Origin of the sequence: Endozoicomonas sp. G2_2 (assembly GCF_017744135.1) — a bacterium.
Taxonomy (GTDB): domain Bacteria; phylum Pseudomonadota; class Gammaproteobacteria; order Nevskiales; family Salinisphaeraceae; genus Salinisphaera.
Window position 1 is genome coordinate 226,024 of sequence record NZ_JAGHQU010000003.1, and the last position, 114,705, is coordinate 340,728.

General features: G+C 65.0%; 99 protein-coding genes, 2 tRNA genes and 1 pseudogene (2 of these 102 cut by a window edge). 47 read left to right on the plus strand and 55 right to left on the minus strand.

Features of this window, described 5'->3' with window-relative positions; translation table 11 throughout:
• The 5 genes from mutM to J7355_RS05200 all read right to left on the minus strand — a co-directional run.
• Positions 1–532 carry the 5' portion of a bifunctional DNA-formamidopyrimidine glycosylase/DNA-(apurinic or apyrimidinic site) lyase gene (mutM, locus tag J7355_RS05180; RefSeq protein WP_209060556.1) on the minus strand. 284 nt of this gene lie to the left of the window's left edge, so 532 of the gene's 816 nt are visible here — the first part of the coding sequence; its start codon is at positions 530–532; the stop codon falls past the left edge of the window.
• A 923-nt stretch (positions 533–1,455) separates the two neighbouring features.
• On the minus strand, positions 1,456–2,403 hold the full coding sequence (locus J7355_RS05185) for a DUF4340 domain-containing protein (protein WP_209060557.1): 948 nt from the start codon (positions 2,401–2,403) through the stop codon (positions 1,456–1,458).
• The gene (locus tag J7355_RS05190; protein ID WP_209060558.1) at positions 2,400–3,734 is read right to left on the minus strand and encodes a DUF4350 domain-containing protein; all 1,335 of its coding nucleotides are present in this window, start codon (positions 3,732–3,734) and stop codon (positions 2,400–2,402) included. Before J7355_RS05190 ends, J7355_RS05185 begins: the two co-directional genes overlap by 4 nt.
• Complete coding sequence (locus J7355_RS05195) at positions 3,734–4,504, minus strand: ABC transporter permease subunit (protein WP_209060559.1); 771 nt, start codon at positions 4,502–4,504, stop codon at positions 3,734–3,736. Before J7355_RS05195 ends, J7355_RS05190 begins: the two co-directional genes overlap by 1 nt.
• Positions 4,501–5,448 carry an ATP-binding cassette domain-containing protein gene (locus J7355_RS05200; RefSeq protein ID WP_209060560.1) on the minus strand — a complete coding sequence of 316 codons (948 nt, stop codon included), beginning with the start codon at positions 5,446–5,448 and terminating at the stop codon, positions 4,501–4,503. Before J7355_RS05200 ends, J7355_RS05195 begins: the two co-directional genes overlap by 4 nt.
• 72 nt (positions 5,449–5,520) lie before the next feature.
• Between J7355_RS05200 and J7355_RS05205 the strand changes: the two genes are divergently transcribed.
• Entirely contained in the window at positions 5,521–7,542 is a 2,022-nt protein-coding gene (locus tag J7355_RS05205) for a hydantoinase/oxoprolinase family protein (protein WP_209060563.1), read from the plus strand.
• Positions 7,543–8,516: 974 nt separating this feature from the next.
• Here the strand turns inward: J7355_RS05205 and rpmG are convergent.
• The 4 genes from rpmG to radC all read right to left on the minus strand — a co-directional run bounded on the left by rpmG (position 8,517) and on the right by radC (position 10,507).
• Positions 8,517–8,672, minus strand: coding sequence for a 50S ribosomal protein L33 (gene rpmG / locus J7355_RS05210; RefSeq protein ID WP_209060564.1), 156 nt, complete (start codon positions 8,670–8,672; stop codon positions 8,517–8,519).
• Positions 8,672–8,905 (minus strand): 50S ribosomal protein L28, encoded by a 234-nt coding sequence (gene rpmB / locus J7355_RS05215; protein WP_209060565.1) that lies wholly within the window; start codon positions 8,903–8,905, stop codon positions 8,672–8,674. Before rpmB ends, rpmG begins: the two co-directional genes overlap by 1 nt.
• A gap of 136 nt (positions 8,906–9,041) precedes the next feature.
• Complete coding sequence (locus J7355_RS05220) at positions 9,042–9,701, minus strand: hypothetical protein (RefSeq protein WP_209060567.1); 660 nt, start codon at positions 9,699–9,701, stop codon at positions 9,042–9,044.
• A 131-nt stretch (positions 9,702–9,832) separates the two neighbouring features.
• Positions 9,833–10,507: a DNA repair protein RadC gene (radC, locus tag J7355_RS05225; protein ID WP_209060568.1), complete on the minus strand. Its 675-nt coding sequence runs from the start codon at positions 10,505–10,507 to the stop codon at positions 9,833–9,835.
• A gap of 95 nt (positions 10,508–10,602) precedes the next feature.
• On the opposite strand from radC, the gene coaBC reads away from it, so the two are divergent.
• The 3 genes from coaBC to argB are packed head-to-tail and all read left to right on the plus strand — an operon-like array spanning position 10,603 to position 13,243.
• Complete coding sequence (coaBC, locus tag J7355_RS05230) at positions 10,603–11,829, plus strand: bifunctional phosphopantothenoylcysteine decarboxylase/phosphopantothenate--cysteine ligase CoaBC (protein ID WP_209060569.1); 1,227 nt, start codon at positions 10,603–10,605, stop codon at positions 11,827–11,829.
• 20 nt (positions 11,830–11,849) lie between these two features.
• Complete coding sequence (gene dut / locus J7355_RS05235; RefSeq protein ID WP_209060570.1) at positions 11,850–12,305, plus strand: dUTP diphosphatase; 456 nt, start codon at positions 11,850–11,852, stop codon at positions 12,303–12,305.
• Complete coding sequence (gene argB, locus J7355_RS05240) at positions 12,305–13,243, plus strand: acetylglutamate kinase (RefSeq protein ID WP_247739780.1); 939 nt, start codon at positions 12,305–12,307, stop codon at positions 13,241–13,243. The genes dut and argB overlap by 1 nt, the downstream gene beginning before the upstream one ends.
• Positions 13,244–13,252: 9 nt before the next feature.
• Here argB and pyrE read toward each other — a convergent pair whose 3' ends face one another.
• Complete coding sequence (pyrE, locus tag J7355_RS05245) at positions 13,253–13,891, minus strand: orotate phosphoribosyltransferase (protein WP_209060572.1); 639 nt, start codon at positions 13,889–13,891, stop codon at positions 13,253–13,255.
• 91 nt (positions 13,892–13,982) lie between these two features.
• On the opposite strand from pyrE, the gene J7355_RS05250 reads away from it, so the two are divergent.
• The 3 genes from J7355_RS05250 to J7355_RS05260 are packed head-to-tail and all read left to right on the plus strand — an operon-like array spanning position 13,983 to position 17,510.
• A complete protein-coding gene (locus tag J7355_RS05250) occupies positions 13,983–14,774 on the plus strand; it encodes an exodeoxyribonuclease III (protein WP_209060579.1) in 792 nt (263 codons plus the stop codon).
• The gene (locus J7355_RS05255; RefSeq protein WP_209060581.1) at positions 14,758–16,155 is read left to right on the plus strand and encodes an AmpG family muropeptide MFS transporter; all 1,398 of its coding nucleotides are present in this window, start codon (positions 14,758–14,760) and stop codon (positions 16,153–16,155) included. The genes J7355_RS05250 and J7355_RS05255 overlap by 17 nt, the downstream gene beginning before the upstream one ends.
• Positions 16,152–17,510, plus strand: a complete 1,359-nt coding sequence (locus J7355_RS05260; protein ID WP_209060583.1) for a DUF4139 domain-containing protein — start codon at positions 16,152–16,154, stop codon at positions 17,508–17,510. Before J7355_RS05255 ends, J7355_RS05260 begins: the two co-directional genes overlap by 4 nt.
• Here J7355_RS05260 and J7355_RS05265 read toward each other — a convergent pair.
• Positions 17,507–18,394, minus strand: coding sequence for a farnesyl diphosphate synthase (locus J7355_RS05265; protein ID WP_209060585.1), 888 nt, complete (start codon positions 18,392–18,394; stop codon positions 17,507–17,509). The genes J7355_RS05260 and J7355_RS05265 overlap by 4 nt on opposite strands.
• 204 nt (positions 18,395–18,598) lie before the next feature.
• Between J7355_RS05265 and J7355_RS05270 the strand changes: the two genes are divergently transcribed.
• The gene (locus J7355_RS05270) at positions 18,599–19,336 is read left to right on the plus strand and encodes a hypothetical protein (protein ID WP_209060587.1); all 738 of its coding nucleotides are present in this window, start codon (positions 18,599–18,601) and stop codon (positions 19,334–19,336) included.
• 100 nt (positions 19,337–19,436) lie between these two features.
• Positions 19,437–19,997, plus strand: coding sequence for an ABC transporter substrate-binding protein (locus J7355_RS05275; RefSeq protein ID WP_209060596.1), 561 nt, complete (start codon positions 19,437–19,439; stop codon positions 19,995–19,997).
• A gap of 43 nt (positions 19,998–20,040) precedes the next feature.
• Here J7355_RS05275 and idi read toward each other — a convergent pair whose 3' ends face one another.
• The 4 genes from idi to mvaD form a co-directional block, all read right to left on the minus strand.
• Positions 20,041–20,622 (minus strand): isopentenyl-diphosphate Delta-isomerase, encoded by a 582-nt coding sequence (gene idi, locus J7355_RS05280; protein WP_209060598.1) that lies wholly within the window; start codon positions 20,620–20,622, stop codon positions 20,041–20,043.
• A gap of 11 nt (positions 20,623–20,633) precedes the next feature.
• On the minus strand, positions 20,634–22,910 hold the full coding sequence (locus J7355_RS05285; RefSeq protein WP_209060600.1) for a hydroxymethylglutaryl-CoA reductase, degradative: 2,277 nt from the start codon (positions 22,908–22,910) through the stop codon (positions 20,634–20,636).
• 69 nt (positions 22,911–22,979) lie between these two features.
• Positions 22,980–24,026: a hypothetical protein gene (locus tag J7355_RS05290; RefSeq protein ID WP_209060602.1), complete on the minus strand. Its 1,047-nt coding sequence runs from the start codon at positions 24,024–24,026 to the stop codon at positions 22,980–22,982.
• Positions 24,027–24,030: 4 nt separating this feature from the next.
• A complete protein-coding gene (gene mvaD / locus J7355_RS05295; protein WP_209060604.1) occupies positions 24,031–25,017 on the minus strand; it encodes a diphosphomevalonate decarboxylase in 987 nt (328 codons plus the stop codon).
• Between the two features lie 163 nt (positions 25,018–25,180).
• Between mvaD and J7355_RS05300 the strand changes: the two genes are divergently transcribed.
• Positions 25,181–26,650, plus strand: a complete 1,470-nt coding sequence (locus tag J7355_RS05300) for a hydroxymethylglutaryl-CoA synthase (protein ID WP_209060605.1) — start codon at positions 25,181–25,183, stop codon at positions 26,648–26,650.
• 61 nt (positions 26,651–26,711) lie between these two features.
• On the opposite strand, the gene J7355_RS05305 is transcribed toward J7355_RS05300, so the two are convergent.
• Both J7355_RS05305 and J7355_RS05310 read right to left on the minus strand, forming a co-directional pair.
• A complete protein-coding gene (locus J7355_RS05305) occupies positions 26,712–27,752 on the minus strand; it encodes an NADP(H)-dependent aldo-keto reductase (RefSeq protein ID WP_209060611.1) in 1,041 nt (346 codons plus the stop codon).
• A gap of 43 nt (positions 27,753–27,795) precedes the next feature.
• Positions 27,796–28,680: a phosphoribulokinase gene (locus J7355_RS05310; protein WP_209060612.1), complete on the minus strand. Its 885-nt coding sequence runs from the start codon at positions 28,678–28,680 to the stop codon at positions 27,796–27,798.
• Positions 28,681–28,910: 230 nt separating this feature from the next.
• On the opposite strand from J7355_RS05310, the gene dctP reads away from it, so the two are divergent.
• Complete coding sequence (gene dctP, locus J7355_RS05315; RefSeq protein WP_247739781.1) at positions 28,911–30,119, plus strand: TRAP transporter substrate-binding protein DctP; 1,209 nt, start codon at positions 28,911–28,913, stop codon at positions 30,117–30,119.
• A gap of 604 nt (positions 30,120–30,723) precedes the next feature.
• On the opposite strand, the gene J7355_RS05320 is transcribed toward dctP, so the two are convergent.
• From J7355_RS05320 to thiS, 5 genes and pseudogenes are all read right to left on the minus strand, one after another.
• Positions 30,724–32,007, minus strand: a complete 1,284-nt coding sequence (locus J7355_RS05320) for a TRAP transporter large permease (protein ID WP_209060613.1) — start codon at positions 32,005–32,007, stop codon at positions 30,724–30,726.
• 45 nt (positions 32,008–32,052) lie between these two features.
• Positions 32,053–32,751, minus strand: coding sequence for a TRAP transporter small permease (locus tag J7355_RS05325; protein WP_209060614.1), 699 nt, complete (start codon positions 32,749–32,751; stop codon positions 32,053–32,055).
• A 347-nt stretch (positions 32,752–33,098) separates the two neighbouring features.
• Positions 33,099–33,779 (minus strand): tRNA (guanosine(46)-N7)-methyltransferase TrmB, encoded by a 681-nt coding sequence (gene trmB, locus J7355_RS05330; protein WP_348523000.1) that lies wholly within the window; start codon positions 33,777–33,779, stop codon positions 33,099–33,101.
• Between the two features lie 66 nt (positions 33,780–33,845).
• Positions 33,846–34,640, minus strand: a complete 795-nt coding sequence (locus J7355_RS05335; protein ID WP_209060785.1) for a thiazole synthase — start codon at positions 34,638–34,640, stop codon at positions 33,846–33,848.
• An 18-nt stretch (positions 34,641–34,658) separates the two neighbouring features.
• Positions 34,659–34,844, minus strand: a pseudogene (gene thiS, locus J7355_RS17995) (sulfur carrier protein ThiS); the annotation flags it as partial.
• Between the two features lie 213 nt (positions 34,845–35,057).
• On the opposite strand from thiS, the gene J7355_RS05345 reads away from it, so the two are divergent.
• From J7355_RS05345 to J7355_RS05390, 10 genes are all read left to right on the plus strand, one after another.
• Positions 35,058–37,289 carry an AsmA family protein gene (locus J7355_RS05345; RefSeq protein ID WP_209060618.1) on the plus strand — a complete coding sequence of 744 codons (2,232 nt, stop codon included), beginning with the start codon at positions 35,058–35,060 and terminating at the stop codon, positions 37,287–37,289.
• Positions 37,290–37,341: 52 nt separating this feature from the next.
• Positions 37,342–37,866 carry an SRPBCC family protein gene (locus J7355_RS05350; RefSeq protein ID WP_209060620.1) on the plus strand — a complete coding sequence of 175 codons (525 nt, stop codon included), beginning with the start codon at positions 37,342–37,344 and terminating at the stop codon, positions 37,864–37,866.
• Complete coding sequence (gene mutY / locus J7355_RS05355; RefSeq protein WP_209060621.1) at positions 37,838–38,917, plus strand: A/G-specific adenine glycosylase; 1,080 nt, start codon at positions 37,838–37,840, stop codon at positions 38,915–38,917. Before J7355_RS05350 ends, mutY begins: the two co-directional genes overlap by 29 nt.
• The gene (locus J7355_RS05360) at positions 38,914–39,186 is read left to right on the plus strand and encodes an oxidative damage protection protein (RefSeq protein ID WP_209060623.1); all 273 of its coding nucleotides are present in this window, start codon (positions 38,914–38,916) and stop codon (positions 39,184–39,186) included. Before mutY ends, J7355_RS05360 begins: the two co-directional genes overlap by 4 nt.
• Positions 39,187–39,266: 80 nt before the next feature.
• Positions 39,267–39,342, plus strand: a tRNA-Phe gene (locus J7355_RS05365).
• 148 nt (positions 39,343–39,490) lie between these two features.
• The gene (locus J7355_RS05370; protein ID WP_209060625.1) at positions 39,491–40,087 is read left to right on the plus strand and encodes a GNAT family N-acetyltransferase; all 597 of its coding nucleotides are present in this window, start codon (positions 39,491–39,493) and stop codon (positions 40,085–40,087) included.
• A gap of 106 nt (positions 40,088–40,193) precedes the next feature.
• Positions 40,194–41,408: a glycine betaine/L-proline ABC transporter ATP-binding protein ProV gene (proV, locus tag J7355_RS05375; protein WP_209060627.1), complete on the plus strand. Its 1,215-nt coding sequence runs from the start codon at positions 40,194–40,196 to the stop codon at positions 41,406–41,408.
• Complete coding sequence (locus J7355_RS05380) at positions 41,408–42,352, plus strand: proline/glycine betaine ABC transporter permease (protein WP_247739782.1); 945 nt, start codon at positions 41,408–41,410, stop codon at positions 42,350–42,352. The genes proV and J7355_RS05380 overlap by 1 nt, the downstream gene beginning before the upstream one ends.
• 64 nt (positions 42,353–42,416) lie before the next feature.
• Positions 42,417–43,298: a glycine betaine ABC transporter substrate-binding protein gene (locus tag J7355_RS05385; RefSeq protein ID WP_209060629.1), complete on the plus strand. Its 882-nt coding sequence runs from the start codon at positions 42,417–42,419 to the stop codon at positions 43,296–43,298.
• A gap of 166 nt (positions 43,299–43,464) precedes the next feature.
• On the plus strand, positions 43,465–44,649 hold the full coding sequence (locus tag J7355_RS05390; RefSeq protein ID WP_209060630.1) for an MFS transporter: 1,185 nt from the start codon (positions 43,465–43,467) through the stop codon (positions 44,647–44,649).
• Positions 44,650–44,654: 5 nt separating this feature from the next.
• Here J7355_RS05390 and J7355_RS05395 read toward each other — a convergent pair whose 3' ends face one another.
• The 3 genes from J7355_RS05395 to J7355_RS05405 all read right to left on the minus strand — a co-directional run bounded on the left by J7355_RS05395 (position 44,655) and on the right by J7355_RS05405 (position 49,593).
• The gene (locus J7355_RS05395) at positions 44,655–46,394 is read right to left on the minus strand and encodes an ABC transporter ATP-binding protein/permease (protein WP_247739783.1); all 1,740 of its coding nucleotides are present in this window, start codon (positions 46,392–46,394) and stop codon (positions 44,655–44,657) included.
• Between the two features lie 118 nt (positions 46,395–46,512).
• The gene (locus J7355_RS05400; RefSeq protein WP_209060632.1) at positions 46,513–47,064 is read right to left on the minus strand and encodes a lipocalin family protein; all 552 of its coding nucleotides are present in this window, start codon (positions 47,062–47,064) and stop codon (positions 46,513–46,515) included.
• A gap of 90 nt (positions 47,065–47,154) precedes the next feature.
• Positions 47,155–49,593: an EAL domain-containing protein gene (locus tag J7355_RS05405; protein WP_209060633.1), complete on the minus strand. Its 2,439-nt coding sequence runs from the start codon at positions 49,591–49,593 to the stop codon at positions 47,155–47,157.
• 287 nt (positions 49,594–49,880) lie between these two features.
• Between J7355_RS05405 and J7355_RS05410 the strand changes: the two genes are divergently transcribed.
• The 4 genes from J7355_RS05410 to J7355_RS05425 all read left to right on the plus strand — a co-directional run bounded on the left by J7355_RS05410 (position 49,881) and on the right by J7355_RS05425 (position 54,199).
• Positions 49,881–51,233, plus strand: coding sequence for a HAMP domain-containing sensor histidine kinase (locus J7355_RS05410; RefSeq protein WP_209060634.1), 1,353 nt, complete (start codon positions 49,881–49,883; stop codon positions 51,231–51,233).
• Entirely contained in the window at positions 51,226–52,272 is a 1,047-nt protein-coding gene (locus J7355_RS05415; RefSeq protein ID WP_209060636.1) for a response regulator, read from the plus strand. The genes J7355_RS05410 and J7355_RS05415 overlap by 8 nt, the downstream gene beginning before the upstream one ends.
• Before the next feature lie 333 nt (positions 52,273–52,605).
• Entirely contained in the window at positions 52,606–53,874 is a 1,269-nt protein-coding gene (gene cqsA / locus J7355_RS05420) for an alpha-hydroxyketone-type quorum-sensing autoinducer synthase (protein ID WP_247739784.1), read from the plus strand.
• A 118-nt stretch (positions 53,875–53,992) separates the two neighbouring features.
• Positions 53,993–54,199 (plus strand): hypothetical protein, encoded by a 207-nt coding sequence (locus J7355_RS05425; RefSeq protein WP_209060637.1) that lies wholly within the window; start codon positions 53,993–53,995, stop codon positions 54,197–54,199.
• 124 nt (positions 54,200–54,323) lie between these two features.
• Here the strand turns inward: J7355_RS05425 and J7355_RS05430 are convergent, their stop codons facing one another.
• The 5 genes from J7355_RS05430 to J7355_RS05450 all read right to left on the minus strand — a co-directional run bounded on the left by J7355_RS05430 (position 54,324) and on the right by J7355_RS05450 (position 61,477).
• On the minus strand, positions 54,324–55,781 hold the full coding sequence (locus J7355_RS05430) for a sodium:alanine symporter family protein (protein WP_209060639.1): 1,458 nt from the start codon (positions 55,779–55,781) through the stop codon (positions 54,324–54,326).
• 289 nt (positions 55,782–56,070) lie between these two features.
• Positions 56,071–57,114 (minus strand): putative solute-binding protein, encoded by a 1,044-nt coding sequence (locus J7355_RS05435; protein WP_209060641.1) that lies wholly within the window; start codon positions 57,112–57,114, stop codon positions 56,071–56,073.
• An 83-nt stretch (positions 57,115–57,197) separates the two neighbouring features.
• Positions 57,198–58,244, minus strand: a complete 1,047-nt coding sequence (locus tag J7355_RS05440) for a putative solute-binding protein (protein WP_209060643.1) — start codon at positions 58,242–58,244, stop codon at positions 57,198–57,200.
• Between the two features lie 84 nt (positions 58,245–58,328).
• Positions 58,329–60,458: a TRAP transporter large permease subunit gene (locus J7355_RS05445; RefSeq protein WP_209060645.1), complete on the minus strand. Its 2,130-nt coding sequence runs from the start codon at positions 60,456–60,458 to the stop codon at positions 58,329–58,331.
• On the minus strand, positions 60,458–61,477 hold the full coding sequence (locus J7355_RS05450) for a hypothetical protein (protein WP_209060647.1): 1,020 nt from the start codon (positions 61,475–61,477) through the stop codon (positions 60,458–60,460). The genes J7355_RS05445 and J7355_RS05450 overlap by 1 nt, the downstream gene beginning before the upstream one ends.
• A 362-nt stretch (positions 61,478–61,839) precedes the next feature.
• Between J7355_RS05450 and J7355_RS05455 the strand changes: the two genes are divergently transcribed.
• On the plus strand, positions 61,840–63,039 hold the full coding sequence (locus tag J7355_RS05455) for an NAD(P)/FAD-dependent oxidoreductase (protein WP_209060649.1): 1,200 nt from the start codon (positions 61,840–61,842) through the stop codon (positions 63,037–63,039).
• A 129-nt stretch (positions 63,040–63,168) separates the two neighbouring features.
• Here the strand turns inward: J7355_RS05455 and J7355_RS17660 are convergent, their stop codons facing one another.
• Positions 63,169–63,306, minus strand: coding sequence for a hypothetical protein (locus tag J7355_RS17660; RefSeq protein ID WP_247739785.1), 138 nt, complete (start codon positions 63,304–63,306; stop codon positions 63,169–63,171).
• Here J7355_RS17660 and J7355_RS05460 point away from each other — a divergent pair.
• Entirely contained in the window at positions 63,305–64,471 is a 1,167-nt protein-coding gene (locus J7355_RS05460; RefSeq protein WP_247739786.1) for a lytic murein transglycosylase, read from the plus strand. The two genes, J7355_RS17660 and J7355_RS05460, sit on opposite strands and share 2 nt — an antisense overlap.
• Before the next feature lie 55 nt (positions 64,472–64,526).
• Here the strand turns inward: J7355_RS05460 and J7355_RS05465 are convergent, their stop codons facing one another.
• The gene (locus J7355_RS05465; RefSeq protein ID WP_209060653.1) at positions 64,527–65,510 is read right to left on the minus strand and encodes an aldo/keto reductase; all 984 of its coding nucleotides are present in this window, start codon (positions 65,508–65,510) and stop codon (positions 64,527–64,529) included.
• Between the two features lie 139 nt (positions 65,511–65,649).
• Here J7355_RS05465 and J7355_RS05470 point away from each other — a divergent pair, with 139 nt between their 5' ends.
• Positions 65,650–66,240, plus strand: a complete 591-nt coding sequence (locus J7355_RS05470; RefSeq protein WP_209060654.1) for an exopolysaccharide biosynthesis protein — start codon at positions 65,650–65,652, stop codon at positions 66,238–66,240.
• Here the strand turns inward: J7355_RS05470 and nei are convergent.
• On the minus strand, positions 66,233–67,075 hold the full coding sequence (gene nei / locus J7355_RS05475) for an endonuclease VIII (RefSeq protein WP_209060655.1): 843 nt from the start codon (positions 67,073–67,075) through the stop codon (positions 66,233–66,235). The two genes, J7355_RS05470 and nei, sit on opposite strands and share 8 nt — an antisense overlap.
• 169 nt (positions 67,076–67,244) lie before the next feature.
• Between nei and J7355_RS05480 the strand changes: the two genes are divergently transcribed.
• Entirely contained in the window at positions 67,245–67,829 is a 585-nt protein-coding gene (locus tag J7355_RS05480; protein ID WP_209060656.1) for a YceI family protein, read from the plus strand.
• Between the two features lie 869 nt (positions 67,830–68,698).
• On the opposite strand, the gene J7355_RS05485 is transcribed toward J7355_RS05480, so the two are convergent.
• Positions 68,699–70,612 carry an ATP-binding cassette domain-containing protein gene (locus tag J7355_RS05485; protein WP_209060660.1) on the minus strand — a complete coding sequence of 638 codons (1,914 nt, stop codon included), beginning with the start codon at positions 70,610–70,612 and terminating at the stop codon, positions 68,699–68,701.
• A 191-nt stretch (positions 70,613–70,803) separates the two neighbouring features.
• Here J7355_RS05485 and rmuC point away from each other — a divergent pair, with 191 nt between their 5' ends.
• The 7 genes from rmuC to J7355_RS05520 all read left to right on the plus strand — a co-directional run bounded on the left by rmuC (position 70,804) and on the right by J7355_RS05520 (position 78,366).
• A complete protein-coding gene (rmuC, locus tag J7355_RS05490) occupies positions 70,804–72,186 on the plus strand; it encodes a DNA recombination protein RmuC (RefSeq protein WP_209060662.1) in 1,383 nt (460 codons plus the stop codon).
• Positions 72,183–73,301, plus strand: a complete 1,119-nt coding sequence (gene moeB / locus J7355_RS05495) for a molybdopterin-synthase adenylyltransferase MoeB (protein WP_209060664.1) — start codon at positions 72,183–72,185, stop codon at positions 73,299–73,301. The genes rmuC and moeB overlap by 4 nt, the downstream gene beginning before the upstream one ends.
• 111 nt (positions 73,302–73,412) lie before the next feature.
• On the plus strand, positions 73,413–75,119 hold the full coding sequence (locus J7355_RS05500; RefSeq protein ID WP_209060665.1) for a carbon starvation protein A: 1,707 nt from the start codon (positions 73,413–73,415) through the stop codon (positions 75,117–75,119).
• The gene (locus J7355_RS05505; RefSeq protein ID WP_209060667.1) at positions 75,116–75,583 is read left to right on the plus strand and encodes a hypothetical protein; all 468 of its coding nucleotides are present in this window, start codon (positions 75,116–75,118) and stop codon (positions 75,581–75,583) included. The genes J7355_RS05500 and J7355_RS05505 overlap by 4 nt, the downstream gene beginning before the upstream one ends.
• 50 nt (positions 75,584–75,633) lie before the next feature.
• A complete protein-coding gene (locus J7355_RS05510; RefSeq protein WP_209060669.1) occupies positions 75,634–75,897 on the plus strand; it encodes a cory-CC-star protein in 264 nt (87 codons plus the stop codon).
• Positions 75,897–76,865, plus strand: a complete 969-nt coding sequence (locus J7355_RS05515) for a TRC40/GET3/ArsA family transport-energizing ATPase (RefSeq protein WP_209060670.1) — start codon at positions 75,897–75,899, stop codon at positions 76,863–76,865. The genes J7355_RS05510 and J7355_RS05515 overlap by 1 nt, the downstream gene beginning before the upstream one ends.
• A 334-nt stretch (positions 76,866–77,199) precedes the next feature.
• Positions 77,200–78,366 (plus strand): GGDEF domain-containing protein, encoded by a 1,167-nt coding sequence (locus J7355_RS05520; protein WP_209060672.1) that lies wholly within the window; start codon positions 77,200–77,202, stop codon positions 78,364–78,366.
• A 36-nt stretch (positions 78,367–78,402) separates the two neighbouring features.
• Here the strand turns inward: J7355_RS05520 and J7355_RS05525 are convergent, their stop codons facing one another.
• The 5 genes from J7355_RS05525 to J7355_RS05545 form a co-directional block, all read right to left on the minus strand.
• Positions 78,403–79,428 (minus strand): hypothetical protein, encoded by a 1,026-nt coding sequence (locus J7355_RS05525; RefSeq protein ID WP_209060679.1) that lies wholly within the window; start codon positions 79,426–79,428, stop codon positions 78,403–78,405.
• 115 nt (positions 79,429–79,543) lie between these two features.
• On the minus strand, positions 79,544–80,737 hold the full coding sequence (locus J7355_RS05530) for an NAD-dependent epimerase/dehydratase family protein (protein WP_209060681.1): 1,194 nt from the start codon (positions 80,735–80,737) through the stop codon (positions 79,544–79,546).
• A 2-nt stretch (positions 80,738–80,739) separates the two neighbouring features.
• Positions 80,740–81,780 carry a glycosyltransferase family 1 protein gene (locus tag J7355_RS05535; protein WP_209060683.1) on the minus strand — a complete coding sequence of 347 codons (1,041 nt, stop codon included), beginning with the start codon at positions 81,778–81,780 and terminating at the stop codon, positions 80,740–80,742.
• 846 nt (positions 81,781–82,626) lie between these two features.
• Positions 82,627–83,607 carry an NADPH:quinone oxidoreductase family protein gene (locus J7355_RS05540; RefSeq protein ID WP_209060684.1) on the minus strand — a complete coding sequence of 327 codons (981 nt, stop codon included), beginning with the start codon at positions 83,605–83,607 and terminating at the stop codon, positions 82,627–82,629.
• Between the two features lie 185 nt (positions 83,608–83,792).
• Complete coding sequence (locus J7355_RS05545; RefSeq protein ID WP_209060685.1) at positions 83,793–84,425, minus strand: TetR/AcrR family transcriptional regulator; 633 nt, start codon at positions 84,423–84,425, stop codon at positions 83,793–83,795.
• A gap of 183 nt (positions 84,426–84,608) precedes the next feature.
• Here J7355_RS05545 and J7355_RS05550 point away from each other — a divergent pair, with 183 nt between their 5' ends.
• The 6 genes from J7355_RS05550 to J7355_RS05575 all read left to right on the plus strand — a co-directional run bounded on the left by J7355_RS05550 (position 84,609) and on the right by J7355_RS05575 (position 92,764).
• Entirely contained in the window at positions 84,609–86,405 is a 1,797-nt protein-coding gene (locus J7355_RS05550; protein ID WP_348523001.1) for an acyclic terpene utilization AtuA family protein, read from the plus strand.
• A 2-nt stretch (positions 86,406–86,407) separates the two neighbouring features.
• Positions 86,408–87,574, plus strand: a complete 1,167-nt coding sequence (locus tag J7355_RS05555; RefSeq protein ID WP_209060691.1) for an acyl-CoA dehydrogenase family protein — start codon at positions 86,408–86,410, stop codon at positions 87,572–87,574.
• 5 nt (positions 87,575–87,579) lie between these two features.
• Complete coding sequence (locus tag J7355_RS05560; protein WP_209060692.1) at positions 87,580–89,196, plus strand: carboxyl transferase domain-containing protein; 1,617 nt, start codon at positions 87,580–87,582, stop codon at positions 89,194–89,196.
• A gap of 115 nt (positions 89,197–89,311) precedes the next feature.
• Complete coding sequence (locus J7355_RS05565) at positions 89,312–90,115, plus strand: enoyl-CoA hydratase-related protein (RefSeq protein WP_209060694.1); 804 nt, start codon at positions 89,312–89,314, stop codon at positions 90,113–90,115.
• A gap of 55 nt (positions 90,116–90,170) precedes the next feature.
• Positions 90,171–92,177 carry an acetyl-CoA carboxylase biotin carboxylase subunit gene (locus J7355_RS05570; RefSeq protein ID WP_209060696.1) on the plus strand — a complete coding sequence of 669 codons (2,007 nt, stop codon included), beginning with the start codon at positions 90,171–90,173 and terminating at the stop codon, positions 92,175–92,177.
• Positions 92,178–92,218: 41 nt separating this feature from the next.
• Positions 92,219–92,764 (plus strand): hypothetical protein, encoded by a 546-nt coding sequence (locus J7355_RS05575; protein WP_209060698.1) that lies wholly within the window; start codon positions 92,219–92,221, stop codon positions 92,762–92,764.
• Between the two features lie 21 nt (positions 92,765–92,785).
• Here J7355_RS05575 and J7355_RS05580 read toward each other — a convergent pair.
• Positions 92,786–92,861, minus strand: a tRNA-Gly gene (locus J7355_RS05580).
• Positions 92,862–93,057: 196 nt separating this feature from the next.
• Here J7355_RS05580 and J7355_RS05585 point away from each other — a divergent pair.
• Both J7355_RS05585 and J7355_RS05590 read left to right on the plus strand, forming a co-directional pair.
• Positions 93,058–93,951 carry a TIGR01777 family oxidoreductase gene (locus J7355_RS05585; protein WP_209060700.1) on the plus strand — a complete coding sequence of 298 codons (894 nt, stop codon included), beginning with the start codon at positions 93,058–93,060 and terminating at the stop codon, positions 93,949–93,951.
• A 3-nt stretch (positions 93,952–93,954) separates the two neighbouring features.
• Positions 93,955–95,373, plus strand: coding sequence for an FAD-binding oxidoreductase (locus J7355_RS05590; protein ID WP_209060702.1), 1,419 nt, complete (start codon positions 93,955–93,957; stop codon positions 95,371–95,373).
• 94 nt (positions 95,374–95,467) lie between these two features.
• Here J7355_RS05590 and J7355_RS05595 read toward each other — a convergent pair whose 3' ends face one another.
• Genes J7355_RS05595 through ndhC form a run of 14 tightly spaced genes read right to left on the minus strand, consistent with a single transcriptional unit; the run spans position 95,468 to position 110,561 of the window.
• Positions 95,468–95,905: a DUF4019 domain-containing protein gene (locus tag J7355_RS05595; RefSeq protein WP_209060704.1), complete on the minus strand. Its 438-nt coding sequence runs from the start codon at positions 95,903–95,905 to the stop codon at positions 95,468–95,470.
• Positions 95,906–95,907: 2 nt separating this feature from the next.
• Entirely contained in the window at positions 95,908–97,362 is a 1,455-nt protein-coding gene (gene nuoN / locus J7355_RS05600) for an NADH-quinone oxidoreductase subunit NuoN (RefSeq protein ID WP_209060705.1), read from the minus strand.
• Positions 97,363–97,374: 12 nt separating this feature from the next.
• Entirely contained in the window at positions 97,375–98,904 is a 1,530-nt protein-coding gene (gene nuoM, locus J7355_RS05605) for an NADH-quinone oxidoreductase subunit M (protein WP_209060707.1), read from the minus strand.
• A 12-nt stretch (positions 98,905–98,916) separates the two neighbouring features.
• Positions 98,917–100,764, minus strand: a complete 1,848-nt coding sequence (gene nuoL / locus J7355_RS05610) for an NADH-quinone oxidoreductase subunit L (RefSeq protein ID WP_209060709.1) — start codon at positions 100,762–100,764, stop codon at positions 98,917–98,919.
• On the minus strand, positions 100,761–101,069 hold the full coding sequence (gene nuoK / locus J7355_RS05615) for an NADH-quinone oxidoreductase subunit NuoK (RefSeq protein ID WP_209060711.1): 309 nt from the start codon (positions 101,067–101,069) through the stop codon (positions 100,761–100,763). Before nuoK ends, nuoL begins: the two co-directional genes overlap by 4 nt.
• Positions 101,066–101,623, minus strand: a complete 558-nt coding sequence (gene nuoJ / locus J7355_RS05620) for an NADH-quinone oxidoreductase subunit J (RefSeq protein ID WP_209060713.1) — start codon at positions 101,621–101,623, stop codon at positions 101,066–101,068. The genes nuoK and nuoJ overlap by 4 nt, the downstream gene beginning before the upstream one ends.
• A 12-nt stretch (positions 101,624–101,635) precedes the next feature.
• A complete protein-coding gene (gene nuoI, locus J7355_RS05625; protein WP_209060715.1) occupies positions 101,636–102,151 on the minus strand; it encodes an NADH-quinone oxidoreductase subunit NuoI in 516 nt (171 codons plus the stop codon).
• 49 nt (positions 102,152–102,200) lie between these two features.
• Positions 102,201–103,178, minus strand: coding sequence for an NADH-quinone oxidoreductase subunit NuoH (gene nuoH / locus J7355_RS05630; RefSeq protein ID WP_209060716.1), 978 nt, complete (start codon positions 103,176–103,178; stop codon positions 102,201–102,203).
• Positions 103,178–105,862 (minus strand): NADH-quinone oxidoreductase subunit NuoG, encoded by a 2,685-nt coding sequence (gene nuoG / locus J7355_RS05635; protein WP_209060718.1) that lies wholly within the window; start codon positions 105,860–105,862, stop codon positions 103,178–103,180. Before nuoG ends, nuoH begins: the two co-directional genes overlap by 1 nt.
• A gap of 14 nt (positions 105,863–105,876) precedes the next feature.
• A complete protein-coding gene (gene nuoF / locus J7355_RS05640) occupies positions 105,877–107,193 on the minus strand; it encodes an NADH-quinone oxidoreductase subunit NuoF (protein ID WP_209060720.1) in 1,317 nt (438 codons plus the stop codon).
• 9 nt (positions 107,194–107,202) lie between these two features.
• Complete coding sequence (nuoE, locus tag J7355_RS05645) at positions 107,203–107,670, minus strand: NADH-quinone oxidoreductase subunit NuoE (RefSeq protein ID WP_209060721.1); 468 nt, start codon at positions 107,668–107,670, stop codon at positions 107,203–107,205.
• Entirely contained in the window at positions 107,667–109,415 is a 1,749-nt protein-coding gene (gene nuoC, locus J7355_RS05650; RefSeq protein WP_209060724.1) for an NADH-quinone oxidoreductase subunit C/D, read from the minus strand. The genes nuoE and nuoC overlap by 4 nt, the downstream gene beginning before the upstream one ends.
• Positions 109,415–110,056, minus strand: a complete 642-nt coding sequence (locus tag J7355_RS05655) for an NADH-quinone oxidoreductase subunit B (RefSeq protein ID WP_209060726.1) — start codon at positions 110,054–110,056, stop codon at positions 109,415–109,417. The genes nuoC and J7355_RS05655 overlap by 1 nt, the downstream gene beginning before the upstream one ends.
• 58 nt (positions 110,057–110,114) lie before the next feature.
• Complete coding sequence (gene ndhC / locus J7355_RS05660; RefSeq protein WP_209060728.1) at positions 110,115–110,561, minus strand: NADH-quinone oxidoreductase subunit A; 447 nt, start codon at positions 110,559–110,561, stop codon at positions 110,115–110,117.
• A 303-nt stretch (positions 110,562–110,864) separates the two neighbouring features.
• On the opposite strand from ndhC, the gene J7355_RS05665 reads away from it, so the two are divergent.
• The 3 genes from J7355_RS05665 to J7355_RS05675 all read left to right on the plus strand — a co-directional run bounded on the left by J7355_RS05665 (position 110,865) and on the right by J7355_RS05675 (position 114,272).
• On the plus strand, positions 110,865–112,796 hold the full coding sequence (locus tag J7355_RS05665) for an aconitate hydratase (RefSeq protein WP_209060730.1): 1,932 nt from the start codon (positions 110,865–110,867) through the stop codon (positions 112,794–112,796).
• Between the two features lie 184 nt (positions 112,797–112,980).
• Positions 112,981–113,520 carry a hypothetical protein gene (locus J7355_RS05670; protein WP_209060732.1) on the plus strand — a complete coding sequence of 180 codons (540 nt, stop codon included), beginning with the start codon at positions 112,981–112,983 and terminating at the stop codon, positions 113,518–113,520.
• Between the two features lie 137 nt (positions 113,521–113,657).
• The gene (locus J7355_RS05675) at positions 113,658–114,272 is read left to right on the plus strand and encodes a methyltransferase domain-containing protein (RefSeq protein WP_209060733.1); all 615 of its coding nucleotides are present in this window, start codon (positions 113,658–113,660) and stop codon (positions 114,270–114,272) included.
• 48 nt (positions 114,273–114,320) lie between these two features.
• On the opposite strand, the gene J7355_RS05680 is transcribed toward J7355_RS05675, so the two are convergent.
• Positions 114,321–114,705, minus strand: the 3' portion of a protein-coding gene (locus J7355_RS05680; protein WP_209060734.1) for an alpha-L-glutamate ligase-like protein. It continues 614 nt past the right edge of the window; only the last 385 of its 999 coding nucleotides appear in the window; the start codon falls outside the window, past its right edge; its stop codon occupies positions 114,321–114,323.

Below are 114,705 nucleotides of genomic sequence, written 5' to 3' on the forward strand. Positions count from 1 at the left end.
GTGCTTCGCAGGCGTAGATGTTGCCCACGCCGACCACCGTGGCGCTGTCCATGATGAATGTCTTCACCGATGCGCGTTTGCCGCGCGAGCGTGCGTAGAGCCAGTCGCCATCGAATGCGTCGCCCAGCGGTTCCGGGCCCAGATGCGCGAGCAGGGAAAACGTTTCCGGCGCGCCGTCCAGCCAGAACACTGAACCGAAGCGCCGCGCATCGTTGAAACGAATCACCCAGTCGTTCTCCAGCACGATATCGAGATGGTCGTGGGTAGCGACCGGCGTGTCCGCGGGCACGATACGCAGCCGACCCGACATGCCCAGATGCAGGCAGACATGGCCGGTATCGGTTTCGAAGAGCAGGTATTTCGCCCGCCGGTGCACGGTACGGATCGCCTGGCCGGGCAGCACGGCGGCCAGTTCCGGCGAAACCGGCCAGCGCAGCTGTGGCTGGCGCACGACGACCGTACGCACGGTCTGGCCGCGCACGTGCGGTTCGATCCCCGCGCGCGTGGTCTCGACTTCGGGCAATTCGGGCATCGCGCTATTTTGCCATGGGATGTGGTAGAGGCTGATCGGCGTTGCGGTTTGCAGGGGTTGGTGCTCTGGCAACTGCGGGTGAGCGCCGAGCGGGGGGTTGGGTGATTGTTCGTGTCTGGTTGATTCGGGCTTCAAGTTGTTTTGTGTTGCTCACGAGTTTGTCGGACCTTTGGTTTCGCGCTGCTGCGCGACTCACTTTCTTTTGCTTGTCCAAAAGAAAGTAAGCAAAGAAAAAGACACCCGGACACAGCGCCGGCGCTTCGCGCCGGTTCACTCCGACACGCAGCGTCGACGGGATGCGTACAGAACTCGGATCGCTTTGGCGATCCTCAGACATGCTGTACGCACCGGCGCAGTGCGCCGGACACCCGTCGCCACTCCGTGTCTCCGTCGCCGTGCAACGGGCCCGAATACAAACGCCAGGCCCACAGCAAGAGTCAGCTGATTCGGTAATTTGATTTTCCCGTTGGGACTTCGTTCTTGTCGGATTAGGCGAACGCCTGATCCGACATAAGAAGCGCGACCTTGCGCGAGCGATAGCGAGCTTGCCTGTATTGGGTCCCCTTAGGCGCAGCGCCGAGCAGTGTAGGCCGAAAGAGAAAAAGACAGCCGGATGTCTGAGCGCAGCGAGTTTCCGGCTGTCCTCTTTCGGCCGGAGCCGCGCAGGGCACCGATGCGCAGCATCGGCGCAAGACAGGGTGCCTTTTGTTTTGGTTACTTTTATTTGGGCAAGCAAATAAAAGTGACTCGCACAACAGTGCGAAACCTCAAGTAAAACTTCACCCGCAAAGTTGATTCAAAGCTGCAAAATCGTTGTAAGCGCCCTAGATGCGCACGACTCGCATCTCAGCCGTACGACTAAGCGCGACATGAAAAGCTGGCAAAGCCCGAGTCGCCGGCCGAAACCGGTCATCCGATTCGATTCACCCGCTGTCCCCGCCAATCGCGCCCCCGGCCTGCGTTGGGCTGAGCGGAATCGCCGAAGGCTGCAGGCTGCGCTCACGGCCGGCGCCCAGCGAGTCCGGATGCCGCATATCGAGCAGCGGCGCAGCGAGCGTGTCCGCGAAGTGATAGTCGATGCCCAGTGCCGCATCGCGCAGGATCAACTCGGGCTTGCGAGCGATCACGTCCAGGTGGCGCGTGCTGTCGTCGCCGAAACGTAGCGTGACGCGGGCCAGACGTTCGCGGCCGGCATCGGCCGGCTCGAGCGAGAGCGCGCGGCTTTGGCGCCAGGCGTCGATGGTCGCCTGTGCGTAGTCGGCGCCGCGGTCCGCGCTGTCGGGCAGCACGCGCCAGCCGCCGGTGTCGGTGCGTTCGAGCGTGAGGCGGGGTAGCGTAAGTTTCGACAGGTTCGCATCGCGGGCGAGCAGGGTGGGCGAAATCCAGCCGCGCCAGCGCGTCGGCAGGCTGGACAGCGATCGAGCGTCCACCAGCAGCAGGGCATGCGCGGTGCGTACGTAGCGGGTGCCTGGCTGCGGGCCGGGCTTGCCGATCGCGATCGGGGCGTCGTCGTTGTAACGAACCGTCAGCGCGGGATCGTCGAGGCCGGTCACGTCATCCTCGATCGCGTCGCGATCGTAGCGCCGTGTGGGCGTGGCGGCAGCCAGCTCGAGCAGTGCCTTGACGTGCGCGATATCGGCGCGGGCCGCGACCGGCGTGGTGACGCCCCAGCCGCCGTCGTCAGGCTCGCGTTCCAGTGCCACGACGGCGTCGCGCAGGTTGATCCCGATTTCGTCGATTGCTTCGGTGGGTACGTCGCTCACGCGCGGCTCCGGCGCGGGCTGCGGGGTGCGGGTCAGCCAGAGGGCGATGCCCAGCACGACGACGCCGGCCGCGAGGATGGCGATGAATATCAGGCGTTTGGGATTCATCGACGGCGCCGGCGTGCCCAGCGGGTTAGCCCGAAGCCGAGCAGGCCAAACGGCAGGATGAGTACGTAGATCCACCACAGCCCGCGGATCTGGCGGGCCGTCAGGTCGAGATTCGCGTCGGGCGCCGTGGCCACGTCGACCGCTATCTGGGCATCGCGATAGCCCAGCCACTGGAACAGCGCCAAGGCGAGGGGACGGTTGCCGAGCTTGGCGAGATGACCGTTGCTCATGAAGTCGCTGTCGGCGATCACGGCGGCGCGTTGTGCCTGCGGGCCCTGGTCGGTTTGTACCGTGCGCGACAGCGCGATGCCCATGTCAAGCGGGCCACGCTGGTCGCCGTTGTCCGGCTCGAAAGTCAGGCTCGCCTGTTCGAGCGCGCCTGTTTCGAGCCAGCTGCGCGTGTTCGAACGCAGGAAGGTCTGCGCTTTCCAGTCACTGCGGCCGGCCGTGGACGTGATCGCGCCGGCATAGGGAAACAGGCTGATGCGATTGAGGTTTTCCGAGATCGGCGTATCCGGATAGTTGGCAACCACCGCAATGGCGGGATGGCCCGTGCCGATCGTCTTGTAATCGGGGTAGATCAGCGTGCCGGGCTGCCATTCGATAGCGAGATCGCGGGCGAGCGCGCCGAGGCCGTAGCGCTCGCCCGGGTCGTCGGCCCAGAGCAGGGCGCCCCCGCGGGCGAGATAGTCCCGTAGCAGCTGCACTTCGCCGGGCAGCAGCTCGCGTTGCGGGCTGGCGATGACCACGAGGGCCGCGTTGTCGGGTATGGCGGCGGCGTCGGCGATGTTGAGGGTGCGGGTGGTCATGCCCTGGCTGTCGAGTGCAGCGGCGAGATCGCTGTATCCGCCGTTGGATTCGTCGGCCGGGTCGCGCTCGCCGTGGCCGGTGAGAAACACCACCCACTGATCGCGGGCCACGGACAGCCGCTGCAGCGCGTTGGTCACGCTGGCCTCGTCGAAATCGTTCACCGTCTGGCTGCGGCCCTGGTAGCGCACTTGGAGCGCGCCGTCGTCGCCGATACGCAGCGCGCGCACTTCCTGCGGATGGCGCGCCGGGTCGACGAACTCGAGCGTGACGCGTGCGCTGGCGCGCGTGTAGCGGGCCAGCTGCGCGCGCACGTCGGCGCGCTGCGGACCGGGGTAGATATACGCGCGCAGCGTGATCGGGCCGTCGTGCAGCGCGTCGATGACGCGCTCGCTGGCTTCGGTGAGCGAATTGCGGTTGCCGGCGGTCCAGTCCGCGCTGATCGACAGCCGCTGGCTGAGCGCGCCGGCAAGCAGCGCGACAGCCACAATCAGCAATAAGGTCAGCACATGGGCAACGCGCATCAGTGGCGATCCATGTCGAGGCGTACGACCGTCAGGGCCAGAAAACACAGCGTAAAGATCAGGAAATACAGGACGTCCGCGCTGGAGAACACGCCGCGCAGCAGCGCGTCGTGATGGCCGATCAGCGACAGTGCGCGCGCAGCATCGCCAAGCGGCAGGGCGGTGCCGAACACCACCGGCTGCCATTCCATGGCCGACACCGCGTAGAACAGCCACAGCAGCATGAGCGCGCCGAGGGTCGCGACGGCGGCCAGCGTCGGCTCGCGAGTGAGCGAGGACAGAAACAGCCCCAACGCGCAGAACGCCGCCATGACCAGCCACAAGCCGATCAACCCCGACGCGAGCAGGCCGATATCCAGCGGTGTCGCGAACGCCAGCGACAGCGGCATGAGCGCAACGAGCGCAAACAACAGCGTGAGATAGCCCATCAGCCCGGCGAACTTGCCGAGCACCACGGCCGTGAGCGATGCCGGCGACGACAGCAGCAGTTCGATATTGCCAGTCTTTCGCTCCTCGGCGAACACGCGCATCGTCAGCAGCGGCACGACCAGCAGCAACACCACGGTGGCAAACCGGAACAGACCACCGCCGACGATTGCCGACACGCCGTCGTAGGCGCCGATGCGCTGCGGATTGAGGCTGAGATCGGTTAGCGACAGCGCGAACAAAATGCCAGTGAGCAGCTGGCTGACAGCCAGCAGCGTCCAGGCCAGCGGTGACACGAACAGCCGCCGCAGCTCGTGGCGGGCGATCGATACGGCCAGGTTCATGAGGCCACCGCCGTTGTGTGCTCGGCGCTTCGGGTCAGCTCGGCAAAGCGTGTTTCCAGATCGGGGGCATGGGTCGTCAATTCGACGAGATGCCAGCCGTTATGCACGGCTGTCTCGGCCAGCGAGCCGCGAATATCGCGACCCGGCGCGGCGGTGATGCGCCAGCGCCCGTCGCCGAGCGGCTCGACGGTTTCTACGCCGGGCAAGGCGGCGAGCGTGCTTCTGTCTGGTCCGGCGCGTAGGCCGATGTCGATCACGCGGTCATCGCGCGCTTCGGCGTCGGCGAGGGCTTCGTCGAGCACCACGCGGCCGCGGTGCAGGATCATCACTCGATGCGCGACCGCCTGAATTTCGGACAGGATATGGCTGGACACGATCACGCTGTGCGCCTCGGCCAGCCGGCCCACGAGTTCGCGAATGCCGCGCAGCTGGTTCGGATCGAGACCCGCGGTGGGTTCGTCGAGGATGAGCACGTCGGGCCGGTGCACGATGGCCTGGGCGATGCCCACCCGCTGCTGATAGCCCTTGGAAAGATGGCCGATCAGGCGACGGCCGACGGCCTCGAGGCCGCAGTCCGCCTTGGCGCGGGTGATGGCATCTGCGCGTTTCGCGCGCTCGACACCGTGCAGGCGCGCACAGAACGCCAGGTATTCGTCGACGGTAAGTTCGTCGTAGACCGGCGGCCGTTCCGGCAGATAGCCCAGATGACGCTTGGCCTGCTGCGGCGCACGAGCCATGTCGTGTCCGGCCAGCAGAATGCGCCCGGCGCTGGGGGCCAGCGTGCCGGCCAGCATGCGCAGGGTGGTGGTCTTGCCGGCGCCGTTCGGCCCGAGCAGGCCCAGCACTTCGCCGGCCGCCAGGCGGATATCGATATCGTTCACGGCGCGCCGGCCCGCATAATCGCGGATCAGGCCTTGCGCCGACAGCTTCAAATCGCTTTCCATGATCGTTTCCGGCACACGCGGCAGCTGGCCTCGTACCAAGGCGGCCAGGCCGAATCATCCGCTGACAGGGCCATGACCGTAAAGCACGACGACGAATCGACAAAGCCGGGCGCTGGAGGTTCCATAGCCGGAGAGCTCGGTGTGGATACCGGCGGCACCTTCACCGACGTGATCGCGCTCGAAAACGGCGCGCTCGCGGTTTACAAGATCGCGTCCACGCCGGACGCGCCGGATGCTGCCGTTATCGACGGCGTGCGCCATTTCGCCGGCGATGCCGCGGCCGACTGGCGCATCGTGCACGGCTCGACCGTGGCCACCAACGCGCTGCTCGAGAACAATCTCGCGCGCACGGCCTATGCCGCCAACACCGGTTTCGCCGACGTGCTCACCATCGGCCGCCAGGCGCGCGCCGAGCTCTATGCGCTCGAACCCGTGCCGAACCCGGTGCCGGTCGCGCCCGAACTGTGCTTCGAGGTGGATGCCCGCGCCGACGCGCACGGCGAAACGCTGGTCGCGCTCGACGATGCCATGTGCGACGCGCTGGTCGACCAGATTCGCCAGTCCGGTGTCCAGGCGGTGGCCATCAATCTGTTGTTCGCGTTTCTGAACGGTTCGGACGAGGCGGCCATCGAAACCGCGCTGCGCGAAGCGCTGCCGGATCTGACCATCGCGCGTGGCAGCCGCGTGCTGCCCGAGTACGGCGAGTACGAACGCGGTATCGCGACTTGGCTCAACGCCGCGCTGGGCCCGACGGTGGGCGGCTATCTGCGCCGGCTCGAAGCCGCGCTCGACCGGGTCGCGATCATGCATGGCGCCGCCGGTACGGTGGGGGTCGACCAAGCCGCGGACAACGCGGTCAATCTGTTGCTCTCCGGCCCGGCCGGCGGGCTGCTCGGCGCGCGTTTCGTGGCGCGCTCGGCCCGGCTCGATCGCGTGCTTACGCTGGACATGGGCGGCACCAGCAGCGACGTGGCGCTGGTGGGCAACGAACTGGCGCTGACCAGCAAGACGCGCATCGCCGGCTACCCGGTCGCCGTGCCCATGGTCGATATGCACACCATCGGCGCCGGTGGCGGATCGATCGCCTGGCTGGATGCCGGCGGGCTGCTGCAGGTGGGCCCGGCCTCGGCGGGCGCGGAACCTGGCCCGGCCTGCTACGGCAAGGGCGGCGAACAGCCGACCGTCACCGATGCCCATGTCGTGCTCGGCCGGCTGCCGGCCTCGACCCGGCTCGGCGGCCATATGGGTCTGGACGTGGCGGCTGCCCGCAAGGCGGTCGCACGTATCGCCGAGCCGCTCGACCTGAGCGTAGAAGACGCCGCCGCCGGCATTCTGCGTGTGGCAGACGAAGCCATGACGGCTGCCCTGCGGGTGATCTCGGTTGCCCGAGGCGAATCGGTAGCCGAGGACAGCCTGCTGTGCTTCGGCGGCGCCGGGCCGCTGCATGCCTGCGCGCTTGCCGAAGGCATGGGCATGAAGCGCGTGCTCATTCCGGTATTCGCCGGGGTGCTTTCGGCGCTGGGCATGCTCGTCGCCCGCCGTTCGCGCGAACGTTCGCTGAGCATTCTGCAGCCGTTGGCCGAGGTGGAAACCTCGCAGATCGATGCCTGGCTCGCGCCGCTGCGTGAAGCCACACGCGACGAACTGGTCGAAGAAGGCGTGGCCGAGGACGATATCGAGGAGCGTCTGAGCGCGGACCTGCGCTATGCCGGCCAGAGTGCATCGCTCAATCTGGCCTGGCAGGCGCCGGACGAACTCATCGAAGCGTTCCACGCCGCGCACGAGGCGCGTTATGGCCATCGCTTCGATTTACCCGTAGAGCTGGTCAACCTGCGTCTGCATCGTGCCGGGCCCGTGCCGGATGTCGCCCTGCCGGCGATCGAAAAAGGCGAGGGCGCGCCGGTTGCCGGCGAACAGGTGGCGGTGCATGAGTTGGGCGACGACGTCCCCGTCTACGACCGCGACGCGATGCTCGCTGGCCAGCGTTTCGACGGCCCGGCGATCGTGCGCGAGAGCGTGACCACGACCTGGATCGCGCCCGGCTGGTCGGCTGAGGTGGATGCGAAGGGCAATCTGCTGCTTGGGCAAAGTTGAAAGGCTGCCTCGGCGTGCCGTAATGCGCACAGCTGGAATCCTTGGCTTTGAATTGCAGCTCGAAGCCTGGGAGGGCAACTTCAGGGACCTGGACCCGGACGGTTAGTTCGGGATCAACGGTGCGGGTGAATTTGTACTTGGGGTTTCGCACTGCTGTGCGACTGACTTTCTTTTGCTTGTCCAAAAGAAAGTAAGCAAACAAAAGGACACCCTGTCTTGCGTCGGCGCTTCGCGCCGATGCCCTGCGCTGCTCGCCATGACGAGCGCAGCCGGAACTCGCCGCGCTACGCGCGACTCAGACAGCCGTCTGCTTCATCTCGTCCTGGCTCCGCTGCTCGGCGCTACGCCCAAGGGGCCCCAATACAAACGAAGACAGGCTCGCTGACGCTCTGCCAAGATCGCTAAGCGATCTTCGTCGGACAAAGCCGTAGGCGAGTCCGACCGGAACACAGCCAAACGCTTCAACGTCTACTCGATCACTATCTCAACTACAGAGATTCGGTGGTCGCGCCTGTATTCGGGTCCCGTGTGGCGCGACGAGAAGCGCAGGGCCGAAGGGTGTCCGGCGCACTGCGCCGGTGCGGACAGCTGTTCGAGGATCGCCAAAGCGATCCGAGTTCTGGCCGCATCCCTTCGGACCGAGCATCGCAGTGGACCGGCGCGCTTCGCGACGGCGCGTAACCCGGGTGTCTTTTTCCTTTGCTTACTTTCTTTTGGACAAGCAAAAGAAAGTGAGTCGCACAGCAGTGCGAAACAAAAGGTCCAAAGAACTCGTGAGTGGATTAGAGACGGGCGCCTAAAGCCCGAGTCACTCGTACTAACGAATGCGCTAAAGAATCAGCGCAGCGAGTGGCAAGCGCACGATGAACGCTAAGCGCCATCCGGCACGCCACGCACCGGGAGCAGACACAAAAAAACCGGCGCGCGGCCGGTTTTTTCGCGATCATGACCGGCCACGGCCGGTCAAGCGAAGATCACTTGATCTTGGCTTCCTTGAAGGTCACGTGCTTGCGCGCCTTGGGATCGTACTTCTTCATCTCGAGCTTGTCGGGCGTGTTCCGCTTGTTCTTGTACGTGGTGTAGAAGAACCCGGTATCCGCGGTCGAGACCATGCGTACTTTTTCGCGCATTATGCTTTCTCCTGCTTGCGGATCTTCGCAAGTACGGTATCGATGCCTTGGCGATCGATGATGCGCATGCCCTTGGCAGACACCCGAAGACGCACATAGCGCTTTTCGGATTCGACCCAGAAACGATGCCAGTGCAGGTTGGGCACAAAGCGACGACGGGTCTTGTTGTGGGCGTGCGAGACGTTGTTACCGGTGACCGGCTTCTTGCCGGTGACCTGACAGATCTGGGACATGGCTAACTCCTGGGTCGCGCGCTCATGCGTCAGCGAGCCGCGCATTTAACCATCAAAAGCCGCGCGGTACAACCGTTTCGGGGCAAAAGAACGGCAAGGTCCGGTCTGGTGCCGGACCTTGCCCATCCCGGCTGCGCTAGAAATTCATGCGCGCGCCGACGCGGAACTCGTTGTCGAAGCCGATATCGCGACGCGCGGTCTCGATTTCACTGGCGCTGTAGGCTGCGGTGAGTGCGAGATCGTCGGCGACATAGCCGAGCGCTCGCACGCCGTAGCGCACACCATCCGCGTCGCCGAGATTCACGTCGTCGTCGACATCGCCATAGTCGACCCAGCCGACGTGCGGGTTGATTTCGACCCGCGGGTGCGCCATCCAGCGCAGGCCGACGTCGGCCCCGTAACCGTTGGCGTCGGCTTCTTCGCTGCCGGCCACGCCGTCCAGCGCCAGCCGCTCGTAGGACACCTGGCCGTAGTAGCCGATGCCGGTGCCTTCGGCGCCGCCGTAATCGAGGAAATCATTCAGACCGACGCCGACGCTCGCGCGGTTCGCATCCAGTGTGCTGCCGTCCACGTCGAGCCAGTCGTACTTGCCGTTGACGAAGACGTGGCGGGTGATCGTCACCGAGCCTTCGACGCCGTAGCCGTCATAGTCGTTGCCGATGCCGTTGGCATCGCCATCCGGAATATAGTCGCCCTGGAGGTAGGTGTAGCCGGGCGCGCCAGGCTGGTCGTTGGGTGCTGCCGTCGCAGCAAAGGGTATGAGCGTGACGCTCATCGCAATGGCCACCTTCTTCATGCGTACATCTCCTGTGCTCGGCCGGAACCGATTGAGGGGAAAGGGAAAGTTCCGGCGATGCGCAAGCTAGTGGTCGCCGTCTACGCTGTCAAAGCGTGTTTCTACCCACCGACGAAGCGCCAGGCGACGTGCTAGAGCAGCCCGCGCTCGGCGAGTGACGTGCTCTGTCGATGGCCGAGGATGAAGTGATCCAGCACGCGGATGTCGACCAGCGCGAGCGCGTCCACGAGCCGGCGCGTGATGTCACGGTCGGCCGCGCTGGGTTCGGCCACGCCGGACGGGTGGTTGTGGGCGAGAATCACCGCTGCGGCGTTGTGGCGCAGCGCGGCCTTGACCACTTCGCGGGGGTAGACGGCCGCGCCGTCGATGGTGCCGCGGAACAGCTCCTCGAACGCGATCACGTGGTTGCGCGTATTCAGGAACACGCAGGCGAACACTTCGTGCGGCACGTGCGCGAGCTTGAGGCTGAGATAGCGGCGCGTGGCTTCGGGGGCGCTGAGCACATCGACATCCGCCAGGGTTTCGGTGGCATGGCGGCTCGCCATTTCCATGACGGCCTGCAGCTGCGCGAACTTGGCCACGCCCAGTCCGCGGGTCGCGCAGAACGTCTTCTCGTCGGCTGCGAGCAGGGCGCCCAGGCCGCCGTATTCGGCCAGCAGATGCCGGGCGAGATCCACCGCGCTCATACCGGCCACGCCCACGCGCAGAAAGATCGCCAGCAGTTCGGCGTCGGACAGCGCGCCGGCGCCGCGTTCGAGCAGTTTTTCCCGCGGCCGCTCGGCGGCCGGCCAGTCGGCGATTCCCATACCGCGCTCCGTTTCGTTCTTGTTCGTGACGGCGGTGGATTCATCCTGTGGCCGGCGGGCAGGCGCCGTCCAGTGGTACAGGTACAATGCGAACCATGCGACCGCTGGCCAATCGAAAAATCCTGCTCGGCATCACCGGCAGCATCGCCGCGTACAAGGCGGCCGTGCTCACACGGCGCCTGGTGGAGGCCGGCGCCGAGGTCCAGGTCGTGATGACCGATTCGGCGCAGCGCTTCATCACGCCGATGACGCTGGCGGCCCTGTCCGGGCATGCGGTACGCGACAGCCTCTGGGACGAGGCCGCCGAGCTGTCCATGGGGCATATCGAACTCGCCCGCTGGGCGGATCTGATCGTGATTGCGCCGGCTTCTGCCGACACGCTCGCGCGCCTGGCCCATGGGCGCGCCAACGACCTGCTGTCGACGTTGTGTCTGGCCAGCGAAGCGGAGGTGCTGGTGGCGCCGGCCATGAACCACGTCATGTGGGCGCATCCGGCGACGAGGCACAACGTGGAAACACTGGGTGCGCGCGGCGTGCAGTTCGTGGGCCCGGCCGAAGGCGAGCTTGCCGAGCGTGAGTCCGGCGCCGGGCGGATGGTCGAGCCGGAGGCGATCCGCGATGCGGTCGTCGCGTATTTCGCGGATGCGCCCGTCAGTGGAGCGCTCGCCGGCCGGCATGTGGTAATCACCGCAGGGCCGACCCGCGAGGCGCTCGACCCCGTGCGCTTCATCACCAATCATTCGTCCGGGCGCATGGGCTATGCGCTGGCGAGCGCCTGTGCCGCCGCCGGTGCGAGCGTGACGCTGGTATCCGGGCCCACCGCACTGGCCGTGCCGGCGGGCGTGGAACGCGTGGACGTGCAGTCGGCGGCGGACATGCACGCCGCGGTGTTCGACGTGATCGAGACCGCGGATATCTTCATCGGCGCGGCCGCGGTCGCCGACTACCGCCCGGCCACGACGGCCGCCGACAAGATCAAGAAAGCCGAAGGCGATACCAGCCTCGCGCTCACGCGCACGCGCGATATCATCGCCGATGTCGCCCGCGACTATCCCCAGCTGTTCACGCTCGGCTTTGCGGCCGAAACCACCGATATGGAAAACAGCGCGCGCTCCAAACGCGAGCGCAAGCATCTGTCGATGGTGGCCGGCAATGTCGTCGGGCCCGAACACGCCTTCGGCCGCGACGACAATGCGCTGTTCGTGGTCTGGGAGGGCGGCGAGCAGGAACTCGCCCAGGCGAGCAAGGCGGCGCTGGCCGAGCAGCTCGTCGCGCTCGTGGCCGAGCGTCTGCCGGTAGCCGAGTCGAACATCGAAAGTTGAAACGAATCAAGGACATCACGATGCCCAAACTTCAGGTCAAGGTGCTCGATTCGCGCCTCGGCAGCCAGTTCGACATGCCGCAGCGCGCGACCGCCGGTTCTGCCGGCATCGATCTGCGCGCGATGGTCGAGCAGCCGCTCACGCTCGCACCCGGTGACTGCGAATTGCTGCCCACCGGCCTGTCGATTCATATCGCCGACCCGAATCTCGCCGGCATGATCCTGCCGCGTTCCGGGCTCGGTCATAAGCACGGCATCGTGCTCGGCAACCTGGTCGGGTTGATCGATTCCGACTATCAGGGCCCGTTGATGGTGTCGTGCTGGAATCGCGGCAGCCAGGATTTCGTCATCGAGCCCGGCGAGCGTATCGCCCAGTTTGTACTGGTGCCGGTGGTGGCCGCCCAGCTGGAAGTGGTCGACGCGTTCGATGCCAGCGAACGCGGTGTCGGTGGTTTCGGTTCGACCGGGACCGCCTGATGACCCCCCTGGAGGAACAGAAACGTATGTCGCTGGATCCGGAACAGGCCGCGCGCGTCGCTCGCGTGCTTGGCGAAGCACTGCCCTATATCCGCCGCTTTGCCGGCAAGACGGTGGTGATCAAGTACGGCGGCAACGCCATGACCGATCCGGAGCTCAAGTCCGGCTTCGCCCGCGATATCGCGCTCATGAAGCTGGTCGGCTTCAATCCGGTGGTGGTGCACGGCGGCGGCCCGCAGATCGGCAAGCTGCTCGAGCGGGTCGGCAAGCAGACCGAGTTCATCAAGGGCATGCGCGTGACCGATGAAGAGACCATGGACGTGGTCGAAATGGTCCTCGGCGGTCTGGTGAACAAGGAGATCGTCAATCTCATCAACCAGCACGGCGGCCGCGCGGTTGGCCTGACCGGCAAGGATGGCGGGCTGATTCATGCGCGCAAGCTCGCGCTGGTGGACGACGAGACCGATCTCGGCTTCGTCGGCGAGGTTTCGCATATCGACCCGCATATCGTGCGCCGGCTCGAGGCCGACGACTTCATTCCGGTGATCGCGCCGATCGGCGTCGGCGCGGACGGGCGCAGCTACAACATCAATGCGGATCTGGTTGCCGGCAAGATCGCGGCGGTGCTGGAAGCCGAAAAGCTCATGCTGCTGACCAACACGCCCGGTGTGCTCGATGCCGACGGCCACCTGCTGACCGGGCTCACGCCCGATCAGGTGCGCGAACTCATCGACACCGAGGTCATCCACGGCGGCATGCTGCCCAAGATTGAATGCGCGCTGGATGCGGTCGCCTCCGGTGTACGCGCGGCCCATATCGTCGACGGCCGGGTCGAAAACGCCGTGTTGCTGGAACTGTTCACCGATGCCGGCGTGGGCACGCTGATCGGCAGTGCCGGCAAGACGCCGCCGGCCTCGAACGATCCGCAGCCCGCATAACGCGACGCGCTAGACGCCGTAGGTGTCGCGATAGCCGCGGATGGCGGTGAGCGTCGCCGCATCGAGCCTGGCGCGTTCGGCATAGCCGATCACGTCGTCGAGATTGGCGACCGCCACGGTGGGGATGCCCTCGTCCTCGGCCAGGGCTTGGATTGGCGAGCGGTCGTCTGCGCCGCGTTCCTGGCGATCGAGGGCGACCAGCAGGCCGGCGACTTCGCTGCCGTGGGCGCGAATCATGTCTATGGCTTCGCGTACCGCGGTGCCCGCGGTGATCACGTCGTCGACGATCACCACCCGCTTGCCCAGCGGCGCGCCGACCAGCGTGCCGCCTTCGCCGTGGTCCTTGGCTTCCTTGCGGTTGTAGGTGAACGGCACGTTGTAGCCCCGCGGCACGAGCGCGCAGGCAAGCGTTGCGACCAGCGGAATGCCCTTGTAGGCGGGGCCGAACAGGCTGTCGTATTCGATACCCGCATGTTCGAGCGCGGCCGCATAGCCGTCGGCCAGTCGTGCCATGCCCGCGCCCGAGGCGATCTGGCCCATATTGAAGAAATAGGGGCTGACCCGGCCCGACTTGAGGGTGAACTCGCCAAAGCGCAGCGCATCGTATTCCATGGCGAGATCGAGGAAATCCAGGCTGTGGGCGTGCATGCGGTAAGTATCCTGCGGGTAGGAGCGCGAAACGGTAACCCCGTATGATAAGCGCCTTGATTTGTACCGACCAAGACACGCGGGTTATTCCATGCGGGTAATGTCCTTCAACGCCAATGGCATACGTGCCGCCCAGCGCAAGGGGTTCTTCGAGTGGATGCTCGCGCAGGACCCGGACGTGGTCTGTATCCAGGAACTCAAGGCGCAGCAGCACCAGCTTGAAGGCGTCGAGGCGTTCTGGCCCGAGGGCTATCACTGCTTCTATGAAGAGGCGACGAACCGCAAGGGCTATTCCGGCGTCGCGATCTATTCCAAGCGCGAGCCAGACGAGATCATCCGCGGCATGGGTCACGAAGAGTTCGATGGCGAAGGGCGTTATATCGAAGCCCGTTTTGCCATGCCCGAGGGCGACCTGAACATCGCCAGCCTGTATGCGCCTTCGGGCTCCTCCGGTGACCACCGCCAGGATTCCAAGGAACGCTATCTCGAGTTTTTCCCGGAACTGCTCGCCGCGCGTGCCGCCGCACCCGGCAATTATCTGGTCTGTGGCGATCTGAACATCGCGCACAAGGAAATCGATCTCAAGAACTGGAAGAACAACAAGAAGAACTCGGGCTTTCTTCCCCACGAGCGCGAATGGATGGACCGGCTGTTCGGCGAGATGGGCCTGGTCGACGTGTTTCGCGAGATCAATCCCAACGAGGACCAGTTCACCTGGTGGTCGCAGCGCGGGCGTGCCTGGGACAACAACGTGGGGTGGCGTATTGACTATCACGTAGCCACGCCGAATCTCGCCTCGAAAGCGACGACCGAATCGGTCTATCGCGAAGAACGCCTGTCGGATCATGCGCCGCTGACGATCGATTATGACCTCGAATTCTGACGTGGCCGAGGCAACCGGCAAGCGCGACTGGCGCGCCGCGCTCGAGGTCTATGGCCAGCCGCGCGTCATCGGCATGGCGTTTCTGGGGTTCTCTTCCGGCCTGCCGTTTCTGCTGGTGTTCTCTACGCTGTCCGCATGGCTGGCTCAGGAAGGCGTGTCCAAGACCACGGTCGGGTTCTTCTCCTGGATCGGGGTGATGTACTCGATCAAGTTCTTCTGGGCGCCGGTGGTGGATCGCTTCCCGCTGCCGGTTCTTGGTCGCCTGCTCGGCCGACGACGCGCCTGGATGCTGCTCGCCCAATGCGGCCTGATGGGCGGGTTGATCGCCATGGCTTTGACTGATCCCACCGCGGATCTGGCGACGCTTGCCTGGTTCGGCCTGCTGGTGGCGTTCTCTTCGGCAACGCAGGACGTGGCTATCGACGCCTGGCGGATCGAGGCCGTGGTTGAAAGCGTGCAGGGCGCGATGGCGGCGAGCTATCAGGCCGGTTATCGCATCGCGCTGCTCACCGCCGGCGCCGGCGCGTTCTATATCGCCTCCGGCACCTCCTGGCCGTTCACCTATTTCGTGATGGCCGGGTTGGTCGGCGTGGGCATGGTCACCGTGCTGCTCGTCGCCGAGCCGGATGCCTCGAAGACGGCCAGCAGCCAGCCCCAGGAAGACTGGGTGGTCGAACATCTGCGCCGGCATGATTTCTCGCCGGCCTGGCTGCACGCAGCCTATGGCTGGGTGCTGGGCGCGGTGGTCTGCCCGCTGGTGGATTTCTTCGCCCGCTACGGCAAGCAGGCATTGATCATTCTGCTGTTCGTGAGCGTGTTCCGCATCACGGACATCACGCTTGGGGTGATGGCCAACCCCTTCTATCTGGACATGGAATACACGCTGGCCGAGATCGCCAGCGTGACCAAAGTCTTCGGCATTCTCATGACGCTCGGCGGGGCGGCCCTCGGTGGGGTGCTCGTAGTGCGCTACGGCATCCTACGGCCGCTGCTGGCGAGTGCGATCCTGGCGGCGCTCACGAACCTGGTGTTCGCCTGGCTGGCGACCCAGGATGATCCGGGCACGCTGTCGTTGGCGCTGACCGTGTCCGCCGACAATCTCTCCGGCGGTATGGCCGGCTCGGCGTTCATCGCCTATTTATCCAGCCTGACCAATACTGCCTACACGGCGACCCAGTACGCGCTGTTTTCATCGCTGATGACGCTGCCCGGCAAGTTCATCGGCGGCTTCTCGGGCTGGGTGGTCGACAATTTCGGCTATGTCTGGTTTTTCAGCTATACCGCGATGGCCGGAATACCCGCGGTGCTGCTGATCGTCTGGCTGCTCTACCACGACCGCCGCCAGCGCAAGGCCTCAGAACAGGAAGAACACGCCTCATGATGTCCAAGCTGTCCACGCCCGCGATCTTCACGGCCGCACTGCTCGGCGCGCCCGCCTTCGCCCAGAACGCTACCGACGACAGGGCCGTCGATGCCATGGCGATCTACAACCGCGGCGCGGCGGTCATCCAGACCACGCGCGAAGTCGATCTCGATGCCGGCGCCCAGCGCGTCGGCTGGCCCATCAACGGCCGTCTGCGCGCCGATACGCTCTGGCTGGAAGGCGACGGCATACGGCTGACCGGCCTGAGCGCGCGCTCGAACGACGACAGCGGCGCCGGCCTGCTGGCCGCGCGTATCGGCCAGCCGGTCACGCTGCTGCGCGACGACGATGCCGGTCAGGTGCAGACCCGCGAGGCCACGCTCGTCGGCCTGAGCGGCGACACCGCGCTCGTGCGGGTCGACGATCGCATCGAACGGCTCACGCCGAACTCACCCTGGCGGCTGGCGTGGCCGGCCGGTAGCAACGCGCCGGGCGGCCTGCAGCTGGATATCGACGCCGATAGCGCCGGGCGCCAGCCGTTGACGGCCACCTACCAGATCGACGGACCGAGCTGGCAGGCCAGCTATACCGGTCGATTCGACGCCGACGCGGGCGAGCTGTCGCTACAAAGTCTGGCGGTGATAGACAACAGTGGCGGTAGCGATCTGAATGCCAAACAGGCCTGGCTGGTCGCCGGCGACGTCGCGCGCGCCAACGGTCGTGGCCCGCAGCCGATGATGATGGCGCGCAGCGAGGCCAAGATGAGCGACAGCGCGCCCGAGGCCGCGGGCGATACCTATCGATACGCGCTCGACGGCGCGCTCGAGGTGCCCGCCGGCGCCACCCATGCGGTTGCCATGATGACGCCGGTCACGCTCGATGCCGAGCGCCGCTATCGCTTCGAGAACAGTTTTCATGCGCTCGGGCGCGACGGCGCACGCGATCACGCCGCGGTGCAGCTGCAGTTCGACAACACCGCCGACCGGCCGCTGCCGGCCGGCGTGATACGGATCTACGACGGCAACCGCAGCGCCACGCTGATGGGCGAGGATGCGATCGGCGATACGCCCGCAAATGCGCCGGTCACGCTGTCGCTGGGCACCGCGTTCGACATCACCGGCGAGCGCCGGATGATCGAGGACACACGCACCGAGGGCGATCAGCGCCAGCGCAGCGTGGAGATCACCCTCTACAACGCCAGCGAGCGCGACGTGACCGTGGACGTTGCTGAACATCTGCCCCAGGAAGCCGAGATCGTGTCGAGCTCGACCGAACCGCGCGACGACAGCGCCGCCAATATGGCGACCTGGCATGTCGATGTGCCGGCCGGCGGTGAAACGACGCTGCGCTACAGCGCGCGCTGGCCGAGCTAGTGATCGCGTTGCACGATTTCGGCAGCGATCGCGCGTAGCGCGTCGGCAGACCCGCCGAATACCGCGAGCGCTTCCACAGCCTCGGCGTAGAGGCGATCGGCGTAGGCGCGGGCCGCTTCCAGACCCAGTAGGGCCGGGTAGGTCGCCTTGTCGTGGGCGATGTCGGCGCCCTGGGTCTTGCCGAGGGTGGCGGTGTCCGAATCGATATCGAGGACATCGTCGCGCACCTGAAAGGCCAGCCCGATCCGGGTGGCGAAACGATCCAGCGCATCGCGCTCGTGTGCCCTGAGGTCCGGCCGGCCGTCGGCGGCGAGACGCACGCAGGCGTGCAATAGCGCGCCGGTCTTCAGGCTGTGCAACCGTTCGAGGGTTTCGACATCGATCGCGCGGCCTTCGCTGGCCATGTCCAGCGCCTGGCCGCCCACCATGCCGCGCGAACCGCAGGCCCGGGCCAGCGTGGCCAGCCGCGCGGCACGGATCGTGTCAGTGACGCGCGGGTGGCGGTCGGTCGCGATCGTTTCGAACGCCAGGCTCTGAAGCGCGTCGCCGGCCAGTATCGCGGTCGCCTCGTCGAAGGCGATATGGGTGGTTGCGCGACCGCGGCGCAGCGCATCGTCGTCCATGGCGGGCAGATCGTCGTGGATCAGCGAATAGGCATGGATGTACTCGACCGCGCAGGCCGATGCGTCCAGCGCGTCCGGCTCGAGGCCGATCGCGGTGCCGGCGGCATAGACGAGCCGTGGCCGAATACGCTTGCCGCCGCCCAGCACGGCATAACGCATGGCTGCGTGCAGGCGCTCGGGCGATGCGTCGGCCGCGGGCAGCAGGTGTTCGAGTCGTGCCTGAATGCGTTGACTATAATCGGGGTTCTGACGGTCGGACATGGCGGCGTGCTCGACGCTGACGGCAAGGTTCGAAACGAAGGCGCGCTAGCTAGCCACTAAAGCCGAAAGCCGTCAAATATGGCGACAGCAAACGACGAGCCGAAGCAAACGCATGCGAGATCCGAGACTGCCGGCCACCGACACCCGGCCATCGCCATCGGTCGATGCCACGCCAAAGCGGGCGGGGCGATGACGGTCGGGGCGTTGTCGCGACCGACCGGCGCACAGGCGACACGGCCCGGCATCGTCGCAACCCTGCCGGCGGAAGCCCGCGCGTTGGCGCGTCTGCGCCTGCGCGGACGCGCGCTGCTGAGCAGCGGCGGCCAAGTGGCGTTGTCCGGTCTTGGCGCGGCGCGGGCCGAGGCAACCGCGCGCATGCTCGTGGCGGAAGGCGCGAACGGGTTGATCAGCTGGGGCAGTGCGGCCGGGCTGATGCCGGTGCTCGCGCCCGGCGATCTGTTGCTGCCGCACCAGGTACGGGCCGCCGCCGGCGATTATTACGCCTGCGATCGTGACTGGCTCACGACGATTGCCCATGCAGGCGACGGTCTGCGTATCCGTCACGGTCTGCTCGCGGAAGCCCCCGGCGCGCTCACCGATACGGCCGCGAAGCAGCGCCTGCAACAGACGAGCGGCGCGCTCGCCGCCGATACGGAGAGTGCCGCGGTCGCGCGGGTCGCGGCCGATTTCGACCTGCCGTTCATCGCGATTCGTGCGGTGGCCGACGACGCGACCCTGATCCTGCCGCCGGTCATTCACGCAGCGCTCGATGTCGATGGTCGTCTGCGGCCGGTGCCCATGTTGCGCGCCCTCGCCGGGCGGCCGCGTTCGGTGCATGCCCAGCTGCGCGCGCTCAAGCAGCTCGCGGTGGCGTTTCGCGCCGCGCAGGACACGCTTGCGCAGGTCGCGCCCGTACTGCGCGGCGACACCGCGGCGAATTAAGTTTCGATGAACACGGCCGACGCGCCGAACTGTCGCGAACACGATGTGGTCTCAAGGCAGACGCGGTATGGCGCCGCGACTCGTTTGAGGGCCTGTGCGCATGAGCAGTCATCGTCAGAAGTTGCAGCAAACCATCGTCTGCATTGTCGCCACGCTGGTTGTATGTGCCTGTATCGGCATCTGGAGCGCCGCGGCGGCCGAGCCGGCGCGTGCCGTGGTCGACCGCCTCGACAGCGCCTTGCTCATCACGATGAAGCAGGGCGAAGCGCTGGGTTTCGAGGGGCGCTACGCACGGCTTGCCCCCGAGGTCGATGACGTATTCGACCTGCGCGCCATGACACGGCGCGCGCAGGGGCGGCGATGGCAATCGCTCGACGCGCATGAACGCCGTGATCGGCTGGCACGCTATCGCCATGGCGTGATTGCCGCCTATGCGCAAGGGTTCGACGATCACCACGGGCAGCGCTTCGACGTCACCCGGGTGAAGAATCTCGACGGCGCGCGCCGGGAAGTGTCGACCGCGATCGTGGCCAGCAACGGCGAGCGACGGCCGATTCGCTACATCCTGGCGAATCGCGGCGGCGACTGGCGCATCGTGGATATGCACAGTCCCGAAGGGCGCGGCCCGGCGGCCCTGCGGGGCGTGGCGCGAAAAGCCTGACGCGGCGCGACAGCGATCGCGAGCGCCGGATCGCGCCGGCGGGTCAGTCGGCGCGCAGACGTTGCACGGTCGCCCAGTGCTCGCTGCGGATGCGCGGCCATTCGAGCTGCAGCCACGGCGTGTAGCGCTGCGGGTTGGCGACCAGTTCGGCGTCCAGTGTTTCGGGCGCCACGGCTTCGCTGGCCACGATCTCGTGTGGGTTGGTGGCGATCGGCGTGGCTGAACGTGCCACATAAACCGAGCAGAGTTCGTGCTCGGCGCCGACGTCGCCGAAATGCGCGTGATACTCGAAGCGATAGAGAAACGTCATTTGCGCTTCCACGCCCAGTTCTTCGCGCAGGCGTCGCGCGGCGGCGTCATCCACGGTCTCGCCGCGGCGCGGATGGCTGCAGCAGCTGTTCGCCCAGTAGCCGCCCCAGAGCTGTTTGCCCGGTGCGCGCTGTTGGAGCCAGATGTTGCCGGCCTCGTCGAACAGGAAGATCGAAAAGGCGCGATGCAGCACGCCGTCGCCCTCGTGGGCCTCGGCCTTGGGCTTGTAGCCCAGCACGTTGTCTTCGCTGTCGACGAGGATGAGCGGCTCGTCGTCGAAGGAGACAACCGGAGCGTCGTCTGCGGACTCGGCCATGAAATTCCTGTTCAACGTATTTCCGTGATGAAGGTGTTGTAGCCCGCGCTGCGCATGGCGGAGGCGATGGTCTGGGTGCGCTCGGGCTCGGCGACAGCGATCATCGCGCCGCCGCCGCCACCGCCGGTCAGCTTGGCGCCGAGCGCGCCGTTGCGGCGCGCGATTTCCACCAGTTCCTCGATCTCGCGCGACGAGACCTGCAGCGCGTTGAGCAGGCCGTGGTCGATATTCATGAGTTCGCCGAGCTCGGCGATATCGCCTTGCTTGAGGGCCTGCGCGCCAGCCAGCGCGAGCGCGTCGATCTGCGAGAAGATGCTTTCATAACGCGCCGGGTTCTTTTCCCAGGCCGCCCGCACGCTGCCGACTGTCTGCATGGTCAGTGTCGCCACGCCGGACAGGCCGATGACCACGGGAATCGGCGCCGGGGTGTTCAGATGCCGAATTTCGGCGCGTGCGAGCGCGTTTTCCTTGCGGAACAGGATCGGCCGGCCGAAGGTCGCCAGCGTGTTGTCGATGCCCGATGGCGTGCCGTGGGCGATCTTTTCGCAGTCGAAGGCGAGGTTGGAGATCTCGCGCTCGCTGATCTCGACCTCGAAACAGCGCGCCATGGCACGGATCACAGCCACCGCGAGTGCGGCCGACGCACCAAGCCCGTTGGCGCGCGGGATATGCGGAAACACATCGATACGCATGCCCCGGTCGGCCAGGCCCAGGCGCTCGGCGATAAGCGTGATCGAGGCATGCAGCGAGCTGACCGACCGCTCCGGCTCGGACAGGCGCATCTCCACGCCCCAGCGGGGGATCATCAGGTCGGTGTGTTCACGCTGCGCCTTGACCTCGGCACGGATATGCAAGGGTATGGGCGCGGCGATCGCGTGCCGGCCGTAGACCACCGAATGCTCGCCGAGCAGAATGATTTTGCCGTAGCCGATATCGCCCGCGGCGTCGGCGTGTTCGACGACCTCCTGCCGGTCGTTGCGCCCAGGCGCGCGCGTACGCTGGCTGTCTTCGAGGTCGGCGATGATCTCGCGCGCTTTCCATACCTTGATATCGCCAGCCGCGATCAGCCGGTCGACCACGTCGTCGAACACCGACTCGCTCGCCCCGGCGGCCATGGCCACGCTGCGTGCGTGCAGGGTCATGTGGCCGCGCTGGATACCGTGCGTGGACAGCGCGCGGATGGCGGCAAAGTTCTGCGCCAGGCCGACCGCGCCCATCACCTCGGCGAGCTCCGGCGCAGACTCGACCCCGAGCACGCGATGCGCGATGCGCACCGCCTGGTTGGATTCGACCTGCCCGCCGACCGTGCCGACCTTGAGCGGAATCTCGAGTTCGCCGACCAGATCGCCGGCCTCGTTGGCATACCACCGGGTCAGCGAACTGTAGCGCCCGGTTCGCGCGGCATAGGCATGGGCGGCGGCTTCGATCGCGCGCCAGTCGTTGCCGGTGGCGATCGCCACGGCGTCGATGCCGTTCATGATGCCCTTGTTGTGCGTGGTCGCGCGGTACGGATCGCGCTCGGCGAACTCGTTGGCGAGGATGATGCCGTCGCGCACTTCGGCGCCGGAATAATCGCCGGCCGCCAGTTCCGCGACGGGGATCACCGCCTTCGAGCGCACCAGTGCGCGATCGGCCAAGTTCGACAGAATGCGCAGGAATACCCGCCCGCCGCTGATCTTTTCCACCAGCGGGGCCGCGCCCTCACACATGGTGTTGACCAGATTTGCGCCCATGGCATCGCGCGTGTCGACCAGCAGATGCACGACCAGCATGTCGCCATGGCCGGCCGTGGCGCCGTGGGTGTGGACCTCGATTTCGCGTGCACCGCCGCCGCGCGCGACCATGTTCGGGTGCAGGCTGTTGGCGAGGTTGAGGATCTCTTCGCTGTGCTGCAGCAGCGCCTGGCGCGCATGGGCCGGATGCGGCACGTTCACCACCTGGATCTGGCCGATAAGCAGCGGCCGCTCCGCGGTACTGGTGAACCCGCCCGTGCTGCGCACCAGCTTCGCCGCCGAACTGACCGCGGCAATGATCGACGGCTCCTCGACCACCATCGGCACGAGATAGTCGCGATCGTTGACCTGAAAATTGAGGCCCAGTCCCATCGGCAGGCCGAATACGCTGATCACGTTCTCGATCAGCCGGTCGGCCTGGTCGGCATCCAGCATGTGGGTGCCATCGATGAGCATGTCGTACTCGGCCTGGTCGATGACGTTGCGCTCGAGCAGCACACGCAGCCGGTTGGCCACGGAGAACTTGTAGAACGATGGAATCCGGGACTGGCTCATGGCGTGCTTTGGCGTGTCCTGCCCGTCGCCGGGCCGATTGCGGTCAATTTCGATGTGGGGTGCAACATGCTATCGCACCTGCCGCGAATCCCCGATGTCGGCGCTGTCGATACGGACGCCGGCGGCGCCGAACATCAGGTCCACGATTTCTGCGCCGGCCTCGATGAGGGCGCGTCGTACTGCCTGTTCATTGGGGCCGCGGGCAACGAAAACCAGCCCTACATCGCCGCCGCCGGCGCCGGATGTCTTGAATACGCCGCCCGCGTCGGCGACGAGATCGGCGAGCGCATGATGCTGCGCGGAGACAATGCCGGCCTTCGCATGCGTATCGAGCGTACACAGCGCAGCAAAATAGGCGTCGGCAAGCGCCAGAAAATCGTTTGTGTCGGCCAGGCGCCGGGGCGCGGTTGCCGCAAGCTCGGCCAGGCGCCCGATATCGTCATTGTAGGCCCGGGGATGGGCTGAAGCGTAGGCGCGCACCCGGCCCACGAGGTCCGGTGTACTGGCGCCGGTGCCCGTCACAACCGCGAACGCGGCGAGATCGGCGGGCCAGGCAAGCGGGGTCGGCTCGGCGTCGCGCGTATAGCTGATCAAGCCGCCATATACCGCACTCGCCACATCGCCGCCGCTGCCGGCGCCGTCCTGCGCGTGCCGGTGGGCGCGAATGGCCGCCGTTGCAAGCGTGCGACGCGTGAGCGGCACACCGGCGTAATGCGCGAGTGCGGCATACAGCGCGGCGGCCACGGCAGCGCTCGACCCCAGTCCGAGCTTGTGGCCGTCGCGCGCGAAATCGGCGCTGTCGATGGTGATATGCACCGGCGTCGGCTCGATATCGGCGGTATTCAGGAAATCCTCGCGCACGGCATCGAACACGCCGAGCCTGGCTTCCACGTCACGCGCGAAAGCGGGGCGACGGCTTGCGTGCGGGCCGAGATCGAGCCTGTCGAGCCCGAGGTTCGGCGCGGTCAGCGACCAGCGCCCGCTGGGCGCGCGCGCCACGCGAACATGCACGCGCCGATCGACCGCGGTCAGCAGTGCGGGCGCGCCATCGAGCACGGCGTATTCGCCGATCAAGAACAGCTTGCCCGGCGCGCTGGCGTCTACGGCTTTCGGCATGCGTTCAGTCGAGGACGTAGGCGGCCGGGCCGAGCGCGCTGCGGCGCGTGTCGAGCACGCCGGGTACAGCCGCCAGTGCCTGTTCGACGGTCGCCGCGTGCTCCGGTTCGCAGATCGCCTTGACCTGCGGGCCGGCGTCGATCGTGAAGTAAACGGGAACGCCCTCGCTGCGTAGCGCGCGTACCGCCTGCATGGCCGCGACGGTGGCCGGGTTCCAGTAGAGCAGGCCGGGGCGGGTCGACAGCATGAGGCCATGCAGCTTCAGGCAGCTCATCTCGGCCAGCGCGCCTAGCGCCTCGAAATCGCGTCCGCCGATCGCCTCGCGCATGGCCGCGAGGTCGTCCTCGGCATGCAATACCCAGGCATCGTAGTAATCCGATCGTTCGGCGAGCCCGCTCATGCCGACCGACGAATTCACGGTCTTGGGGGCGCGCTCGGTGATGGCCACGATCACTTCGAGTGGCCAGTCGGCGCTGTTCGCGATCGGTTCGGCGAATGCGTCCTGGCCGTCGTCGCGCGTGCCGCGATGCATTTCCACCAGCCCGCCGAAGATCGAACGTGCCGCGGAACCGGAGCCCTGGCGGGCGAGAATCGACAACGCACGCGGGTTTGCCTCGAGCCCGGCCGCGCGGCTGGCGGCAAGCGCCAGCGCCGCGAAACCCGACGCCGACGACGCTAGTCCCGCGCCGGTCGGAAAGTTGTTCCAGGATTCGACCCGCGCGCGATAATCGATGCCCGCCCGAGCGCGCACCCGGTCGAGAAACGCCGTGAATGGCGCCGGATCGACCTTGCGGCCGCCGATATCCACGCTGTCGTGTTCGGCGCCGGGAAAGAAGCTGACCCGCGTGTCGGTGTACAGCGCGTCCAGGGTCATCGAAATCGAGCCCACGGCCGGCAGCTTCAGCCGGTCGTCGCGTTTGCCCCAGTATTTGATTAGGGCGATGTTGCTGTGGGCGCGGGCAGTGCAGCTATGGGTCGAGCGGGCGCTCATGCCGTGGATGTGGCAACGGTTTGAAACGAGGCGCAAGGATACGCGATAGCGCGCGCGTCGCCCATTTGCGGGCTGCGATGCAGGGTGCAGCATTTGCTAGCATACGAGCGAATAGATTTCCGTCTGCCGCGATCGGCAGCGCCGCGATTCAACGAGAAAGCCGATGCCTGGAATCAGTGGACTGGCACTCTATCTGCCGCCATACCGTGTGCAGCTTGCCGACTGGTGTGAATGGAACGACCAGCCCTGGGACAAGATCCGCAATGTCGTCGGGCGCAGTTTCCGCATGCGCGGCCCGGAGCAGAGCGTGTACACGCTCGGCGCGAACGCAGCCTGGCGGCTGATACAGGCCTACGATATCGACCCGCGCGAGGTGGGTTACCTGGCGCTCGGCACCGAGTCGAGCAGCGACAATTCCGCGGGCGCGGTGATCGTGAAAGGCATGCTCGACGACGCGCTGGCCGCGCACGACATGCCGGCGATGTCGCGCGAATGCGAGGTGCCGGAGTTCAAGCATGCCTGCCTGGGCGGCGTGTATGCCATGAAGGCGGCGCTGCGCTATCTCGCCACGGACGGGGCGGGGCGCAAGGCGATCGTTGTGTGTTCGGATATCGCCGAGTACGAACGCGGCAGCAGTGGCGAACCCACCCAGGGCGCCGGCGCGGTCGCGATCCTGCTGGAAGCCGAACCGCAATTGCTGCACGTCGATCTGTCGCGCGCGGGTAGCGCCTCGGATTACCGCATGGTCGATTTTCGCAAGCCGTTCGCGCGTTTTCGCGATCAGTCTCCGCGCACGGACGGGCAGATGCAGGATCTGCCGGTGTTCAACGGCCGCTATTCCACCAGCTGCTATGTCGACGCCACCCGGCATGCCATGAACGCAATGCTTGCCCGCCAGCCGGATCGAAACCCGGATTATTTTCATGCGGTGGACGCGGTATTCATGCATCGGCCCTATCACCGCATGCCGGCCGCCGGCTGGGCCATGGCCTGGCTGTTCGCGCTGGCCGACGGCGACGATGCCGCGCGTGCCGAGCTGCGTGAATACTGCACGGCCGCGGATATCGACCCCGAAGCTTTGTTCGCCGAGATCGCCGGCGCGGCGCCGGACATGCGTCGGCGCGTGCGCGAAGGCGCCAGCGGCGACGATGCCTTTCCGCTGGCGAGCCTGCTCCTTCGCCACCTGCGGCGCACGGACGTCTGGGATCGCGTGGTCGCCGGCAAGCTGTCGCTCGGCAGTGAGATGATGCGCGATCTGGGCAATCTCTACACCGCGGCACTACCGGCCTGGCTTGCCGCGGGGTTCGTCCAGGCCGCCGAGGACGGCCTCGACCTGGCCGGCCAGCGCTGGCTTGCGCTGGGCTACGGCAGCGGCGATGCCGCCGAGGCGCTGCCCATGCGGGTGGCGAGCGACTGGCGTGCCGCAGCGATGCGGATCAACTTTCATGAGGCGCTCGGCACGCCGAAGGATCTCGATCACGATCAGTACGCCGCGCTCCACGATGGTCGCCCGGCGGCGTTGCAGCCGGTGCCGGCGCACGACGAGTTCGTCGTCGACCATATCGGCGAGATCGACCGCCCGGATTTTCGCGACACCGGCATCGAGTATTACCGCTACGTCGCCGCGTCCTGAGATCGCGCCATCGCGGGCCGGTTTGAAACCGACCCGCGATGGCGTCCGCCGGCGGGCCTGTCTAGGGGCAGGGGTTCGGATTGTCGGCGTGGATTGCCTCGATCGATTCGATCAGCTCGTCTGAGAGCTCCACGTCGGCGCTGGCGATATTGGTTTCCAGCTGTTCCATCGTGGTCGCGCCGATGATGTTGGACGTCAGGAAGCTGCGGCTGTTCACATACGCCAGCGCCATCTGCGCCGGATCGATGCCGTGTTTCTGCGCGAGCGCAACATAGTCGGCCGTCGCCTGGGTGCCGCGCGCATTGGTATAGCGCGAGAAGCGCTCCCAGCGCGTCAGGCGGGCGCCCTCCGGCGCCGCGCCGTTCAGATACTTGCCGGTGAGCATGCCGAACGCCAGAGGCGAATAGGCCAGCAGTCTGACGTCCTCGCGCTCGGCGCATTCTGCCAGGCCGGCTTCGAAGGTGCGGTTGAGCAACGAATAGGGGTTCTGAATCGAGACCACGCGCGGCAGGTTCTCGGTTTCGGCCGCGCGCACGTAGCGCATCAGACCCCACGGCGTTTCATTGGAAATGCCCACACAGCGAACCTTGCCCTCGTCGACGAGGCGGCCGAGCTCGCCGAGGGTCTCCTCGATCGGCACGGCGTCGTCCTCTTCGTTATGGACGTAGCCGCGCTTGCCGAAGGTGTTGGTCGAGCGATCCGGCCAGTGCACCTGGTAGAGGTCGAGATATTCCGTGTGCAGGCGTTCGAGGCTGGCTTCGATCGCGCTGCGGATCTGGCGCGGTGTGAGGCGCGTCTCGAAGCCGTCGCGCAGGTAGTCCATCTTCGAGCGGCCGGTGACCTTGCTGGCCAGCACCACGTCGTCGCGTCGTCCCGATGCCGCCAGCCAGGAGCCGATGTATTCCTCGGTGCGGCCCTGGGTGTCGGCCTTGGGCGGCACGGGATACATCTCGGCGGCATCGATGAAGTTCACGCCCTGGTCGAGCGCGTAGTCGATCTGGCGGTGGGCCTCGTCCTCGGTGCTCTGCTCGCCGAAGGTCATGGTGCCGAGACAGATCCGGCTGACGTCGATATCGCTGCGGCCGAGTTTGCGGTATTGCATTGCAGTCTTTCCTGAGCGTTGGTCGAAGGGCGGCGCGGGGCGTCTAGCGCGACAGCGCGGCTTCGCGCTGTTCCAGCAGCCGCCGGATGATGGGGCCGATGATGATCTCGATCGCCATGCGCATCTTCGTGCCGGGCACCACCACGGTGTTGGGCCGCGACATGAATGACCCGTGGATCATGGTCAGCAAGTACGGAAAATCAACCGCCCAGCGGTTCGGATCGCGAAAGCGGATCACCACCATGGATTCGTCGGCGTTGGGTACGTCGCGCGCCACGAACGGGTTGGACGTATCCACCAGCGGCACGCGCTGGAAGTTCACGTCCGTACGCGAGAATTGCGGCGTGATATAGCGCACATAGTCCGGCATCCGCCGCAGGATCACCTTGGCGACGTCTTCGGGGGCATAGCCGCGCACGTCGATATCGCGCCGGATCTTCTGGATCCATTCCAGGTTGATGGTCGGTACCACGCCGACCATGAGATCCACATGCTGCGCCACGTCGATCTGGTCGGTGACCACGCCGCCGTGCAGGCCCTCGTAGAGCAGCAGTTCGGTGTCGGACTCGATCGGTGCCCAGTCGGTGAAGGTGCCGGGCTCGCGGTCGAACTCGGCGGCTTCGATCTCGTCGTGCAGGTAGCGCCGGGTTTCGCCGGTGCCACTGACGCTGTATTCCGCAAACAACGCCTCCAGCCGGTCGAGTACGTTGGCGCCCGGGCCGAAATGGCTGAAGTTCTCGCCGCGAATCGTGGCGCGCCGCACGGCCTTGGCCATCTCCGGGCGGCTGTAGGCATGAAAGGCGTCGCCGTCGATGAAGGCCGCTTTCACGTGCAGCCGATGAAATATGTGTTCGAAGGCCGTACGCGCGGTTGAAGTGCCGGCCCCGGACGAACCGGTCACCGCCACGATGGGATGAATCACGGACATGATGACGACAACTCTGAAGACAGGCGGGCCGCGGCGCAAATCATGGTTCGGCCAGGCCGAGAGCCTGGCTGGCGTGACCGGCCGACGACGGGAAAGGCCCGAAGATACCACCGACAAGCCGCTTCGCGGCAGTCCGGGATCGGCTGCATGCACCGATGGTTGGCTTGACAGCCACGGCCGGATGCCATGTAGTGAATTCGAGTAATCATCCATCAGAACTAGGGGGAATCATGCGCCTGATGAAGGCTTTTTCTACTTACTGTGCCGTCGGGCTGACCGCGCTGGCGCTCACGGCCTGCGGACAGTCGTCGTCCGACAGCGAATCGTCGGACGATAGCGCCGACGCGTCCGAGAGCTCGCAGACATGGCAGTTCGGTCTTGAGGAAATTGAAGGCAGTGTTCAGCACCAGTACGCTGTCGAATTCAAGGAGATGATCGAGGAGAAGAGTGGCGGCGACGTGACCGTCGAGCTGCTGCCCTACGGCAAGTGGGGTTCGAGCTATTCGGCGCTCTACGACGCGATTCAGGGTGGTTCCATCCAGATCGGTTTCGGTTCCGGCGCGCTGGGCGGCACGGTGCCGGAGTCTCAGCTGCTATCGCTTAACTTCGTGACGCCCGAGGACGAGCGCCAGGCCGCCGAAGTACTGAACTCGGATGCCTTCCTCAAGAGCGATGCATGGCAGACCTCCTTCAAGGAGCGTGGTCTGGTGCCGTTGGCCGAGCTCACTGAGGGCTATCAGGTCTGGACCGCCAACAAGGAAATTCACACGCCCGCCGATATCAAGAATCTCGGCATTCGCGTGATGGACAACAGCCTGCTGCGTTCCACTTATCGCGCGTACGGCGCGTCGCCGATCACCATTGCCTACGGCGAGCTCTACAGCGCGCTTCAGCAGGGCCAGGCCGATGGCAACATCCAGCCGGTGTTCGCGCATGAGGAAATGGGCTTCTACGAAGTTCAGGACTACATGATTTTCGCCAAGCAGTCGCAGTTCGTGGCAACGCTGATGGGCAACCTCGATTGGTGGGAAGGCCTGTCGGACGAGCAGCGCACGATGGTCAATGACGTGACCAAGACGCTGGTCGATCGCGGCTATGAGATCCAGAAGAAGTTCAACGACGAACGTCTGGAAACCATCAAGGAAGACGATATCCAGATCATCGAGCTGTCCGACGAGGAGCGCAAGCGGTTCCGCGAGATGTCCATGCCGGTACGCGACGTGTTCGTCGAAGAAGTCGGCGACCGTGGCAAGGCCGCCCTCGACACGCTGCTTGCCGAAACCGAGAAGGTCAGCGGTAACAGCAGTAACGACAGCAGCGCCAGCAGCCAAAGCGATGCGAGCGGCGACGACGCCAGTGCAGACGCTGAAAGTGGTAGCGGCGGTGAAAACGCGATGGAAGACGAAGAAAGCATGGAAAGCGCTGAAAGCGCCAACTGATGCGTTTCGACGCGACATGATTGTCGCCGCGCGGGCTATCACGCCTGCGTGAGTCACGCGCAAGACCCGGCCGGGTGCGGTGGTAAGACCACTGGCCCGGCCGGGTTTTTTTATGCGCGTCATGTGCGCGTTCAAGCCGCACGACGGCGGTTCGTCCAGGCGCGCTGTCTGGCCTTCGGCGGCAAGGGTTAGTAGGGCCTTCGCGAATAGCGCCATGGCGCACGGGCGTGGCGGCTTCGGGTCACAGCATCAGCCCGCGCAGCCCGGGTCGGCTGATCGTAGGTAACGTATGCACCCGGCTGCGACATGTCAGCCCGGCAGAACGGCCGCAGCTGTGTCGGCGTCAGTCGATCGCGGCTCGAGGCGTCATGCGTTTGCCTACCGCCTTGAATCCGCATGGGTGCGCCGTAGCCGGCCCAGGTCGCCAACGACGTAAGGCGAGAGCGGTAAGCCGCGCTTGCATGTCGGCAACGGCTTGGAGCGGTTCGCAGGCCGTCGGATCGGTCGTGGTTGGCGGATATGGGGCAGGCATGCAGGCAAAACGCCGTGCATAAAAAAAGCGCCGACCGCGAACACGGTCGGCGCCAGATACCAGCGTGTTTTTCTACTGGCCGCCGAGAGACGGCAGGAACAGCGAGATCTGCGGGAACAGGATCAGGATGAATGTGGCCAGCATCAGGATGGCGATGAACGGCGGAGTGCCGCGGATCACGTCCAGATAGGGCCGGCGAAATACAGCAATGGCGGTAAAGATATCGCAGCCGAAGGGCGGCGTCGCCGAGCCGATGGCCGCCTGCAGGGTCACGATGACGCCGACATGGACGGGGTCGAGCCCCGCCGACTGCACCAGCGGCTTGAAGATCGGCACGAGGATCAGGATCACCACGATCGGGTCGACGAACATGCAGCCGACGAAGAAGGCCGCTGCGATGAGTAGGAGCGCGAGCACCTGATTGTCGCCGATGGCGTCGACCGCCGGGCCGAGGATCTGCTCTGGCACACCGGCGGTGCCTAGCGTCTGTGAAAACGCCGCGCCGATGGCCACCAGAATGAACACCACCGCCGTGATCATGCCGGTCGATAGCGCCAGCGAGCCGAGGTCGCGGATCGAGACCTGTCGGTAGATGACCACTTCCAGAAGCAGGGCGTAGGCGACCGCTATGGCAGATGCCTCGACGGCGCTGAAATAGCCGCCGTAGATACCGCCGACCACCAGGATCGGGAAACCGAGCGGCAGGATAGTCTTGCGAAATGCGGTGAAGCGCTCGCTCCAGCTGGCCTTGGGCTCCGGCTGGATATCCTTGATACGCGCGCCGACATAGCAGTAGAACGAGAACATCCCGAGGATCAGCAGGCCCGGCAGGATCCCGGCGAGGAACAGATCGCCGATCGAGGTCTTCATGACCACGCCGTAGACGATGAAGCCGATACTGGGCGGAATCAGCAGGGCAATGTCGCTGGCGTTGATGATCAGCGCCAGCGCGAAGCTGTCGGGATAGCCCTTGGCGAGCAGGCGCGGGCGCATCGGCCCGCCCATGGCGACGACCGTCGCCTGGGTCGAGCCGGACACCGCGCCGAACAGCGCACAGGAGGCCGCGGTCGTGATCGGCAGGCCGCCGCGCAGATGCCGGGTGAAGGCATCCACGAGATCGAGCAGGCGGTTCGCCGTATGGCCCTTGGTAAGGATGTCGGCGGCAAAGATGAACATCGGCACGGCGGCCAGCACCCAGCTGCCCACGCCGTTGATCATCCAGCTCACGGCCTGGTCGGGGCCGAAGAACGTCATGTTCGTGAACATCATGTACAGCGTGCCCACGGCCAAGGGCACCATCATTGGAAATCCGAGCATCAGCAGCACGAGCATGAGCAGGCCCAACCCAATCAACATCCCGCGTCCCCCAAGGTCTTCGTAATCCGGTATCCGTGCGCCATATCAGAGGCCATGCGGTTCGTCGGGCGCATGGGCCTGGCCGCTGCCGTCGAGCGGCACGTCGCTATAGGTTTCTTTCTCGGTGAAGGAGCGGTAGATGTCGTCACTCACGAGATTGCGGATGGTGGTGAGCAGGTACTGGACGCCGGCCAGCGTGAACCCGATGGGTAGCGCCATATTGATCATCCAGAACGGCACATGCAGCGACGAACTGGTACGCCCGCGCTCCTGCAGCACCATCACGTATTCCGCCGATTTCCAGGCGAAAAAGAACATCAGCGCGCCGGTGCCCAGGCAGATGATGATCAGCAACGCCTTGCGTGGCCAGCCGCTGAGCTGATCGTAAATCGCGGACATGCTGATATGCCGTGCGCAGCGCGCGGCGTAGCCGACGCCGACAAAAGTCATGATTACGATCAGCATCTGAGTGACTTCTTCGGTGCCGGGAATACCGCTAGGAATGCTCGCGTTGACCTGGGCTAGCCATGTCAGTCCTGGATAGTCCTGGTAAGAGGCCAACACGTTTGAGATTAGTCTGCTGACGACGTGCAAACTCATCAGTCCGGCCATGGCAAGCACGCTGCCGGCGACAACGACGCGCTCCAGCCACCCCAGCCCCAGATCGATCGCGTTGAGCACGGACAGGATCACGTTACTCTCCCGCGGTGGGCTGTGTGGGTCCGCGTTATCCGGGTCTGCCATTGTCTCGCCTCGTGCGATTGAACGATTCGGGGTGCGACAGGGACGTCGCCGTGCCGGCCGAACCGCATCTATTCGACGGCCGTGTGCAACGGACTGCCGGCGTTACTGTTCCGGTTGCCGCAACTCGACCGATCCCTTTCTCGACGGTACAGGCATCGTAGAAACCCCGCCACTCGCCATTCGGCCAATGCGCAGCGTCGCGCGTATGCGATACGCATCGTCCATTTTGGTGATGCAAACGTGATGCCAATCAGCAGGGTGCGGCGGTTTCGACAGCCGGCCGAACCTGTGCGCAGGCTGCGCGACCGATGCGTTCAGCAATAGTCCGAGGGCTTTTCCGGCGGGTTTTAGCGGCGGCGATACGCCATGTCGAAGACCTCGTGGCCCTTGCGGCGCCCACGGGCTTCGAAGCGGGTGCCGGCCCGCGGCGGCTCACTGACGAAACCGCCGACGTCGCCCACGTTTTCGAACGCTTCGTGCGCGTCGAGCACCTCGCGCATATGTTCGGCGTAGTTGGCCCAGTCCGTTGCCAGGCGCCAGAGTCCGTTCGGCTTGAGTACCCGGGCGATTTCGTCGGCAAAAGCCGGCTGGACGATACGCCGTTTGTGGTGGCGTTTCTTGGGCCAGGGGTCGGGGAAATACAGCAGCACGTTGTCGAGGCTGTCGTCGGCGAAGCCGGCCTTGAGCACGTCCACGGCGTCGAGGTTGAACACCCGGGCGTTGCCCGCGCCAGCGTCGTCGAGCGCACCCAACAGACGGCCGACGCCGGTGAGATAGACCTCGATGCCGATGAAGTCCTCGTCGGGATGCCGGATGGCCAGATCGGCAAGCACCTCGCCGGCACCAAAGCCGATTTCGAGCGTGCGCGGTGCGGTGCGGCCGAAGATTGCGTCCCAGTCGAGGGGGGCTGTCGGCATCGCCAGACCGTAGCGCGGCCAGAGATTGTCGAGGTTGCGCTGCTGGCCGGCGGTGAGCCGGCCTTCGCGGCGGACGAAACTGCGGATACGGCGATCGTGCGTCGTGTTCACGCGGTGCAATCCTGGTACGGCACGGGCCGGCCGCGGTGAAGCGGGTGGCCCGCGCAGGTGAAAGGCCTAGAAGGGCAGGTCGCTCATCGGCGAGGATGCCGAGGCATAGCGGCGCCGCGGCATGCGCCCGGCCAGAAATGCCATGCGGCCGGCGATCACTGCGTGGCGCATGGCCTGGGCCATGAGGATCGGCTTGTTGGCATGGGCGATGGCCGAGTTCATCAGCACGCCGTCGCAGCCCATTTCCATCGCAATGGAGGCATCGGAGGCGGTGCCCACGCCGGCATCGACCAGCACCGGCACGTTGGCGTTCTCGACGATCTCGATCACGTTGTAGCGATTCTGGATTCCCAGCCCCGAGCCGATCGGCCCGGCCAGCGGCATGATCGCCACACAGCCGATGTCTTCCAGGCGGCGGGCCGCGATCGGGTCGTCGCTGGTATAGACCATCACCTCGAAGCCGTCGTCCACGAGTTGCTGCGCGGCGACTAGGGTCTCGCTCATGTCCGGGTACAGCGTCTTTTCGTCGCCGAGCACCTCGAGCTTCACCAGGTTATGACCGTCGAGCAGCTCGCGCGCCATGCGGCAGGTACGCACGGCATCCTTGGCGGTATAGCAGCCGGCAGTATTGGGCAGCAGGGTGTATTTGTCCTGCGGCAGGATATCCAGCAGGTTGCGCTTCTTGGCGGCTTCCGGATCGGACAGCGCCGGGGTGCGGCGAATCGCCAGGGTGACGATTTCCGCGCCGGAGGACTGGATCGCGGCGTCTGCCTGGTCCAAATCGGCATATTTGCCCGTGCCGACCAGCAGGCGCGACTCGAACTTGCGTCCGGCGATGGTGAGGCTGTCGGATTCCGACACGGCCTGGCCACCGCCGATGGCGTGCACGATCTCGAGCCGGTCGCCGGCTTCGATCGATGTCCGGGCATGGTCGTCGCGCGGCACGATCTCGCCGTTGTGTTCGACCGCGATGCGCTCGTCAGCGTAGCCGAGCTCGTCGATCAGACGCGCGAGCGTGATCCGCTCCGCGCATTCCGTGGGTGCGCCGTTGACTTCAATCTGCATGATTGCCTGAGCACGTCGTCGAAAGTGGTTTGCGCGCTGTGGCCGCGCAAAGACGGTTAGAATAACGCGCCTCGGGCCGGTGTGCGACTTGCGCGCCGCAGCGTCGACGCGCCAAGGTTCTCGGGAACACGCCGGCCGGAAATGGGGTCCACTGGGACTTCACGCGGCGTGGCTGTTCGCCGTTTCGCTAATCCACAGTATGGCGTTGCCTGCATGAAACGTACCTTCCGGATTCTGCTTGCCGTGGTGGGCGTGCTGCTTGCGCTGATCATCGTCGCGATAATCGCGCTGCCGCTGTTGTTCGATCCCAACGACTACAAGGCCCAGATCAACGCGGCGATCGAGCGCCAGATCGGCCGCGAAGTCGATATCAGCGGTGATATCGGGCTTTCCGTCTTCCCATGGCTGGGCCTGGAACTCGGTCGGGTCGACGTCGCGAATGCCGAAGGCTTCGGCGACGAACCGATGGCACAAATGAACGCTGCCCAGATCAGCGTGAAACTGCTGCCGCTGCTCTCGCGCGATATCGAGGTCGGGACGGTGAGCCTCGACGGGCTGCGCCTGCGTCTGGCCCGCAACGACGAAGGCCGGAGCAACTGGGCCGATATCAGCGAGCATATCGCCGAAGGCCAGGATCAGGCGGCCGAGGAAGAGCAGACCGATGCCCCGGACGATTCCGAGGATGAATCCAGTTTCACGCTCGAATCACTGCAGATCGGCGCGATCGACATTCAGGACGCCGCGGTGTCCTGGCAGGACGCGACAACCGGCGCAGACTACCGCCTCACCGATGTCACCCTGTCCACCGGGCGTCTTGTCGACGGCGAGCCCGTACGGCTGGAGTTTTCCGGTGATGTGGCCGCGCCGGCGGAAAAGTTCGCGGCCGAGTTCAACCTGATCACGCGCATCGAACCGAATATCGCCGAGCAGTTCTATCGCTTCTCGGACCTCAGCCTGAACGTGCTGGCCAACGGTGAAGCGGTGCCGAACGGTCAGCAGCAGGCCACGCTTGGCGGCAACGGGGAGTTCGATGCCGCCGAAGGCCGGCTCAAGCTGTCGGGTGTTTCGCTGCAGGCGGCAGGCTTGAACGTGACCGGCAGCATGGACGGCACCGGGCTCAATGCCGAGCCGTCCTATTCCGGGCGGGTCACGGTCAAGCGTTTCGACCCGCGTTCGGTCATGCGCGAACTCGCCATCGAGGCACCGGCCACGCAGGATTCGGAGGCGTTGTCGTCGGCCGGTTTCGATGCCCAGTTCACCGCGAACAACGACAGCGTGCAGTTCAAGCAGGTGCTGGCCACGCTCGATGCCAGTTCGCTCAAGGGCTCTGCCGGGGTCGAGAACTTCGACAACCCGGCCGCGACCTTCGATCTCGATCTCGACGAGCTCAATGTCGACGATTACCTGCCGCCGGGTAGCGCCGAACAGGCGCAGACCGAGAAGCCGCCCGAAACCGGCGGCGGTCAAGAGCAGAAGGAAGCCGAGATCGACCTGTCCGCGCTCAAGGATCTGCGTCTGGACGGCAAGCTCTCCGCCGGGTCGCTTACCGCGGCGAACATCAACGTGACCAACGCCGAGCTCACGGTGAAGGCGCGCGACGGGGTGCTGACCATCGAGCCGCTCACGGCCGATCTGTACGAGGGCAATGTGCGGGTCAGCGCGCGCGTCGATGCTTCGAGGGACACCCCGCGCTACGCGCTCAAGGGCAACCTCAACGGCCTGCAGTTCCAGCCGCTGCTCAAGGATGTGGCCGACACCGAGCGCGTCGGCGCGCTCGCGAACATGAACATCGATGTCACCACCGCCGGCAAGCAGGTGGCATCCATGAAGCGTGCGCTCAACGGCACATTCGGTTTCGATCTGCGCGACGGCGCCTTCAACGGCTTCAACCTCGCGCAGGTCATCGCTTCGGCGCGCAGTCGTCTGTCCGGCGATGGCGCGCCCGAGAACGGCAGCGGTATCGGCGATTCCGAAACCACGCCGTTCAATCGCTTCGCCGCGTCGTTCAACGTCGTCGACGGCGTGATGGCCGGTCGCGATCTCAACCTGGTCACCAGGGTGCTCGAGGCCAGCGGCTCCGGCAGCTACGACCTGGGCAAGAACGCGCTCGACTACACGGTAAATGCCACGGTGCCGGAGAACGCGTCGGGCAAGCTGTCCGAGCTGGCCGGTCTCACCGTGCCGATCAGCCTGACCGGCAACCTCATGTCGCCGAGCTACAGCCTGGACGTAAAGAGCGCGTTGCGCGGTGCCGCCGAGAAGCGTCTCCAGGACGAAAAGGCGCAACTGCAGAACAAGGTGCGCGAAAAGCTCGAGGAGCGCGGCGCCAAGGTCGACGGCGAAGTCCGTGATCGCATCAAGCAGGGGCTGCAGGGTCTGTTTGGCGGCCAGAAGGACGCCGCGCCCGCGAACGAGAACACGGATTCTTCGCCCGACGCGCAATAGCCGGCGCATCAGGACTGCGCCGGCCGTCCTCGCGGCGGCGCTGCTGCTGGTCGTGACCGCGGCGCCCGCGGTCGTGATCGAGCGCATGCAGGTCAGCCGTGACGACACCCGCTATACGGTGGCGGCTGCAATGACGCTCGATGTGCCGCAGCGAACCGCGTTTCGTGCGGCGACGGATTACGAGCGCCTGCCCGAGTTCAACCCCAGCATCGTCAGCAGCAAGCGCTTGTCCGGGCGTCGCCTGCGCTCCAATATCCGTCTTTGCGTGGCTTTTTTCTGCAAGCAGATCGAACAGGTCATGCGCTACGGCGAGCAGGCGCCCGACACCATCGCCATGCAGGTCTTGCCGGGGGCCGGTGACTTGAAGGACGGCCATGCCGACTGGCGTTTCAGCGCGGATGAACACGGCGGCACGCGTTTGTTGTTCGATGCCGAAATCGAGCCGGCGTTCTGGGTGCCGCCGTTGATCGGCCCGTATCTCATCGCGCGTGAGCTGCGCCGTCAGGCACAGGTCACCGCGGAATCCATCGAACGTCTGGCTGACGACTATGAAAAAGACGACAGCACAGCCGACTGATCGCGCCCCCGAGGAAATCGCCGGCGCACTGCTGGACTGGTTCGATGTTCACGGCCGCCACGATCTGCCCTGGCAGCATCCGCGCACGGCCTACCGGGTCTGGGTGGCCGAGATCATGCTCCAGCAGACCCAGGTCACGACCGTCATCGACTACTTCAATGCCTTCATGGCGCGGTTCCCGGATATCGAGGCGCTGGCCGTCGCGCCGGGCGACGATGTCATGGCCTACTGGGCCGGGCTCGGCTACTACGCCCGGGCGCGCAATCTGCACGCTGCGGCAAAGGCCGTGGTCGCCGAGTATGACGGCGAGATGCCGCGCACGGTCGATGATCTCATGGCGCTGCCGGGTATCGGCCGCTCCACGGCGGGCGCGATCGTTGCCCAGGCCTATGGCGACTGGGCGCCGATTCTCGACGGCAACGCCAAGCGGGTGATTGCGCGTCTGGCGGCGATCGAGGCCACGCCGGGCACCGCAGCCTACGAAAAACCGTTGTGGCAACTCGCCGAACGCTATACGCCGCAGCGACGGGTGACCGACTACACGCAGGCGATCATGGATCTCGGCGCAACGCTGTGCACCCGCCGTCGCCCGGACTGTGCGCGATGTCCGCTGCGGGATCGTTGCCGGGCATACGCGCACGGCACGCAGGCGCGAATTCCCGCCCCGCGTAAGCGTGCCAAGCGCCCGCAACGCGAGACGCGCGTACTGGTTGTCTTCGACGGGCAGGGCCGCGTCCTGCTCGAAAAACGCCCGCCCGCGGGGATCTGGGGCGGGCTCTGGAGTCTGCCGGAAATCGCGGTCGATGCCGATATCGACGATCACTGCGAAACACGGCTCGGTCTCGCAGTCGATGCCGCGCATGAACGCGCGCCGATCCGGCATGGGTTCACCCATTTCGAGCTGCTGATTCACGCCACGCAGGTGCAGGTCTCGCATACGGCACGTATCATGGATGCTTCGCAGCAATGGTTTGCGCCCGATGCGCGCCCCGGCGTGCCGGCGCCCATTGCCCGTCTTCTCGATACGCCACAGAAAGCGCTAGCGCTATGAGCCACACCGTCCACTGCGTCAAACTCGACAAGGAAGCCGAAGGCCTGCCGCGTCCGCCGTTGCCGGGCGAGCTGGGCCAGCGCATCTACGACAACGTGTCGATGCAGGCCTGGCAGCAGTGGCTGGTCGAACAGACCCGCCTGATCAACGAATACGGGCTGCATCTGGCCGACCCGAAGGCGCGCGAGTTTCTCACCGAGCAGACCGAGGAATATTTCTTCGGTAGCGGCCAGACCGCCGAGACACACTACGTCCCGCCGGAACAGTAGAATCCGAAGCGGCCCGGGCGGTTGACGTTAGGCGCCCGGGCCGGTTTAATACGCGCTCCTCGAGATCGGTTCCACGATCTGGCCGGATAGCTCAGTTGGTAGAGCATGCGACTGAAAATCGCAGTGTCGGTGGTTCGATTCCACCTCCGGCCACCATATTTCCTCCTGTTTGTCTGACTGCGAATCGCGCCCCGATACGCGCGAACGCGGCGACGGCTGTCGCTTGATCCGGCGCCGCACGTGCATGATCACGATCGGCGGTCTTACACTGCCTGCGGTACAGGATCAGCCAGGCAGGGCATCGATGACGCAGCTCACCACTACCCGCTGCAGCGGCGCCGAGATCACCCCTCATGTGGATGCGCTTGCGGCACTGCGCATCCGGGTGTTTCGCGGTTTCCCCTATCTTTACGACGGCGACGTCGACTACGAGCGCGACTATCTCGCCACCTATGAGCGGTCGCCGCGTTCGCTCGCATTTCTGGTGTACGACGGCGATGCGCTGATTGGCGCGACCACCGCCTTGCCGCTCGCGGATGAAGAACCGGCCTTTCGTCAGCCGCTGGAGGATGCCGGCTTCGACGTGTTGCGTGTGTTCTATTTCGGCGAATCGCTGCTGCTGCCGGGTTATCGCGGCCAGGGCCTGGGCCATCGGTTCTTTGACGAGCGTGAAGCCTGGGCGCAGGCGGCAGGGGATTTTCGTCACGCCTGCTTCTGCGCGGTGCAACGACCGGCCGATCATCCGTTGCGTCCGCCGGGCTACGAGCCGCTGGACCGCTTCTGGCACAAGCGCGGCTACCGGCGCCGCGACGATATCACCGCGGTCTACGCCTGGCAGGATATCGACGCGGCGCGCGAAACCGACAAGCGCCTGACCTTCTGGCTGCGCCCGATCGATTGATTTCGCGGTGCGCCGGCTTGGCTGCACAGGGCAGGCGAACAGGACAGTGGTGCGAAACTTGCGTTAGGGTGAAAAGAGTTCGATCACGAGGCGTCGGGGGACGCGTTTGAGCACTAAATTATCCGTACAGCACGTCTACAAGGTTTTCGGCGCGCATCCCAGGCGCGCACTCGACCGCATCAAGCGTGGTGAGAGCAAGGACGAGATTTTCGCGGCCACCGGGATGACGGTCGGCGTATCCGATGCGAGTTTCGAGGTACAGGAAGGCGAGATATTCGTCGTCATGGGCCTGTCCGGCTCGGGCAAGTCGACCTTGGTGCGGATGCTGAACCGCCTGATCGATCCGACCGCGGGCGCTATTCGTATCGACGGCCAGGACATCACTCGCATGACGCGCAAGCAGCTCATCGAGCTGCGCCGGCGCGAGATCAGCATGGTGTTCCAGTCGTTTGCCCTCATGCCGCATCAGAGCGTGCTCGAAAACACGGCGTTCGGCCTGGCGGTGGCCGGGACCTCGCGCAGTCAACGCGAGGAGAAGGCGCTGGCCGCGCTCGACGCCGTGGGACTCAAGGCCAATGCGCACAGCTATCCGGACGAGCTGTCGGGCGGCATGAAACAGCGCGTGGGCCTGGCGCGTGCGCTGGCGGTCAACCCCGGCATCCTGCTCATGGACGAAGCCTTCTCGGCGCTCGACCCGCTGATTCGCACGGAAATGCAGGACGAACTCCTGCGCCTGCAGTCGGAGCAGGCACGCACCGTGGTGTTCATTACCCACGACCTGGACGAAGCCATGCGCGTGGGCGACCGGATCGCGATCATGCAGGGCGGTGCCGTGGTGCAGGTGGGCACCCCGGAAGAAATCGTGCGCGAGCCGGCGAACGAATACGTGCGCTCTTTCTTTCGCGGCGTGGACGTCAGCCATGTCTTCACCGCCGCGGATGTCGCGCGCAAGGACCATGTCACGGTCATGGAACGGCCGGGCGTGAGCGTGCGCGCCGCGCTCGAGCGGTTGCGCGAGCACGACGGATCGGCTGCCGTGGTTCATGATCGCAGCCGCAAGTACCAGGGCGTGGTCAGCATCGATTCGCTGATCGCCTGTATCGATGGCCTCGGCCGTCGCGAGGAGGGCCGTATCGAACAGGCCTTCGTCGCCGATGTGACGCCGGTCACCGCCGACACGCCGCTTACCGAATTGATGACGCAGGTTGCCGAGAGCCCGTACCCGGTACCGGTGGTGGATGGCGACGGCCGCTATCAGGGCACCATCTCGCGCGCGACGCTGCTGCATACCCTCAACCGTACCGACAAGGGAGCCGCCTAATGGGCCCGAATGTGGATATCGGCTCGTTCTGGCAGGCGCTCAAGGACGCGTTCGTGATGGAGCTGCCGATCGGCGAAGGCTTCACGGCCGTCGTCGATTTCATGCAGGAACACTTCGAGCTGTTCTTCGTGGCGGTGGCGAACACGATCAGTTTCGTGGCCGACAATCTCACCGAGTTCTTCAATTATCTGCCGCCGCAGCTGGTGTTCGGCGTGCTCGCCGTGCTGGCGCTCTGGCGCGTGGGCTGGCGGTTTGCCCTGTTTGTACTCGTCGGGCTGTATATCGTGCTTGGCATGGATCTGTGGCCCGAATCCATGGATACGCTGGGGCTGGTGATCGCGGCGACGCTGGCCGCGCTCGGCGTCGGCCTGCCGGTGGGCGTGGCCATGGCCAAGAGCGAACTGCTCGCCGCCGCCGTGCGTCCGGTGCTCGATTTCATGCAGACGCTGCCGGCATTCGTGTATCTGATTCCGGCGGTGATCTTCTTCGGCACCGGGCGCGTGCCGGGCACCATCGCGACGGTGATTTTTGCCATGCCGCCGGCCGTGCGGCTGATGAACCTGGGTATTCGCCAGGTTCCCACCGAGAACGTCGAAGCCGGGCGCGCCTTCGGCTGCAATCAGCTGCAGTTGTTGTTCAAGGTGGAGTTGCCGCTGGCGTTGCCGTCGATCATGGCCGGTATCAACCAGACCATCATGCTCGCGCTGTCGATGGTCGTGATCGCGTCGATGATCGGCGCCGGCGGCCTGGGCGATCCGGTGCTCGCCGGCATTCAGCAGTTGCGCCTGGGTACCGGTTTCGAAGGCGGACTCGGCGTGGTGATTCTGGCGATCATTCTCGATCGTCTCACCCAGAGTTTTGCGCAGCCGAACCGTCAGCGCGAAGGCGTTCTGACACGATTGAAACGGTTCTTCGGCCGCGCCGACGCGGAGCGCACGGCCTGAAGTTCACCGCGCGACCGGCAGGGTCGCGCCGAGGCACGAGATCATTCGAAGGGAGACCGAGACCATGAAAAACCATTCATTCAAGCACTGGCTGGGCACGGCCGCGATGGCCGCCGGCCTGACGTTCGGCACGCTGGGCTGTGCGCAGGCCGCGGACGACACCATCGAATTCGGCTGGACGGCCTGGTCGGACGCCGAGTTCATCACCAAGCTCGCCAAGCGCGTGATCGAGGAACATACCGATTACGACGTGAAGCTCACCCTGTCGGCCATCGGGGTGCAGTATCAGGGCGTGGCCAACGGCGACCTGGATGCCATGCTGATGGCGTGGTTGCCGGACACGCACGCCGACTACATGGCGCGGGTGAAGGACGACGTCGACAACCTGGGCACCATCTACGACAACGCGCGCCTTGGCTGGGTCGTGCCGGACTATGTGCCGGAAGATCAGCTGGCCTCGATCGAGGATCTCAAGAAGGACGCGGTCCAGGAAAAGCTGGACGGCAAGATTCAGGGCATCGACCCCGGCGCGGGGCTGATGCAGCTGTCGAACACGACCATCGACGACTACGGGCTGGATGACTACCGGCTGATCTCGGCCAGTGGTGCGGCCATGACCGCCGCGCTCGCGCGTGCCGAGAAGCGTGAGGAATGGATCGTGGTTACGGGCTGGACCCCGCACTGGATGTTCGGCCGCTGGGACCTGCGTTTTCTCGACGATCCCAACGGCACGCTGGGCGAGGCGCAGCATGTCGACGTGATCGCCCGCAAGGGTTTCAAGGACGACTACCCCGAAGTCGCGACCTTCCTGAGCAACTACAAGGTCGATCTGGAAGAACTCCAGGCGGCAATGTACGACGCGCAGGAAACCAGCTACGAGGAAGCGATCCAGACCTATATCGACGAGCATCCCGACCAGATCGAGAGCTGGTTCGAGGAAGGCTGATCGACGCCTGATCGTGTGATCGCAGACAGGCCCGGCAGTCGCCGGGCCTTTTTTCATGCGCGCGAGGTGGGCGTCGCGCGATGTCGCTGTATCATGAAGGCTGATGGTTTTTATTGTCTGGCCGGTGTCGTCGATGCACGGCCCCGCGGCTCGAGGGACGAGTTGAATGCCTGAAGCCGATCGCTCTGCCAGCGTGTTCTTCGCGGTGGCGCTGACCTTTGTCGTGACCATGATGGGTACCACGTTGCCGACGCCCCTGTATCCGATCTATCAGGATCAGCTCGGTTTCTCGCAGCTGATCATCACCGTGATCTTCGCGGCATACGCGGTGGGCGTTATCGGTGCTTTGATCGTCACCGGCAGCTGGTCGGACCAGATCGGGCGCCGGCCGATGCTCTTGGCAGGCCTGGCGTTCTCGGCGGCCAGTGCCTGTGCCTTTCTGTGGGGCGGCGGGCTCGCGCCGTTGCTGATCGGGCGCGTGCTGTCCGGCATTTCGGCCGGCATCTTCACCGGTACCGCGACGGTGGCCGTGGTGGAACTCGCGCCTGCCGCCTGGGCCGGCAGCGCCACGTTGATCGCGACCGCGGCCAACATGGGCGGACTCGGTTTCGGGCCGCTGTTTGCCGGCGTGCTGGCGCAGTACCTGCCCGCACCGCTCGCCCTCTGTTTCATCGTCGACCTGCTGCTGATCGCCTTTGCCGCGGTTGCGGTGATGCGGGCGCCGGAGACGGCCCACCGGCCCGAGCGCGCGCGCCTGCGAATCCAGTCGTTGCGGGTGCCGGCGCCAGTGCGTGGTGTATTCGTGCCGGCGGCGATCGCCGGCTTCGCGGGTTTCGCGGTCCTGGGGCTGTTTACCGCGATCGCGCCGGCATTCATGGGCGAGATTCTGGGCTATTCGAACCATGCGCTGACCGGCGCCGTGGTGTTTGCGCTGTTCATCGCGTCAACGCTGGGCCAGACCGGGCAGTCGCGACTGCCCGAGTCCTGGCGGTTGCCCGTGGGTTGTGCCGGGCTGATCGCGGGTATCGGCCTGGTGGCGTCGGCCATTCTGGGTTCGTCCCTGACGCTGCTGGTCTGCGGTGCGCTGGTGGCCGGTGTCGGCCAGGGGGTGGCGTTTCGGGCCGGCATGGGTGCGGTGACGGCAGCCAGCCCGGCGGCGCGCCGCGGCGAGGTGGCATCGACGTTTTTCGTCGTGCTCTATATCGCCATTTCGATCCCGGTGGTGGGTATCGGCGTCGCGGCCGACACGATCGGCCTGCGCGCGGCCGGAATCGGCTTCTCGATCGCCGTTGCGGGGCTGGCGGCGACAGCCCTGGTGAGCCTCGTGATTCGACGTCGCGCGATCGCCTGATCGGCCTAGGTTGGCGCCGGCCTCGACTCGCGTTGCTGCAGGCGCCACATGGCGGCGTAGCGGCCATCGGCGCGAAGCAGGGCGGCATGCGTGCCGCGCTCGACGACGCAGCCCTCGTCCATGACCACGATCTCGTCGGCATCCACCACCGTGGACAGCCGATGCGCGATGATCAGCGTGGTGTGGTCGGCTGCGAGTTCGGTGAGCGCGGCGGTGATTGCCTGCTCGGCGTGGCTGTCGAGCGACGAGGTGGCCTCGTCGAACACGAGAATGGCGGGATTCTTGAGGATGGCCCGCGCGATGGCGATGCGCTGTTTCTCGCCGCCGGACAGTTTCAGGCCGCGCTCGCCGACGAGCGTGTGCATGCCGTCCGGCAGGCGCGCGAGCAGGCCGTCGAGATGGGCCATTCGCGCCGCATTGGCGATTGCGGCCGGCTCGGCGTCCGGCTGGCCGTAGGCGATGTTGTATTCGATCGTGTCGTTGAACAGCACCGTGTCCTGCGGCACCACGCCGATCGCATCGCGCAGGCTGGCGACGGTCAGTTGGCGGATGTCGCTGCCATCGACGGTGATGCGCCCGCCATCCACATCATAGAAACGAAACAGCAGCCGGGCGAGGGTGGACTTGCCGGCACCGGATTGGCCGACGACGGCAAGCTTGCGTCCCGGGGCGATTGTGAAATCGACCCCACGCAGTATCTGCCGCGGAGGTCGGTAACCGAACTGCACGTTCTCGAAGCGAACCTGCGGGCGCGTCGCGGTCAGAGCACGCGCGCCCGGCGCATCGCCGATGCCCGGCTCGACGTCGAGCAGGCGAAACATGCGCGCCGTGTCGGCCAGCGATTTCTTCAGCTCGCGATAGACGAAGCCCAGAAAGTTGAGCGGCACGAACAGCTGGATCATGTAGGCGTTGATCATGACCAGGTCGCCGAGCGTCATCTCGCCAGAAACGACGCGTGATCCGGCGAGCATCATCATCGCGGTGATGGCGATCGCGATCACCGTGGCCTGGATGGTGTTGAGCGTGCCCAGCGACAGGCGCGAGCGGCGCAGGGCGGCTTCCCAACCGCGCAGTTCGCGGTCGTAGCGATCGGCCTCGTAGCGCTCGTTGCCGAAGTACTTGACCGTCTCGTAGTTGAGCAGGCTGTCCACCGCGCGGGTGTTGGCCTGGGCGTCGAGACGATTGGATTCGCGCACGTGGCGGGTGCGCCACTCGGTGAGCAGCGTGGTGGTGGCGACATAGACGACCACGCTCACAAGCACGATCACCGCAAACCACGCGCTGTAGTAGAACAGCAGGATGCCCGCGACGAGGGCGATCTCGAGCAGCGTCGGGATGATGTTGAACAGCATGAAACGCAGCAGAAAACTGATGCCGCCGATGCCGCGCTCGATATCACGCGACAGCCCGCCGGTGCGTCGCGACAGATGGAAATCGAGATCCAGCGCGTGCAGATGCTCGAAGACGTTGAGCGCGATTCGCCGCATCGCGCGCTCGGTCACCCGGCCGAAAACCAGATCACGCAGCTGACCGAACAGAACCGAGGCAAGACGCAGGGCGCCATAGGCCAGTAGCAGCGCAACCGGCAGCGCGACGCGCGCGCTTTCGTTGGCGTCGAGCGCGTCGACGATATGCTTGAGCACGATGGGCAGCAGCACCGTCGCACCCTTGGCGCCGATGAGTAGCGCCAGCGCAACGGCGACCCGCGTGCGGTGCGCCCACAGATACGGCCAGAGGCCGGACAACCGGCGCCATTCGTCACGCGGAGACGTTTGTTCAGTGTCCTCGCCGGTCACGACGATTCGCGGGCGGTAGGCGCGGCGACCGGTAGCCCGGCCGCCGGTTGCGCATCACCGATAGCGATCAGCCGTCGTCGCGCTGGTCGAGCGGCTGCTGGGGCACCTTGCGCAGCTTCGATGTGTCGTAGCCGTAGTCGGCGACCTTCTGTACGAGCGAATCGTAGGTCGCGTCGTCGATTTGCGGCGTGCGCGCCATGATCCACACGTAATCGCGCTTGTCGCGGGCGACGATGGTGGTCTCGTAGTCGGCGTCGACATAGGAAATGAGGTATTGCATGCGCATCACCCAGTAGAAGCGCATGGCCCAGACGGCGTTCTGGGTGTTTTCGATCACGGTGCCGGTGGGTTTCATCGTCTTCGGTTCGCCGTCGAAACCGCCTTCGCGATAGGTGAAGGTCGTGGCGATCTTGCCGGGTTCGGTCTGCTCGTAGCGTTCGATCGAGTTGTAGGCGTTCTCGGTCACGCTCGGCGGGATATGCGCGATCACATACCACTTGCCCATATAGCGATCGAGATCGACCTGCTCTTCGACCGGGAAGTTGTCGGCCGGCATCACGCTGCAGGCTGCGAGCAGGCCGGGCGCACACAGGGCGATCAGTTTCTTGAGACCGGACATGATCTGTTCTCTGGTTCGAGGCATGACCAGAGCTTACGCGACTGCAGGCCAGCGCGGATTCGGTATTGCCACGGAGAACGACGCCGGCGATCAGCGCGCGCGCACGATCCGCTGGCGTGCGCCGATACTGCTCGACAGCATCTCGAACGGAATCGGGCGCGCGACGTGATAGCCCTGCGCGTAGTCGATGCCGATCGTGCGCAGCGCATCCAGCAGTGCGCGCGACTCGACGTGTTCGGCCACGGTGAGCAGGCCCATGGCCTGGCCGACCTGGTTGATGGCCTCCACGATCGAGCGTTCGACCGGGTCCTGCAGAATGTTGGAGACGAGCTTGCCGTCGATCTTGATGAAGTCGGAGGGCAGGTTCTTGAGATAGGAGAACGAACTCAGACCGCTGCCGAAATCGTCGAGCGAAAACCGGCAGCCCAGCGCACGCAGGGAGCGGATCAGCTCGCCTGCCCGCCGCGTGTTGGTGACCGCGGTGGTTTCGGTGATTTCGAATACCAGGCGGCGCGGGTCGACGCTCGAGGCTTCGATCAGGCCACGCGCGTAGTCGACGAAGTGTTCGTCGGTGATCGATTGGCCGGAGATATTGATGCTGTAGTGCTCGATCGCCGCGTGGTCGTCGCCGGCGGCGGCGATCAGTGCCACGGCGCGCTTGAGCACCCAGCGGTCGATGCGGGCGGCGACGTTGTAGCGTTCCGCGGTGAGCAGGAAGTTCTGCGGCGAGAGAATGGCGCCGTCGCTGTCGCGCATCCGCAGGAGCAGTTCCACGCCGCAGCGGCTGTGGGTGCGCTGGTCGATGGGCTGGATGATCTGGGCGAACAGTTCGAAGCGGTCGTTGTCGAGCGCTTCGCTGATCTGCTGCATGCGCTGCATGTCGCCGTGGCGCGTGAGCGTCTCGTCGCTGTCGCCGCGATAGATATAGACCTGGTTGCGGCCTTTTTCCTTGGCCAGATAACAGGCGGTGTCGGCGCGGCGCAGCAATTCCGTCGTGCTGACGGCCTCACGGTCGATGGCCGCCACGCCGATACTGGCGCCGAGGCGAAACAGCTTGTCGTTCCACCGAAAGCGGAACCGGTCGATCTCGGTGCGTAATGCTTCGGCCTTGATCTTGGCATCGGTGAGCGACAGGTGACACATGATCAGCCCGAATTCGTCGCCACCGAGCCGGGCGAGCGTGTCGCCGACACGGATCTGGCTCGAGATCTGATTGGAGATCTGGCGCAGCATTTCGTCGCCGGCGTCATGGCCGCAGGTATCGTTGACCAGCTTGAACTGATCGAGGTCCAGATAACACAGCGCGTGGTGATGTCCTTGGCCTGTCTCGGCGAGAAACTCACCGAGCAGGTGCTCGAAGGCGCGGCGGTTCGGAAGGCCGGTCAGCAGATCGTGATTGGCCTGATGGGCCAGTTCCCGCGAGATCTGCTGCAGGCGGGTGATGTCGTGCAGCACGATGACCGTGCCCACCACGTGCTGATGGCTGTCGCGGATCGGCGAAATCGTGACCTTGACGGTATGGCCGGTAGTCTGGGGCGCGCGATCGTAGAGGGTCAGATCTTCGTCGCGTTCCTGGATGGTGCCGGTGTTGAGACAGGCCTGAACCAGGCCGTTTGCGGTGATGTTGCGATCGTTGTCGACGACATTGCACAGGGTGTCGAAATGTTCGCCTATGGCATCCGCCGTGGGCACGCCCAGCATCTGTTCCGCGCGCGGGTTGAGGTAGTCGACCTCGCCATGAGCATTGGTGGTGATGACCGCATCGCCGATCGATGCCAGCGTGACCTGGGCGCGCTCCTTCTCATCGTCGAGCGCATGTTGGGTCTCGATCAGCCGGGTGCCGTCACGACAGACGCCTTCGCTGCCGATGGGCTGGCCATGCGCATCGTCGATACGACGCGAGGAAATCAGCAGCCAGGCGATGCTGCCGTCGCGCCGGAATACGCGCGTGGGGTGGCGGCGCAGTTGCGGACGTTCGAGCAGCGCCGGCTCGTCCTTTTCCGGGTCGGCCAGCAGGTCCCGCAGCAGCCGGCCCTCGAGTTCGGCGGGCCGGTAGCCGAGCATGTCGTTGACCGTATCGGTGATCCAGCTGATCCGGCCGCTGCTGTCGGTGTGGTACAGCACGTCGGTCACGTTGCGCAGCAGCCGCTGTACGCGCTGGTGGCGTACCAGCAGCTTGTCGCGATATTGCTGTACGCGATGCACGAGATTGTCGACGGTGGCAACCAGCTGGGAGTCGGCACCCTCGAGCGGTACCGACGGGCGCGGGCGGCTGTCGCCGGCCACGTCGATGTTCTCGAGCCAGGTCACGAGGGGGCTGATCATCCGGGCCCGGTCCGGATGCGTGGCACGCAGGCCGATCCAGCACAGCAGGATGGCTGCCAGGCTGGTGAAGGTCTCGATTGCGATAAGCAGTCCCAGGGCGAGCGCGCCGGGCTGACACGCAACCGTGAGACTGGCGATCTGTCCGGCCAGTACCGTTGCCAGCGCCAGGCGGATCGCCAGCCGGGGGTTTCGCAGCGTCTTCATCTCGCGGCGCGACGTGGCCCGCCGAGCGAGTGGGCGTGCGGATGCCGTGCGGGCGCTGGCCGGCGAGCGGACATGGCGGTTTGATATCTCCCCGGGTCGGTGAACAGCCGCATTGAGTATAACCTTGCGCGCGAGATAAATAATCCGTGACCCCTGGTCATGCGGTCGATGCTACGAATTCAGGCCGTCGGCGTATAGGATGAACCGAGAGTTGGGACGTTTTGACTTCGTCGACGTGACATGTCGAATTTGCTGAGGGGACGCGCCGGGTGTTTTTTTCCCGATCAATGACGTTGAAGACACCGCGTACGCCAGAAGCCTGGCGGCGGCTGCGCGTACGTCTGGCGGCTTCACTCGCCCAGAGTACGATCTACTCACGCGCCAATATGCGGATGTTTGCCATCGTGGCGATTATCGGCCATCCGCTGTATTACCTGTGCTGGACGGAATTTCAGCCCCAAGGCTTCGAAAGCGCCTGGCTGCGGGCTTTCAGCGTGCTCATCGCCATACCCATGCTGTTCGAGCATCGATTGACCCGCCACGATTTCTGGCGCCGAAAAGTGACGCTTTACTGGTTTTTCATCGTCATATATCAGCTGCCATTCTTTTTTATATTCATGTCGCTGATGAACGAGTTTGCGACCGTATGGGCGCTGTCGACCATGGCTGCCTGTCTGCTGATGGTGCTGATCGTGTTCGACTGGCTCATGATTCTGGTCATGGCGGCCCTGGGCGCAGGCGCTGCCTGCGCCGTTTACGAACTGGTCGGCGGGGATCTGTCCGCGCAGTCCAGCGAAGTGTTGCCGCTGGTGCCGACCTATATCTTCGCGATCCTCGCGGGCAGCGCGTTCAACTACAAGACCGAGCTGGTGGCACGCGAGAAGCTGTCGGCCATCACCTCGGCCGTTGGGACGATGGCGCACGAACTGCGCACCCCGTTACTGGGCATACGCAGCGGCGCGCGCGGTTTGCAGAATTATTTGCCGTCGATCTTCGAAGGTTTCGAGATGGCGCGCGATGCCGGGCTCCCGGTCAAGCGCATTCGCACCGCCCACTACCGGCAGATGCACGCGGTTCTGGATCGCATCAATGCGGAAACCGAATACACCAATGTCATTCTCGACATGCTGCTGGTGAATTCGAGCCGTACGACCATCGACGAGACCTCGTTCGAGGTCACGCGCGTCGGCGCCTGCGTGGCAGCCGCGCTGGAGCGCTATCCGTTCCATTCGGCGCGGGAACGTGAACGCGTGCACTGGGAGCAGGGCGCCGATTTCGCCTTTTTCGGCTCGCAGCTGTTGATGGTTCATCTGCTGTTCAATCTGCTCAAGAACGCGCTCTATTTTCTGGCCCAGGCCGGGGATGACGACGGTGTCATCCGTATCTGGACCGAGCGCAGCGGCGCGGGTGCGCATCGTCTGCATTTTCGAGACACCGGCCCGGGCATTCACCCTGATGTGCTGCCGCGAATATTCGAACGGTTCTACTCGGCGATGCCGCGCGGACAGGGTACGGGCATCGGCCTGGCCTTTTCGCGTCTTGTCATGGAAAGCTTTGGGGGCGATATACATTGTCATTCGGCGCAGGGCCGCTACACCGAGTTCGTGATGACTTTCCCGGCGGTGGAACGCGATGACTGATACCCGTCTTGCGCCCTATTTTCATCCGACGCAGATCGTGCTCGTCGACGACGACATCGACTTCCTGGGTAACCTGAGCCTGCAGCTCGAGGCCGATCTGCCGTACCTGCTTTTCGACTCGACCCACAAGGCGCTCGGTTATATCAACGACCGTGACAGCGAAGCACCGTCACGACAGCGCTTCTTCAATTTCGATAGCCGGGGTACGGGCGGTAATGTGATAGGTGCGGCCGGTCATCGCGAAGTCAGCCTCGATACGGCGGCACTCGCACGGGAAATGCACTTCACCAACCGGTTCTCGCAAATCTCGATCGCCATGGTCGACTATGCGATGCCGCAGATGAATGGCCTGGAGTTCTGCCGCAAGATCCGCAATCCGCATATCAAGAAGATTCTTTTTACCGGGGTCGCGACTGAGACCGAGGCCGTGGATGCCTTCAACAATGGCGTGATCGATCGTTTCATCCGCAAGAACGAACACAGCGTCTACGAACTGCTCAATCGTACGATTCGCGAGTTGCAGCATGCCCATATTCTCGACACCTTCACCGCGGCCAGCGATGTCTTCGATGTCGAGGTGCCGGCGCTGCTTTGCGACGGCGCGGTCGAGAACCTGCTCAAGAATCTGAGGCCGCGTTACGAGTTCGTCGAGTATTACCTGGCCGATGATCCGTCGGGCTTTTTGCTGGTGGATGGTGACGGCGGACTCTATCGTCTGGTGATCGTCGATACCGCGGAACAATCGGCGCTCGCTGAGCGTGCAGCAGCCAATGGTGCGCCTGCCGACTGCCTCAAGCTGTTGAACACAGGCGACAATCTGCTTGACCCTACGCTGCTGATTGCGGCGCATAGCGTCACAAGTGACCCCTGGCGTCAGTGGAAGTCGCATATCCGGCCTGCGACTCGGTTGGAGGGTAAGCGCAGTTACCGCTGGGCGGTGTTCGATTCGGGTCAACCGGACAGCGGCGTCGTGCCGCCGAACGCGACCTTCAATCGCTATCTCGAATGGCTGGATACGGTCGGCTATTCGCTGATGTAAGCGCGTCCCGGGGTCCGCCCGATTGTGGGTGCGACACTGCCCGGGTTCTGATGGCCCTTGCGCCATAGGCGTTTTCCCGCCCGGTTGAACTCGGCGATTGATCGGACCCGCTGCGAGCTGGGCAGCTGTGCTGGGCACGGCTGGCCAACGTGTGGCAACTCACTGGCTTATTGGGAAAAAAATACTTTTCGAAGTAATTGCCTAGCCCACTTGTACGAAACGAAATTTTGTTATACGTAGGATATGTGAAATGTATTTTGAGTGACAAAAATTGTCAATTCGAAATATCACAATTCTTCTTACATTATTTCACGCCAACGACATGGGTTTGTCATGACTAATTCAAATATATCCAGCTGTTCGCCGCTTCGTCCGACGGCCATGCCGGAGCCGGATTTTCTGCGCATGCACGTGGATCATTATTTCCGCGAGCGCGTCGAGAAGACCTGGAAAGGGGGGCATATCATGCACGGCCGTCAGCCCGGCCCGGATGCCGTGCTGATGGTGACCAACGACTATCTCGATCTCGCTAACCATCCGGAGGTTCTCCAGGCACAGATCGACAGCCTGCGCGGTTCCGACAACACGGTCGTGATGTCGGGCGTCTATCTGCACGGCGACAGCCCGCAGCTGCACCTGGAGCGCCGCATGGCCCGCTGGATGCGCATGGAGTCCAGTCTGCTGTGCCAGTCGGGCTATGCCGCCAACGTCGGCCTCATTCAGGCCATCGGCGCGCCGGGCACGCCGGTTTATGTGGACATGTTCGCCCATGCGTCGCTCTGGGAAGGCGTGCGCAGTGCCGGGCTCGAGTGGAAACCGTTCCGGCACAACGACCCGAGCCATCTCGAAACCATGATCGAGCGCAACGGCCCGGGCATCGTGGTGGTGGACTCGATCTACAGCACCACGGGCAGCATTTCGCCGCTGGAGCAGATCGTGGATGTGGCGAATCGCCACGACTGTGTGACGATCGTGGACGAATCCCACTCCCTGGGCACCCACGGGGACCAAGGCCGCGGCCTGGTCGCAGGTCTCGGTCTGCAGTCGAAGGTGCACTTCGTGACCGCGAGTCTGGCCAAGGCTTTTGCTGGTCGGGCCGGTCTGATCGCCTGCAGCGAAAGACTGCGTCAGTTCATCAAGTTCAACTCGTTCCCGGCGATTTTCAGCTCGTCGCTGCTGCCGCACGACATCGCCGGCCTGTCCCGTACGCTTGATCTGATCAAGGGCGCGGACCATGAACGCGAGCGTCTGCATGCCAACGCGGCTTATCTGCGACGCCATCTCGATGCGTTGGGGTACAACGTCGACAGTGGCCAGGCCCAGATGATTGCGCTCGAATCCGGCACCGAGGAGCAGACCATCGTGCTGCGGGATGCGCTCGAGTCGCGCGGGGTGTTCGGCTCGGTGTTCTGTGCGCCCGCCACGGCCACCAAGCGCGCGCTGATCCGGCTCTCGGTGAACTGCAACCACAGCTACGCGCAGCTCAGCCATGTCATCGACGTGTGCGCGGAGATTCGCGAAGAAGTGGATCTGGCGAATTGGCCGTCGACACGGCGCGCGAAGAAACAGCGTCGCTCGGCTGCCGCACAGGCCGCAGCCTAGGTGCTGTCACGAGCGCCCGGTCGTGGGGTGATCGGGCGCTCGCACTTCGTACGGGTCGGGAATGTTTGTCGTCTGTGCCTGTCCGAGACTCAGGACTTCTCAGTATTAGGCAGCAGACATGGCCAATCTGGAAAAACTCAGCCGTGATACCGATACCAGCGTCGCGATCCTGCGCGCGATCGTCGAGCAGCGCGGCGATAAGACCGACACGATCCTCGAAGCGCTGGAAAATCCCGAAGATTTCGACGCCATCGTCACGCGTGCCCGCGAGTATGCGCAGGACTCGGATGCAGCCCTGCGCTGGCAGGGGCGCGAGATTCTCTAGCACCGCGGGCCGACGCAAGCACCCCGCCGGCTCGTCGCCGGCGGGGCATGTCGCATTGCAATCGGTCGCGAGATCGCGCTGATCGGTTTCTAGGCGCCGGCCAGCGCGTCATGCACGGGTGCGATCAGTCCCAGATGCCCGGTTCGACCTCGTCCGGTTTTTTCAGCACCTGGCGGTTGAAGACTGGCTCGTCGATACCTTCGCCGCGTTGGCGTTCGTAGTCCTTGAGCACACGCAGTGCGATGGGGGCGAGGAATATGATGGCGATCAGGTTGGTAGTGGCCATCAGCCCCATGGCCAGATCGGCGAAATCCCATACAAAGCCCAGCGTGGCGACCGACCCGATCATCACCATGGCCAGCACTAGGGGACGCAGAATCGCGATCGCCTTCTTGTGGTGCCTGCCAGCCAGATACTCCAGATTGATCTCGCTGTAGGCGAAGTTCGCCAAGATGGACGTATAGGCGAAGAACAGGATCGCGACCGCGATGAAGCCGACGCCGAAGCCGCCCAGGTGGTCCGCCATCGCGGTCTGGGTCAGCTGGATGCCCTGCATGGACTCGCCGCCACCACTGGCAAGCATCTGGTCGTAGACACCCGAAAGCAGAATCACCACCGCGGTGCAGCTGCAGATGATCAGCGTATCGATGACCACGCCGAATGCCTGCACCAGCCCCTGCGCCGCCGGATGGTTCACCTCGGCCGTGGCGGCCGCGTTAGGTGTCGAGCCCATGCCGGCCTCGTTCGAGAACAGGCCGCGCTTGACGCCGTTTTCCATGGCGACCTTGATGGTATAGCCGACTGCGCCGCCGACCGCCGGGCCGAAGCCGAAGGCGCTCTGAATGATCAGCCACAGCATGCCGGGCACTTCGCTGTAGTTCGCGATCATCACGTAAACCGCGACGAGAAAGTAGCCGATGGCCATGAGCGGGACGATCTTTTCCGCCACGCGTGCGATCGAACGCAGACCGCCATAGATCACCACCGCCGCGAGCACAACAAGCGCGATGCCGGTCACCCAGGTCGGCACGTCGAAGGCGCCTTCCATGCCCTTGGCGATGGTGTTCGCCTGCGCGCCGGAGAAAGCGAAGCCGTAGGCGATGATCAGGAACACGGCAAACAGGATGCTCATCCATTTCTGGCCGAGTGCGCGTTCGATGTAGTACGCCGGGCCGCCGCGATAGACGCCGTCTGCATAGTGGATCTTGTAGACCTGACCGAGGGTGCATTCGACGAATGTCGTCGCCAGGCCCACCAGCGCCGTCATCCACATCCAGAACACCGCGCCCGGGCCGCCTACCCACAGGGCGAGCGCCACACCGGCCAGGTTGCCGGTGCCCACGCGCGCCGCCAGCGAGGTGGCGAGCGCCTGAAAGGAACTCACGCCCTGATCGCTGCTGCGGCTGTCGAACGTGATCCGCACCATGTGGCCGAGCATGCGGAACTGCATGAACCGGGTCATGATGGTGAACCCGATGCCCGCACCGAAAAGCAGGTAAAACAGGATGTATGACCAGATGAAGCTGCTGACAGGTGTCATCACGGCATAAATGCCCTGTTGCAGCGTGTCGAGTAATTCCATCGCTTCGGTCTCCCTGCGTTAATTCGTCATCGGCTCACGGCCGGGTGCACAGCGCCGTGCCTGGGCAAGCGCAATAGATCGGGCGATCTGCGTTTGTATTGGCGGTATCGCCGGGGCGCTGTCCAGGCCGGCATTGCGGGTGGGTGCGTCGATTGCACGACTCATGCCATGTGCCGCGCGCGCCGATGCCGTACAGCGCGTGCTGCCGGCGAACAGGCCGCGATCTTTATTTGCCCCCATGACCCCGCGAGCCTACGCCGCGTATGCGCTTAACGCCAGTGCGTTGCGCTCAGCCGTTCACGGCGCCGCCTTCGGTCGGCCGTGAGCATTCGGCGAGGCCAGGGTCATCGGCACAACGAATCTTCTTGAGCAGATGCTGCATGCGGTGGTCGTACCACTGTTCTTCCCAGAGCCGCTGCCGGATCTCCAGCAGCATGCCGCGATACTTGCTCTCGCGCTCGCCGCTGATATGGACCCAGTATCGATCGGGAATTTCGGCATCCGCCTGTCGGATACGCGGCAGAATGCGATCCCAGGCCTTGTTCGCCGCCCATCGTCGCGATTCGGCCGCGAAACCGGCAGGAAAGCGGTCGCGATGGATGACCATCTGGGCCGAGAGCATCCCCAGCACGAAGTCGGCGACACCGCCGTCTTCGCCGAGGCCGCGGTATAGCTCGAGGGCGTTGTAGGCGATGGCCGGCGCATAGGCCATGTCGACGCTGTGGTTGTTGAACAGCGGGCCGAAGCTGGCGATGGTCGCGGGCACGGGCGAGGCGCCGGCCACGTTCGCGACCACGCGCGCCTGCTTGTCGTAGCCGATCACGGCGACCTTCTTGCCGGCCGCGGCCTCGAGGCTGTCGAGAAAGCGCCGGTCGCGCGAGAACAGATAGACCTTGCCGCCGGGCACGACGCCGGCGACTTCGTATCCGCCGTTGCGCATCAGATCCGCGGCCTTGTCGCTGGCCATGACACGAATCGCGGTATGCATCTGGTCGTAGGTCTGGAGCGCGCCGACCATGTCCAGGCTGCCGGCGAACGGCACGAACTGCTTGGCGCGAATACCGGTAAGGCCGACGGCATCGCAGCGCCCGGACTTGAAGTCGTTGGCGGCCACGCCTTCGTCCGTATACGGGCGGAGGTCGAACTTCACGCCGGCCTCGCGTGCCATGACGACGTAATCCTGGAACTGCTCGATGACGGCGCCGCTGGCTCCGACCGGGTCGTAAACACAGATCGAACGCTCGACCACGTCGTCGGCAACGGCGCTGTTCATACCGAGCGCGGCGAGGATTACCAACGCGAGCGGCCAGCGGCAGCGAAATGGAAAGGGCATGGCGGGCTCCGTGGGTCTCAACGAAAAAGCCCGTCGTGCACGCTCATGCACGACGGGCTGAAAGGTCCAGGGTCAGGCCGCGATCAGTTGACCGGGCCGCCCTCGCTTTCCTGGCTGCATTCCGCCAGCCCGCTGTCGGTCGAGCAGCGAATCTTCTTGAGCAGGTGCTGCATGCGGTGGTTGTACCAGCCGTTGTCCCAGAGATCCTGACGGGTGTTGCGGAACATCTCGCGATAGTTCGCGTCACGCTCGCCGGAGATATGCACCCAGTACTTGTCCGGAATGTCGCTGTCGGCGCTTTCCACGCGACGCAGGGTGGAGTCGAACATGTTGTTGAACACCCACTCGCGCGACTTCTGGCCGAAGCCGTCGGGGAACTTGTCCTGGTGGACGACCAGCTGACCCGAGAGCATGCCGAGCACGAAGTCCGCGATGCCGCCTTGCTCGCCCAGGCCCTTGTAGAGTTCGAGCGCGTTGTAGGCGAACGACGGCGCATAGGCGAGATCCACGCTGCCGTTATTGAACATCGGCCCGAACGAGGCGATGGACGCACCCACCGGCGATGCGCCGGCGACGTTGGCGAGCGTCGAGGCCTGCTTGTCGTAGGACATCACCGCGATCTTCTTGCCGGCGATGGTATCCAGGCTTTCCAGATACCCCTTGTCGCGGCCGAACAGGAATGCCTTGCCCAGCGGCACCACGCCAACGACTTCATAGCCGTCCGACTGCATCAGATCCGCCGCCTTCGGGCTCGACATCACCTTGATGGCGGTCTTTTCCTGGTCATAGGTCTGCAGGCCGCCGGCCATGTCGAGGCTGCCGGCGAACTTCACGAAATGGATCGCGCGCACGCCGGTGATGCCGACCATGTCGCACTTGCCCGCCTTGAAATCGTTGGCGGCCACGGCTTCATCGGTATAGGCACGGGTATTGAACTTGATACCCCATTCGCGCGCCTGCACGACGTAATCCTGAAAGGACTGGTAGATAAAGCCGTTCGCGCCGATCGGGTCGTAGATGCATAGCGAGCGGGTTTCTTGCGCCGCAGCCGGCTGCATCGCGCTGCCGAGCAGGGCAGCGGCGCCAACAGCGACCGCGCCGAGATAGGACGTCATTTTTCTGGGTAGCATGGGGTTTCTTCCTCCGGAGTGATCTTCAGAACATGCTGAAGGTTTGCTTTTCGGGTTACGCGCGATCCTGATCGAGCGGACGCATCAGAACAGCTCCATGAAGATGAGCGGCACGAAGGCGACCAGCAGCAGCGACGACGCGAGTACCGTGATCGGCAACAGCAGGGCTTCGTGGCGGCGCCAGAAGCTGGGATCGTCGGCGACCTCGGCCTTGGCGGCCTGGATTTCGGCGTCGCCCACCACCTGACGGGTGAGCAGCTGGTTGAGCGCCACGGGCGGGCTGAGATAGCCCAGCTCGAACGCCACCAGCACGATCATCCAGAAATGCACCGGATTGATGCCGTTGTGATAAGCCACCGGCGCCAGCGTGGCGCTCACCAGGATGATGGCGCCATACGGCTCCATGATCATGCCGATGAATACCAGCATGATCACCAGAAGGCCCGTGGCGTACCAGATGTTGCCCAGATCCTCGGGGAACAGTTCCATCACGCCCGAGCGTTCCATGACCCCGCCGAACACGATGGACAGCACCATCAGCATGAGCAGCGCGCCCAGCAGCATGGATGTATCGGCGGTCGAGGAGCGCAGTGCGTTCCAGAAACCGGCCGGCACGTGATCCGGCGCCTTCGCCTGGCCGCGGTCGGCCTTGTAGATGGCGTCGTTGTACAGCCGCTTGGCCCGCCAGCGATCGTAGCCGAGCAGGGCGATGAGCATGATCGGCAGAATCACCGGCGCCGAGAACTCGTTGAAGCTCTGGCCCAGCAGGCGGGTATAGATCAGCACTACCACCACGCCGATAACCACGTAGGGAATCAGCGGGCCGATGGCCTCGCGCATTTTCGGCAGCGCGGTGTCCGGCGTGGCGATATAGGGCTTGCTCTTGCGGGTGAGGTACACGAAGCCCGTGAAGATGATCGCGGTGAGGGCGAACACGTACATGCCCCAGCCGAACAGTTGATCGGTGGTCACCTGCCGGTTGAGTGCGGCGATGATCACCACCATCAGACAGGGATTGAGCACTACGCCCATGCTGCCGGACATCGCGGTCGACGCCACGGCCAGCTGGCGATAGGCCCCGGCAATACGCAGCTCCTGGTAAATCACCGCACCGATCGCGAGCACGAAGATGCCCGATGCGCCGGTGTAGGCGGTTGGCCAGGCCGAGGCGAGCACGACGAGGATGACCACGAACTCCGGGCGCATGTCCCAAGAGCGGAACAGGCCGAAGATCACCTCGGCGATACGCGTGTGCTTGAGCATCATGCCCACCCACACGTACAGACCGATGCCGGTGTAGAGATCGGCAAAGCGGATCATCTTCGTCAACTGGATCGCCGGCCCGGCGACATAGCCTTCGGTGACGAAGAAATAGACGATGCTGACGAGCGCGAGCCAGCAGTACAGCGGCACGCTGAGCGATGCATGAAATATCGAGCCGCCCGGCGTGGCGGTTTCCGGAACACGGAAACTGCGATACGTGGCGACGATGGCCAGCGCGATGAAACCGATCAGCCAGAGCAGGTTCAGGCCGAAATCACCGCCGGAGTCGAGCCGTAGCCAGACGAAGCCACTGACGGCCATGGCGAGGTTGGCCACGATCTGTGCCGCCGAGCTCACCCGATAGTCGAGCCGTGATTTGGGCGCGCGTAGCCCGATCTGCTCGTTGAGTGCCGTGGCGATGAAGCCGCCGAGCATGATCAAAAGCACCAGAATATAGGCCTGGAATCCCTGGCCCATCTGGTTGATACGGCCCATACTCAGCTCGAGCGTGCGATAGGCCCGCAGCGTCGAGGTGGCCGTCATTTCACTGTTGTATTCGTAGCGCTCGTAGCTGGCCCGGCACTGGTCGCGCTGGCTTTCCAGCGAGCGACGCTTGGCCTCCGGATCGGACGGGCCGGCATCGAACAGGCTGTCTGCGTCGGCCGTGCTCGACTGGCTCTGCTCAAGGCGCGCATCGATGTCCAGGTCCGGGTCGCATGTCGGTTCCGACATGTCGTAGCGGAGCGTGTTGTAGTTTTGCCAGATTTCGCCGCCCAGGCTCAGGAGCTGCCCGTGGATGAAGGCGCTGGTGCCGAACAGGATGGCGAACAGCAGCAATACCGCAACGGGGAGGGTGATCAGCCAGTTACGGCCTGCGCTGTATGTCGTGGACATATCGCCGGCGTGCGGGTCGGCGGCTGCCGACCCGCTGGACGTGTTTTCGCTATTCATCAGTTAAGAAAGCTTCCGGCGTCGAAGTTGGTGTCGTCGTTCTCGTCTTCGTCGCCCGGGAAGTCACCCAGCGAGAGGAAGGGCGTGCGCTGGCCGGTCTCGCGGGTCCAGATGCGATCGGACAGATACAGCGCCTGGGCGTAGGCGATCTCCGACAAAAGCACGTAATCCTGGGGTGTATCCCCGGCGTTGTAGATCCTGGCGACCTGGCGGATGCCTTCCTTCTCACGTGCGTCGTTCGACTGCCCGAAGCCCGCGATCGCATACAGCGTCGCCGGTAGTGCCATGCCCTTGCTTTCGCCGTAATCGGCGGCTTCCTTGAGCTGAGCCCAGGGATCCTTTCCGTCCGGCGTGGTGCCGGGAACGCTCAGCCATACCACCGCCTGAAGCGCGTTCGGCACGCCCCACCATTTCTCGTTGTCCATGCATGTCGTGGCGCGGCCGGCCTTGGCAGCCACGTCCTGCGGCACGCCGACACTGCTCGAAGCCTGAATGTCGCTCAGCAGGGCCTGCACCGAGGTGAGCGTACCCACCATGAATTCGAGCTCCTCGGTATCGCTGCCATACGACGGGCATTCTCCGTCACCGAACTCACCGAACGCATCCACCGTGTCGCGATAGACCTGGTAGCGGCGCAGGGCCGTGCGGCGGAACAGACGCTGCGATTCGACGCGCGCATCGCGGGCTTCCTCGGTCTCGCCGTCGCGCAGCGCGCGGGCGAAACGCAGCTGCTGTTCCTGTGCCTGCGTTTCGGAACAAAGCCCGGCGAGCAGGTTCGTGGTCAGTAGCACTTTCGACGGACGGCCGATCACGCGCTCGAAGGAGGCGAGCAACTGATGCTGACCCATGCCGGTGCCACAGGCGGACAGGTCCAGGTCGCCGCTGCCCAGCGCGTAGGGCACGACTTCATCCTGGGCATAATGGGCGAGTACATGACCGGTCGGCTTGTAGATGAGCCCACAGCCGCTCAGGCCAACCAGGAGCGCTGCCAGTATCGGCAGCGATAGTCTTTTCAGCATGGCGTTCTCGTCCTCCTTCGGATTGTTGTAATCGTTCGTTTCCCGCACTGCGCAGCCATGGCTGTGCTTTTATTATGTTGGCGTCGATCTCTCCTGAGCGTCGTCCGCCGAATGCCGCCGGTCGTGGCCCGGCTTACCCGGCTTTCACCACGATATAGGTCGACAGTTCGGGAAATATATCTTTTACGCGGGACGAAACCAAGTCTTGGCCACCGCGGCGCGGTCAATGTAACCGACAACGATTTGCCGGATTCAGAAGGCGCGCGTAGCCTACCGCGAGATAACCCGATACAAAAAATTCCTTCTGCAACAGACATTCACATGGGGCGAACAGCCGGCGCGCGCGACCGTGGAAAACCGCGATGAACGCGGCTGCGAACTACGACGTCATCGTCCTTGGCGGCGGCGCTGCGGGATTGATGTGCGCGGCGGTGGCCGCGTCACGGGGCCGGCGCACCGTGGTCCTCGAGGGCAGCAAACGCTGCGGCAAGAAGATTCTCATGTCCGGTGGGGGGCGGTGCAATTTCACCAACGTCTACAGCACGCCGGAAAATTTTCTGTCGGCGAATCCGCACTTCTGCAAGTCGGCGCTGGCGCGCTACACGCCGGCCGATTTCATCGCGCTGGTGGACGCCCACGATATTGCCTACCACGAGAAGGAGAAGGGTCAGCTGTTCTGCAACAAGTCGTCCAGGCAGATCGTGACCATGCTCTTGGACGAATGCGCTGCGGCGGGCGCGCAGATTCATGTGCGTGCCGCGGTCGAAGCCGTCGAGCACGGCGCGGGCGGCTATGTCGTCGAGACCGACAAAGGCCGCTTTCGCGGGCAATCGCTGGTGGTGGCGACCGGCGGGTTGTCGATACCGAAAATGGGGGCCAGCGGCGTCGGCTATCGCATCGCGCGACAGTTCGGTTTGCCGGTGCGCGAGACGCGTGCCGCGCTCGTGCCGTTCACTTTTGCGGAAGGCCGGCAGGCGGCATTCGGTGCGCTGTCGGGCGTCGGCCTCGATGTCGAGGCCGGCTGTAACGACGCACTGTTCGAGGCGGGCATGCTGTTTACCCATCGTGGCCTGAGCGGGCCGGCCATGCTGCAGGTGTCCTCTTACTGGCAGCCCGGCGATAGCGTCGAAGTGGACTGGTTTGCGGGCGCGGACATAGAGACGTGGCTCGACGAACGCCGGAGCGCGCGACCCGATGCGCGACTGGCAACAATACTCGCGCAGCGTTTGCCGCGCCGTCTCGCCCAGTGTCTGTGCAACGAACTGGGCGCCGAGGGGCTCGGTAACCCGCGTCTGCGTCAACTCGACGACAGCGCCTGCACCACGCTCGCCGATCGGCTGTCGGCCTGGCGGTTCGTGCCCGACGGCACCGAAGGCTACCGCACGGCCGAGGTCACGATCGGTGGGGTCGATACCGACGCGCTGTCCTCGGCGACCATGGCAGCGCGGGACGTGCCCGGGCTCTACTTCATCGGCGAAGTGGTGGATGTGACCGGCCATCTCGGCGGCCACAATTTCCAATGGGCCTGGGCCTCCGCGCAGGCCGCCGGCGCCGCGGTCTGAAACGCCTCATATCGTCGCTGCGGGCATGGCGCGGTCGTGGCCGTTAATGACGATTGAATCCGCGCGCGGCTTGCCGGACACTGGCAACGCCCGCCCGATCAGACGCTCGACCATGCCGATTCAGCCCCGTCATCTTCTCGTGCCCGTGTTTTGTCTCACGGTGGCCGCATGCGCGTCCGAGCCCGTGGCGAGCGCGACATCGCAGAGCACGCCCACGAATACGGCGAACACGCCAGCCGCGACGACATCCGCGTCCGAGATGCGCATGTCAGCGCCGCCGGCCGCTGCGAGTACGGTTCGCGATAGCAACGGCTTCGATGCCTGGGTCAGCTCGTTTCGTCAGCGGGCAAGCGCGCGTGGCGTGTCGCGGCAGGTGCTCGACGAAGCCTTCGATCGCGCGACTTTCCAGCCGCGCATCATCGAGCTGGATCGTCGCCAGCCCGAATTCACCCGCGCGATCTGGGGTTATCTCGACAGTGCCGTATCGGACACGCGCGTGCGGCAGGGCCGGGACAAACTGGCCACCCACGATGCGATCGGTCGCGAAGTCGAGCGGCATTATGGTGTGCCGCGCACCATCATCGGCGCCATCTGGGGCGTGGAAAGCAACTACGGCGGCAATTTCGGCAGCTACGAAACCATCGACGCGTTGGCCACACTGGGCTACGACGGTCGGCGCACGCGATTTGCCGAAGAGCAACTTTATGCCGCGCTCGAGATCCTGGCCAACGGCGATATCGACCGCGATCGCATGCGCGGCTCCTGGGCCGGCGCCATGGGCCATACCCAGTTCATTCCCACCAGCTTCAACGCCTACGCGGTGGACGAGGATGGCGACGGCCGGCGCGATATCTGGAACAGCATCGCCGATGTCATGGGATCCACCGCCAATTACCTGAAATCCAACGGCTGGCAGCGCGGGTCCACCTGGGGGCGCGAGGTCGTGTTGCCGCCTAACTTCGACTATGCACGGGCCGAGCTCGATACCCGTCGCTCGACCGAAGCATGGCGCGCGGCCGGCGTGCGCGCTGTCGATACGCGTGGCCTGCCGGCGTTCGAGTCGGCGTCGATCATCGCGCCCGCCGGCGACCACGGACCGGCGTTCATGGTCGGCCCCAATTTCCGCACCATTTTGCGTTACAACAACGCCACCAGCTATGCGCTGGCGGTGGGCCTGCTTTCCGATCGGCTGGCCGGCCAGCCGGGCGTGCAGGGCGACTGGCCACGCACGCTCGCGAGCCTGTCACGCACCGAGATCCGTGAGATGCAGCGTCTTTTGAACCGGCTCGGCCACGGCACGGGCACGCCGGACGGCATTATGGGCCCGAACACCCGGGCCGGGCTGCGCGCGTTCCAGCGCGCCAACGGCATGATCGCCGACGGCTACCCCACCCACGAACTGCTCCGCCGGATCCGCGCCGCGGCCGGTTGATGGCGATGCGCCGGGCGCGCGGCCCGGCGTTCGTCGGTCCGGTCCCGAGGCCGTCCTAGTTGTGCCCGGCGATCGGGTGGGGCGCGTAGGGCGCTTCCAGTTTCTCCTTTTCGTCGGCGGTCAGTTGGATATCGATCGCTTCGATCGCCTGGTCGAGATGATGCGCCTTGCTGGCACCGACAATAGGCGCCGTGACCCTCGGGTTGGATGCCACCCAGGCCAGCGCGACCTGTGCCATGGCCGCGCCGCGGGCGTTCGCGACCTCGCGCAGCGCCTCGATCACCGGGGTATCGATCTCGCCGCCGAGCTGCCACTTGCGGGTGTTTTCGTCGGTCTTTGCACGGGTGCTCTCGCCGCCTTCGCCCTGGGTGGTCTTGCCAGCGAGCACACCGCGGGCGAGCGGGCTCCAGGGAATCACGCCCACGCCCTGATCGGCGCATAGCGGCAGCATTTCACGCTCTTCCTCGCGATAGACGAGGTTATACATGGGCTGCATGGTCACGAACGGCGTCCAGCCATTGCGCTCGGCAACCCGCTGGGCCTTGGCGAACTGCCAGGCATACATGGAGGACGCGCCGATATACCGCGCCTTGCCGGCTTTGATCACATCGTGCAGCGCTTCCATGGTTTCTTCGATGGGCGTGTCGTAGTCCCAGCGATGGATCTGATAGAGATCGACATGATCGGTGCCGAGCCGCTCCAGCGAGCCGTCGATGGCGGACATGATGTGCTTGCGCGACAGACCGCGATCGTTGGGCCCGTCGCCCATCGGCATGAAGACCTTGGTGGCGAGCACAAAGTCGTCGCGCCTGGCGTACTCGGTCAGCGCCTTGCCCACCACCCGCTCGGATTCGCCCCGCGAATACATGTCGGCGGTGTCGAAGAAATTGATGCCGGCGTCCAGTGCCTGCTTGAGGAACGGGCGACTGGCCTGTTCATCGAGGACCCATTCGCGCCACGCGGGCGTGCCGTAGGTCATGGTGCCGAGGCATAGCGGTGAGACTTTCGTGCCGGTTCGGCCGAGGCGTTTGTACTGCATGGCGGTTTCCATCCGGAAATATGTGCCCCATACAATAAACGACGTGTGCAACGCATGCTGTGAACGCGGGCCTCGAGCAGGGAACATCGCCCGCCCATGCTAGTCTGACGCCCATTCAGACCTTGCAAAGAAGCCCCGCATGGGCGAAGCCACGACACTCACCGCGCTGCTCGAATCGCTGGATTCGACGCCGAGCGACGCGGGCGCCAGCGATCGTCTGTCGATCGGCGAGATTCTCACCGTCATCGGCGAGCGCGGCTACGGGCCGCTGGTGCTCATGTTTGCGCTGATCGCGGCGCTGCCGACCGGTGCAGTGCCCGGCATTCCGAGCGTGTGCGGTATCTCGATCGCGCTGGTGTCCACACAGCTCGTGTTCGGAAAAGACTACCCCTGGCTGCCGGCCAAACTGCGTGAGCTGTCGATCGAACGCCACCGCTACAAGCAGGTCTCGCGACGCCTGATCCCCTGGACGCGGCGTCTCGACCGGCTGGTGCGTCCGCGCCTGCATATACTGGTCGAGGGCGCATCCACGCGCCTGATCGGCGTCGCCTGCGTCGCGCTCGGCGCCTGCATGATTCCGCTCGAGATCATTCCCTTCGCGGCGGCCGCGCCCGCGTTTGCCATTGCGCTCATGGGCCTGGGCCTGACCGGCCGCGACGGCTTCTGGGTACTCGCGGGGCTCTTGCCCGCAGGCCTGGCGGGCTATTTCGTGTTCACCCTCATCAACTAGCCGGCTGGCAGCGCGGGCAGCGATAGAGACGGCGGCCGGCAACGGTGTGCTTTTCGATCGTCGAGCCGCATTCGTAACAGGGCTGGCCGGCGCGCCCGAAGACCATATGTCGGCGGGCACCGAAACGCTTGCCCTGGGCTTTCAGGCGTTCGGCGCGCTGCGGATCGTTGGTGATGCCCTTGAGCCGGTAGGCGCGCTCGATCAGCACGCGGATGGCAGTGCTCAGACGTGCGCGTTCCGGGTCTGACAGCGTGCGTGGCTTGCGTGCCGGGTGCAGGCCCGCCTCGAACAGAATCTCCGAGCGTAGATAATTGCCGATGCCGGCAATGAACTGCTGGTCCAGCAACAGCCCGCCCAGCGCGCGGCCGGCGAAGCGCTTATCGTCGAGCCGGCGCGCGAGTGCCGCATCGTCGACCGACGTATCATTCAGCGGGTCCGGGCCGAGCTTCGCGAGATAGGGAACGTCTTCGAGCGCCCCGGGCCTCACCACGCGAATATCCGAAGCGCTATAGAGTCGCGCGGCGCGTTCTGCGCCGACGATGGCGAATCGCAGCTGTCGTCGCGTATTCGGTTGGCGATCGGCGCGGCCGATACGCCACTGGCCGTACAGCTGGTTATGGCTGTAGACGCACCACGGGCCGTCGTTGTCGCTCGCCGCAAAGAACACGAGCACTGCCTTGCCGCGTGCTTCGACTGCGGCAATGGGGCGGCCCGCCAGTGTCGGCTCGAATCGCTTGTAGCGCTCGAACGCAAAGAAAACCGAATGTGCCGGCCCGTGCCCGACGGCGCGATCGATATCGTCCACCATGCGCTTGATTTCCGGACCTTCGGGCATGCAGCAGCTCGTTCGACGAATGGAATGAACGGCGGTCTACGCCGGGTTGCGCAAAGCGGATGATGGCGGGTTCGCGAGTCGAGGCCGGTGCAATGCGCGTAATCGAAAATACGCTAGACTCGGATGCGTCGCCCGCCATGGGTGGATCAACCGCAAAGGAGTGATTTGGATGCACAAAATATTGCTCGGCCTGGCCTCGGCCGGCCTTGTCGCCGGCACCGCCAGCGCCGCCGAAACCTACACCATCGACCCGTCCCATACTTATGGCAACTTCGAGATCGGCCACATGGGCTTGTCCACCATGCACGGTCGTATCGACGTCACCGGCGGCGAGATCGTGATGGATCGTGACGGCGATACCAGCCGTGTCGAAGTCACGATGGATCCGGCCAGCGTGGATACCGGCCATGAAAAACGCGACGAGCATCTGCGCGACAAGGAAGGCTTCTTCGAGGTCGACAAGTATCCGGAGATGCGTTTTGTTTCCAGCCGCGTGACGTTCGACGGCGACGACGAAGCCACGGTCCAGGGCGAGTTGACCCTGCATGGCGTCACCAAGCCCGTTACGCTCGACGTCGACGATATCGTCTGCATGGTCAATCCGATGGATGACAAGAAATACACCTGCGGTTTTTCGGCCGAGACCGAGATCAAACGCAGTGACTTCGGCATGGACGCTTTCATTCCGCTGGTGGCGGATGAAGTCGAGATTCAGATCGAGGCTGAGGCCAACCGGCCGAACGACGCGGCCTGATTTCGTAGACAGGTCTTGGAGAGCCGGCGGTTCGGAAGAGCTGCCGGCTTTTTTGTGTGCGGTAGCTCTGTGTTCATTGGGTTAGAGGCTAACGCTTTGTAGTCGGAGGTCATGAGTGTTTGGGTCAACTGCGCGGGTGAATTTTTACTTGGGGTTTCGCGCTGCTGCGCGACTCACTTTCTTTTGCTTGTCCAAAAGAAAGTAAGCAAAGGAAAAGGACACCCTGTCTTGCGTCGGCGCTTTGCGCCGATGCCCTGCGCGGCTGCGGCCGAAAGAGGACAGCCGGAAACTCGCCGCGCTACGCGCGACTCAAACATCCGGCTGTCTTTATCTCTTTCGGCCTCCACTGCTCGGCGCTGCGCCCAAGGGGACCGAATACAGACTCAAGACCGGCTCGCTGACGCTTCGCCAAGATCGCAAAGCGATCTTTGGTCGGACAATGCCGCAGGCGAGTCCGACCGGAACGCAGCCAAACGCTTCAACGTCTACTCGATCACCATTTCAACTACAGAGGTTCAGTGGTCGCGCCTGTATTCGGGTCCCGTGTGGCGCGACGAGAAGCGCAGGGCCGAAGGGTGTCCAGCGCATGCGCCGGTGCGGCCAGCTGTTTGAGGATCGCCAAAGCGATCCGAGTTCTGGCCGCATCCCTTCGGGCCGAGCATCGCAGTGCACCGGCACGAAGTGCCGGCGCGCAACCCGGGTGTCTTTTTCCTTTGCTTACTTTCTTTTGGACAAGCAAAAGAAAGTGAGTCGCACAGCAGTGCGAAACCAAAGGAACGATAAACTCGTGCGCTGTTTAAAACTCGTGGCTTGATCCAACAGTCTACGGCCCGAGAGTAAGCCACTCTTGCTGCAACGCGAGCTGGCCCTTACCCCTGACGCGCTTCCAGCGCCTCCCAACGCTCCAAAGCGTTCTCGAGATCGGCCTGCGCCTTGCCAAGCTCTTCGGTCTTGCGCTTGATCTCGTCCGCCGGCCGGTCGTAGAAGCCGGCCTTCGCGAACTCCGCCTCGAGCCCCTCGATCCGGGCTTCCAGCTTCTCGATCATATCCGGCAACGCGCGCAGTTCCTTGCGCTCGGCGCTGGACAGGGGATTGGCCGGCTGCGCCTTGGGTTTGGGCGCGGCGGGCGCGGGTTTCGAGGCGGCGGTCTTAGGTTTGGTCATCGAGGTGGCCGGGGCTGCCTCAGCCGGGCGCTGGCGCAGCCAGTCGGTATAGCCGCCGACATAGTCGTTGACCTTGCCGTTGCCTTCGAACACCAGACTGCTGGTGACCACGTTGTCCAGGAACGCACGGTCGTGCGAGACGAGCAGCAGGGTGCCTTCGTAGTTCATCAGCCGTTCCTCGAGCAATTCGAGGGTTTCGACGTCGAGGTCGTTGGTCGGCTCGTCCATGATCAGCAGGTTGGCGGGCCGGGTGAACAACTTGGCCAGCAGCAGGCGATTGCGTTCGCCGCCGGAGAGCACATGCGTCGGGCTGCGGGCGCGTTTGGGCGAGAACAGGAAGTCCTGCAGATAACTCATCACGTGCCGATCCTGGCCGTTGATGGTGATCGAGGAGCGTCCCTGCGCCACGTTGTCGAGCACGCTGATGGAGTCGTCGAGCGCGGCGCGGTGCTGATCGAAATGGGCGATATCGAGATTGGTACCGAGCTTGATGGTGCCGGCATCGGGCTCGATACGGCCAAGCAACAGGTTGATGAGCGTGGTCTTGCCACAGCCGTTGGGGCCGATGATGCCGACCTTGTCGCCGCGCTGGATCACCGTCGACAGATTATTGACGATCGGTTTTTCGTTGTTGCCGTCGCGCCAGGTGTAGGCCAGGTTTTCGGCCACGATCACATGCTTGCCCGAACGCGCGGCATCCTGGGTGATGATATTGGCGTTGCCGCCGCGTTCGCGGCGCTCGGCGCGCTCGGCGCGCATGGCTTTCAGCGCGCGTACACGGCCTTCGTTACGGGTACGCCGGGCCTTGATGCCCTGGCGGATCCAGACTTCTTCCTGGGCCAGGCGCTTGTCGAACAAGGCGTTGGCCTTCTCTTCGTCGGCCAGCATCTTTTCCTTGCCTTCGGTAAACGTGTCGTAGTTGCCGGGCCAGGAGGTGAGCTTGCCGCGATCGAGGTCGATGATGCGGGTGGCGAGATTTTTCAGAAACGCGCGGTCATGGGTGATGAATAGCAGCGCACCGTTCCAGGCCAGCAGCATCTCTTCGAGCTGGGCGATGGCGGCGATATCCAGATGGTTGGTCGGCTCGTCGAGCAGCAGCAGATCGGGTTCCTGCACCAGCGCGCGGGCCAGCAGCACGCGGCGTTTCTGACCGCCGGATAGCGCCTCGAACTGCCAGTCCGCGTCCAGGTTCAGCCGCGACAGGGTGGACTCGACCTGCGGCGCGAGCGTCCAGCCGTCCATTGCCTCGACGCGCGCCTGGGCCTTCGAGAAGGCGTCCATCACGTCCTCGCCGGCCGACAGGCGGGCCGTGAGGTCGTGAAAACGCGCCAGGGCCGCGCCCACGTCGCCCAGGCCACCGGCCACCACGTCGAACACCGCACCGGACGTGCCGGCCGGGACTTCCTGTTCGAGCCGGGCGATACGCAGGTCGGGCTTCTGCTCGCGGGTGACCTCGTCCGGCTCGATCTCGCGCGAGACGATACGCATGAGCGTGGACTTGCCCGTGCCGTTGCGCCCGACGAGGGCGACGCGCTCGCCGCGGTCGATGCTGATCTCGGCATCGTCGAGCAGCGGATGGGTGCCGTAGGCCAACCGGAGATTGCGCAGTTGCAGGATCATGGGCGCGAAAACGTCGCGAGCAGAGAAATCAAGCGCGCATTGTACGCGCCGCCCGGCTGGCTTGGTGCGCCGCCGCATCGGCTGCGATTCGATCCGGTCCGCCGCCGCCTTGGATGCAGCGTTAGACTGAGCACAGACCGAATTCGTACCGACCGCGCCCGCGCCTGCCGATGACCACACAAGCTATTGTATTGATTGTATCCGCGCTGATTCTGGGGACGCTGATAGGCGCGGCGCTGGCCGCGCTGTGGGCGCGTTCCGCCCAGGCTCGGCTCGCTGCGGCGCGCGACGTCGCCCAGCGCGAGATTGATACCCAGGCGAGCACGCTGGCCGAAACGCGCCGCGCGCTGGATGACGCGCGCCAGACGCTCGCCGATGCGCGCAGCGAAAACGCGCGGCTGGAAACCCGGCTGGAAGGCGAGCGCCGCAATAGCGAGGAAAAGCTCAAGACGCTCACCGAGGCGCGCGAGGCGCTCACCCACCAGTTCAAGACGCTGTCGCAGGAAATTCTGGAAGAGAAGAGCAAAGCCTTCACCGAGCAGAACAAGGCCAGCCTCGAACCGCTCATCAACCCGCTGCGCGACCATATCGGGCGGTTCGAGAAACAGGTCAAGGAGGCCTACGACGCGGAGAACCGCCAGCGCAGCGCGCTCGCCGAGCAGGTGAAGATGCTGGAGCAGTCCAACAAGGCGATCGCCGAGGATGCGACCAACCTCACCAACGCGCTCAAGGGCGAGTCCAAGACCCAGGGCAACTGGGGCGAGATGATCCTGGAAACCGTGCTGGAGCGCTCCGGCCTCGAACGCGGCGCCCAGTACGACACCCAGTTTTCGACCACCACCGAAGACGGCAAGCGCCAGCTGCCGGACGCGGTCGTTCATCTGCCCGGCGAGCGCAGTCTGGTGATCGATTCCAAGGTCTCGCTGGTGGACTACCTGCGCGTGCACGAGGCCGATGACGAAGCCGCTCGCCGCGTGGCACTCAAGGCGCATATCGATTCGGTACGCCGTCATCTCAAGCAGCTTTCGGCGAAGAACTATCAGGGCATCGCCGCGATCCGAACGCTCGACTATGTGTTCATGTTCATCCCGTCCGAGGCGGCCTATGTCGAGGCGCTGCGCGGCGATTTCGACCTCCAGCGCGAAGCGCTCGACGCCAATATCGCGTTGGTGTCGCCGACCACGCTCATGCCGATGCTGCGGGCCGTGGAAAACCTCTGGCGTCTCGATAAGCAGGAGAAGAACGCCGAGGCGATCGCGGCGCGTGCCGGTACGCTCTACGACAAGTTCGTCGGTTTCATCGGCGATCTCGACAAGGTGTCGCGCAACCTCGACACGGTGAACAAATCCTTTGCCGATGCGCGCAACAAGCTCACCGAAGGCCGCGGCAACCTCGTGCGTCAGGCCGAGATGCTCAGCGCGATGGGCGCGAACACCTCGAAGACGATGCCGAAAAGCTGGCACGAGGCGGGCCAGCTCGGCGCTGATCGCGCGGCCGCCGACGACAGCACGGACGATGCCGGGCTCGACGCGCTGGACTCGGACGAAAACGACGACAACGGCGACGACACATGAGCCTTAAAGACCAGATCGCCGCGCTGCGCACGCGCCTGCCGCCGGTCGACGCCGAACGGGCCGCCGAACTGACGCGCCAGGGCGCGCTGCTGGTGGATATCCGCGAGGCCGACGAGATCGCCCAGGGCACGCCGGTGGGCGCGAAACCGCTGGGTCGCGGTTTTCTTGAGATGCGCCTGGAGCAGGAAGCGCGCGATCCCGAGCAGACGATCCTGTTGCTGTGCGCCTCCGGCTCGCGCTCGCTTCTGGCCGCCGATCAGCTCTCGCGGCTGGGTTATACCGACGTGCGGTCGGTCGAAGGCGGCTTCGATGCCTGGAAGGATGCCGGCCTGGCGTTCGAAACACCGGCCATGCTCGACAACGCGGACCGCGCCCGCTATGCGCGCCAGCTGACGTTGCCTGAGGTGGGTGAAGCCGGGCAGACGAAACTGCGGGATGCGCGGGTGCTGGTCGTCGGCGCCGGTGGGCTCGGCTCGCCGGCGGCGTTCTATCTGGCGGCCGCCGGGGTGGGGCATATCGGTATCGTCGATCACGATGTGGTCGATCGGTCGAATCTGCACCGCCAGATCCTGCATCGCGATGCCAGCGTCGGCCAGCCCAAGGTGCGCTCGGCGATGGCCACGTTGAATGCGCTCAATCCGAGCGTCGTCATCGAGCCGATCGAGGCGCGCGTGAACGAAGACAACGCCGCCGATCTGGTCGCCGGCTACGATCTGGTCGTCGATGGCTCCGACAATTTCAATGCCCGCTATGCCGTCAACGATGCCTGTGTGGCCGCGCACATTCCGTTGGTCTATGGCGCGGTCGAGCGCTTTGCCGGGCAGGTGGGCGTATTCCCGGCTGGCGGGGCACCCTGCTATCGCTGCCTGTTCGCCAGCGCGCCGCCGGCCGGGGCCGCGCCCACCTGTGCGGAGGCCGGTGTGCTCGGCGTGGTGCCGGGCCTGGTGGGCACGTTGCAGGCGCTGGAGGCGATCAAGCTCATCGTCGGCATGCCGGACACGCTGTCCGCGCGCGTGCTCACGCTCGACGCCAAGACCCAGCGCTGGCGCAGCCTGCAGATTCCCGACGACCCGGCATGTGCGGTATGCGGTCACGGCAAGCGTCGGCCGGTATAGAGAAAATTCCCTGATACGTTCGTCGAGTGGCGTCGGTATGCTGCGCGTTGCTAGCATTTCGCTGATCAGCCAGCGCCGACGTTCAAAGGCGCGTTAGCGAGGGGAAACGATATGCCGGCTTTTCTGTTGATCGTGATCACGCTGGTGGCGTTCTATCTCGCCTACCGTTTCTATTCGCGCTATCTCGCCGAAAAGGTCTATCGGCTCGATCCCAACTTCGTCACGCCCGCGAACGAGCTGCGCGACGGCGTGGATTTCGTGCCCACGCACAAGCATGTGCTGCTTGGCCATCACTTCACGTCGGTGGCCGGTGCGGCGCCGATCGTGGGCCCGGCCATCGCCGTCTACTGGGGCTGGTTGCCGGCGCTGACCTGGGTGGTGCTTGGCACCATCTTCGCTGCCGGCGTGCACGACTTCGGCTCGATCGTGGTCTCCGCGCGCAACCGCGGCCAGAACATCGGCACGCTCTCCGGCAAGGTGGTGTCCGCCCGTGCGAGTACGCTCTTCTTGCTGATCATCTTCTTCCTGCTCACGCTGGTGAACGCCGTATTCGGCGTGGTGATGGCGATCCTTTTCGAGGCCAACCCCGGCGCGGTCGTTCCGGCACTGATCGTGATCCCGATCGCGGTCTTCATCGGGCAGTGGGCCTATCGCATGGGCCGCTCGATCATCATTCCGTCGATCATTGGCCTGCTGCTGCTCTATATCGCGATCCCGATCGGTCAGGCGTACCCGATTTATGTCGACGGGCTGGCCGAAGCCGTGGGGCTTTCCGTACGCACGACCTGGATCATTCTGATCTTCGCCTACACCTGGATTGCCTCGCGCCTGCCGGTGTGGGTGCTGCTGCAGCCGCGCGATTACATCAACGGTCAGCAGCTGATCGTTGCTCTGGTCGTGATCTTCCTCGGTGTGCTGGTCGGCTGGGACACGGTCGCCGCACCGGCGGTCAACGAAGTGGCGCCGAACTCGCCGCACTGGTTCCCCTATCTGTTCATCACCGTGGCCTGCGGCGCGATCTCCGGTTTTCATAGCCTGGTCGCTTCCGGCACCACCTCGAAGCAGCTCGACAAGGAGCCGGAAGCGCGCTTTGTCGGCTACGGCGGTGCACTCGGCGAAGGCGCACTGGCGCTGGCGGCCATCCTGGCCTGCACGGCCGGCCTCGGTGCGGCAGGCGACTGGAACGCCGCTTACGCCGACTTTGGCGCCGCCTCGGGCGGTGCGCTGGGCAACTTCGTGAACGGCACCGGCCACTTCCTGAGCAATCTCGGTATCCCGGCCACGCTGGGCGCGACGTTCGCCGCGGTGGTGGTGATCACCTTCGCCGGCACGACCATGGATACCGGCGTGCGCCTGCAGCGCTATATCCTTCAGGAGATCAGCGAACTTGCCGGCATCAAGGCGCTGGCCGGGCGTGTCAACGTGCTGACCACGCTGGCGGTGCTGATTCCGCTGGGTCTGGCACTCGTGCCGGGCGGCGAGAGCGCCGGCGGCAAGGGCTTTGCCTTCGGCCGGTTGTGGACGCTGTTCGGTACCACCAACCAGCTGACCGCCGGCCTCGCGTTGTCGATCATCGGCGTGTGGCTGCTCGCGCGTAACCGCAACCCGCTGGCCGCACTCATTCCGCTGGTGTTCCTGCTGTTCATGACCACCTGGGCACTGATCCTCAACCTCGGCGATTTCTTCGCCAAGGGCGATTGGCTGCTGCTGGTCATGGACGCAGCCATCTTTGTGCTGGCGGCCTGGCTCGCGGTCGAGGCGTTCACGGCATTCAATCGCGAACGCACCAATCCGAGCGCGGCCACCGCGGACCGATGAGCCCGACCTCCCTGCCCGCGCATGCCCGACGCGGGCCTCGGGCAGGGGTGCGTTCGCACCAGGCGATTCTGGTGCGCGAGCAGGATTCCCAGCACAGCGGTTCCGGCTGCTGTGGCCGACTGGGCGAATGCCATACCGAGTTGGGCAAGGCGGCGGATTTCAGCCATAGCCGTGCGCGCATGGAACAGGTCGGTGAGATATACCGGGCGTTGGCCGAGGCCGCACCGGATCTCGACCTGGTCGTCGCCGATCCGCGTAATTTCGTCTGGCTCTACCCGGCGATCTGGCGCGCTGCACGCAAAAACGGCCTGGGTGTTGGCGCGACGCTGCGTTCGATGGCGCGCGCCGGCGCGCCGATTGCGGTCGTGGTCGACGGCGAGACCCTGTTCTCCGGCCGGCTGCCGGAGAGTCGAACGGTCGTGAACGCCGTGCTCGATCGAGTCGCGCTACGCTTCGACGCCTGAGCCGCGGCACTCGTGCCGCTTTACACGCATCGTCCGAAAGGCAGCTGATCATGGCCAACGACAAGAGCCTGTGGCAACGCATCTCCGACTATCACGACGAACTGTTCATGGCGCCGTGGCGCGCCGGCATCGCCCGTGAGGCGCGCTCGGAAGAAGACGCGCTGGTCGCGCTGTTGTTTCTGGAGGCGCTCGGTATCCCGGGGCCGGCCGACTACTACGCGCTCGAGCTTTACCCCGATCTGATCGAGGCGTTCCACAGCTGGCATCAACGCATGGGCATGGAGACGTTCCCGGAAGCGGGTGTCTGCTGCTGATGGCGGGCGCACAGCACGCGCATCACCACCACGAACCGACGCGTTTCTATCTGTTCGGCGGCAAGGGCGGGGTCGGCAAAACGACGCTCGCGGCGGCGAACGCGCTGCGGCTGGCGGCCACCGGCCAGCGCACGCTGCTGGTGTCGACGGACCCGGCGCATTCGGTATCCGATCTGCTGGAAACCCGCCTGACCGCCGAGCCGACGGCCGCCGGCGACAATCTCTGGGCCATGGAGATCGACCCGGAGGCCGACGCGAAAGCCTATGTCGAGGGTATCCGTGAAGACGCCGAATCGGCGGTTTCCAAGGCGGTTCTGCCGGCGCTGGATCGGCATCTGAAACTCGCGGTGCAGGCGCCGGGTACGGCCGAGTCCGCGCTGTTCGACCGCTTCACGCAGATCATGACCTGGTGCCCGGATCAGTACGATCAGGTGGTGTTCGATACCGCGCCGAGTGGGCACACGCTGCGCCTGCTCACCCTGCCGTCGATGCTGGGCGCCTGGGTCGAGGGCCTGCAACAACAGCGCGCCAGGGTGAACAAGCTGCAGGGCATGTGGCGCACGATGGCGGGTGTGTCCGAGCCGGACCGCGAAGACCGCGTGCTTGCCCGCCTGCGCCAGCGATCCGAGCGTTTTGCCGAAGCGCGCAAGCGGCTCCACGCGGAATCGGTGTTTCACCCGGTGCTTCAGGCCGAGCGCCTGCCGATCGAGGAAACCGCACGGGTGATCGAACAGTTGCGCGACACGCAGATTCCGGTCGGCGCGCTCTATGTCAATCGTCTCTGGCCGGCAGACGATGCCAGCGCCTTCGTTACCGAACGTGTGGCCCAGCAAAACGAGTATCTGACCGAGATTCGCGAGCGCTTCCGCGACTTCGAGCTCGTCGAAGTCGCCCAGAGCGCGCGCGATATCGTCGGGCGTGATCAGCTGAATGCGCTCGCCGCGCGCCTTGCGGATACCGGCGCGTAGCGACTGACCTCCACGCCGGCGCTCGAACGGCACCGTCGTGATGCGAAACGGCATCGACTGGATGCCGTTTGCAAGAATGCATGTTGGGCGTTGCGGGTGTTCGTCGCACTGCTGTTGTAGGCTTGCGGTACGAACGATGGCTTCGGCCGCCGGGCGAAGGGGGCAGCGACCGAAGTCAACGACGGTGTCCGCTGCGTAATGGGCCGTCGGTTGCGAACAGCCGCTGCCAGGGCCGCGCTAACAGCGGTTCGCAGGGTTCACGCGGATGTGCGGCCGGGCCTGTCGTCTCGCCGATGAGCACGAGGCGACAGCAGATCTTAAGGACTCACATGCCATGGTGAGCTACCCGTTGCTGGCGGTAAGCGGGCGTCTGCACTATCGCCGGCTGGTCGATTTCCTGCGCGCCACGCGTGACCCGGAGTATCTGGCGGCGAAAGCCATGGATATTGGCGATTTCAGCCGCCTGGCGATTCTGTTTGCCGCGGTTTTTCTATGCGCCGCGATTATCTGGGATCACGCGATCGATCCGATCAACGCCTCGCAGGCGGCCTGGTTGCGTGTGGTCGAGGCATCGGCCGTTCTCGCGTGGGTGGTGGCCAGTCGCGAGGATATTCATTCCAGGCAGGCCCGCATCGCCGCCTTGCTAGCGCCGCTGTTCGTCGAGATCACGTTTCTCAAGATTCTGTCGATGCTTGATGGCGGCGGCTCCTATGGCATGGGCGGCATTCTCTACGGCTATATCTTCGGGCCGTTTCTCGTACTCGCCCAACCGTTCGGTTTTGCCGTGCTGGTGCTTTTGATGCCGACGATATTTCCTGCCGTGGCGGGCATGCTCGGGCTGTCCTTCGGCGTGGATATGGCGCTGTTCAGCGCCTATGTGTGGATGGGATTCGTGCCCATTGTGTTCATTCTGCTGACCTTCGAGTATCTCTATTGGAAAGTGTTCTCGTATCGCCGCCAGGTGGAGCGTCAGGCGATTACCGATGGGCTCACGCAGATTGCCAATCGCGGCCATTTCCTCAGCGAATCGGCACGTTGCCTGGAGCGGCATCGTCGATACGGGCATTCGGCATGCCTGCTATTCATCGACGTGGATCACTTCAAGACGATCAACGACACCTATGGACATCGCGTCGGCGATGCAGCGATCCGTTATGTCGTGCGCACGGTCTTGCCGCTGGTTCGCGAAAGTGATCTTTTTGCCCGCTATGGCGGAGAAGAGTTCGTGGTGCTGTTGCAGGAAACCCCGGCAACGGTGGCCAGTGGCATCGCCGAGCGCATGCGTGCTGCCGTGGCCGCTCACGAGTTCAAGCCGGCGGGTCGCAACACCCGGCCGGTTACGCTGACCGTGAGTATCGGCGTGTCTTCGTTCGACCCGGGCCGGGATAGCCCGGATATCGATGTGCTGGTGCATAACGCTGATCGGGCACTCTACGAGGCCAAGCGGCAGGGGCGCGATCGTGTGGTCAGCAATGTCGACGCCTTGATGCCGGCCTGCTAGCGCCGAAGCGCGGCCAGCGGTCGACCAATCGGTCGCTCAGTCCAGCAGCCGGATTTTCAGGCGGCGAACCAGTTCGCCGGCCTGATCCGCGGTGAGATGGCGGGCGAGCACGACGGTGCGGTTGCGCAGGTTCATCGCCACACGGGCCTTGCTGTCCGCGAAGACCGAGACCGGGCTGGGTTCCGGCGTGTCTTCGCTGACCGTGGTCACCGGCAGGGTGAGCGTCTGCCGCCGGTTTTCCGGATTGTAGTAGTCGTCTACCTCGTCCGCGGTGCCGTGACGTACGTAGATGCCGCCGATATGGGTCCGTGGATAGCGGCCGCGATCGCCACCGGCGACTACGGTCAGTGTGGTGTCGTCGATCACGATTCGGGCCAGCGGCGTGCGTCGCGAGGCCGTTAGGCTGGCGGCTGCCCCGGTAAGGCCGATCGTGATGATCGCGATGGCGGCGATGGGCAGTAGGGTCAGGACCGCGATATCCGGAAAGTGGGTGTCCAGCCAGAGCGCGAGCGCGCCGAAGACGATCGCCGCATCGACCACGACGCTCAGGAGCCGGTTCAGCGGACGCCAGCGATTCTGGAGCACGTCGAGCGCGACCGCGCCGTCGCGGCGCCGGCGTTCGATTATGGTGGGGGCGTCGTCCGCGATACGCCGTGTCGAGAGCGCCATCAGCGCAACGGCGGCGGCGAGAACCGCCATGCCGGCCAGCGTGACGTCGAGGGGCATGCGATGCGACGGGCCGGCGAATGGCGTGAGCCAAAGGCCCAGTCCGATGATCGCGAGTATCGCCCCGGCGAGGCAGGCCCCGGCCCAGCGCGTGCGCCCGCGCGCGCACTGCACCAGTGCGGCGAGCGCCAGCACGGGGACCGCCCACGCGAGCAGCGGCGACACGGTATCCGATGCGGACGGCCGCTCGAGCCCCGCCAATGCATCGAGTACGCCACGCGTGACCATGAAGCCGGACGGCAACGACCCGTCCCCCAGCGTCAGCCAGGGTGTGAAGTACAGCAGCAGCAGCGCAGCGGTCAGCGCGGCCGGCGTCCAGCGGGCGTTCAGTTCCAACGGCGAAACAGTCGGTTCACGGGTGGATTGGCAGTATAGGCCAGTCCCGGGTGAACCGGATTAACGACCGCAGCCAGCAACGCGATGCCGGCCCGGCGCCGGCGCTGTGCAATCCTCAGGATGCGGCCCGCTGGCGCGGCTGTTCGCGCGGCTGGACCCACTGCGAGGTCGCCACGATGCGCGCGTCGTCGCAGCGGTCGGCATAGCGCTGGGCGATATCGATGATCTCGTTCAACAGGCTCCCACGCAGAGTGGTGGGCTCGAGTCCGAGATCGAGAAGACAGGCGTTGTCCACGCACAGATCGTTTTCGGCGGCCTCGCGGCGCGGATTGTCCAGATAGGCGATTCGTGCGCCGGTCATGTCGGCGACCAGCCTGGCGAGTTCGCCCACGCGCCAGGTTTCGGTCATCTGGTTGTAGATGCGCACACGCTCGTTACGCTGCGGCGCGTTGCCGATCGCCATCTCGATACAGCGCACCGTGTCCTGGATATGGATGAAGGCACGGGTCTGGCCGCCGTGGCCGTGCACGGTGAGATCGTGGCCGACCGCCGCCTGCATGAGAAAACGATTGAGCACGGTGCCGTAGTCGCCGTCGTAGTCGAAGCGGTTGATCAGGCGTTCGTCCAGCCGCGTCTCGCGGGTCTGCGTGCCCCAGACCACGCCCTGGTGCAGATCGGTGATCCGCAGGCCGTCGTTCTTGTTGTAGAAATAGAACAGCAACTGATCCTGGGTCTTGGTCATGTGGTAGATGCTGCCCGGGTCCGGCGGGAACAGGATCTCGCGCTGGGTGCGCGTGCCGGTGCTGTCGTCCACCTCGACGGTGAGATAGCCCTCGGGAATGCGCAGGCCGCCGCCGTAGCCGTAGACCCCCATCGTGCCCAGGTGCACCAGGTGGGCATCCACGCCGGTCTCGACCAGCGCACAGAGCACGTTCTGGGTCGCGGCGAGGTTATTCTCGACCGTGTAGCGTTTCGCCCGGGCATGCTTCATGGAATAGGGTGCCGAGCGCTGTTCGGCGAAATGCACGATGGCATCGGGCGCGAGGCGGTCGATCGTGGCTTCGAGCCGGTCGTACTCGCGGGCCACGTCCATATGCAGCGCGGCGATGGTGCGGCCGGTGATCTGTTTCCAGGCATTCAGCCGCACGTCAATCGGCGCGATCGGCGTCAGCGAACTCACACCGAGTTCGTTATCGATATGCCGGCGTGAAAGGTTGTCCACGATGGTTACGTCGTGGCCCTGGCCGGACAGGTGCAACGCCGTTGGCCAGCCGCAGAAACCGTCGCCGCCGAGTAGCAGTATCTTCATTTTCAGACCTCCAGTGCCGGGGGATCGAAACGCAGCTGCGGGCGCCGTGCCGGCGCCAGTTGGGAGGCAAATTCCGCGGCCGATGCAGCCCAGCCGTTCGCGCGGGCATAGGCCAGGCCGGCAACGCCGTCGAGCTCGATGGCGGCGCGCGCGGCGGCGCGCAGGTCGTCGTCGAGCACGCCGGTGACGTGCTGTTGCACGACCTGTTTCGGGCCGGTGACCGGGTAGGCCGCCACCGGCACACCACAAGCCATGGCTTCCATGAGCACTAGTCCGAGGGTGTCGGTACGACTGGGAAAGACCATGCAGTCGGCCGCACAGATATGCCGCACCAGATCCTCGCCGAGACGCATGCCGACGAAGCAGGCATCCGGATAGCGGCGTTCGAGCGCGGCCCGCGCGGGACCGTCGCCGACCACCAGCTTGCTGCCCGGCAGATCGAGTTCGAGAAACGCCTCGACGTTCTTTTCGGGGGCGACACGGCCGAAGTACATGAATACCGGCCCGGCCAGATCGAGTGTCGCCGGTGTCACGGGGCGAAACAGCCGTGTATCCACGCCGCGACGCCAGAGTGCGAGGCGCGCAAAGCCGCGGTCTTCGAGATAGTCCGCCATGGGCGGCGTGCTGACCATGGTGCGCACGCTGCGCCGGTGGAATACGTTGAGCACGCGATAGCCCAGCCCGACCGGAATCAGCGGCCAGCGGGCGTTGATGTATTCCGGAAACCGGGTATGAAACGAGGTGGTGAATCGCCAGCCGCGCAGACGGCAGTACAACCAGCCGGCCAGGCCCACGCTGCCTTCGGTCGCGATATGCACGGCATCGGGCACGAAGCGTTGCAGGCGTCGCGCCACGCCGGGCAACGGCGCGGCGGCGAGCCGAATCTCGTTGTAGGTCGGGCAGGGGACGGTGACGAACAGGCCGGGGTGAATCACGAGTACATCGTGGCCGGCGCTTTCGAGTTCATCGACCAGCGCGGTCAGCGCGGTGACAACGCCGTTGATCTGTGGCTGCCACGCGTCGGTGAGTAGGGCAATGCGCATGCGTCTCCTGATGGCGGCCGGTTGTCATAAGGAAAACCGGCTTTTACGGAAGCGCAGTCTGGTGTGTGTGTATAACCCCGCGATGACGGGTGGGTTGCGGTTTCGTGACAGTTGGCGTGTTTCTGGCGCGGAGTTTTGCCTGCGGACTGGGCTTTCGAGTCTTTTGGGCGACTCACGAGTTTGTCGTTCCTTTTGTTTCGCACTGCAGTGCGACTCACTTTCTTTTGCTTGTCCAAAAGAAAGTAAGCAAAGGAAAAGGACACCCGGGCACAGCGCCGGCGCAAAGCGCCGGTTCACTCCGACACGCAGCGGCGACGGGATGCGTACAGAACTCGGATCGCTTTGGCGATCCTCAGACATGCTGTACGCACCGGCGCAGTGCGCCGGACACCCGTCGCCACTCCGTGTCTCCGTCCCCGTGCAACGGGCCTGAATACAAACGCCAGGCCCACAGCGAGAGTCACCTAACCCGACTGGCCGCCATTTGGATTGCGCCTCCGTTATAGTCGGATTGGGCAAACGCCTAATGCGACACAAAAGGCGCGACCTTGACCGAGCGACAGACTAGCTTGCCTGTACTGGGTCCCCTTGGGCGCAGGGCACCGATGCGTAGCATCGGCGCAAGACAGGGCGCCTTTTGTTTTGGCTACTTTTATTTGGGCGAGCAAATAAAAGTGGCTCGCACAGCAGTGCGAAACACCAAGCTCAAATCCGCCTAGATGATTGGTCTAGAGTCATTATCAGCCGCAGGCTTGCGACTCTGCATGCGAAGAAATGAACGCGGTCTCAGGCAGGACCTCGAATCAGGCCCTGCCCGAGCCATGCGCGGCCGGATCCCGCCGCGGCCTATTCCTGCGGCTTGATCACCACCTTGCCCGACACCGACCGCGAGGCCAGCGCCTGAATGGCTTCGCCCCCGCGTGCCAGCGGATAGGTTCCGGAGATGTGCGGACGCAGCTTGCCTTCCGCCAGCCAGTTGAACAGCGTCTTGAGCTGTTTCTGGTTTTCTCCCGGTTCGCGCTGGGTGAACGAACCCCAGAATACGCCGACGATCGAGCAGCCCTTGAGCAGGGCCAGATTCAAGGGCGGTTTCGGAATGGTGCCGGCCGCGAAGCCGATCACCAGCAGACGGCCGCGCCACGCGGTGCCGCGCAGGGCCTTTTCGGTCATGTCGCCACCGACCGGGTCGTAGACCACGTCCACGCCCTTGCCATCGGTACGCGCCTTGATCGCGTCCTTGAGGTCTTCGTCGACGTAGTTGATGACCTCGTCCGCGCCGTGCTCGCGGCAGACGTCCAGCTTCTCGGTGCTCGACGCGGCGGCGATCACATGGGCGCCCAGCGCCTTGCCGATTTCGATCGCCGCCAGGCCCACGCCGCCGGAGGCGCCCAGCACCAGCAGGCTCTCGCCGGACTTCAGCGCGGCGCGGTCGGCCAGGGCGTGATAGGTCGTGCCGTAGGTCATCACGAAGGCGGAAGCCGTCACGTGGTCGACGCCGTCCGGCATCGGGATCACGCGGTTGGCGTCGGTCGCGATCTGTTCGGCCATGGCACCGAAGCCGGTGAACGCGATCACGTTGTCGCCGGCCTTGAGATGCTTCACGTTGTCGCCGACGGCGGCAACCGTGCCGGACAGTTCGCCGCCGGGAGAGAAGGGCAGGTCCGGCTTGAGCTGGTACTTGTCTTCGATGATGAGGCTGTCCGGAAAGTTCACCGCGGCGGCCTGCACGTCGATGAGCACCTGATCGGCGCCGACGTCCGGCGTGGGCATGTCTTCGACGACCAGCGTCTCCGGCGGGCCGAACTGCTTGCAGAGCAATGCTCTCATTCCATCTCTCCTTCGTATCGTTATCTCGTGTCGGGCGCGGCCCGATTCGTGAACGGACGTTCGTTCAGCATTCTGCCTGAATCGACGCCGCTTCGGGGCGTGCGCGCGAACTCATGGTTCTGCGGCTTTGAGTATGCCGCCGGTCCGGAGGTTCCGAACGAACCGGGCCCGGCGGGTTTTGTCGGTCAATCGACGGCGTAGCGCGCCAGGAATGTGGCCGCGGCCTCGTCACAACTACGTTGTACCTTGGCAGACGACGGTCGGCGTTCGTCGTTGAGCATGCGAGGCCAGAAAACCACGCTGGAAATCATGCCGAGAAACTGTTCCGCGGCGAGGCCGGGATCGGCGACACGCAGCGTGCCGAGCGCGTGCTCGCGTTCGATGAATGCCTTGACCGCAGCCAGAAACGGGCCGTGGCCGCGCTGTTCCAAGGCGTGTCCCATTTCCGGCAGCCGCAGCGCCTCGGCGATCAGCGCGCGCACGAGCGGATGAAAATGCGGCGTCAGGATCAGCCGGGCGTAGTGCTGCGCGATCTCGGGCAGGACCGTCCGCGGTTGGCCGGCCGGCAACTCGGCCAGCGACTCCGGCGACGCGTCGAGAAACGGGCGTTCGATGATCTGGGCGAACAGCTCGTCCTTGCTCGGGAAGTGTCGGTACAGCGTGGCGGTCGACACATCGGCGGCGCGCGCGATGCGGCTCAGGCTGGTGCCGGAAAAGCCGCGATCGAGAAAACATTCGAGCGCGGCGTCGAGGATCGCATCGCGTTTTTCCTGTGAGATCTGGCGCTGGTAGGCGGCCGCCGGGCTGGCGCTGGGCATGGGCGAGTCGGCTGTCGGTGATGTGCTCAGTCTAGCGTATTTAGCCCTAAAGTGAGTCACTCGACTTGACTTAGAAAATGCCGCGTCGCAGTCTTTCTGTCGAACAGCCCGGGCGCCGGGTTCGCGGCAGACATGAGCGCCGCGACGCGGGGGCGGGCATCGCCACATGGAGTGACAATCGCCGTGGATTCGATTCGTATCGGCTGTGCATCCGCCTTCTGGGGCGATAGCAACGCGGCTGCCGCGCAGCTCGTCGAGCACGGCGAGCTCGACTATCTGGTTTTCGACTATCTGTCGGAAATTACCATGTCGATTCTGGCCGCCAAGCGCCGGCGCGACCCGAATGCGGGCTATGCCGAGGATTTCGTCAGCCACGCGCTCGCGCCCGTACTCAGCACGATCAAGGCGCGCGGTATTCGTGTGATCAGCAATGCCGGCGGTATCAACCCGGCCGCCTGTCGCGACGCCCTCGTAGAAGCCGCGGCGGCTGCCGGTGTGGAATTCAATATCGCCATCGTCACCGGCGACGATCTCATGGACCAGCGCGAACGCCTGGAAGATGCCATTACCCCCATGCCCGGAGAGGGGCCGATGCCGGCTCGGCTCGTGAGCATGAATGCCTATCTCGGGGCGCCGGGCATCGTGGCCGCGCTCGCCGACGGCGCGGATATGGTGATCACTGGCCGCTGTGTCGACAGCGCCGTCGCGCTCGCGCCGCTGATCCACGAATTCGGCTGGGCGTGGAACGACTACGACCGGCTCGCCCAGGGCAGCCTGGCCGGGCATATCATCGAATGCGGCTGCCAGTGCACGGGCGGCAACTTCACCGACTGGCATCTCGTCGCCGACGGCTTTGCCGACATGGGCTACCCCATCGTCGAGGTCGAGCCCAGCGGCGACTTCGTCGTGACCAAGCCATCAAATACCGGCGGGCTGGTCAGCCCTCACACCGTGGGCGAGCAGATGCTCTACGAAATCGGTGATCCGCGCGCGTATCTGTTGCCGGATGTCGCTTGCGATTTCACCCGCGTACGGCTCGAGCAGGTCGGCGACGATCGCGTCTCGGTACGCGGTGCGGCCGGCCGCGCGCCGAACGCCGACTACAAGATTTCGGCGACCTATATGGAGGGCTATCGCTGTACCGCGCTGTTCGTGGTCGGCGGCATCGATGCGCCGGCCAAGGCGCACCGCATCGCGAACGCAATCCTCGCGCGCTGCGAGCGCCTGTTCGGCGAAGCAGGGCTCGCCCCGTTCGCGGGTCGAGAGATCGACGCGCTGGGGGCGGAGTCCATGTACGGCGCGCATGCGCGCGCCGGCGCCGCCGCGACCCGGGAAGTGGTCGCCAAGATCGCCGTGCGGCACGACACGCGTGAAGCGCTCGAGCTGTTTACCCGCGAGATCGCCGAGGCCGCGACCGGCATGGCGCCGGGCCTGACCGGCTTTTTCGGCGGCCGGCCGAACGTGAGCCCTGTGATTCGCCTGTATTCCTGTTTCGTGCCCAAGGCCGACGTGCCGGTCACGGTCGAAACGCAGTCGGGCGCGCGCGCCGTGCCCCTCGCGACCGAGGGCGGCTTCACGCCGGACGCGCTGCCAGACACGAACGGTACCGAGGTCTGGCAGGTCGGCCCGGATGCCGTGCCCGTGCCGCTCGTTCGTCTCGCGCTGGCGCGCAGCGGCGACAAGGGCGACGCCGCCAATATCGGAGTGATCGCACGTGATCCGGCCCATCTGCCGTACCTGCGCGCGGCACTGACCGATACAGCGGTGGCCGCGTATTTCTCGCATCTGCTCGACGGCGAAGTGAGGCACTGGGAGCTGCCCGGCACGGCGTCGATGAATTTCCTGCTCACCCGCGTGCTCGGCGGCGGGGGCATCGCTTCGCTGCGCACCGACCCGCAGGGCAAATGCTTCGGCCAGATGTTGCTCGATTTCCCGATTCCCGTACCGGCCGTGCTCGCGGCGCGGCTGAATGAGGCCTAACCATGCAGTTCACCCCCGAACATGAATCCCTGCGCGATACCGTCGCCCGTTTTGTCGACAAGGAGATCAATCCGCATGTCGACGCCTGGGAGGCGGCGCAGCAGTTTCCCTCCCACCAGCTGTTTCGCCAGATGGGCGATCTGGGCCTGCTCGGCATCCACAAGCCCGAAGCCTATGGTGGTATGGGCCTCAATTATTCCTATGCCATGGTCGCCGCCGAGGAGCTGGGCCGGATCAAATGCGGCGGCGTGCCGATGGCGATCGGCGTGCAGACCGATATGGCCACGCCTGCGCTCGCGCGCTACGGCAGCGATGAACTGCGGCGCGAATTCCTGGCTCCTGCGATCGCCGGCGAACAAGTTGCCGCGATCGGCGTGTCCGAGCCGCAGGCCGGCTCCGATGTCGCCCAGCTCAAGACCACCGCGCGCGTCGACGGCGACGACTACGTCATCAACGGCTCCAAGATGTGGATCACCAACGGCATGAAGGCCGACTGGATCTGTCTGCTCGCCAACACCTCGGACGGCCCCGCGCACAAGAACAAGTCGCTGATCGTGGTGCCGCTGGATACGCCGGGCGTGGAGCGCGCGCGCAAACTGCATAAGCTCGGGATGTGGTCTTCCGATACGGCCCAGCTGTTCTTCGACGACGTGCGCGTGCCGCGGCGCCACCTGATCGGCGAGGAGGGCATGGGTTTCACCATGCAGATGCAGCAGTTCCAGGAGGAGCGCATCTTTGCGGCGGCGTCGGCGCTCAAGGGTCTGGAGAATATCGTTCAGCGCACCGTCGAATACACGGCCGAGCGCCAGACCTTCGGCACGCCGATCCTGCACAACCAGGTGGTGCATTTTCGCCTGGCCGAACTGCAGACCGAGATCGAGGCGTTGCGATCGCTGGTCTATCGCTGCTGTGAACGCTACATCGCCGACCCGAACGACAGCGGCGTGCTGCAGTTGGCCTCCATGGCCAAACTCAAGACCGGCCGGCTGGTGCGCGAAGTCACCGATGCCTGCTTGCAGTACTGGGGTGGACAGGGTTACATGTGGGAAGCCGAGGTCTCGCGGGCCTACCGCGATACGCGGCTGGTCTCGATCGGCGGCGGGGCGGACGAGGTCATGCTCGGCATCATCTGCAAGACCATGGGCATTCTGCCCGGCCAGCGCGGGTAGTCGCGGTGGCCATTTTGCCTACAAGCGTCGAGCCGGCGTCCGAGACGTACAAGCGCAACCGCGACGGCATGCTCGCCGCCGTCGATGCGCTGCGCGAGATCGAGGCGAGCGTACATGCCACCGAGCAGAGCAAGGCCGCCCGTTTTCGCGAGCGTGAACAGCTGCTGCCGCGTGATCGCGTGAACCTGTTGCTGGATCGTGGCTCGCCGTTTCTGGAACTGTCCACGCTGTGTGGCTACGGCTGCCACGACGACAACGACGGTTCGCTCGCGGGCGGCAACAGCATCTGCGGCATCGGTTATGTATCCGGCGTGCGCTGCATGATCAATGCCTCCAACAGCGCCATCAAGGGCGGCACGATGACGCCCTGGGGCGTGCAGAAGACGCTACGTGTCCAGGAGATCGCGCGGCTGCAGAAGCTGCCGGTGGTGTCGCTGGTGGAATCCGGCGGCGCCAACCTGCTCTATCAGGACGAGATGTTCGTGCAGGGCGGGCGTACCTTCGCCAATCAGGCGCGGCTGTCCGCCCAGGGCGTGCCACAGATCACGGTCGTGCACGGTTCTTCCACCGCGGGCGGCGCTTATATGCCGGGCCTGTCCGACTACGTGATCATGGTGCGCGGTCGCGCGAAGGTGTTTCTTGCCGGCCCGCCGCTGCTCAAGGCCGCGACCGGCGAGATCGCCGACGACGAAGAGCTCGGCGGTGCCGACATGCATGCCGGCACCGCCGGCACCTGCGAATACCTGGCCGCGGACGACGCGGATGGCATCCGCCAGGCGCGCGAAGTCGTCGCCCGGCTGGACTGGAACGCGAACCGGCCCGCGGCCGCGCCGCCCGCCTTCGCCGCGCCGCGCCACGATATCGACGAACTCTGCGGCCTCGTCGGCGACGATCACCGCAAGCCCTACGACTGCCGCGAAGTAATCGCGCGCCTGATCGACGATTCCGACTTCGACGAATTCAAGGCCGATTTCGACGCCCAGCTGATCTGCGGACACGCCGCGATCGAGGGCCGGACGGTGGGCTTTCTCGGCAACAACGGGCCGATCACCACCAAAGGCGCGAACAAGGCCGCGCAGTTCATCCAGCTCTGTTGCCAGTCGGACATCCCGCTTGTGTTTCTGCAGAACATCACCGGCTACATGGTCGGCAAGGACGCCGAGCAGGGCGGCATGGTCAAGCACGGCTCGAAGATGATTCAGGCGGTGGCGAACGCGCATGTACCCAGGATCACGCTGGTGATCGGCGGCTCATTCGGGGCTGGCAACTACGGCATGTGCGGGCGCGGTTTCGACCCGGATTTCATCTTCGCCTGGCCCAACTCGCGCACCGCGGTCATGGGCGGCGAACAGGCGGCGGGCGTGATGCGCATCGTCACCGAAGGCAAATACGCCGCCCGCGGCGAGTCCGTGCCGGAAGGCATGATCGAGAAGATGCATGCCGGCATTACCGCCAAGTTCGAGGAACAGGCCCACGCCTTCTACGGCAGCGCGCGCCTGTTCGACGACGGCCTGATCGACCCGCGCGACAGCCGCCGCGTGTTGGCATTCACGTTGTCGATCTGTCGCGACGCACGACGGCGCAGCCTGTCGCCCAACAGCTTTGGCGTGGCGCGTTTCTGATGGGCGTCCCTGTTCATGGGCGGGGTCACGGCAACGGACTCTGTGGTTCCTCATTCGCCCGTCGCGGTTCGCTTGCTTGCCGAAACGCGGCGCCTGTTCATTCGGAGAGCATCTGATGACCTTACCGCAAACCCGCCATCTCGCCCTGGAGCTTGTCGATGGCATGCTCTACGTCACCCTCGACCGGCCCGACGTGTCCAACGCGCTCAACGGCGAGATGGTCGAGGAGCTCGCGGCCACGGTCGACGCGATCCACGACGATCGCAGCGTGCGCGCGCTTGTCCTGCAGGGCCGTGGGCGGCATTTCTGTGCCGGTGCGGACCTGAAATCCATTGCCGGCGATACCGGTGCTGCGGCGCGTTCGCGGGTGGTCGCCTTCAACCGCCGTTTCGGCGAGGTGCTCGCGCGCATCGACAGCGCGCCGCAGGCGGTGGTCGTGGTGGCCCAGGGTGCGGCACTCGGCGGTGGCTTCGGTCTGCTGTGCGTGTCCGATATCGCGATCGTCACCCGCGACGCGAAAATGGGCATGCCGGAAACGCGGCTCGGCCTGCCGGCCGCCCAGATCCTGCCGTTCGTTGTCGCGCGTATCGGGCTGACCCAGGCGCGGCGGATCGCGATGTGCGGTCTGCGTTTCGACGGCGCCGAGGCCCATCGACTGGGCGTGGCCCATGAGCTGGCCGACGATGCCGACGACGCGGCTGCGCGGTTGAACACCGTCCTCGCCGACATTCGTGCCTGCGCGCCAGGGGCGAACGCGGCGACGAAACAGATTCTCGCCGCCCTCGACACCACGCCGTCCGGCGCGTTACTGGACGCTGCGGCCGAACACTTTGCCGACTGCCTGACAGGCGAGGAGGGCCGGGAAGGCACCCGCGCCTTTACCGAGAAGCGGCCGCCGTTCTGGGCCGACACGCCATGAGCTGCGTGCTGCCCACGTCGCCGCGCGGCGTCGACATCGCCATGGAGCTCGACACATGACGGATTCACGAGCCCCAGCCACGACGCCTTTCGATCGGGTACTCGTCGCCAATCGCGGCGAGATCGCCCAGCGTATCGTGCGCGGCGCGCGCGCCGTGGGCTGTCAGAGCGTGGCCGTTTATTCCGCGGCCGACGCCGAGGCCCTGCACGTGCGCGAAGCCGACGCGGCGGTGGCGATCGGCGGCGCACCGGCGGCCGAGTCCTATCTGGCGATCGAGCGGCTGATCGACGCCGCGCGCGCCAGCGGCGCCCAGGCGATCCACCCGGGCTACGGCTTTCTCGCCGAGAACGCGGATTTCGCCCGTGCGGTGACCGAGGCCGGGCTGGTGTTCATCGGCCCGAGCGCGGACGCGATCGAACTCATGGGCCGCAAACGTGAAGCCAAGCAGCGCATGATCGCGGCCGGCGTGCCCTGTGTGCCGGGTTACGAGGACGCCGATCAGTCCGACGACACGCTGATGGCTGAGGGCGTGCGTATCGGTTTCCCGCTTATGGTCAAGGCTTCGGCCGGCGGCGGGGGGCGCGGCATGCGGCTCGTCGAGCACGAAGCGGAGCTGGCCGCGGCGATCGAGAGTGCACGCTCGGAAGCGAAGAACGCCTTCGGGTCGGACGAACTCATTCTCGAAAAAGCCGTGCAGGGCGCACGCCATGTCGAGATCCAGGTGCTCGCCGACCACCACGGCCACGTCATCCATCTGGGCGAGCGCGACTGTTCGGTGCAACGCCGGCATCAGAAGGTGGTGGAAGAAGCGCCGTCACCCGCCGTGGATGCGCCGTTGCGCGAACGCATGGGCCAGGCCGCCGTGGACGCCGCGCAGGCGATCGGCTATCGCGGTGCGGGCACGGTGGAGTTCCTGCTGGATGCCAGCGGCGCGTTCTATTTCATGGAAATGAACACGCGCCTGCAGGTCGAGCATCCGGTGACCGAGATGATCACCGGTCTCGATCTGGTCGCCTGGCAGCTGCGTATCGCCGCCGGCGAGCGACTCACGCTCGCGCAGGACGACGTGGGCTTTGACGGCCACGCCATCGAAGTACGGCTTTGTCTTGAAGACGTTACCCAGGATTTCATGCCGCAGACAGGGATCGTGCGGGCATGGCGGGCGCCCAGCGGGCCGGGCGTGCGCGTCGACCACGGTCTTTTCGAAGGCCAGACCATCACGCCGCATTACGATTCCATGGCCGGCAAGATCATCGCCTGGGGCGAAACGCGCGAGATCGCGCGCCGGCGGCTGGTTGTGGCGCTTGCCGAAACGTTGTTGTTCGGTCCGACCAGCAACCGCGATTTTCTTGCGCGTATTCTGGCGCATCCCGTGTTCGTCGCCGGCGAAGCCGATACCGGTTTCGTCGGCACGAACATGGCCGACGCGATGACGGCCACGGCACCATCCGCCACGCACCGCGCACTCGCTGCCGCGGCGCTGCACGCGCACGATGCGGCGACGCTGGCCGACCGGAACGCGCTGGCGACGGAATTGCGCGACTGGCGCAGCGCGAACGACAACGAAACCCCATGGGTGCTCGAGCACGCCGGCCAGGCGCATACGCTGCGCCTGCGCTGTGCGGGCGGCCGCTACGAGGTGCGTGTCGATGATGAATGGATCGCCCTCGAACTCGGGCGGAGGTACGGCACACGGCTCGACTATGTACAGGACGGCGTGGCGCGCCGGGCCGATGTGCTGTGCGCCGGCGACGCCGTGTGGTTGTGTGCCGAGGGCCGTACCGCCGTTTACGAAGACGCGATGCGCCGCGCCCCGAACGCAGCCGACGGGCCGGGTGACGGCCGGCTCGAGGCCCGCATGGACGGGCGTATTCAGCGTGTCGATGTGACCGCGGGGGAGCGGGTCGCCGCCGGCCAGACGCTTTTGGTGCTCGAGGCGATGAAGATGGAGTTTTCGGTGACGGCCGATATTGACGGCGTTCTGGAACGCCTCGACTGCGCCGCCGGCGACCAGGTCGCGGCGCGCCAGTTGTTGGCCGTGATCGCGCCCGATAATCTCTGAAGCCGCAATCGTTTTACCGCACCGCAAGTCGTTGTATCGCTATGGCCACACTGTCGACCGCTCGATTCGCCGCGCTGGCCGTGACCAGTGCCGTGCTGCTCGGCGGCTGTAGCACCGCGCCCGTCTACGATTTCGTCGATCCGGCGCACCGCGACGCGCGCTATGACGGGTTTCTCGCCTATGCGGCGTTCGAGGATCTAGCACTGCGTGCGGCCTTTGAACGGGCCCTTTGCGCCAGGCTGTACGACGCCGGCCACGCCTGCGAGACAATGCTCGCGGCCGCACCGCCGACCCGCGAGCAGGATGCCGCCAGCCGTCATGCCGCCAGCCGGCGCAGCGGCGCTCAGGCGACATTGCTGATCAATCTGGCCGATACCCGCAGCCCCGAGCGCGCCGCGCTCGCTCAGGCGCGACCGGCCTATGAAATCAGCGTGCTGGATAACCAGCAGCAGACGGTGGTGGCGCGCTTCGCCATGGAAGCATCCGACGCAGGTCACGGCGGATCGGTGGCCGACCGGGCCAATAGCCTGGCGCGTCGGCTGGTGGCGGCTCTGGAGCGGGAATCGCTGCTGTTCGAGCGGCGTTAGAGCGCCGAACGATGGTGTGCGTGGAGCGGCGGACGAGATTCGAACTCGCGACCTCGACCGTGGGAGGGTCGCGCTCTACCAACTGAGCTACCGCCGCGGCACCCGCACAGCTAACGTCATATTTCGGCGTTTTGCAAGCCTGATTCGCGCGCCGTTGGGCAACGGTCGAAACGCGATGCGCGTATCGTTTGAAGCCGGCATCAAAACACTGGCATCGGCGACGACGGCGGCATAGGCTGGTTGCGCTGCACCACGGTTGCCAGCACGAGCTTCAAGACCCAACGAGGTGTTCGATGGACAAGGCGTTGATCACGGGCGGCACCGGTTTTATCGGCCGGCACCTGTGCGCGTCGTTGCTGGACGACGACTGGTCGGTGGAGGTGGTCACGCGCGACACCGCCGCGGCGGCACAGGTGTTACCGAGCGGCGCCACGCCGGTGGCGGCCCTGAAGATGGCGCAGCCGGCCGATGTGGTGATCAATTTGGCCGGCGAGAATCTCGCCGATGGCCGCTGGACCGAAGCGCGCAAGCGCGAGATGCGCGAAAGCCGGCTGCGGGTCACCCGGGAACTGACTGACGTGATGGGCGAATGGCCGAGCCCGCCCCAGGTCCTGATCAGCGGCTCGGCTGTCGGTTATTACGGCGCACGCGGCGACGACGTGCTGGACGAGCAGGAGCCGCCGGGCGACGAGTTCCAGTCCGAGCTTTGTGTGGCCTGGGAGCAGGCGGCACGCCGTGTCGAGGCCGCGGGCGTGCGCGTCTGTCGTGTCCGTACCGGCATCGTGCTCGGCGCGAGCGACGGCGCGCTCGCCCAGATGATTACGCCGTTCCGGTTTGGCCTGGGTGGACACTTCGGCAGCGGGCGCCAGTTCATGCCGTGGATTCATATTCGCGACGAGGTGGCCGCGATCCGTTTCCTCGCCGAGAACCCGGACTGCCGCGGCGCTTTCAACCTGACCGCGCCACGGCCGGTGACCAACCGCGAGTTCACGGCCACGCTGGCACGCGTGCTCCGGCGGCCGAAACTCGCCTGGGTGCCGGGGCCAATGCTCAAGCTGATGGTCGGCGAGATGGCGCATCTTCTGCTCACCGGTCAGCGCGCGATTCCGGACGCGCTCGAACGCGCCGGCTTCAATTTCGAATTCAAGACGCTGCAGCCCGCCTTAAGCGACCTGCTGCAGCGATAGCGCATGGCAGACGACGCCATCATCGCGGCCTTGCAATCGGCCGTCGGCGCCGATCAGGTGCTGTGCGGCGATGCCGCCGCGCCTTATCTGGTGGAATGGCGCGGGGCGTTCCGGCCGGCCGCGTTGGCCGTGGTGCGCCCGGCCGATACCGATGCCGTGGCGGCGGTTCTGCGATGCTGTTGCACCCACGACTGCGCCGTCGTCGCCCAGTCCGGCAATACCGGCCTCGTGGGCGGCGCGGCCGCGAGCGACGCGCGCCGGCATGTGATCGTCAATCTTGAGCGCATGGATCGCGTGCGCGAGATCGACATCGACAACGCTACGATGACTGTGGAGGCTGGTTGTACGCTTGCGGATGCGCAGCGCGCCGCAGCCGACGCGGGCCTGTATTTTCCGCTGAGCCTGGCGTCCCGGGATCGCTGTCGTATCGGTGGCAATCTGGCCACCAATGCCGGTGGTTTGAATGTGGTCCGCTATGGCAACACCCGGGATCTCGCGCTGGGGCTCGAGGTCGTGCTCGCGGATGGCCGGATCTGGCACAACCTGACGGGACTGCGTAAGGACAACAGCGGGTTCGATCTTGCCGACCTGTTCATCGGCAGCGAGGGCGCGCTGGGTATCGTCACCGCGGCGGTATTCAAGCTCTATGACCCGCTGGCCCAGCAGGTCACGGCACTGTTCGCGCTTGACACGCCCGGCCAGGCGGTGACCCTGCAGCGACGGCTGATAGCGGCGTCCGGGCACAATCTCACCGGTTGCGAGCTCATGTCGCGCCAGGCGATCGCGCTGGCCTGTGCGCATATCGATGGATGTCGGGAACCGTTCGACGTGGATCACGAGTGGTATCTGCTGGTCGATCTGGCCACGTCCGCACGGGGGCACTGGCTGCATGACGTCATGGCGCAGGTTGTCGATCAGGCACGCCACGACGGGCTGCTCGGCGATGTGGTCATCGCCCACGACGACGAGCGGGCGGCCGCGCTATGGCACCTGCGCGAGTCGCTGCCGCCGGCGCAGGTCGCCGAAGGCGCTTCGATCAAGCACGACATATCGTTGCCGGTCTCGAAGCTGCCGGCGTTCCTCGATCGGGCACTACCGGCGATCCGGGAAGCGCTGCCGGGGGTACGGCCGTGCCCGTTCGGCCATGTCGGCGACGGCAATCTGCACTTCAATCTGTCGAAGCCGGCAGACGCCGACGACGCGTCATTTCTCGCCCAGTCGGAAATGGCCCACACCGTGGTGCACGATATCGTGGCCGAGATGGGCGGTTCGATAGCGGCCGAGCATGGCATCGGCCGGCTCAAGGTGGATGCGCTGGCGCGCTACAAGTCGGACGTCGAACGCGACATGATGCGTGCGATCAAGAAAGCGCTCGATCCGGATAACCGGCTCAATCCGGGGGCGGTCGTCAAAGGGCCGTGAACGGACTTGCGATGGAAAGGACGACGACATGCGCCGCCTGGTCGGTAAACGGCAGGTGAGGTCGCTAAGCCGGGTGTTCGGCGCTAGGCGATCGCTAACGCAGGAAGTAGCCCGCCGCCTTGAGTGCCTCGTGTTCGCGCACCAGCGTCACCGTTTCCTGCACGGTACGGTGGTTATCGAACCGGCTGGCGTAGACCAGTACCACGTAGTCGTTCTTCGGCACGTTGGGTAGCTTCTGCGTTCGTGCGACCGAGATGAGCGCGCGTTCCGTCGGCGCGCCACTGCCATGGCGTGCGGCTTCGACCGCTTCGACCCATGCTGGCCGCGCGATCCCGCTCTGGAAGAGCTTGGATGCCTGCTGCCAGCTGCGGGTATATTCGCCGCGGTCGATGAGGGCGAGCCAACCACGAGCCAGCCGGTCAGCGCGGGCGTCGTCCGGCCGGTCCGGCGCATACGTGGCGCAACCGGTCATGGCCAGTATCATTACGGCGAGTAGGAGCCCGCCCAGCGCAGAGGCGGTGCCGCGTGCCATGATCAGCCGCCGGCCATACCCGCGGCGTTGACCAGCGCGATCAGCGGCTGCGGATAGATGCCGAACACGGCGACGCCCGCCGCCAGCAGCAGCACCATGATGCCGCCGGACTGTTGGCCCCAGCCGGAAACCGCGTCGCGGCGGCTTTCGCCCGGCTCATCCAGAAACAGGATGACCATCATGCGCAGGTAGTAGTACAGGCCGATGGCGCTACCGGCCACGATGCCGCCCGCCAGCCACCACAGGCCGGATTCGACGGACACGGCGATCACGTAGAACTTGCCTAGGAATCCCGCCGTCATCGGAATGCCGGCCAGCGACAGCATCATCACGGTGAATACTGCGGCCAGGTAGGGCCGGCGCCAGAACAGACCGCGATAGTGATGCAGTGCGCCGGCGTCGGTGCCGGAATAGGGGCTGGAAACCAGTGTGACCACCCCGAAGGCGCCAAGCGTCGTGGCGACATAGGTCGCGAGATAGACGCCGACGGCCTCGGTCCCCAGCTCGCCCCCGGCCACGATGGCGGTCAGCAGATAGCCCAGATGCGCGATCGAGGAATAGCCGAGCAGGCGCTTGACGTTGCGCTGGCGCAGGGCGAGCAGGTTGCCGACCAGCATCGATGCGAACGCGATGACGCCCATGAGCGTGAGCAGCCAGTCGTGCGTGGCCGGCGCAGCGAGGGTGAAAAAACGCAGCAGCAGGGCAAAGACCGCGACCTTGCTCACCGTGGCCAGGAACGCCGAGACCGGGCCGGGCGCGCCCTCATAGACGTCCGGCGTCCAGAGATGAAAAGGCACCAGAGACAGCTTGAAGGCGAGCGCGATGATCATCATGCCCGTGCCGATCAGCACCCAGGACTGATGCGCGCCGCCGTTGGCCAGGCCCTCGATCAGGCCGGCATATTCGAGCGAGCCGGACGCGGCGTAGAGCAGGGCCATGCCGAACAGCAGGAACGCCGATGCAGCGCCCGAAAGCACCATGTACTTCAGGCCGGCCTCGAGCGAGATGCGGTCGCGATAGGCATAGGCAACCATGCCGTACAGCGGTACCGAAAGCAGCTCGAGCCCGATGAACAGAGACGCGAAATGCCGGCTCGCGATCAGCGCCAGCGCGCCGCCGGCCGAGCACAGCAGCAGGATATAGAACTCTTCGCGTCGATCCGGGAGCGTCTCCAGATAGGCGTGTGCAAGCGTCGTGCAGGCCAGCGAGGCGACCAGCACGATGGCGCCGAACAGCAGCGAAAAGTCGTCGATGATGAACAGCGGCGTGACCTGAATCGGCGTGACCTGCAGCACGCCCAGCAGTGACAGCAGCGCGGCGTTCAGCCCGATCACCGTCATCGTCGCCGCCGTGAAATGGTGGCGACGCACCGCGATCGAGAGCATCACGGTCACGATGGTGGCGCACAGGATGGCCAGTGGCGCCAGCGCAAGCAGATGGGTGGAGAACTGATTCATGACGCCTTTCGCTTAACGGGTCGGCAACGGAGCAACGGCGAACCAGTCGGTGACCTCGGTCATCGCCGTCTGCGAGATATCGAGCACGGTGTTCGGGAACAGCCCCACCCAGAGCGTGAGCACGAGCAGCAGCAGCATCATGCTGTACTCGCGCGGGTCGAGCCCGCCGAGTGACGCCTCGGATTTCGGCGTGCCCCAGTACACGCGGTGCATGAGAACCAGCGAGTAGATGGCGGCCATCACCAGTCCCCCACTGGCCAGCACCACGACCCAGGGCACGATGTCGAAGGCACCGAACAGGATCAGGAATTCGCCGATGAAGTTGCCGGTGCCCGGCATGCCCAGCGAGGCCATGACGAAGACCAGTGCGAAGCCGGGCAGTGCGCCCATGCGGCCGAACAGGCCGCCCATCTCGCGCATGTTGCGGGTATGGATGCGCTCGTAGATCTGTCCGGAGATGATGAACAGGCCGGCGGCCGAAAACGCGTGGGCGACCATTTGCGCGATCACGCCCTGCAGGGCCAGCAGCGTGCCGGAATAGATACCGATGAGCACGAAGCCCATATGCGAGATGCTCGAGCAGGCGATCAGGCGTTTGACGTCGGTCTGCGAGAAGGCGAGCAGGGCGCCGTAGTAGATGCCGATCAGGCCGAGCGCCATGGCGACCGGCGCGAACTGGGCCGAAGCCTCCGGGAACAGCGGAATCGCAAAACGCAGCATGCCGTAGGCCGCGGTCTTGAGCAGGATGCCGGCCAGATCGACCGAACCGGCAGTCGGTGCCTGCGCATGGGCATCCGGCAGCCAGCCGTGCAGGGGCACCACCGGCAGCTTGACCGCGAAGGCAATGAAGAACCCCAGCATCAGCACATAGGCAATCGCGCCGGTCAGCGGCGTGTCGCGCAGCACGACGTAGTCGAACGTGAACACGCCGGTCTGGCTGTAGTGGGCGAACACCAGGCCGAGGATCGAGACCAGCATCAACAGGCCGCTGGCCTGGGTATAGATGAAGAACTTCATCGCCGCGCCGATGCGCGTATTGCCCTTGGACCCGCTATGCCCCCACAACGCGATCAGGAAATACATCGGCACCAGCATCATTTCCCAGAAAAAGAAGAACAGGAAAAGATCGATGGCCAGGAACACGCCGACCACGCCGCCGATGATCCAGAGCAGGTTCAGATGAAAGAAGCCGATCCGGTTGGTGATCTCGCGCCAGGAACACACCACCGCGAGCACGCCGAGAAAGCCGGTCAGCGTGATCATGATCAGCGACAGGCCGTCGATCGCCAGATGAAAGGAGATGCCGAAGCGGTCGATCCACGGCAGGCGGAACTCTTGCGCCCAGTTCGGCGCGTTGCCGACCGCGCCGCCGGCCAGCGAATAGTCGCCCGTGACCCACAGCCATAGCGCGAGCGCGACCACGATCAGCATCGTCAGCAGCGCGATCCAGCGCGGCACCTGCGAAGGCGCGTGGCGGCTTTCCAGCTGCCAGCACAGAAGGCCGCCGATGAAGGGAACGAAAAGAAGCCAGCACAGGATCATTGAAAGCGTTCCTTATCCGAACAGCAGGGCCGCGAGCAGCACTGCGGCGCCGGCGAACAGCGACAGGGCGTACCAGCGCAGCCGACCGTTCTGGGTCGTCACGAGCGCGCTGTTGAGCATGAGCGCGAACTGCGGCGCGATATTGATCGTCGAGTTGATCCAGTCGTTGCGGTGTAGCCGCGTGAGCATCAGATAGGGACGCACGAAAACACGGTCGTACAGGGCATCGAAGCCCCACGCGTGGTGCCAGAACCGCCACAGGCGCAGGCCCACCGGCCCGGAGGCCAGATATTCCGCCTTCTCGCGTTTGCCCAGGAACAGCGCAGCGGCGATACCGACACCGACCACCGCGACCACGCTGGATAGCAGCTCGACCACGATTTTCACCGTGCCGTGCCCGCCGCCCTCGTGGACGGGCAGTACATCGGCCAGCGGCGGATGAATCCAGGCGCCGACGAAGGTGGACAGGATCGCCAGCACGATCAGCGGCAGATGATGGGCGATGCCCTTGCCGGCGTGGGCGTGCAGCTGCTCTTCACCGTGGAAGGCGATGAAGATCATGCGGAAGGTATAGATCGCGGTCAGCAGCGCGCCGGCCAGGCCCGCGAACCAGAGCAGGTAGTGGCCGTTGGCGAACGACATCCAGAGGATCTCGTCCTTGGAATAGAAGCCGGCGGTAACCAGCGGCAGGGCGGCCAGGGCCGCGCCGCCGATGATGAACACCCAGTAATCCAACGCCAAGCGCTTGCGCAGGCCACCCATCTTGAAGATGTCCTGTTCGTGATGGCAGGCGATGATCACCGAGCCGGCCGCGAGGAACAGCAGCGCCTTGAAGAAGGCGTGGATCATCAGATGAAAGATCGCCGCATCCCAGGCGCCCACGCCCAGGGCGAGGAACATGTAGCCGATCTGGCTCATGGTGGAATAGGCCAGCACGCGCTTGATATCGGTCTGGCAGAGCGCGGCGAAACCGGCGATCAGCAGCGTCACGGCGCCGATCACGCCGACGAACGTGAGCACCGCCGGGGCGAGTTCGAAGATCACGTGCGTGCGCGCGATCAGATACACGCCCGCGGTCACCATGGTCGCGGCGTGGATCAGCGCGGAGACCGGCGTCGGGCCGGCCATGGCATCCGGCAGCCAGGTCTGCAGCGGCAGCTGGGCCGATTTGCCGACCGCGCCGCCGAGCAGCAGCAGGGCGGCGAGATTGGCCATCGTGTCGCCTTCGGCCCAGGCCTGCGGCGCCTGTTCCAGTAGCGTCTGAATATCGAGGGTGCCGAATGTGGCGAAGAGCAGAAACAGGCCGATCGCCAGCGACACGTCGCCGATACGGGTAATCAGAAACGCCTTGAAGGCGGCCCAGGCGTTGGCCTCGTCCTTGTAGTAGTAGCCGATCAGCAGATAGCTGCACAGGCCCACGCCTTCCCAGCCGAGAAACAGCAGGAACAGGTTGTCGCCGAGCACCAGCAGCAGCATGGCGACGATGAACAGGTTCATGTAGGCGAAAAACCGCCCCATGCCCGGTCCGCCGTCCAGGTCGTGCTTCATGTACCAGCCGGCGAACAGGTGAATGAGAAAACCCACCCCCGTGATCACGCCGAGCATGGTCGCCGACAGACCGTCCAGATACAGCGCGAACGCCGGCGTGAAGTCGCCGACCGATACCCACGTCCACAGCGTCTGGCCATAGGCTTCACCGCTGGCGACGAAGCCGTAGATGATCATCGCCGACACCAGCGCCGACAGGCCGATGGAACCGGCGCCGATCGTCGCCGCGGCACGGTCGGACATGCGCGGGAAGAACGACAGCGCAACGCTGCCGGCCAGGGGGAACAGGATCGTCAGGGCAAGCAAATTCATCCGTGCATCTCGCTGGCGGCGTCGATGTCGATGGTCTTGAAGCGGCGATAGAGCTGTAGCAGCAGGCCGAGTCCGATGCTCGCCTCGGCCGCCGCGAGCGTGATGACCAGAATGAACATCACCTGGCCGTCGGGCGCGCCATGGCTGGCGCCGGCGACGATGAACGCCAGCCCGGCCGCGTTCAGCATGATCTCGAGCGACATGAGTATGAACAGCGTGTTGCGGCGCGTGGCCAGCCCGACGAGGCCGAGCGTGAACAGCAGCGCGGCCAGCACCATGCCGTGTTCCATGGGAATGCCGTTCATTGTTCGCCTCCCGGATGGCGGCGTCCGCGGGCGGCGGCGACGCGCTTGCGTTCGGCGTTGTCGCGGTCGTCCCGGCCCAGATGGGCCGCGACGACGAGTGCGGCGAGCAGTACGAAGGCAGCCAGCTCGACCACCAGCACATAGGCGCCGAACATGGTCCGGCCCACGCGTTCGGCCATCAGCGGTGTGCTGTCGACGCTGCCCAGCGATTCACCGCCGGCCATTGCTGCGGCCAGTACCGCGATCAGGACCAGAGCCAGCAGGCCCGGGCCGATCCAGACCGACGGCGCGAGCCAGCTTTTTTCTCGTGCCACCGTTTCCTGATTGAGATTGAGCATCATGATCACGAAAACGAACAGCACCATGATCGCGCCGGCATAGACGATGACTTCCAGCGCGGCCGCGAACGGCGCGCCGAGCGTATAGAACACGATCGCCACCGACAGCAGCGACATGATCAGATACAGCAGCGCGTGCACCGCGTTCGCGCAGGTGATCACCCGCGCGGTCGCGGCAACGGCGACGATAGCGGCGAGATAGAAAGCGAATTCCATAATGCCCGGCCCCTATGGAAGCAGCGTCTTGACGTCGATGGGCGCGGACTCGTTCTCGGCCTCGCCCTTGTCCTTGCCGCCCACGGCCATGCCGGCGACGCGATAAAAGTTGTAGCCCGGGCGCTTGCCGACACCGGAAATGGTCAGGTCGGACTTCTCGTAGACCATGTTCTGGCGATCGAACTCGCCCATCTCGAAATCGGGGGTGAGCTGGATCGCGTAGGTCGGGCAGGCCTCCTCGCAGTAGCCGCAGTAGATACAGCGCGAAAAGTTGATCCGGAAGCTCTCGGGATACCAGCGGCCGGTCTCGTCCTCGCCCTTGACCACGCTGATGCAGTCCACCGGGCAGGCTACGCTGCACAGGTTGCAGGCCACACAGCGCTCGGCGCCGTCCGGGTCGCGCGTGAGCACGATACGCCCGCGATAGCGTGGCGGCAGGTAGGGTTGCTCCTCCGGATACAGCACCGTGTCGCGCTTGCGAAAGGTGTGCATCAGGGTCATCCAGATGGTGCGCAGGACACTCAGCATAAGCGGCTCGAGCAACGACGATGAGAGACGGGTTTCACGATCAGGGCGCTCATGACTGGGCCACGACAATCGCGCCCGTGATGGCCACGTTGACCAGGGTGATGGGCAGCAGGATCTTCCAGCCAAAGGCCATGAGCTGGTCGTAGCGGGGTCGCACCGTGGCCGCGCGCAGCAGCACGAAGAACACGATGAAGAACCCGGCCTTGAGCGCGAACCAGACGAAGCCCGGCAGGATCGGGCCCAGCCAGCCGCCGAAGAACAGCACGGTGACCAGGCAGGAGATCAGCACGATGCCCAGATATTCTCCCACGAAGAACATGCCGAACTTCATGCCCGAATATTCGGTGTGATAGCCGGCGGTGAGCTCCTGCTCGGCTTCCGGTAGATCGAAGGGTGCACGGTGGATTTCCGCGCAACCGGCAATGAAGAAGATCACGAAGGCCGGAAACTGCGGGATCACGTTCCACATGCCGGCCTGCGATTCGACAATGTCGCGCAGGTCGAAACTGCCGGCGAGCAACACCACGCCGAGCAGGCTCAGGCCCATGAACACCTCGTAGGAAATCATCTGGGCGGCGGTACGCATCGCGCCCAGCAGGGCGTATTTGTTGTCCGAGGACCAGCCGGCGAGGATCACCGAATACACCCCGAGCGAACTCATGGCGAGGATGAACAGGATGCCGATGTTCAGGTCCACTACGCCGAGCGTTTCGGTGAACGGGATGACGGCGAAGGCCATGAGCGTGGTGAACATGATGATCGCCGGGGCGATCACGAACACGGCCTTGTCGGCAAACGGCGGGATCCAATCTTCCTTGAAGAAGATCTTGATCATGTCCGCGGCCACCTGAAGGATGCCGAACGGCCCGACGCGGTTGGGCCCGTAGCGGTCCTGCCATACGCCGAGCAGGCGGCGCTCGACCCAGATCAGCAGCGCGGCGGAAATAACCACCGCGAGCAGAATGGCGATGGTCTCGAACGCGGTGAGCGCGATATCGAGCAGGGTGTCGGTGCTCACGCCGAACATCAGGGATTGACCTCGGCCGGCAGACGCACGCCCATGAGCCCGTGGGCACCCACCGGCACACCGATGGTCCGATCCGGCAGGCTCGGGTCGATAGTGATCGGCAGCGAGTGAATCTCGCCGTCGATGGTCAGGCGCAGCGTGTCGGCCGCGGCCAGGCCGAGCGATTTCGCTGCGGCTTCATTGACCGTGAACCAGGCCCGCGGCATGCGTTCCTGAATCGCCGGCGCCTTCGCTGACTGCGATTCGCTGCCGAAGATGTGATAACGCGGAATGGCCTGCCAGCCCTGAACGAGCTTGGGCTCGGCGGGCGCGTAATCGGGCACACCCGTATCGGCCTTGAGCAGACGCGTACCGGGGTCGCCGCCCTTGAGATGGCCGCCGACCTCGTCCTGAAAACGGGTGATCGCCGCCTGGTTGGAATCCCAGCCGGGGCTCCAGGCATAGGACATCAGCGCCGGCGGCTGTTCGCTGCCGTGATAGCCCTCCATGGAATAGGCCAGCGGCGAATCCACGTCGGTTTCCGGGCGCTTCTCGCGCACGTCCACGTTGGCGTACAGCGCGGTGCGCCCCGAGAAGCGGTGCGGGCTGCGCGGAAAACGCATGCCCGCCTTGCGGAAACTCGTGCTCGGCGCGGCGTCCTTGATGCCGGTGAACTGCGGGCAGTCGGCTTCGATCGCGTCGATCAGGTCGTCCATCCCGTGCCAGCGTACCGGCGCGCCGATCGCGCGATTGAGATCGGCACACCAGCGCCAGCCTTCCTGCAGCGGCGCATCGGGAATGAACACCTGGAAGAAACGCTGGGCACGGCCTTCGTTGTTGATCAGCGTGCCGTCGGCCTCGGCAAAACTGCCGGCCGGCAGGACATAGTCGGCCTTGGCGATGGTGGCGGTCATGCTGTGGTCCAGCACGATCAGGTTCTTGGCCGCCTTGATCGCGGCGTCGACCTTGCCGGCCTGGGCCCGCTCGTAGAGATCGTTCTGCATCACCACGAGCGTGTCCGCACGGTTCGAGGTGATCGCCTCGAAGGCATCGTCCACATCACGATCGCTCATCATCGCCATGCCGAGGCTGTTGGCCTCGCCGAGCGTGACGAACAGGCCGGCGTCGTCGTGCACGGATTCGAGCGCGCGCATGACGTTGCCGGCGGCTGTGAGCACCGCTTCGCTGCCGAGGCTCGTGCCGGCCACGATCAGCGGCTTCTTGGCGCTTTTCAGTGCGGTCGCGATGGTCTCGGCATGTTCGCGGGTGGCGTCGTCGAGATCGGCCGGCATCGGCGCGCTGTCGTCGAGCATGGCAGCGACAGCGAAGCCGAGTTCGGCGATCCGCGCCGGACGCAGATGGAACAGTTCCGTGGCCACGTCATCGAGCCGGGTCGCGGCCGGCACCGCCATGAACAGCGGGCTGAAGAAGAAATGACCCTCGTCGCGCACCGCGCGGTTGTGCCATTTCGGAATGTTGGCCGCCTTGGCGAGTTCGTAGCGCTTGTTGCGCACCGACTGGCGCAACGCCAGCGCGAGCCTTGGCGCGAACTGGGTCACGTCCTCGCCGAGGATGAAAACCGCGTCGCATTCCTCGACTTCGCGCATCGTAGGCAGACGCCCTGCATGACCACGCAGCAGCGACAGTGCCGCTTGGCTCGCATGGCTGTCCGGCGCGCTCATGCCGTTATGGAAATTGTCGGCACCGACCAGATGGCGCAGCGCGTAGTTGTCTTCCAGCGAGGCACGCGGCGAGCCGATGCCGACCAGGCCGTTGGCCTCGGCGAGCACGCTCTTGAGCGAGGCCAGCATGGCGTCCATGTCCTGCGGCTCGAGCACGCCGTTGGCGTCGCGCTGCAGCGGCTGGCGCGGGCGGTCTTCGCGATTGACGAAACCGGCGCCGAAGCGGCCACGATCGCAGAGGAAGTAGTGGTTGATCTCGCCGTGGTAGCGGTTCTGGATACGCTTGAGCACGCCCTGGCGCGAACCGGGGCTGGTGTTGCAGCCCAGCGAGCAGTGGGTGCAGATGCCCGGCGCGTTCTGCATGTCCCATTTACGGGTGTAGTGGGCGCCGAGCGTCTTGTCGGTGAACACGCCGGTGGGGCAGACCTCGACGAGGTTGCCGGAGAACTCGCTGTTCAGGGGGCCGTCGGCTTCGCGGCCGAAATAAACGTTGGAATGCGAGCCGAGTACGCGCAGGTCGTCGCCGTCGGCGTAGTCACGGTAGTAGCGCACGCAGCGATAGCAGGCGATACAGCGGTTCATCTCGTGGTTGATGAACGGGCCGAGGTCCTGATTGCGGTGGGTGCGCTTGGGGCCGCGATAACGCCGGCGCGTATGGCCGGTCATCAGGGTCATGTCCTGCAGGTGGCACTCGCCGCCTTCTTCGCAGACCGGGCAGTCGTGCGGATGGTTGATCATCAGCCATTCGATGACTTGGGCCCGGAAATCGCTGGATTCCTGATCCGATACCGAGAAGCAGCCGCCGTCGCTGGCGGGCGTCATGCAGGCCATCACGATCTGGCCCTCGGTGTCGTTTTCGTCCTTGTATTGCTTGACCGCGCACTGGCGACAGGCGCCGACCGAATGCAGCTCCGGATGCCAGCAGAAATAGGGCAGGTCGAAGCCCTTGGAGAGGGCGACCTTGAGCAGGTTGTCGGTGTCGTCCACCTCGAACTGCTTGCCGTCGATCGTGATCGTTGCCATCGCTAAACCGTGCGCTAGTGATTCGAGACCGCGTTCGCTGCCTGCGTGCTGTCCGGCGTCGTGGCGTCGTCGGGAATCAGCGCGGCGAGTTCGTCGCGGAAATACTTGAGGCCGGACTCGAGCGGGCCCATCGCGCCCGGCGCGTGGGCGCAGAAGGTCTTGCCGGGGCCGAGCAGCTTGGTATGCAGTTCCAGCAGCTCGATATCGCCGGGGTTGCCCTTGCCGGCTTCGAGATTGGTCAGGATGCGCTCCACCCAGGGCAGACCGTCACGACAGGGCGTGCACCAGCCGCAGGATTCCTGGGCATAGAAATGCTCGAGGTTCTTGAGCACGCCCACGATCGGCGTCTGGTCGTCCATGACCACCATGGTCGCGGTGCCCAGGCGGCTGCCGACCGCGCCCACGCCTTCATAGTCCATCGGCGTGTTCAGATGCTCCTGGGTGAGCAGCGGCGTGGAGCCGCCGCCCGGCAACAGCGCCTTGAGTTCGCGCCCGCCGCGAATGCCGCCGAAATAGTCGAGCACCTCGGAGAGTTTGGTGCCCAGCGGCAGTTCGACGAGGCCGGGTCGGGCCACATGGCCCGAGGCGCCAAAGATCTTGGTGCCGCCATCCTTGTGCAGGCCCAGCGATTTATACCACTGCGCGCCGTTGTTGATGATGTGCGGAACGTTGCAGATCGTCTCCACGTTGTTGACCGTGGTCGGCTGCCCGAACAGACCGGACGCAGCCGGGAATGGCGGCTTGTGCCGGGGCACGGCACGCCGGCCTTCGAGGGCGGACAGCAGCGCCGATTCCTCGCCACAGATATAACGCCCGGCGCTCATGTGCAGATACATCTTCAGGCTGTAGCCGGTGCCGAAGATGTCGCTGCCCAGATAACCGGCCTCCATCGCTTCGTCGATCGCGCGCTGGAGCTTGCGCTGGCATTCGGTATATTCGCCGCGAATGAACACGTAGGCGATGTCTGCACCGATCGCGTAGCTCGCGATCGCCATCGATTCGATGAACTGGTGCGGGTCACCTTCCATGAGCAGCCGGTCCTTGAAGGTGCCGGGCTCCATTTCGTCGGCGTTGGCGACCATGTAGACATGCGCCGGACGCTTTCCCGGGTTTTCCTCGAAGCGCGGCATGAAGGACCATTTCACGCCGGTCGGAAAACCGGCGCCGCCACGCCCGCGCAGGCCGGCTTCCTTGACCAGGTCCGCCACTTCGGTCGGCTTCATTTCCTGAACGGCCTTCTTGTAGGCCTCCCAGCCGCCGGCCTTCTCGTACTCCGCGAGCCACATCGGTTCGCGGTCGTCGCGGATATTCTTGGTGAGTACTTTCTCCATGACGGCTCTCTAGGTGTACTCGGCGAGAATGGCGTCGACCTTCTCGGGGGTGAGACGGCCGTGGTAATCGGTGTTGATGCGCATGGCCGGGCCGTTGTCGCAGTTGCCCAGGCAGCAGATCGGCAGCAGCGTGAAGCGGTTGTCCGGCGTGGTCTGGCCGAACTCGATACCCAGCGTCTTCTTGAGATACGCCAGGATTTCCTCGTAGCCGGTCAGATAGCAGGAGATCGAATCGCAGATCATGATCACGTGCCGGCCCACCGGCTGGCGAAAGATCAGGTTGTAGAAGGTCGCCACCGCCTCCATCTGGGTGGGGGTGACGCCGACCACCGCCGCCGCGGCTTCCAGCGATTCATCCGACACCCAGCCGCGGTGCTCCTGCACGATCTTGAGCGCCTCGATGGTGGCTGCGCCCGGATCCTCGTACAGGGTCATCTCATGCTGGATGGCCTCGATTTCGGTCTGCGAGAGTTTCATCGGTCCACGTCTGCCATCACGAAGTCGATCGAGCCGATGATCGCGACCAGGTCCGCCACCAGGCCGCCCTGCGAGATCAGCGGGATCTGCTGCAGGTGGGCGAAACTGGGCGTACGGATGCGCGTGCGATAGCTCATCGTGTGCTTGTCGGAAATACTGTAGTAGCTGTTCAGGCCCTTGGTGCCTTCGACCATGGCCGACGATTCCATCGCCGGAATGACCGGACCCCAGCTCACGGTCAGAAAGTGCGCAATGAGCGTCTCGATGTCGTGCATCGTGCGCTCCTTCATCGGCGGCGTGGTCAGCGGGTGGTCCGCCTTGTAATCGCCGGCCGGCATGTTCTTCATGCACTGCTCGATGATGCGACAGCTCTGGAACATCTCCTCGATGCGCACGTCGAGCCGGTCCTGGCAGTCGCCGTTGGTACCCAGCGGTACTTCGAAATCGAAGTTCTCGTAGCCGGAGTAGGGCCGGGCCTTGCGCAGGTCGAAGTCCACGCCCGTGGCGCGCAGGCCGGGCCCGGTGATGCCCCAGTCGATGGCCTCGTCCTGAGAATAGGCGCCGATATGCTTGGAGCGTTCGATGAGCACGCGGTTACGGGCCATGGCCTTCTTGTATTCGGCCAGCCGCGGCGGGAACCAGTCGATAAATTCCTTGACCTTGCGGTCCCAGCCCTGGGGCAGGTCCATCGTCAGCCCGCCGATCCGGAAGAATGCCGGATGCATGCGGAAGCCGCAGATCGCCTCGATCACGTCGTAGGCCTTCTGGCGATCCGAGAACATCCAGAAGATCGGGCTCATGGCGCCGATGTCCTGCACATACGTGCCGAAGAACATGAGATGACTGGTGATGCGGAAGAACTCGCACAGCATCACCCGCGCTACCTTCACGCGCTCGGGCACCTCGATGCCAAGCACCTTTTCCAGATTCATCACGTACGGCAGCTCGTTCATCACGCCGCCGAGATAGTCCACGCGATCCGTGTACGGGATATAGGTGTGCCAGGACTGGCGCTCAGCCATCTTCTCGGCGCCGCGATGGTGATAGCCGATATCCGGCACCGCGCCGATGATCTCCTCGCCGTCGAGCTGCAGCACGACACGGAATACGCCGTGCACGGACGGATGGTTCGGGCCCATGTTGAGGAACATGAACTCGCTGTCCTCGGACTCGCGCTTCATGCCCCAGTCCTCGGGCTTGAACTGCAGCGCGTCCTCTTCCTCGTCCTGGCGTTTCGGATCCAGATGCAGGGGCTCGAATTCGGTGGCCCGCGCGGCGTGATCCTTGCGCAGCGGATGCCCTTTCCAGGTCGGCGGCATGAGGATGCGGCGCAGGTTCGGGTGCCCGTCGAAGGTGATCCCGAACATGTCCCAGACTTCGCGCTCGTACCAGTTGGCGTTGGGCCAGATGCGCGTCGCCGTCGGGGTGGTTAGGTCGTCGTCGAACAGGCTGACCTTGAGTCGGACCTCGGCAACCGGCGACAGGCTCAGCAGGTGATAGACGACGGTGAAGTCGCCGGCCGGCTGGTTGATACGGTGTTCGCGCACGCGCTCGTCGATGGCGGTGAGATCGAACAACATCCGGTATTTGGGCGTGCTGTCCTGGCGCAGGAACTTGAGCACATCGCAGATCAGATCACGGCCGACCCAGAGAGTGGGCATGCCGTCGGCGGTGATCTGCTCATGCAGGGCGCGCTCGCCGAAGCGTTCGGCCAACTGCTGCTGAATGTTTACTCGATCCAACATCAAACGGAATCCGGCGTGCGCAGGGTGGTGGCCGCCAAGCGCTCGGTACGCTTGCGATCGCGCATCGACAGCTTCGGCCGCTGGGTCACGCCCTGCGGGCCGATCATCCACGACAGCGGGCGCTTCTCGACGCCAATGTTTTCCTGCAGCAGCAGCAGGCCTTCGAGAAAGGCTTCCGGGCGCGGCGGGCAGCCGGAAACGTACACATCCACCGGCAGGAACTTGTCCACGCCTTGAACCACGGAATAGATGTCGTACATGCCGCCCGAGTTGGCGCAGGAACCCATGGAGATGACCCAGCGCGGCTCCATCATCTGGTCGTAGAGCCGCTGGATCACCGGCGCCATTTTCAGAAAGCAGGTGCCGGCGATGACCATCACGTCGGACTGGCGCGGCGTTGCACGGATGACCTCGGAACCGAAGCGTGCCATGTCGTGCGGCGCGGTCAGGGCGGTGGCCATTTCCACATAGCAGCAGGACAGGCCGAAGTTGAACGGCCACATTGAATGCTTGCGTCCCCAGGCGACCATGTCGTCGAGCTTCGCGGTGACGACGTTGCGTGCCAGCGCGTCCTCGATCGTGCCGCCGTCGGCCGAACCCGGCTTGGGGTTCTTGTCAGTGCTCGTCAGAGACCATGCCATCAAAGATCGTCCTGTCGATGGTTCAATCGAACGTCGTGTTCATGAGTTCGACGCGTTCTCACCGCGAGGCGTCGAGATTGCGGCGTCGGTTGCTCTCGATCGCGTCGAGGCGATATTGCCGCGGCGCCTTGGGCGCCCAGTCGAGCGCGCCGATGCGCCATTCGTAGATCAGCCCCAGCGTGAGCACGCCGAGAAAGAACAGAAAGGCAAAGTAACCGGGCCAGCCGAGCGCGGGTGCCGCGATGGCCCAGGAGAAGATGAAGACCACTTCGAGATCGAAGAGCACGAAGATGATCGCCACCAGATAGAACTTGGCCGAGAAGCGTATCCGGGCACTGCCCGTCGGCTTGATGCCCGACTCGTAGGGCTGGTTGCCCAGCCGCGACGAATGCCGCCCGCCGAGGACCGCAGACAAGCCCAGCATGACCAAGATCAGCCCCAGCGCGCCAGCCGTGAATAGCAGCAAGGGCCAGAGCACGACGGCTTGTTCGGTAGCGGCATCCATATCGTCTTCCTATTCTACGCGAAGCCATCGGGAACCGATGACCCCTCGCGATGCAGTCGCGAAGAGTAGTAGGTGTAGTGTACAGAAAGAAGCCGTATGCCGGCGTCCCCTCGTAGCCAGCCGATGCACGGGACATCGAAGCGCCAACGGTAGCCGATTTGGCCACGGCTTGGCGAACTTGGAGCGTTTTCTTGCGAATACGTCGCATTCACGGCATGAGTTTTGCTTCGGCTGGCCATGCGCCACTTTGTGATCACGGTTACGCGAGCTATGGTGGACGCAACGACCGCTTGGAGGTATTCGATGGCACAGAACGTCGCTCAGAAACTGATCGAAGCCCATCTGCTCGAAGGCGAAATGACGCCGGGCAAGGAGATCGCGCTGCGTATCGACCAGACGCTGACCCAGGACGCCACCGGCACGCTGGTGATGCTGGAACTCGAGGCGATGCAGCTCGACCGCGTCAAGACCGAGGTGTCGGCGCAGTACGTCGATCACAACCTCATTCAGGAAGACAACAAGAACCCGGACGATCACCTGTTCCTGCAGTCCGCTTGCGAACGCTTCGGTGCCTGGTTCTCGCGCCCCGGCAACGGCATCTCGCACGCGGTGCACATGGAACGCTTCGGCCGTCCCGGCAAGACGCTGCTGGGTTCCGACAGCCACACGCCGGCCGGCGGCTCGATGGGCATGCTGGCGATCGGCGCGGGTGGTCTCGAAGTGGCCATGGCGATGGCCGGCGAGCCGCTCTATACCAAGATGCCGAAGGTGTTCGGCGTGAAGCTGACCGGCAAGCTCCCGGACTGGGTGTCGGCCAAGGACGTGATTCTCGAGATGCTGCGGCGTCACGGCGTATCCGGCGGCGTGGGCACGATCATCGAGTACTACGGCCCGGGCCTCGACAATCTCGAAGCGATGGACCGCCATGTGATCGCCAACATGGGTGCCGAGCTCGGCGCGACCACCACCGTATTCCCTGCCGACGACGAGATTCGCGGCTTCATGCGGTCGCAGGATCGGGAAGACGAATACGAGGAACTGGTCGCCGACGAAGGCTGCGAGTACGACAAGCATGACGAGATCGATCTCTCCACGCTGGTACCGCTGATCGCCAAACCGACATCGCCGGGCAACGTCGTGCCGGTGGAGGAACTGGCCGGCGATGAGCTTTATCAGGCCTATGTCGGTTCATCCGCGAACCCCGGCTACCGGGATTTCGCCATCGCGGCCGAAATGGTGCGCGGCCGCCAAGTCTCCAAGCATGTGTCCTTCGACGTGAACCCGTCGTCGCGCGCCATGCTGCAGACGCTCGCGCGTGACGACCGACTCGGCCAACTCATCGCGAGCGGTGCGCGTATCCATCAGGCCGGTTGCAACGGCTGTATCGGCATGGGCCAGGCGCCTGCGTCGGGTCGCAACAGCCTGCGCACCACGCCGCGCAACTTCCCTGGCCGCTCCGGCACCAAGGAAGACTCGGTGTTCCTGTGCTCGCCGGAAACCGCTGTCGCCAGTGCGCTCATGGGCAAGATCACCGACCCGCGCACGCTCGATTTCGACTATCCGAAGGTCGGCAACCCGGACGACCCGGTGGTCAACGACATGATGCTGGAAGCACCGCTGCCGCTCGAGGAGGCGCGCAAGGTCGAGCTCGTCAAGGGGCCGAACATCAAGTCGCTGCCCGACTTCGACGGTATTCCCGACGCCTTCGAACTGCCCGTGCTGCTCAAGGTCGGCGACGACATCTCCACTGACGAAATCATGCGCGCGGGTGCCGAAGTGCTGCCGTTTCGGTCCAATATTCCGGCGATCGCCGAGTTCGTCTACGACGTGGTCGACGAGGAATATCCCAAGCGCGCGAAGAACACGGGCGACCACGTCATCATCGGCGGTTCCAACTACGGGCAGGGCAGTTCGCGCGAGCATGCGGCGATCGCTCCCCGCTATCTGGGCCTGCGCGCGGTGATCGCGAAGGATTACGCGCGCATCCATTGGCAGAATCTCGTGAACTTTGGCGTGCTGCCACTGATCTACAGCCACGCCGACGATCATGAATCGCTCAAGCAGGGCGCCAAGCTGTCCATCAACGGGCTGCACGCTGCACTCGCCGAAAGCGATACCGTGACCGTCGAGGTCAAAGGCGGCGAGGCGATCGAGTGCCGGCACGGCCTGTCGCCGCGTCAGGTCGAGATTCTCATGGCCGGTGGTCTGATCAACTGGAAACGCGACCAGGGCTGACCCGACGACGTGCACGATCGCGGCTGAAATGCCGTGGTCACGCGGAACGGGTTAAAATGGCGGGCGCCGTAGCGCGCCGGCCAATTTCCGTCCGACCTGAAAACATGTCGGACGCCGGGCCGCACGTCCGACAAGCGCAGTGTGTAGCGTCCTCGGGGCTCGCGAATAACCCGGTATTCGAACCATGACCAAGCTCTATCGCGATGCCGGCCCGGCCCGGACGTTGTCTCTCTGCGACACCGAACGTGGCTGTATATCGGCCCGGCTCGCGGGCATTGGTGTGCAGTACGAGCACGTCACGTTGCCGGCCGTGGCCTTCGACAGCGAGGCCCAGCACGACGAGATTATCGGCAATTACATCGAGCCGCTGGATCGGCTGCTGTCACGCATGCCGCGCGTGGCGCTCGATGTCACGAGCATCCTGCCGTCGCATCCGCGCCTGGCCAAGATCGAGCGCGAACTCATGACCGAGCACGCACACGATGTGGCCGAAGCCCAGGTACTGATCGAAGGGGGCGGGGTGCTGTTCCTGCGTGTCGGGCCGGGCGTTTTCGCGCTCGAATGCGAGGCCGGCGACTACGTGCGTGTGCCGCCCGCGCTGAGCCACTGGTTCGAGATGGATGCCCAGCGCGGCTTTCGAACCATCCGCCTGTTCGAGAACGAAGCCCAGCCGCGGGTCCGCCAGCGCGGCGCCGATATGCGCGGTTGCTATGTTTTTTCCTGACCGCGCCGTGCGCTGACTGTGCGTTCGATGACCACTTCATTCCGCGGCGCGGCTATTTTTGTATCGCTGCCGCGACAGGCGTATTCTTCGTCCGCCTAAGAGTTTTCTCACGGCTTTAATTCACGGGAAACGTATTCATGGATGAGCAATCCGTCGTCACTGCGTATCGCCGCCTGTCGCGGCAATACGACCGCTTTTTCGGTCCCGTTTTCGAGCAGGGCCGCGAAGTCGCGGTACGCAAGATGGACTGTCGCCCCGGTGATCGGGTTCTGGAAGTCGGCGTAGGCACCGGCCTGTCGCTCGATCATTACGGCGACGGCGTCGAAGTGGTGGGGATCGATGTATCGCCGGAAATGCTCGACTATGCCAAGGCCCGTGTGAACGGCAATGCCGATCGCATATCGCTCGCTCTCATGGATGCGCAGGCGCTGGAATATGCCGACAACAGCTTCGACAAGGTCGTGGCGATGTACGTGGTGTCGGTCGCGCCCGACCCCAAGAAAGTGGTCGAGGAAATGAAGCGCGTCTGCAAGCCGGGCGGTGACCTGTTCATCGTGAACCACTTCAGCCAGGGCAAGGGCGCGATGGCCTCGCTCGAGCGCATGGTCTCGCCGCTGTCCAAGCTGGTTGGTTTCCGTCCCTCGTTCCCGCTCGACGACTTCCTGAAAATGGCCGAACTCGACGTGGTCGAAACCCAGCCCGTCAACGCCTTCGGCTACTGGACCTTCATCCACGCCCGCTGCCCCGCCTAGGCGCGGGCCCGGCCCGCCGGGTCGGGCGCGAATCGCGCCCTGGCCGATCTATTCGCCAAACAGTTCCTGTCCGAGGGCCACACGTGCGGCGGCCGAGGCAGGAACGCTGTCCAGAGCACGTATCTTTTCCAGCCGGCTGCGCAGGCCCATCTGGTTGGCGAGCTGGATATTCAGGCCCGGTCGCGCGTTGTATTCGAGCACCAGCGGGCCGTGTTCCGCGTCGAGCACCACGTCCACGCCGAGATAGCCGAGCTGGGTGAGGTCGTAGGAGCGCGCCGCCAGTTCCAGAAGCAGCTGCCAGTCGGGCACCTGAATGCCACGCACGGCGTTGCCCGAGTCGGGGTGTGAGTCGAGCACGCTGTTGAACCACACGCCGTCGACGGTCTTGCCGGTCGCGAGGTCGATGCCGGCGCCGATTGCGCCCTGGTGCAGG

What these genes read in the sequence shown, in the direction of transcription:
- moeB (WP_209060664.1), top strand. Translation starts at nt 72,183, where the DNA reads ATGAGCCTTAAAGACCAGATCGCCGCGCTGCGCACGCGCCTGCCGCCG.
- J7355_RS05545 (WP_209060685.1), bottom strand. Translation starts at nt 84,425, where the DNA reads ATGCCCAGCGCCAGCCCGGCGGCCGCCTACCAGCGCCAGATCTCACAG.
- J7355_RS05275 (WP_209060596.1), top strand. Translation starts at nt 19,437, where the DNA reads ATGAGCAGTCATCGTCAGAAGTTGCAGCAAACCATCGTCTGCATTGTC.
- J7355_RS05400 (WP_209060632.1), bottom strand. Translation starts at nt 47,064, where the DNA reads ATGTCCGGTCTCAAGAAACTGATCGCCCTGTGTGCGCCCGGCCTGCTC.
- J7355_RS05530 (WP_209060681.1), bottom strand. Translation starts at nt 80,737, where the DNA reads ATGAAGATACTGCTACTCGGCGGCGACGGTTTCTGCGGCTGGCCAACG.
- nuoK (WP_209060711.1), bottom strand. Translation starts at nt 101,069, where the DNA reads ATGAACGGCATTCCCATGGAACACGGCATGGTGCTGGCCGCGCTGCTG.
- J7355_RS05555 (WP_209060691.1), top strand. Translation starts at nt 86,408, where the DNA reads ATGCAGTTCACCCCCGAACATGAATCCCTGCGCGATACCGTCGCCCGT.
- nuoI (WP_209060715.1), bottom strand. Translation starts at nt 102,151, where the DNA reads ATGCTGAGTGTCCTGCGCACCATCTGGATGACCCTGATGCACACCTTT.
- nuoH (WP_209060716.1), bottom strand. Translation starts at nt 103,178, where the DNA reads ATGTTCGGCGTGAGCACCGACACCCTGCTCGATATCGCGCTCACCGCG.
- mvaD (WP_209060604.1), bottom strand. Translation starts at nt 25,017, where the DNA reads ATGAGCGCCCGCTCGACCCATAGCTGCACTGCCCGCGCCCACAGCAAC.
- J7355_RS05185 (WP_209060557.1), bottom strand. Translation starts at nt 2,403, where the DNA reads ATGAATCCCAAACGCCTGATATTCATCGCCATCCTCGCGGCCGGCGTC.
- J7355_RS05480 (WP_209060656.1), top strand. Translation starts at nt 67,245, where the DNA reads ATGCACAAAATATTGCTCGGCCTGGCCTCGGCCGGCCTTGTCGCCGGC.
- J7355_RS05590 (WP_209060702.1), top strand. Translation starts at nt 93,955, where the DNA reads ATGGCAGACGACGCCATCATCGCGGCCTTGCAATCGGCCGTCGGCGCC.
- J7355_RS05260 (WP_209060583.1), top strand. Translation starts at nt 16,152, where the DNA reads ATGATGTCCAAGCTGTCCACGCCCGCGATCTTCACGGCCGCACTGCTC.
- J7355_RS05255 (WP_209060581.1), top strand. Translation starts at nt 14,758, where the DNA reads ATGACCTCGAATTCTGACGTGGCCGAGGCAACCGGCAAGCGCGACTGG.
- J7355_RS05470 (WP_209060654.1), top strand. Translation starts at nt 65,650, where the DNA reads ATGGGCGAAGCCACGACACTCACCGCGCTGCTCGAATCGCTGGATTCG.
- J7355_RS05325 (WP_209060614.1), bottom strand. Translation starts at nt 32,751, where the DNA reads ATGGCAGACCCGGATAACGCGGACCCACACAGCCCACCGCGGGAGAGT.
- J7355_RS05445 (WP_209060645.1), bottom strand. Translation starts at nt 60,458, where the DNA reads ATGAATAGCGAAAACACGTCCAGCGGGTCGGCAGCCGCCGACCCGCAC.
- J7355_RS05290 (WP_209060602.1), bottom strand. Translation starts at nt 24,026, where the DNA reads ATGCCGAAAGCCGTAGACGCCAGCGCGCCGGGCAAGCTGTTCTTGATC.
- nuoC (WP_209060724.1), bottom strand. Translation starts at nt 109,415, where the DNA reads ATGTTGGATCGAGTAAACATTCAGCAGCAGTTGGCCGAACGCTTCGGC.
- J7355_RS05390 (WP_209060630.1), top strand. Translation starts at nt 43,465, where the DNA reads ATGCCTGAAGCCGATCGCTCTGCCAGCGTGTTCTTCGCGGTGGCGCTG.
- J7355_RS05585 (WP_209060700.1), top strand. Translation starts at nt 93,058, where the DNA reads ATGGACAAGGCGTTGATCACGGGCGGCACCGGTTTTATCGGCCGGCAC.
- J7355_RS05670 (WP_209060732.1), top strand. Translation starts at nt 112,981, where the DNA reads ATGACCAAGCTCTATCGCGATGCCGGCCCGGCCCGGACGTTGTCTCTC.
- radC (WP_209060568.1), bottom strand. Translation starts at nt 10,507, where the DNA reads ATGGGAATCGCCGACTGGCCGGCCGCCGAGCGGCCGCGGGAAAAACTG.
- J7355_RS05500 (WP_209060665.1), top strand. Translation starts at nt 73,413, where the DNA reads ATGCCGGCTTTTCTGTTGATCGTGATCACGCTGGTGGCGTTCTATCTC.
- J7355_RS05265 (WP_209060585.1), bottom strand. Translation starts at nt 18,394, where the DNA reads ATGTCCGACCGTCAGAACCCCGATTATAGTCAACGCATTCAGGCACGA.
- J7355_RS05360 (WP_209060623.1), top strand. Translation starts at nt 38,914, where the DNA reads ATGAGCCACACCGTCCACTGCGTCAAACTCGACAAGGAAGCCGAAGGC.
- J7355_RS05320 (WP_209060613.1), bottom strand. Translation starts at nt 32,007, where the DNA reads ATGTTGATTGGGTTGGGCCTGCTCATGCTCGTGCTGCTGATGCTCGGA.
- J7355_RS05345 (WP_209060618.1), top strand. Translation starts at nt 35,058, where the DNA reads ATGAAACGTACCTTCCGGATTCTGCTTGCCGTGGTGGGCGTGCTGCTT.
- J7355_RS05310 (WP_209060612.1), bottom strand. Translation starts at nt 28,680, where the DNA reads ATGTCCGTGATTCATCCCATCGTGGCGGTGACCGGTTCGTCCGGGGCC.
- J7355_RS05190 (WP_209060558.1), bottom strand. Translation starts at nt 3,734, where the DNA reads ATGCGCGTTGCCCATGTGCTGACCTTATTGCTGATTGTGGCTGTCGCG.
- J7355_RS05200 (WP_209060560.1), bottom strand. Translation starts at nt 5,448, where the DNA reads ATGGAAAGCGATTTGAAGCTGTCGGCGCAAGGCCTGATCCGCGATTAT.
- J7355_RS05570 (WP_209060696.1), top strand. Translation starts at nt 90,171, where the DNA reads ATGACGGATTCACGAGCCCCAGCCACGACGCCTTTCGATCGGGTACTC.
- J7355_RS05410 (WP_209060634.1), top strand. Translation starts at nt 49,881, where the DNA reads ATGACGTTGAAGACACCGCGTACGCCAGAAGCCTGGCGGCGGCTGCGC.
- J7355_RS05565 (WP_209060694.1), top strand. Translation starts at nt 89,312, where the DNA reads ATGACCTTACCGCAAACCCGCCATCTCGCCCTGGAGCTTGTCGATGGC.
- J7355_RS05435 (WP_209060641.1), bottom strand. Translation starts at nt 57,114, where the DNA reads ATGCCCTTTCCATTTCGCTGCCGCTGGCCGCTCGCGTTGGTAATCCTC.
- nuoF (WP_209060720.1), bottom strand. Translation starts at nt 107,193, where the DNA reads ATGGAGAAAGTACTCACCAAGAATATCCGCGACGACCGCGAACCGATG.
- J7355_RS05485 (WP_209060660.1), bottom strand. Translation starts at nt 70,612, where the DNA reads ATGATCCTGCAACTGCGCAATCTCCGGTTGGCCTACGGCACCCATCCG.
- J7355_RS05405 (WP_209060633.1), bottom strand. Translation starts at nt 49,593, where the DNA reads ATGAAGACGCTGCGAAACCCCCGGCTGGCGATCCGCCTGGCGCTGGCA.
- nuoG (WP_209060718.1), bottom strand. Translation starts at nt 105,862, where the DNA reads ATGGCAACGATCACGATCGACGGCAAGCAGTTCGAGGTGGACGACACC.
- J7355_RS05460 (WP_247739786.1), top strand. Translation starts at nt 63,305, where the DNA reads ATGTCAGCGCCGCCGGCCGCTGCGAGTACGGTTCGCGATAGCAACGGC.
- ndhC (WP_209060728.1), bottom strand. Translation starts at nt 110,561, where the DNA reads ATGGATGCCGCTACCGAACAAGCCGTCGTGCTCTGGCCCTTGCTGCTA.
- J7355_RS05385 (WP_209060629.1), top strand. Translation starts at nt 42,417, where the DNA reads ATGAAAAACCATTCATTCAAGCACTGGCTGGGCACGGCCGCGATGGCC.
- cqsA (WP_247739784.1), top strand. Translation starts at nt 52,606, where the DNA reads ATGACTAATTCAAATATATCCAGCTGTTCGCCGCTTCGTCCGACGGCC.
- nuoN (WP_209060705.1), bottom strand. Translation starts at nt 97,362, where the DNA reads ATGAATCAGTTCTCCACCCATCTGCTTGCGCTGGCGCCACTGGCCATC.
- pyrE (WP_209060572.1), bottom strand. Translation starts at nt 13,891, where the DNA reads ATGCACGCCCACAGCCTGGATTTCCTCGATCTCGCCATGGAATACGAT.
- nuoE (WP_209060721.1), bottom strand. Translation starts at nt 107,670, where the DNA reads ATGAAACTCTCGCAGACCGAAATCGAGGCCATCCAGCATGAGATGACC.
- nei (WP_209060655.1), bottom strand. Translation starts at nt 67,075, where the DNA reads ATGCCCGAAGGTCCGGAAATCAAGCGCATGGTGGACGATATCGATCGC.
- J7355_RS05195 (WP_209060559.1), bottom strand. Translation starts at nt 4,504, where the DNA reads ATGAACCTGGCCGTATCGATCGCCCGCCACGAGCTGCGGCGGCTGTTC.
- J7355_RS05675 (WP_209060733.1), top strand. Translation starts at nt 113,658, where the DNA reads ATGGATGAGCAATCCGTCGTCACTGCGTATCGCCGCCTGTCGCGGCAA.
- J7355_RS05535 (WP_209060683.1), bottom strand. Translation starts at nt 81,780, where the DNA reads ATGCGCATTGCCCTACTCACCGACGCGTGGCAGCCACAGATCAACGGC.
- dut (WP_209060570.1), top strand. Translation starts at nt 11,850, where the DNA reads ATGCCCAAACTTCAGGTCAAGGTGCTCGATTCGCGCCTCGGCAGCCAG.
- mutY (WP_209060621.1), top strand. Translation starts at nt 37,838, where the DNA reads ATGAAAAAGACGACAGCACAGCCGACTGATCGCGCCCCCGAGGAAATC.
- J7355_RS05665 (WP_209060730.1), top strand. Translation starts at nt 110,865, where the DNA reads ATGGCACAGAACGTCGCTCAGAAACTGATCGAAGCCCATCTGCTCGAA.
- J7355_RS05575 (WP_209060698.1), top strand. Translation starts at nt 92,219, where the DNA reads ATGGCCACACTGTCGACCGCTCGATTCGCCGCGCTGGCCGTGACCAGT.
- J7355_RS05285 (WP_209060600.1), bottom strand. Translation starts at nt 22,910, where the DNA reads ATGAGCCAGTCCCGGATTCCATCGTTCTACAAGTTCTCCGTGGCCAAC.
- idi (WP_209060598.1), bottom strand. Translation starts at nt 20,622, where the DNA reads ATGGCCGAGTCCGCAGACGACGCTCCGGTTGTCTCCTTCGACGACGAG.
- J7355_RS05515 (WP_209060670.1), top strand. Translation starts at nt 75,897, where the DNA reads ATGGCGGGCGCACAGCACGCGCATCACCACCACGAACCGACGCGTTTC.
- J7355_RS05440 (WP_209060643.1), bottom strand. Translation starts at nt 58,244, where the DNA reads ATGCTACCCAGAAAAATGACGTCCTATCTCGGCGCGGTCGCTGTTGGC.
- J7355_RS05250 (WP_209060579.1), top strand. Translation starts at nt 13,983, where the DNA reads ATGCGGGTAATGTCCTTCAACGCCAATGGCATACGTGCCGCCCAGCGC.
- coaBC (WP_209060569.1), top strand. Translation starts at nt 10,603, where the DNA reads ATGCGACCGCTGGCCAATCGAAAAATCCTGCTCGGCATCACCGGCAGC.
- argB (WP_247739780.1), top strand. Translation starts at nt 12,305, where the DNA reads ATGACCCCCCTGGAGGAACAGAAACGTATGTCGCTGGATCCGGAACAG.
- J7355_RS05655 (WP_209060726.1), bottom strand. Translation starts at nt 110,056, where the DNA reads ATGGCATGGTCTCTGACGAGCACTGACAAGAACCCCAAGCCGGGTTCG.
- J7355_RS05510 (WP_209060669.1), top strand. Translation starts at nt 75,634, where the DNA reads ATGGCCAACGACAAGAGCCTGTGGCAACGCATCTCCGACTATCACGAC.
- rpmB (WP_209060565.1), bottom strand. Translation starts at nt 8,905, where the DNA reads ATGTCCCAGATCTGTCAGGTCACCGGCAAGAAGCCGGTCACCGGTAAC.
- nuoM (WP_209060707.1), bottom strand. Translation starts at nt 98,904, where the DNA reads ATGATCCTGTGCTGGCTTCTTTTCGTTCCCTTCATCGGCGGCCTTCTG.
- nuoL (WP_209060709.1), bottom strand. Translation starts at nt 100,764, where the DNA reads ATGAATTTGCTTGCCCTGACGATCCTGTTCCCCCTGGCCGGCAGCGTT.
- rpmG (WP_209060564.1), bottom strand. Translation starts at nt 8,672, where the DNA reads ATGCGCGAAAAAGTACGCATGGTCTCGACCGCGGATACCGGGTTCTTC.
- J7355_RS05465 (WP_209060653.1), bottom strand. Translation starts at nt 65,510, where the DNA reads ATGCAGTACAAACGCCTCGGCCGAACCGGCACGAAAGTCTCACCGCTA.
- J7355_RS05220 (WP_209060567.1), bottom strand. Translation starts at nt 9,701, where the DNA reads ATGAAGAAGGTGGCCATTGCGATGAGCGTCACGCTCATACCCTTTGCT.
- J7355_RS05370 (WP_209060625.1), top strand. Translation starts at nt 39,491, where the DNA reads ATGACGCAGCTCACCACTACCCGCTGCAGCGGCGCCGAGATCACCCCT.
- nuoJ (WP_209060713.1), bottom strand. Translation starts at nt 101,623, where the DNA reads ATGGAATTCGCTTTCTATCTCGCCGCTATCGTCGCCGTTGCCGCGACC.
- J7355_RS05505 (WP_209060667.1), top strand. Translation starts at nt 75,116, where the DNA reads ATGAGCCCGACCTCCCTGCCCGCGCATGCCCGACGCGGGCCTCGGGCA.
- J7355_RS05300 (WP_209060605.1), top strand. Translation starts at nt 25,181, where the DNA reads ATGCCTGGAATCAGTGGACTGGCACTCTATCTGCCGCCATACCGTGTG.
- J7355_RS17660 (WP_247739785.1), bottom strand. Translation starts at nt 63,306, where the DNA reads ATGCGCATCTCGGACGCGGATGTCGTCGCGGCTGGCGTGTTCGCCGTA.
- J7355_RS05595 (WP_209060704.1), bottom strand. Translation starts at nt 95,905, where the DNA reads ATGGCACGCGGCACCGCCTCTGCGCTGGGCGGGCTCCTACTCGCCGTA.
- J7355_RS05380 (WP_247739782.1), top strand. Translation starts at nt 41,408, where the DNA reads ATGGGCCCGAATGTGGATATCGGCTCGTTCTGGCAGGCGCTCAAGGAC.
- J7355_RS05455 (WP_209060649.1), top strand. Translation starts at nt 61,840, where the DNA reads ATGAACGCGGCTGCGAACTACGACGTCATCGTCCTTGGCGGCGGCGCT.
- J7355_RS05205 (WP_209060563.1), top strand. Translation starts at nt 5,521, where the DNA reads ATGACCGTAAAGCACGACGACGAATCGACAAAGCCGGGCGCTGGAGGT.
- J7355_RS05425 (WP_209060637.1), top strand. Translation starts at nt 53,993, where the DNA reads ATGGCCAATCTGGAAAAACTCAGCCGTGATACCGATACCAGCGTCGCG.
- J7355_RS05305 (WP_209060611.1), bottom strand. Translation starts at nt 27,752, where the DNA reads ATGCAATACCGCAAACTCGGCCGCAGCGATATCGACGTCAGCCGGATC.
- dctP (WP_247739781.1), top strand. Translation starts at nt 28,911, where the DNA reads ATGCGCCTGATGAAGGCTTTTTCTACTTACTGTGCCGTCGGGCTGACC.
- J7355_RS05430 (WP_209060639.1), bottom strand. Translation starts at nt 55,781, where the DNA reads ATGGAATTACTCGACACGCTGCAACAGGGCATTTATGCCGTGATGACA.
- J7355_RS05450 (WP_209060647.1), bottom strand. Translation starts at nt 61,477, where the DNA reads ATGCTGAAAAGACTATCGCTGCCGATACTGGCAGCGCTCCTGGTTGGC.
- J7355_RS05540 (WP_209060684.1), bottom strand. Translation starts at nt 83,607, where the DNA reads ATGAGAGCATTGCTCTGCAAGCAGTTCGGCCCGCCGGAGACGCTGGTC.
- J7355_RS05520 (WP_209060672.1), top strand. Translation starts at nt 77,200, where the DNA reads ATGGTGAGCTACCCGTTGCTGGCGGTAAGCGGGCGTCTGCACTATCGC.
- J7355_RS05415 (WP_209060636.1), top strand. Translation starts at nt 51,226, where the DNA reads ATGACTGATACCCGTCTTGCGCCCTATTTTCATCCGACGCAGATCGTG.